Origin of the sequence: Psychrobacillus sp. FSL K6-1464 (assembly GCF_038003145.1) — a bacterium.
Taxonomy (GTDB): Bacteria; Bacillota; Bacilli; order Bacillales_A; family Planococcaceae; genus Psychrobacillus; species Psychrobacillus psychrotolerans.
In genome coordinates, this window is sequence record NZ_JBBOOP010000001.1 from 1,268,772 (window position 1) to 1,384,114 (window position 115,343).

112 protein-coding genes, 1 pseudogene and 3 riboswitches (1 of these 116 only partly in view) are annotated in these 115,343 nt (G+C 36.0%); of the genes and pseudogenes, 103 read left to right on the top strand and 10 right to left on the bottom strand.

Annotated features, from left to right (window positions below):
* The 72 genes from fliY to MKX39_RS06410 form a co-directional block, all read left to right on the top strand.
* Nucleotides 1–1,022: the 3' portion of a flagellar motor switch phosphatase FliY gene (fliY, locus tag MKX39_RS06055; RefSeq protein ID WP_340764410.1), read on the top strand. Its footprint begins 145 nt before the window's first position; 1,022 of the gene's 1,167 nt are visible here — the last part of the coding sequence; the start codon falls outside the window, past its left edge; it ends in the stop codon at nt 1,020–1,022.
* 19 nt (nt 1,023–1,041) lie between these two features.
* Nucleotides 1,042–1,404, top strand: coding sequence for a response regulator (locus MKX39_RS06060; protein ID WP_093535132.1), 363 nt, complete (start codon nt 1,042–1,044; stop codon nt 1,402–1,404).
* 4 nt (nt 1,405–1,408) lie between these two features.
* Nucleotides 1,409–2,092, top strand: coding sequence for a flagellar biosynthetic protein FliO (locus MKX39_RS06065; protein WP_340768743.1), 684 nt, complete (start codon nt 1,409–1,411; stop codon nt 2,090–2,092).
* A complete protein-coding gene (gene fliP, locus MKX39_RS06070; protein WP_093535127.1) occupies nt 2,085–2,750 on the top strand; it encodes a flagellar type III secretion system pore protein FliP in 666 nt (221 codons plus the stop codon). Before MKX39_RS06065 ends, fliP begins: the two co-directional genes overlap by 8 nt.
* 12 nt (nt 2,751–2,762) lie before the next feature.
* Complete coding sequence (gene fliQ / locus MKX39_RS06075) at nt 2,763–3,032, top strand: flagellar biosynthesis protein FliQ (RefSeq protein WP_093263173.1); 270 nt, start codon at nt 2,763–2,765, stop codon at nt 3,030–3,032.
* A gap of 4 nt (nt 3,033–3,036) precedes the next feature.
* The gene (fliR, locus tag MKX39_RS06080; RefSeq protein WP_340768745.1) at nt 3,037–3,813 is read left to right on the top strand and encodes a flagellar biosynthetic protein FliR; all 777 of its coding nucleotides are present in this window, start codon (nt 3,037–3,039) and stop codon (nt 3,811–3,813) included.
* A 1-nt stretch (nt 3,814) separates the two neighbouring features.
* Entirely contained in the window at nt 3,815–4,900 is a 1,086-nt protein-coding gene (gene flhB / locus MKX39_RS06085) for a flagellar biosynthesis protein FlhB (RefSeq protein WP_340768747.1), read from the top strand.
* 24 nt (nt 4,901–4,924) lie between these two features.
* Nucleotides 4,925–6,958, top strand: a complete 2,034-nt coding sequence (gene flhA, locus MKX39_RS06090; RefSeq protein ID WP_093535121.1) for a flagellar biosynthesis protein FlhA — start codon at nt 4,925–4,927, stop codon at nt 6,956–6,958.
* Nucleotides 6,955–8,070 (top strand): flagellar biosynthesis protein FlhF, encoded by a 1,116-nt coding sequence (flhF, locus tag MKX39_RS06095; RefSeq protein WP_340768748.1) that lies wholly within the window; start codon nt 6,955–6,957, stop codon nt 8,068–8,070. Before flhA ends, flhF begins: the two co-directional genes overlap by 4 nt.
* Nucleotides 8,054–8,920 carry a MinD/ParA family protein gene (locus MKX39_RS06100; RefSeq protein WP_340768749.1) on the top strand — a complete coding sequence of 289 codons (867 nt, stop codon included), beginning with the start codon at nt 8,054–8,056 and terminating at the stop codon, nt 8,918–8,920. The genes flhF and MKX39_RS06100 overlap by 17 nt, the downstream gene beginning before the upstream one ends.
* A 4-nt stretch (nt 8,921–8,924) precedes the next feature.
* Nucleotides 8,925–10,022 (top strand): protein-glutamate methylesterase/protein-glutamine glutaminase, encoded by a 1,098-nt coding sequence (locus MKX39_RS06105; RefSeq protein WP_340768751.1) that lies wholly within the window; start codon nt 8,925–8,927, stop codon nt 10,020–10,022.
* Between the two features lie 13 nt (nt 10,023–10,035).
* Nucleotides 10,036–12,093 carry a chemotaxis protein CheA gene (locus MKX39_RS06110; RefSeq protein WP_340768754.1) on the top strand — a complete coding sequence of 686 codons (2,058 nt, stop codon included), beginning with the start codon at nt 10,036–10,038 and terminating at the stop codon, nt 12,091–12,093.
* Nucleotides 12,094–12,125: 32 nt separating this feature from the next.
* Complete coding sequence (locus tag MKX39_RS06115; protein WP_093535113.1) at nt 12,126–12,581, top strand: chemotaxis protein CheW; 456 nt, start codon at nt 12,126–12,128, stop codon at nt 12,579–12,581.
* A gap of 3 nt (nt 12,582–12,584) precedes the next feature.
* A complete protein-coding gene (locus MKX39_RS06120) occupies nt 12,585–13,214 on the top strand; it encodes a chemotaxis protein CheC (protein WP_093535111.1) in 630 nt (209 codons plus the stop codon).
* A gap of 1 nt (nt 13,215) precedes the next feature.
* Nucleotides 13,216–13,713: a chemotaxis protein CheD gene (locus MKX39_RS06125; RefSeq protein ID WP_340761940.1), complete on the top strand. Its 498-nt coding sequence runs from the start codon at nt 13,216–13,218 to the stop codon at nt 13,711–13,713.
* Entirely contained in the window at nt 13,713–14,024 is a 312-nt protein-coding gene (locus MKX39_RS06130) for a hypothetical protein (protein ID WP_340768755.1), read from the top strand. Before MKX39_RS06125 ends, MKX39_RS06130 begins: the two co-directional genes overlap by 1 nt.
* A 107-nt stretch (nt 14,025–14,131) precedes the next feature.
* Nucleotides 14,132–14,905, top strand: coding sequence for a FliA/WhiG family RNA polymerase sigma factor (locus MKX39_RS06135; protein WP_340768756.1), 774 nt, complete (start codon nt 14,132–14,134; stop codon nt 14,903–14,905).
* Nucleotides 14,906–14,922: 17 nt separating this feature from the next.
* Nucleotides 14,923–15,225, top strand: coding sequence for a hypothetical protein (locus MKX39_RS06140; RefSeq protein ID WP_093535103.1), 303 nt, complete (start codon nt 14,923–14,925; stop codon nt 15,223–15,225).
* 8 nt (nt 15,226–15,233) lie between these two features.
* On the top strand, nt 15,234–15,710 hold the full coding sequence (locus MKX39_RS06145) for a DUF6115 domain-containing protein (protein WP_340768758.1): 477 nt from the start codon (nt 15,234–15,236) through the stop codon (nt 15,708–15,710).
* A 152-nt stretch (nt 15,711–15,862) separates the two neighbouring features.
* Nucleotides 15,863–16,585 (top strand): 30S ribosomal protein S2, encoded by a 723-nt coding sequence (rpsB, locus tag MKX39_RS06150; protein ID WP_090562513.1) that lies wholly within the window; start codon nt 15,863–15,865, stop codon nt 16,583–16,585.
* A 103-nt stretch (nt 16,586–16,688) separates the two neighbouring features.
* The gene (gene tsf / locus MKX39_RS06155; protein WP_093535099.1) at nt 16,689–17,573 is read left to right on the top strand and encodes a translation elongation factor Ts; all 885 of its coding nucleotides are present in this window, start codon (nt 16,689–16,691) and stop codon (nt 17,571–17,573) included.
* A 182-nt stretch (nt 17,574–17,755) separates the two neighbouring features.
* Nucleotides 17,756–18,481, top strand: coding sequence for a UMP kinase (pyrH, locus tag MKX39_RS06160; RefSeq protein WP_093535097.1), 726 nt, complete (start codon nt 17,756–17,758; stop codon nt 18,479–18,481).
* Nucleotides 18,481–19,038, top strand: coding sequence for a ribosome recycling factor (gene frr / locus MKX39_RS06165; protein ID WP_093535095.1), 558 nt, complete (start codon nt 18,481–18,483; stop codon nt 19,036–19,038). Before pyrH ends, frr begins: the two co-directional genes overlap by 1 nt.
* 191 nt (nt 19,039–19,229) lie before the next feature.
* Nucleotides 19,230–20,024 (top strand): isoprenyl transferase, encoded by a 795-nt coding sequence (locus MKX39_RS06170; RefSeq protein WP_340768759.1) that lies wholly within the window; start codon nt 19,230–19,232, stop codon nt 20,022–20,024.
* A complete protein-coding gene (locus MKX39_RS06175; RefSeq protein ID WP_340768761.1) occupies nt 20,021–20,812 on the top strand; it encodes a phosphatidate cytidylyltransferase in 792 nt (263 codons plus the stop codon). Before MKX39_RS06170 ends, MKX39_RS06175 begins: the two co-directional genes overlap by 4 nt.
* Before the next feature lie 17 nt (nt 20,813–20,829).
* Nucleotides 20,830–21,978 (top strand): 1-deoxy-D-xylulose-5-phosphate reductoisomerase, encoded by a 1,149-nt coding sequence (gene dxr, locus MKX39_RS06180; RefSeq protein ID WP_093535089.1) that lies wholly within the window; start codon nt 20,830–20,832, stop codon nt 21,976–21,978.
* 51 nt (nt 21,979–22,029) lie between these two features.
* Nucleotides 22,030–23,295, top strand: coding sequence for an RIP metalloprotease RseP (rseP, locus tag MKX39_RS06185; protein WP_340768762.1), 1,266 nt, complete (start codon nt 22,030–22,032; stop codon nt 23,293–23,295).
* A 126-nt stretch (nt 23,296–23,421) separates the two neighbouring features.
* The gene (locus tag MKX39_RS06190) at nt 23,422–27,735 is read left to right on the top strand and encodes a PolC-type DNA polymerase III (RefSeq protein WP_340768763.1); all 4,314 of its coding nucleotides are present in this window, start codon (nt 23,422–23,424) and stop codon (nt 27,733–27,735) included.
* 134 nt (nt 27,736–27,869) lie between these two features.
* The gene (gene rimP / locus MKX39_RS06195; protein ID WP_093535083.1) at nt 27,870–28,349 is read left to right on the top strand and encodes a ribosome maturation factor RimP; all 480 of its coding nucleotides are present in this window, start codon (nt 27,870–27,872) and stop codon (nt 28,347–28,349) included.
* A gap of 22 nt (nt 28,350–28,371) precedes the next feature.
* A complete protein-coding gene (nusA, locus tag MKX39_RS06200; protein WP_340761949.1) occupies nt 28,372–29,505 on the top strand; it encodes a transcription termination factor NusA in 1,134 nt (377 codons plus the stop codon).
* A 19-nt stretch (nt 29,506–29,524) separates the two neighbouring features.
* Nucleotides 29,525–29,803 (top strand): RNase P modulator RnpM, encoded by a 279-nt coding sequence (gene rnpM / locus MKX39_RS06205; protein ID WP_093535079.1) that lies wholly within the window; start codon nt 29,525–29,527, stop codon nt 29,801–29,803.
* A complete protein-coding gene (locus MKX39_RS06210) occupies nt 29,800–30,120 on the top strand; it encodes a YlxQ family RNA-binding protein (RefSeq protein WP_093535077.1) in 321 nt (106 codons plus the stop codon). The genes rnpM and MKX39_RS06210 overlap by 4 nt, the downstream gene beginning before the upstream one ends.
* Before the next feature lie 4 nt (nt 30,121–30,124).
* Entirely contained in the window at nt 30,125–32,542 is a 2,418-nt protein-coding gene (gene infB / locus MKX39_RS06215) for a translation initiation factor IF-2 (protein ID WP_340768765.1), read from the top strand.
* A complete protein-coding gene (locus MKX39_RS06220) occupies nt 32,542–32,820 on the top strand; it encodes a DUF503 domain-containing protein (protein ID WP_093535073.1) in 279 nt (92 codons plus the stop codon). Before infB ends, MKX39_RS06220 begins: the two co-directional genes overlap by 1 nt.
* A gap of 22 nt (nt 32,821–32,842) precedes the next feature.
* On the top strand, nt 32,843–33,184 hold the full coding sequence (rbfA, locus tag MKX39_RS06225) for a 30S ribosome-binding factor RbfA (RefSeq protein WP_093535071.1): 342 nt from the start codon (nt 32,843–32,845) through the stop codon (nt 33,182–33,184).
* Nucleotides 33,185–33,252: 68 nt separating this feature from the next.
* Nucleotides 33,253–34,173: a tRNA pseudouridine(55) synthase TruB gene (truB, locus tag MKX39_RS06230; RefSeq protein ID WP_340768766.1), complete on the top strand. Its 921-nt coding sequence runs from the start codon at nt 33,253–33,255 to the stop codon at nt 34,171–34,173.
* 1 nt (nt 34,174) lies between these two features.
* Complete coding sequence (ribF, locus tag MKX39_RS06235) at nt 34,175–35,128, top strand: riboflavin biosynthesis protein RibF (RefSeq protein ID WP_340768767.1); 954 nt, start codon at nt 34,175–34,177, stop codon at nt 35,126–35,128.
* A gap of 754 nt (nt 35,129–35,882) precedes the next feature.
* The gene (rpsO, locus tag MKX39_RS06240; RefSeq protein WP_090562453.1) at nt 35,883–36,152 is read left to right on the top strand and encodes a 30S ribosomal protein S15; all 270 of its coding nucleotides are present in this window, start codon (nt 35,883–35,885) and stop codon (nt 36,150–36,152) included.
* 155 nt (nt 36,153–36,307) lie between these two features.
* Nucleotides 36,308–38,428 (top strand): polyribonucleotide nucleotidyltransferase, encoded by a 2,121-nt coding sequence (gene pnp, locus MKX39_RS06245; RefSeq protein WP_340768769.1) that lies wholly within the window; start codon nt 36,308–36,310, stop codon nt 38,426–38,428.
* Nucleotides 38,429–38,526: 98 nt separating this feature from the next.
* Nucleotides 38,527–39,756, top strand: a complete 1,230-nt coding sequence (locus MKX39_RS06250; RefSeq protein ID WP_340768770.1) for a M16 family metallopeptidase — start codon at nt 38,527–38,529, stop codon at nt 39,754–39,756.
* Nucleotides 39,757–39,888: 132 nt separating this feature from the next.
* Nucleotides 39,889–40,161 carry a YlmC/YmxH family sporulation protein gene (locus tag MKX39_RS06255; protein WP_093535061.1) on the top strand — a complete coding sequence of 91 codons (273 nt, stop codon included), beginning with the start codon at nt 39,889–39,891 and terminating at the stop codon, nt 40,159–40,161.
* Nucleotides 40,158–40,958 carry an NAD(P)-dependent oxidoreductase gene (locus tag MKX39_RS06260; protein WP_340768772.1) on the top strand — a complete coding sequence of 267 codons (801 nt, stop codon included), beginning with the start codon at nt 40,158–40,160 and terminating at the stop codon, nt 40,956–40,958. Before MKX39_RS06255 ends, MKX39_RS06260 begins: the two co-directional genes overlap by 4 nt.
* Nucleotides 40,958–41,545, top strand: a complete 588-nt coding sequence (locus MKX39_RS06265; RefSeq protein WP_093535057.1) for a dipicolinate synthase subunit B — start codon at nt 40,958–40,960, stop codon at nt 41,543–41,545. Before MKX39_RS06260 ends, MKX39_RS06265 begins: the two co-directional genes overlap by 1 nt.
* A 77-nt stretch (nt 41,546–41,622) precedes the next feature.
* Nucleotides 41,623–42,669: an aspartate-semialdehyde dehydrogenase gene (locus MKX39_RS06270; protein ID WP_093535055.1), complete on the top strand. Its 1,047-nt coding sequence runs from the start codon at nt 41,623–41,625 to the stop codon at nt 42,667–42,669.
* 2 nt (nt 42,670–42,671) lie between these two features.
* Nucleotides 42,672–43,553: a 4-hydroxy-tetrahydrodipicolinate synthase gene (dapA, locus tag MKX39_RS06275; protein WP_340768774.1), complete on the top strand. Its 882-nt coding sequence runs from the start codon at nt 42,672–42,674 to the stop codon at nt 43,551–43,553.
* A 399-nt stretch (nt 43,554–43,952) separates the two neighbouring features.
* A complete protein-coding gene (locus MKX39_RS06280; protein WP_093535051.1) occupies nt 43,953–45,620 on the top strand; it encodes a ribonuclease J in 1,668 nt (555 codons plus the stop codon).
* 333 nt (nt 45,621–45,953) lie between these two features.
* Complete coding sequence (locus MKX39_RS06285) at nt 45,954–48,203, top strand: FtsK/SpoIIIE family DNA translocase (RefSeq protein WP_340764412.1); 2,250 nt, start codon at nt 45,954–45,956, stop codon at nt 48,201–48,203.
* A gap of 198 nt (nt 48,204–48,401) precedes the next feature.
* Nucleotides 48,402–49,130, top strand: coding sequence for a GntR family transcriptional regulator (locus MKX39_RS06290; RefSeq protein WP_340768775.1), 729 nt, complete (start codon nt 48,402–48,404; stop codon nt 49,128–49,130).
* Between the two features lie 46 nt (nt 49,131–49,176).
* Nucleotides 49,177–50,262: a BMP family lipoprotein gene (locus MKX39_RS06295; protein ID WP_340768778.1), complete on the top strand. Its 1,086-nt coding sequence runs from the start codon at nt 49,177–49,179 to the stop codon at nt 50,260–50,262.
* Between the two features lie 144 nt (nt 50,263–50,406).
* Nucleotides 50,407–51,957, top strand: a complete 1,551-nt coding sequence (locus tag MKX39_RS06300) for an ABC transporter ATP-binding protein (RefSeq protein ID WP_340768780.1) — start codon at nt 50,407–50,409, stop codon at nt 51,955–51,957.
* Complete coding sequence (locus MKX39_RS06305; protein WP_093535043.1) at nt 51,947–52,993, top strand: ABC transporter permease; 1,047 nt, start codon at nt 51,947–51,949, stop codon at nt 52,991–52,993. Before MKX39_RS06300 ends, MKX39_RS06305 begins: the two co-directional genes overlap by 11 nt.
* Before the next feature lies 1 nt (nt 52,994).
* Nucleotides 52,995–53,954, top strand: a complete 960-nt coding sequence (locus tag MKX39_RS06310; protein WP_093535041.1) for an ABC transporter permease — start codon at nt 52,995–52,997, stop codon at nt 53,952–53,954.
* A gap of 208 nt (nt 53,955–54,162) precedes the next feature.
* A complete protein-coding gene (yfmF, locus tag MKX39_RS06315; RefSeq protein ID WP_093535039.1) occupies nt 54,163–55,440 on the top strand; it encodes an EF-P 5-aminopentanol modification-associated protein YfmF in 1,278 nt (425 codons plus the stop codon).
* Complete coding sequence (yfmH, locus tag MKX39_RS06320; RefSeq protein WP_340761960.1) at nt 55,433–56,734, top strand: EF-P 5-aminopentanol modification-associated protein YfmH; 1,302 nt, start codon at nt 55,433–55,435, stop codon at nt 56,732–56,734. The genes yfmF and yfmH overlap by 8 nt, the downstream gene beginning before the upstream one ends.
* Nucleotides 56,727–57,458 carry an elongation factor P 5-aminopentanone reductase gene (gene ymfI / locus MKX39_RS06325; protein WP_340768782.1) on the top strand — a complete coding sequence of 244 codons (732 nt, stop codon included), beginning with the start codon at nt 56,727–56,729 and terminating at the stop codon, nt 57,456–57,458. Before yfmH ends, ymfI begins: the two co-directional genes overlap by 8 nt.
* Nucleotides 57,459–57,614: 156 nt before the next feature.
* Entirely contained in the window at nt 57,615–58,421 is an 807-nt protein-coding gene (locus MKX39_RS06330; RefSeq protein ID WP_093535033.1) for a DUF3388 domain-containing protein, read from the top strand.
* Nucleotides 58,422–58,437: 16 nt separating this feature from the next.
* Nucleotides 58,438–59,301 carry a helix-turn-helix domain-containing protein gene (locus tag MKX39_RS06335; RefSeq protein WP_340768783.1) on the top strand — a complete coding sequence of 288 codons (864 nt, stop codon included), beginning with the start codon at nt 58,438–58,440 and terminating at the stop codon, nt 59,299–59,301.
* 55 nt (nt 59,302–59,356) lie between these two features.
* Nucleotides 59,357–59,935, top strand: a complete 579-nt coding sequence (pgsA, locus tag MKX39_RS06340) for a CDP-diacylglycerol--glycerol-3-phosphate 3-phosphatidyltransferase (RefSeq protein WP_093535721.1) — start codon at nt 59,357–59,359, stop codon at nt 59,933–59,935.
* A 14-nt stretch (nt 59,936–59,949) separates the two neighbouring features.
* Entirely contained in the window at nt 59,950–61,206 is a 1,257-nt protein-coding gene (locus tag MKX39_RS06345) for a competence/damage-inducible protein A (protein WP_340768785.1), read from the top strand.
* A gap of 176 nt (nt 61,207–61,382) precedes the next feature.
* A complete protein-coding gene (recA, locus tag MKX39_RS06350) occupies nt 61,383–62,453 on the top strand; it encodes a recombinase RecA (protein ID WP_281249736.1) in 1,071 nt (356 codons plus the stop codon).
* A gap of 445 nt (nt 62,454–62,898) precedes the next feature.
* The gene (gene rny, locus MKX39_RS06355; RefSeq protein WP_093535027.1) at nt 62,899–64,455 is read left to right on the top strand and encodes a ribonuclease Y; all 1,557 of its coding nucleotides are present in this window, start codon (nt 62,899–62,901) and stop codon (nt 64,453–64,455) included.
* A gap of 91 nt (nt 64,456–64,546) precedes the next feature.
* Nucleotides 64,547–65,344, top strand: coding sequence for a TIGR00282 family metallophosphoesterase (locus MKX39_RS06360; protein WP_093535717.1), 798 nt, complete (start codon nt 64,547–64,549; stop codon nt 65,342–65,344).
* Nucleotides 65,345–65,429: 85 nt separating this feature from the next.
* The gene (locus MKX39_RS06365) at nt 65,430–65,696 is read left to right on the top strand and encodes a stage V sporulation protein S (protein WP_093535025.1); all 267 of its coding nucleotides are present in this window, start codon (nt 65,430–65,432) and stop codon (nt 65,694–65,696) included.
* A gap of 266 nt (nt 65,697–65,962) precedes the next feature.
* The gene (locus MKX39_RS06370; protein WP_340768786.1) at nt 65,963–67,717 is read left to right on the top strand and encodes a 2-oxoacid:acceptor oxidoreductase subunit alpha; all 1,755 of its coding nucleotides are present in this window, start codon (nt 65,963–65,965) and stop codon (nt 67,715–67,717) included.
* Nucleotides 67,704–68,570: a 2-oxoacid:ferredoxin oxidoreductase subunit beta gene (locus MKX39_RS06375; protein ID WP_340768787.1), complete on the top strand. Its 867-nt coding sequence runs from the start codon at nt 67,704–67,706 to the stop codon at nt 68,568–68,570. The genes MKX39_RS06370 and MKX39_RS06375 overlap by 14 nt, the downstream gene beginning before the upstream one ends.
* 339 nt (nt 68,571–68,909) lie before the next feature.
* Nucleotides 68,910–70,457, top strand: coding sequence for a tRNA (N6-isopentenyl adenosine(37)-C2)-methylthiotransferase MiaB (miaB, locus tag MKX39_RS06380; RefSeq protein WP_340768789.1), 1,548 nt, complete (start codon nt 68,910–68,912; stop codon nt 70,455–70,457).
* Complete coding sequence (locus MKX39_RS06385) at nt 70,457–70,894, top strand: RicAFT regulatory complex protein RicA family protein (protein ID WP_093535017.1); 438 nt, start codon at nt 70,457–70,459, stop codon at nt 70,892–70,894. Before miaB ends, MKX39_RS06385 begins: the two co-directional genes overlap by 1 nt.
* A gap of 165 nt (nt 70,895–71,059) precedes the next feature.
* A complete protein-coding gene (locus MKX39_RS06390; protein ID WP_093535015.1) occupies nt 71,060–72,046 on the top strand; it encodes a TAXI family TRAP transporter solute-binding subunit in 987 nt (328 codons plus the stop codon).
* Between the two features lie 77 nt (nt 72,047–72,123).
* Entirely contained in the window at nt 72,124–72,636 is a 513-nt protein-coding gene (locus MKX39_RS06395; protein ID WP_340768792.1) for a DUF1850 domain-containing protein, read from the top strand.
* Nucleotides 72,626–74,638 carry a TRAP transporter permease gene (locus MKX39_RS06400; protein ID WP_340768794.1) on the top strand — a complete coding sequence of 671 codons (2,013 nt, stop codon included), beginning with the start codon at nt 72,626–72,628 and terminating at the stop codon, nt 74,636–74,638. The genes MKX39_RS06395 and MKX39_RS06400 overlap by 11 nt, the downstream gene beginning before the upstream one ends.
* Nucleotides 74,639–74,849: 211 nt before the next feature.
* A complete protein-coding gene (locus MKX39_RS06405; protein ID WP_340768795.1) occupies nt 74,850–76,319 on the top strand; it encodes a protein adenylyltransferase SelO in 1,470 nt (489 codons plus the stop codon).
* A gap of 168 nt (nt 76,320–76,487) precedes the next feature.
* Nucleotides 76,488–77,372, top strand: a complete 885-nt coding sequence (locus tag MKX39_RS06410) for a YitT family protein (RefSeq protein WP_407691697.1) — start codon at nt 76,488–76,490, stop codon at nt 77,370–77,372.
* Nucleotides 77,373–77,432: 60 nt separating this feature from the next.
* Here the strand turns inward: MKX39_RS06410 and MKX39_RS06415 are convergent, their stop codons facing one another.
* The gene (locus MKX39_RS06415) at nt 77,433–77,657 is read right to left on the bottom strand and encodes a hypothetical protein (protein WP_340768796.1); all 225 of its coding nucleotides are present in this window, start codon (nt 77,655–77,657) and stop codon (nt 77,433–77,435) included.
* Between the two features lie 155 nt (nt 77,658–77,812).
* Between MKX39_RS06415 and MKX39_RS06420 the strand changes: the two genes are divergently transcribed.
* The 5 genes and pseudogenes from MKX39_RS06420 to ribH all read left to right on the top strand — a co-directional run bounded on the left by MKX39_RS06420 (nt 77,813) and on the right by ribH (nt 81,526).
* Nucleotides 77,813–78,568, top strand: a complete 756-nt coding sequence (locus tag MKX39_RS06420; protein WP_340768797.1) for an SDR family NAD(P)-dependent oxidoreductase — start codon at nt 77,813–77,815, stop codon at nt 78,566–78,568.
* 14 nt (nt 78,569–78,582) lie between these two features.
* A complete protein-coding gene (locus tag MKX39_RS06425; protein WP_340768798.1) occupies nt 78,583–79,026 on the top strand; it encodes a MarR family winged helix-turn-helix transcriptional regulator in 444 nt (147 codons plus the stop codon).
* 151 nt (nt 79,027–79,177) lie between these two features.
* Nucleotides 79,178–79,309: riboswitch (FMN riboswitch) on the top strand.
* A 202-nt stretch (nt 79,310–79,511) separates the two neighbouring features.
* Nucleotides 79,512–79,643, top strand: a riboswitch (FMN riboswitch).
* Nucleotides 79,644–79,783: 140 nt separating this feature from the next.
* Complete coding sequence (ribE, locus tag MKX39_RS06430; protein ID WP_340768799.1) at nt 79,784–80,422, top strand: riboflavin synthase; 639 nt, start codon at nt 79,784–79,786, stop codon at nt 80,420–80,422.
* A gap of 12 nt (nt 80,423–80,434) precedes the next feature.
* A pseudogene (ribB, locus tag MKX39_RS06435) lies at nt 80,435–81,022 on the top strand (3,4-dihydroxy-2-butanone-4-phosphate synthase); the annotation flags it as partial.
* Nucleotides 81,023–81,058: 36 nt separating this feature from the next.
* Nucleotides 81,059–81,526, top strand: a complete 468-nt coding sequence (gene ribH, locus MKX39_RS06440; RefSeq protein ID WP_340768800.1) for a 6,7-dimethyl-8-ribityllumazine synthase — start codon at nt 81,059–81,061, stop codon at nt 81,524–81,526.
* A 59-nt stretch (nt 81,527–81,585) separates the two neighbouring features.
* Here the strand turns inward: ribH and MKX39_RS06445 are convergent, their stop codons facing one another.
* Nucleotides 81,586–81,915 (bottom strand): DUF3889 domain-containing protein, encoded by a 330-nt coding sequence (locus MKX39_RS06445; protein WP_340761977.1) that lies wholly within the window; start codon nt 81,913–81,915, stop codon nt 81,586–81,588.
* A 156-nt stretch (nt 81,916–82,071) separates the two neighbouring features.
* On the opposite strand from MKX39_RS06445, the gene MKX39_RS06450 reads away from it, so the two are divergent.
* Nucleotides 82,072–82,857 (top strand): SDR family NAD(P)-dependent oxidoreductase, encoded by a 786-nt coding sequence (locus MKX39_RS06450; protein ID WP_340768801.1) that lies wholly within the window; start codon nt 82,072–82,074, stop codon nt 82,855–82,857.
* A 59-nt stretch (nt 82,858–82,916) separates the two neighbouring features.
* Here MKX39_RS06450 and MKX39_RS06455 read toward each other — a convergent pair whose 3' ends face one another.
* The 3 genes from MKX39_RS06455 to MKX39_RS06465 all read right to left on the bottom strand — a co-directional run bounded on the left by MKX39_RS06455 (nt 82,917) and on the right by MKX39_RS06465 (nt 85,093).
* On the bottom strand, nt 82,917–83,819 hold the full coding sequence (locus MKX39_RS06455; protein WP_340771356.1) for a glycosyltransferase: 903 nt from the start codon (nt 83,817–83,819) through the stop codon (nt 82,917–82,919).
* Between the two features lie 3 nt (nt 83,820–83,822).
* Nucleotides 83,823–84,125, bottom strand: a complete 303-nt coding sequence (locus tag MKX39_RS06460) for a glycosyltransferase (RefSeq protein WP_340768803.1) — start codon at nt 84,123–84,125, stop codon at nt 83,823–83,825.
* 149 nt (nt 84,126–84,274) lie between these two features.
* A complete protein-coding gene (locus tag MKX39_RS06465) occupies nt 84,275–85,093 on the bottom strand; it encodes a glycoside hydrolase family 16 protein (protein WP_340768805.1) in 819 nt (272 codons plus the stop codon).
* A 253-nt stretch (nt 85,094–85,346) separates the two neighbouring features.
* Here MKX39_RS06465 and hpaB point away from each other — a divergent pair, with 253 nt between their 5' ends.
* From hpaB to glgA, 7 genes are all read left to right on the top strand, one after another.
* Entirely contained in the window at nt 85,347–86,795 is a 1,449-nt protein-coding gene (hpaB, locus tag MKX39_RS06470; RefSeq protein WP_340768806.1) for a 4-hydroxyphenylacetate 3-monooxygenase, oxygenase component, read from the top strand.
* A 183-nt stretch (nt 86,796–86,978) separates the two neighbouring features.
* Nucleotides 86,979–87,986: an LLM class flavin-dependent oxidoreductase gene (locus MKX39_RS06475; RefSeq protein WP_340768807.1), complete on the top strand. Its 1,008-nt coding sequence runs from the start codon at nt 86,979–86,981 to the stop codon at nt 87,984–87,986.
* Between the two features lie 363 nt (nt 87,987–88,349).
* The gene (locus MKX39_RS06480) at nt 88,350–89,378 is read left to right on the top strand and encodes a glycoside hydrolase family 15 protein (protein WP_340768809.1); all 1,029 of its coding nucleotides are present in this window, start codon (nt 88,350–88,352) and stop codon (nt 89,376–89,378) included.
* A gap of 222 nt (nt 89,379–89,600) precedes the next feature.
* Nucleotides 89,601–91,550: a 1,4-alpha-glucan branching protein GlgB gene (gene glgB, locus MKX39_RS06485; protein ID WP_340768810.1), complete on the top strand. Its 1,950-nt coding sequence runs from the start codon at nt 89,601–89,603 to the stop codon at nt 91,548–91,550.
* Nucleotides 91,540–92,697, top strand: a complete 1,158-nt coding sequence (locus MKX39_RS06490) for a glucose-1-phosphate adenylyltransferase (protein ID WP_340768812.1) — start codon at nt 91,540–91,542, stop codon at nt 92,695–92,697. The genes glgB and MKX39_RS06490 overlap by 11 nt, the downstream gene beginning before the upstream one ends.
* 15 nt (nt 92,698–92,712) lie before the next feature.
* A complete protein-coding gene (glgD, locus tag MKX39_RS06495) occupies nt 92,713–93,819 on the top strand; it encodes a glucose-1-phosphate adenylyltransferase subunit GlgD (protein ID WP_093534979.1) in 1,107 nt (368 codons plus the stop codon).
* A 17-nt stretch (nt 93,820–93,836) separates the two neighbouring features.
* The gene (glgA, locus tag MKX39_RS06500; protein WP_340768814.1) at nt 93,837–95,273 is read left to right on the top strand and encodes a glycogen synthase GlgA; all 1,437 of its coding nucleotides are present in this window, start codon (nt 93,837–93,839) and stop codon (nt 95,271–95,273) included.
* Nucleotides 95,274–95,363: 90 nt separating this feature from the next.
* Here the strand turns inward: glgA and MKX39_RS06505 are convergent, their stop codons facing one another.
* On the bottom strand, nt 95,364–95,504 hold the full coding sequence (locus MKX39_RS06505; protein ID WP_175496180.1) for a hypothetical protein: 141 nt from the start codon (nt 95,502–95,504) through the stop codon (nt 95,364–95,366).
* 166 nt (nt 95,505–95,670) lie between these two features.
* Here MKX39_RS06505 and MKX39_RS06510 point away from each other — a divergent pair, with 166 nt between their 5' ends.
* Nucleotides 95,671–96,930, top strand: a complete 1,260-nt coding sequence (locus MKX39_RS06510; RefSeq protein WP_340768815.1) for a M48 family metallopeptidase — start codon at nt 95,671–95,673, stop codon at nt 96,928–96,930.
* Nucleotides 96,931–97,028: 98 nt separating this feature from the next.
* On the opposite strand, the gene cyoE is transcribed toward MKX39_RS06510, so the two are convergent.
* Entirely contained in the window at nt 97,029–97,925 is an 897-nt protein-coding gene (cyoE, locus tag MKX39_RS06515) for a heme o synthase (RefSeq protein ID WP_093534973.1), read from the bottom strand.
* 359 nt (nt 97,926–98,284) lie between these two features.
* Between cyoE and MKX39_RS06520 the strand changes: the two genes are divergently transcribed.
* The 4 genes from MKX39_RS06520 to MKX39_RS06535 all read left to right on the top strand — a co-directional run bounded on the left by MKX39_RS06520 (nt 98,285) and on the right by MKX39_RS06535 (nt 100,351).
* Nucleotides 98,285–98,638 carry a hypothetical protein gene (locus MKX39_RS06520; protein ID WP_340768816.1) on the top strand — a complete coding sequence of 118 codons (354 nt, stop codon included), beginning with the start codon at nt 98,285–98,287 and terminating at the stop codon, nt 98,636–98,638.
* 167 nt (nt 98,639–98,805) lie between these two features.
* Entirely contained in the window at nt 98,806–99,048 is a 243-nt protein-coding gene (locus MKX39_RS06525) for a hypothetical protein (protein ID WP_340768817.1), read from the top strand.
* Between the two features lie 228 nt (nt 99,049–99,276).
* Nucleotides 99,277–99,564 (top strand): hypothetical protein, encoded by a 288-nt coding sequence (locus tag MKX39_RS06530; protein ID WP_340768818.1) that lies wholly within the window; start codon nt 99,277–99,279, stop codon nt 99,562–99,564.
* 301 nt (nt 99,565–99,865) lie between these two features.
* Nucleotides 99,866–100,351 carry a MarR family winged helix-turn-helix transcriptional regulator gene (locus MKX39_RS06535; protein WP_340761991.1) on the top strand — a complete coding sequence of 162 codons (486 nt, stop codon included), beginning with the start codon at nt 99,866–99,868 and terminating at the stop codon, nt 100,349–100,351.
* A gap of 125 nt (nt 100,352–100,476) precedes the next feature.
* Here MKX39_RS06535 and MKX39_RS06540 read toward each other — a convergent pair whose 3' ends face one another.
* Both MKX39_RS06540 and MKX39_RS06545 read right to left on the bottom strand, forming a co-directional pair.
* A complete protein-coding gene (locus MKX39_RS06540; RefSeq protein ID WP_340768819.1) occupies nt 100,477–101,745 on the bottom strand; it encodes an MFS transporter in 1,269 nt (422 codons plus the stop codon).
* An 806-nt stretch (nt 101,746–102,551) separates the two neighbouring features.
* Nucleotides 102,552–103,517 carry an aromatic acid exporter family protein gene (locus tag MKX39_RS06545; protein ID WP_340768820.1) on the bottom strand — a complete coding sequence of 322 codons (966 nt, stop codon included), beginning with the start codon at nt 103,515–103,517 and terminating at the stop codon, nt 102,552–102,554.
* Between the two features lie 621 nt (nt 103,518–104,138).
* Between MKX39_RS06545 and MKX39_RS06550 the strand changes: the two genes are divergently transcribed.
* A complete protein-coding gene (locus MKX39_RS06550; RefSeq protein ID WP_175496179.1) occupies nt 104,139–104,315 on the top strand; it encodes a hypothetical protein in 177 nt (58 codons plus the stop codon).
* Between the two features lie 153 nt (nt 104,316–104,468).
* Here the strand turns inward: MKX39_RS06550 and MKX39_RS06555 are convergent, their stop codons facing one another.
* Entirely contained in the window at nt 104,469–105,074 is a 606-nt protein-coding gene (locus MKX39_RS06555; RefSeq protein ID WP_340768821.1) for a class I SAM-dependent methyltransferase, read from the bottom strand.
* 928 nt (nt 105,075–106,002) lie between these two features.
* On the opposite strand from MKX39_RS06555, the gene MKX39_RS06560 reads away from it, so the two are divergent.
* From MKX39_RS06560 to MKX39_RS06615, 12 genes are all read left to right on the top strand, one after another.
* Nucleotides 106,003–106,221 (top strand): lactate dehydrogenase, encoded by a 219-nt coding sequence (locus MKX39_RS06560; protein WP_340768822.1) that lies wholly within the window; start codon nt 106,003–106,005, stop codon nt 106,219–106,221.
* Nucleotides 106,222–106,447: 226 nt separating this feature from the next.
* A riboswitch (purine riboswitch) is annotated at nt 106,448–106,548 on the top strand.
* 142 nt (nt 106,549–106,690) lie between these two features.
* On the top strand, nt 106,691–107,986 hold the full coding sequence (locus tag MKX39_RS06565) for an NCS2 family permease (protein WP_340768823.1): 1,296 nt from the start codon (nt 106,691–106,693) through the stop codon (nt 107,984–107,986).
* A 264-nt stretch (nt 107,987–108,250) separates the two neighbouring features.
* Nucleotides 108,251–108,373 carry a YjcZ family sporulation protein gene (locus MKX39_RS06570; protein ID WP_340768824.1) on the top strand — a complete coding sequence of 41 codons (123 nt, stop codon included), beginning with the start codon at nt 108,251–108,253 and terminating at the stop codon, nt 108,371–108,373.
* Between the two features lie 233 nt (nt 108,374–108,606).
* Nucleotides 108,607–108,828 (top strand): transcriptional regulator, encoded by a 222-nt coding sequence (locus MKX39_RS06575; protein WP_340768825.1) that lies wholly within the window; start codon nt 108,607–108,609, stop codon nt 108,826–108,828.
* Complete coding sequence (locus tag MKX39_RS06580; RefSeq protein ID WP_340768826.1) at nt 108,825–109,193, top strand: YolD-like family protein; 369 nt, start codon at nt 108,825–108,827, stop codon at nt 109,191–109,193. The genes MKX39_RS06575 and MKX39_RS06580 overlap by 4 nt, the downstream gene beginning before the upstream one ends.
* A gap of 13 nt (nt 109,194–109,206) precedes the next feature.
* On the top strand, nt 109,207–109,380 hold the full coding sequence (locus MKX39_RS06585) for a hypothetical protein (RefSeq protein ID WP_340768827.1): 174 nt from the start codon (nt 109,207–109,209) through the stop codon (nt 109,378–109,380).
* 308 nt (nt 109,381–109,688) lie between these two features.
* A complete protein-coding gene (locus tag MKX39_RS06590; protein ID WP_340768828.1) occupies nt 109,689–110,165 on the top strand; it encodes an RNA polymerase sigma factor in 477 nt (158 codons plus the stop codon).
* A 3-nt stretch (nt 110,166–110,168) separates the two neighbouring features.
* Nucleotides 110,169–110,858, top strand: a complete 690-nt coding sequence (locus MKX39_RS06595; protein WP_340768829.1) for a zf-HC2 domain-containing protein — start codon at nt 110,169–110,171, stop codon at nt 110,856–110,858.
* A 159-nt stretch (nt 110,859–111,017) separates the two neighbouring features.
* Nucleotides 111,018–111,404 (top strand): hypothetical protein, encoded by a 387-nt coding sequence (locus MKX39_RS06600; protein WP_340768831.1) that lies wholly within the window; start codon nt 111,018–111,020, stop codon nt 111,402–111,404.
* Nucleotides 111,405–112,175: 771 nt separating this feature from the next.
* Entirely contained in the window at nt 112,176–113,945 is a 1,770-nt protein-coding gene (locus MKX39_RS06605; RefSeq protein WP_340768832.1) for a T7SS effector LXG polymorphic toxin, read from the top strand.
* A gap of 9 nt (nt 113,946–113,954) precedes the next feature.
* Nucleotides 113,955–114,488 carry an ankyrin repeat domain-containing protein gene (locus MKX39_RS06610; RefSeq protein WP_340768833.1) on the top strand — a complete coding sequence of 178 codons (534 nt, stop codon included), beginning with the start codon at nt 113,955–113,957 and terminating at the stop codon, nt 114,486–114,488.
* Nucleotides 114,466–114,798 (top strand): DUF2185 domain-containing protein, encoded by a 333-nt coding sequence (locus MKX39_RS06615; RefSeq protein WP_340768834.1) that lies wholly within the window; start codon nt 114,466–114,468, stop codon nt 114,796–114,798. Before MKX39_RS06610 ends, MKX39_RS06615 begins: the two co-directional genes overlap by 23 nt.
* Nucleotides 114,799–115,343: the final 545 nt, after the last annotated feature.

Sequence of the window (115,343 nt, forward strand, 5' to 3'; positions counted from 1 at the left end):
AAATTGGTAATATCTCATTTGGTAGTTCTGCTACAGCCCTGTCTTCACTTTTAGGACAAAAAGTAGATATTACTACACCTAGTATTAGTATGATCAATAGTAGAAAACTACAAGAAGAGTTTCCTCATCCATATGTTGCAGTGCAAGTACAATATACTGCTGGACTAATCGGTATGAATCTTCTCGTTATAAAACAATCGGATGCTGCAATTATTGCAGACTTAATGCTTGGTGGGGATGGATTAGATCCAAAGCCCGAGCTTAGTGAAATTCAGTTAAGCGCAGTTCAAGAAGCGATGAACCAAATGATGGGTTCCGCAGCAACATCAATGTCTACCGTTTTCAACAAAAAAGTAGATATTTCACCGCCTACGATCGACCTTATGAATCTTATGGAAGGGGAAGGAACCGATGCCATCCCTGAAAATGAGTTACTTATTAAAATATCTTTCCGTCTTAAAATTGGAGATTTAATCGATTCTAATATTATGCAACTACTACCATTAGAATTTGGGCAAAGCTTAGTGAAATCCTTAATAGGAGAAGATGAACCTGAATTAGCTGCTACCATTACAGAAGAAAAGGTATATCAAGCGCCTGTTCAACAGCAGCCTTCCATGCAAACACAACAAGTACATGAAGTGCCTTCGCAAGCGCCAATACAGTATACTCAGCAGCAAACACGACCGCAGGCACCGCCAGTGGAAGTGCAACAAGCACAATTTGCAAGCTTTGAAGCGCCGAGTTTATCGCAAAATGAATCGAGAAATTTAAATTTACTACTTGATATTCCTCTCCAAGTAACAGTAGAATTAGGTCGTACTAAGAGAACTGTAAAAGAGATTTTGGAACTAACAAGTGGCTCCATCATTGAACTCGACAAACTGGCTGGAGAGCCTGTTGATATTCTTGTCAATAATCGACATGTAGCCAAAGGGGAAGTCGTTGTTATTGATGAGAATTTTGGTGTACGTATTACAGATATTTTAAGTCAAGCAGAACGTATAAACAATTTAAGATAAGCACTGGAGGAGACATATTATGTCGAAAAGAATTTTAGTAGTAGATGACGCAGCTTTTATGAGAATGATGATTAAAGATATTTTAAGCAAAAATGGTTTTGAAGTTGTAGGTGAAGCTGGAGATGGAGTTCAAGCAATTGAAAAGTACAATGAGCTTAAACCAGATTTAGTAACGATGGATATTACAATGCCAGAAATGGATGGAATTGCAGCTTTGAAAGAGATTAAAGCAAAAGACCCGACTGCGACAATCATTATGTGTTCAGCGATGGGCCAACAAGCGATGGTTATTGATGCAATCCAAGCTGGAGCAAAAGATTTCATCGTTAAGCCTTTCCAAGCGGATCGTGTAATTGAAGCTATTTCCAAAGCTTTAGGGTAATGACATGAGGAAATTTCCCCTCGTTTTAAGTGTATTTCTTTTTTTAACTTTTGGAACTCAGCTTGTTGTGAAAGCAGAGGTAGATTCAAATGAAAGTGTTGAACAATACCTAAATAACAATAATTCCAAAAATGAAAAAGATTCTGAAGCAATTATAGAAGAAACCCCAGATACTACAGAAACGACAGAACCCGTTTCTGCAGGTGTTTCTGTTACAGCATGGGATTACATTAAAATGGTGCTTGCCCTTTTGTTTGTTATTGCTTTACTCTACGGTGTACTTCGTTTTGTAAATAGTAGAAACAAAACCTTTCAAACCAACCAGCTTATTCAGAATTTAGGTGGGGTCGGGGTAGGTCAAGGTAAATCATTACAGCTAATGCAAGTAGGTAATTCTATATTTTTGGTTGGTATTGGCGAAGATATTACTTTGTTAAAAGAAATAACCGATCCAGTAGAGATAGAAAATTTAACAAAAATATATGAAGCAAAAATAGATATTGAAAAAAGTATTCCTTACATATTTGAGATAGTTGGTCGCTTGAAAGACAAAGGAACCTCACAGAAGAAGGAAAGTAAGCAACCTTCATTTAAGGAGACATTCCAAAAGAGACTTCAAGATATTCAAAAAGACCGTAGTAATGTATTAAAGGATTGGAAGACGAAGGAGCGCGATAACAATGAATGAATTTGTCCAGTTTTTTTCGGACAGCGACCCGGGGAATCTTTCCACATCTATAAAATTGATGCTTTTACTAACGGTCTTATCTTTAGCTCCTAGTATATTAATATTAATGACTTCTTTTGCTAGAATAGTTATAATTTTATCATTTGTACGAACTGCACTAGCGACTAACCAAATGCCTCCGAACCAAGTGATAGTTGGGTTAGCGTTGTTTTTAACATTTTTCATCATGGCTCCAACATTACAACAAGTCAACGAAGATGCATTAACGCCTTTGTTTAATGAAGATATTACTTTAGAAGAGGCTTATGAAAATGCTAGTGGTCCCTTCAAAGAGTTCATGAGTAAGCATACAAGACAAAAAGATTTGGAACTTTTCTTAAGATATTCAGAAGCAGAAAGACCTGAAACATTAGAGGATATTCCGTTAACGGTGATGGTGCCTGCTTTTGCGCTTAGTGAGATTAAGACAGCTTTCCAAATTGGATTTATGATTTTTATCCCTTTTTTAGTTATTGATATGATTGTGGCGAGTGTACTGATGTCAATGGGTATGATGATGTTACCGCCAGTTATGATCTCTTTACCGTTTAAAATATTATTGTTTGTATTGGTAGATGGATGGTATTTAGTGATGAAGTCTATATTACAAAGTTTTTAGGAGCTGATTGTATTGAATAATGAAATGGTAATTTCAATTGCCGAACGAGCAATTTGGGTCATTCTTCTTGCATCAGGTCCTCTTCTTTTAGTTGCTTTAATAACAGGTCTTGCGGTAAGTATTTTTCAGGCGACCACACAAATCCAGGAACAAACTCTTGCATTTGTGCCTAAAATTGTTGCAGTTTTAGTAGCTATCGTTTTCTTTGGTCCATGGATGCTTTCACAAGTAACTTCATATGCAGCAGATATTTTTGAGAATTTGATAAGATACATTGGTTGATACGATGGATGAAATTTTACCGAATTTAACTGTATTTTTACTAATCGTTGCCCGTGTAACCGCATTTTTTGTAGTGTTACCATTATTCTCACATCGAACAATACCTGCATCACATCGGATAGCATTTGCTGTAGTTCTATCTTGGATGATGTATTATACGTTGGATGTAGAACCGTTTGAAATAAATGGAGATTATATTCTGTTAATCATTAAAGAAGTTATATCTGGATTATTTATAGGTTTACTAGCCTATATCATTATGTCAGCCGTTCAAATTGCGGGTGGATTTATCGATTTTCAGATGGGATTTGCAATGGCTAACGTTATTGACCCACAGACAGGTGCACAAAGTCCTTTAATTGGTCAGTTCTTGAATACTTTAGCTCTATTGTTGTTATTAGCACTAAATGGTCATCATTTATTGTTGGATGGTATTTTCTATAGCTATCAATTTATGCCGTTGGAAATGGTCTGGCCAGCTTTTGGGCAAGAAAATTATGTGGAATTTATTATGAAAACTTTTGCTGGCGTTTTTGCTGTTGCATTTCAAATGTCTATCCCAATAGTTGCGACACTATTTCTTGTGGACGTAGCCCTTGGTATAACTGCGAGAACGGTACCACAGTTAAATATTTTTGTCATAGGATATCCGATAAAAATAGGTGTAGGGTTTTTAGTCCTTCTCGTGATGATGGCTGTACTAATGGCAGTGATACAGAAAATGTTTGAAATTTTGGTCGTCGCAATGCGTGACTTGATGATAATTTTAGGTGGTGGCTAATATGATTGCTCTACGCTTAGATCTGCAGTTTTTTGCGGGAGAAAAAACAGAAAAAGCTACTCCTAAAAAGAGAGAAGATTCTCGTAAAAAAGGGCAAGTCTTAAAGAGTCCAGATGTAACAAGTGCCATTGTGTTACTCTCTGTTTTTGTTTTTCTATTTTTCTTTGCTGGTTTTTTAAGAACAGAGATATTTACATTTTTTAGTGTTGCATTTACTCATTATATGTTGATAGAAACCTTGACTATTGATACTGCAATCATTATTTATAAGGATATGTTAATTGAAATGGCTATGGTTCTGCTACCAATCATGTTAGTGGCTGTAGTAGCGGCTATAGCGGCAAATTTCTTTCAGTTTGGACTGCTATTTACGACAGAACCATTGAAATTTGATCTGAAAAAGATTGATCCTATAAAAGGTCTCAAAAGGATCTTTTCGATTAAAGCAATAATAGAGCTATTAAAATCTATCTTAAAAATATCATTTATTGGTTCTGTAACTACTTTAATATTGTGGATGAATTTGGAACAGGTATTATCTCTGTCATTCAAAACAGGTTGGGATACACTCTCCACTGTTGGCTGGTTAACCGGAACTATGGGTATAGCTGCATCCTGTGTATTGTTGTTCATATCCATTTTAGATTTCTTTTATCAAAAATTTGACTATGAAAAAAATCTGAAGATGTCTAAGCAGGACATTAAAGATGAACATAAAAACTCGGACGGGGATCCAATTATAAAGTCACGTATACGTCAAAGACAAAGGGAAATGGCAATGCGTCGGATGATGCAAGAAATCCCTACAGCAGATGTTATTATTACAAATCCAACACATTTTGCTATTGCTTTAAAATATGATGATGAATCAATGGAAGCTCCAACAGTAGTTGCAAAAGGTGCCGATTTCGTTGCACAAAAGATAAAACTAATTGCTAAGGAAAATAACGTGGTCATGGTAGAAAATAGACCACTAGCTCGTTCAATGTATGACCAAGTAGAAGTAGGTCAACGTATTCCAGATGAGTTTTTCAAAGCAGTTGCTGAAGTATTAGCTTATGTGTATCGTATTAAACAAAAAATTTAATGGCAAAGTTAGAGGTGGAAGTAAATGCAAGTCCGTGATATAACCGTATTGGCAGCTGTAATATCTATAGTGGCGATGCTCGTAATACCTCTTCCTCATTGGTTAATAAGTTTTCTTATTATTATAAATATTACAATAGCGTTATTAATATTAATGACTGCTATGAATATGAAAGAAGCTTTAGAGTTCTCTGTATTTCCAACTATCGTTCTACTTGTTACTTTATTTAGGCTTGCATTAAATATTTCTACAACAAGAGCAATTTTAGCAGAAGGTGATGCAGGTAAAGTAGTTGAAACCTTTGGTACATTTGTTACTGGTGGGAATATGCTCGTTGGTTTAGTCGTATTTGCTATTTTGGTTATTATCAACTTTATCGTAATTACAAAAGGTGCGGAGCGTGTTTCTGAGGTTGCAGCTCGTTTTACACTCGATGCTATGCCTGGTAAACAAATGAGTATTGATGCGGATTTAAATGCAGGGATGATTTCTGAGAAAGAAGCTCGTGAAAGACGTGAAAAGGTTAGTGGCGAAGCGGACTTCTACGGAGCTATGGACGGGGCAACCAAGTTCGTAAAAGGGGATGCCATTGCGGGTATTATTATCGTTATAATAAACTTGTTATTCGGAATTATTATTGGTGTTGTTCAATTTGGACTTCCTTTTGGGGAAGCCGCAGTTCTGTTTTCTACTCTTACAGTTGGGGACGGTCTTGTTTCTCAAATACCAGCATTATTAATATCCACAGCTACAGGGATTGTGGTAACAAGAGCTGCATCTAAAGGTAATCTGGGTGGAGATATAACAGGACAATTGTTCAATCAGCCAAAACTTCTTTACGTTGCAGCCGTGACAATAACGCTTTTAGGTATTGTAACCCCGATTGGTTTAGTCTTAACTTTACCTATTGCTATTGCACTTGCCGTAGGAGCTTATATGATAAGTAAGGCTAGTCAAGAGGGTCCTGAAGAGTTGGAAGAATTTGAAGAGGAAGTTACAACGGATAATATGAAGAGTCCTGAAAATGTCATTAATCTATTAAATGTAGATCCAATAGAATTTGAGTTTGGTTATGGTTTGATTCCATTAGTGGATGCTGCCCAAGGCGGAGATTTACTTGATCGTGTTGTAATGATTCGTAGACAACTAGCACTTGAATTAGGTGTAGTTATTCCAGTAGTGAGAATACGAGATAATATTCAACTTCAACCAAACGAATATCGGATAAAAATAAAAGGTAATGAACTGGCTAGAGGCGAACTTCTTTTAGATCATTATTTAGCGATGAGTCCTGGTGATGATGATTCGATTGAAGGAATAGATACTGTAGAACCTTCCTTTGGATTACCTGCTAAATGGATAACGGAATCTGTCAAAGAGGAAGCGGAGATACTAGGTTATACCGTTGTCGATCCTCCAAGTGTTGTTTCGACGCATATGACAGAAATTATCCGTAATAATGCACATGAATTATTAGGTCGTCAAGAAACAAAACAATTAATAGACCATATTAGAGAGACATATCCAATCTTAGTAGACGAGTTAACACCTACTCCATTAACTGTAGGGGAAATTCAAAAAATATTGAGCAATTTACTAAGAGAGCATGTATCTATTCGAAACTTGCCAATCATTTTTGAGACACTTGCTGACTATTCAAAAATGACGTCGGATGCCGATGTATTAACAGAATACGCAAGACAATCTCTAGCGAAGCAGATTACAACTCAATATGCCGGAAATAACAATGTACTAAAAGTATTAACAGTCTCCGGAAAAGTAGAAAAACTTATTGCCGACAGTATTCAACAAACAGAACATGGGAACTATTTATCCATTGATCCTAATGATTCACAAGCTATATTGGAGTCTATGGCAAAAGAGATAGAGCGAGCTTCCATGATGGAACAGTCTCCAATTATTCTTTGTTCTCCTGCAGTAAGAATGTATGTTAGACAAATGACGGAAAGATATTTCCCTCAAGTCCCAATTCTTTCCTATAATGAATTGGAATCCTCCATTGAGGTACAAAGTGTCGGGGTGGTGAATGTAGATTGAAGATGAAAAAATATACGGCTAGTACTATGCCCGAAGCAATGAAATTAATTCGTAAAGAACTTGGTGATGAAGCAGTTATACTAAGTTCTAAAGTAGTCTTTTCTAAAGGGTTTTTAGGTTTGTTTAAGAAAAAATCTATTGAAGTGTTAGCTGGAATGGATACAATCGAACAACCGAATAATACATTTGAGATGCCAACTATGGTGTCTCAAGAACAACAAAATGTTTCTTTAGAGATCCAAAAAGAATTAGCAGACTTAAAACAAATGGTTAAGAATATTAAAATTCCGGAAATGTTAAGTTCATACCCAGCTGAGATGAAAACTCTTATGGACTTTTTAGAAGAGCAAGAATTGTCAGAGGAGCTGATCACATCTGTTTGTGATGAGCTTTTTGTGCATCATAAAAAGAATACTGATGCTTTTAAAATAGAAGATCAACTTAGTCTAACCAAAAATTCTCTCCAAACTCAAATGGAGCATCTTCCGTTTGGTGGAATTTCTTATACTAAAAAATATATAAATGTACTTGGACCAACTGGTGTAGGCAAAACTACTACGATTGCTAAAATAGCTGCACGTGCAATTTTAGAAAAAAAGAAAAAGGTTGGCTTTATTACGACCGATACATATCGTATTGCAGCTATTGAACAACTAAAAACCTATGCTGGATTATTACAATCTCCATTAGAAATTGTATATAACGAAAATGATTTACAAGAAGCAATGGTAAAGTTCGAACATTTAGATATCGTTTTTATCGATACGGCAGGTAGGAACTTTAAAGAAACTAAATTTGTAAGAGATTTGCAAAAGCTAATCGAATTTGAAGTGGATACGGAAACCTTCCTAGTACTCTCGTCTACATCTAAACAAAAAGACATGGAAGTGATAATAGAACAATTTAGTGAATTTCCTATTGATAAATTTATCTTTACGAAGATAGATGAAACAAATACTATTGGCTCAATTATCAATTTAATGGTTAAATATAATAAGGGACTTGCTTACTATACGGATGGTCAAGAAGTCCCGGAAGATATTATGGAAGCTAGTCTTGAAGAATTACTCAAATTGTTTTTAAAGGGGATTCGCTATGAGAGATCAAGCTGAAGAACTTAGAATGAAAATGCTACGTAATCAAAACAGGCTTGGGCGCTCCTTAGCGGTAGTTAGCGGTAAAGGTGGAGTTGGAAAAAGTAATTTTTCTATAAATTTCAGCACAACTTTAAGTGGGCATGGCAAAAAAGTGGTGCTAATTGATATGGATATTGGAATGGGCAATATTCATATTTTACTAGGAAAATCCGTTCAATATAACTTGAAAGATTATTTAGTTGGAGAACAGCCCATAGAATCTGTGTTGTTTGAAGGTCCAAATGGCTTGCAATATATATCTGGAGGTTCAGGGTTAAGTGGTGTGATGGAGTGGACAGATGAAATGTTCAATCGCTTAATAGAAGCTTTCGAATATTTACAGAAAACCTTTGACTACATCGTTTTTGATATGGGGGCCGGTGCAACTAGTCAGACATTAGATTTGTTAATGTCTGTGGACGATATTATCGTCATTACGACAGCGGAGCCTACCTCTATTACGGATGCATATTCTATGATGAAATACATTTATTATAAAGATTCTGAAAAAAATTTCTATCTTATTTGCAATAGAGCCTTTAGCGATGAAGAAGGGGCTGAAACAACGGGGAGATTAAAACTAGCTATGTCCAAGTTTCTCTCCAAAGAAATTACAATATTAGGTGTATTGCCGGAAGATACAGTTGTTCGAAAGGCAGTAAGGGAACAAACCCCATTTTCTATCTTATATCCACAAGCTGAAATTACGAAAAAGTTAAAAAAGATAGTCTATACATTTACCGACTTGGAAGATGCAATAGAAGCTACACCTAAGCAAACTAATTTCATATCTCGATTAAAAAGTCTTTTTTCAGGAAGGACGTGAGATTATGGACAATAAGTCAAAAAAGAAGTTATTAGTTGTAGATGACTCTGCATTTATGCGAAAACTAATCAGTGATTTCTTTGTGGATAGTAAATCGATAGAGGTAGTTGGGATCGCAAGAAATGGAAAAGACGCGATCGGAAAAATTAAAACTCTACAACCAGATGTTCTCACTATGGACGTTGAAATGCCTGTGATGAATGGTTTGGAGGCGCTCCGCCGAATAATGTTAGAAACACCAGTTCCTGTTGTAATGCTTTCCAGTACGACGAAAAGTGGAGCGGAAAGCACGATGCAAGCAATGGATTATGGGGCGGTAGATTTTATCGCAAAACCAAGCGGTACTATTTCCTTAGATTTACATAAGGTAAAAGTGGAGTTAGTAGAAAAAGTGGAACATGCTGCACAAGTATCCATTAACAAAATGCAGAAACGCTCATCATTACCTATCAGTAATCGAATATCAAAAAGTATCGAGTTGAGGAATATACCTGAGAATGCCAATACTGTTAAATGGGACAAGGCCAAAAAGAAAATGGTCTTAATTGGTACTTCAACAGGAGGACCTCGAGCTCTTCAGGAAGTAATTACAAAACTTCCAAAGAATATGAAAGCTCCTGTATTAGTCGTTCAACATATGCCGGCTGGATTTACAAAGTCTTTGGCACAAAGGCTCAATCAATTATCTGAAATTGAGGTAAAAGAAGCAGAAGATGGGGATTTACTACAAGATGGACACGCGTATATAGCACCTGGTGGCTTTCATATGCGTATACAGAAAAGAGTTTCGGCCTATTACATCGTTCTTGATGACAAAGAACCGCCTCGAGCAGGACATAGACCAGCGGTAGATGTACTTTTTGAAGATAATAGTCAGTTCAATGATTTCGACAAGATTGCCGTTATTATGACAGGAATGGGATCTGATGGATCTCTCGGTCTAAAACAGTTAAAAAATAGTGGAAACGTTGTGGCTATAACGGAATCGGCGAGTACATGTATTGTATATGGAATGCCAAAAGCTGCAGTAGAAACTAATTTAGTAAATGAAGTAGTAGATTTAGATCAAATAGCAAAAACTATCATACAATATCTACCTTAAGGGGTGTTAATCAATGGATACAAATCCATATTTTGAAATGTTTATAGAAGAAAGTAAGGAACATTTACAAGCCTGCAATGAACATTTACTAGAATTAGAAAAAAATCCTGAAAACATTGCAATTGTAAATGAAGTATTCCGCTCTGCACATACTTTAAAAGGTATGTCCGCAACGATGGGGTATGAGGATATCGCTAATTTAACACATAAAATGGAAAACATTTTAGATGAAATTAGAAACGGGCGTTTGCATGTAACAGTAGAATTATTAGACGTTGTTTTCATTGCTGTAGATCAATTAGAAGAGATGGTAATGGATATTGCTTCTGGTGGAAAAGGAAATCTAGATGTAACAGATACTGTTCAAAAGCTACATAAAATAGAAACAGGAGAAGAAATTCCAGTTGCTGCTACTACAGTAGAAGCCGCTGTAGAAAGTAATATTTCTCAAGAAAATTGGTTGTCTTATGATGATTATGAAATGACAGTTATAGAACAATCAGTCGAACAGGATTTCTCTACGTATGAAATTTCTGTCAAGCTGCGCGAAGATTGCTTGCTAAAGGCTGCAAGAGTATATATGGTCTTTGAATTATTAGAGAAAATGGGAGATGTTATAAAATCTTCACCCTCCGTTGAGAAGTTAGAAGGAGAAGATTTTGATGAAATTTTCTATGTAGCTCTAGTTACAAATGAGCCTTCCGAAGATGTGCAGAAGAAATTGATGAAGGTATCTGAAGTAACAGAAGTACTAGTTAACTCAGTTACATTAGAGCAACTGAAAAAACGCAATAATATCGAGGGTGCTAAAGTAGAAGAGACTCCATTTCCGGAAAAAACAGAAGTTATAGAAGGTAGTCAAGAGGTAGTGGCAGTAAAAACTACTGAAAAATCTCCTACTTCTAAAAGCAATCAAGTTCAGTCTAGTAAAACAATTCGTGTAAATATAGAACGTTTAGATGTATTGATGAATTTGTTTGAGGAGTTAGTAATTGATCGTGGTCGTCTACAATCAATCTCTGAGGAGTTACACAATAGCGAACTAGATGAAACAGTAGAACGCATGTCCCGTATCACTGGTGACCTTCAAAATATTATATTAAATATGCGTATGGTTCCAGTAGAAACGGTATTTAATAGATTCCCGAAAATGGTGCGTCAATTAGCGCGTGATTTAAACAAAAAGATCAATTTAGAAGTTATTGGGGCAGAAACTGAATTAGATCGTACCGTCATTGATGAAATTGGAGATCCTCTTGTTCACTTAATTAGAAACTCTCTAGATCATGGTGTTGAAAGTCCTGAAATTCGTTTAGCTAAAGGTAAACCAGAGGAAGGTACAGTTGTTCTCCGTGCATACCATAGCGGAAATCATGTATTTATCGAGATTGAGGATGATGGTGCAGGTATTAACCGTGAGAAAGTGTTGAAAAAAGCTATAGCAAAAGGAATTGTATCGAATGAAGTAGCGCAAACACTAAGTGATAAACAAGTAGCAGAGCTTATTCTCTCTTCCGGTTTCTCTACTGCCGATGTTATTTCAGATGTTTCGGGTAGGGGAGTTGGTTTAGACGTTGTAAAAACGACGATTGAATCTCTTGGTGGTTTTATAGATATTTCGTCGACGGAAGGAAAAGGTTCTCTATTTTCTATCCAATTACCGTTAACACTTTCTATCATTTCCGTAATGCTTGTAGAACTTGGAGAAGAAATTTACGCTATCCCGCTATCTTCTATTATTGAGACTGCTATTATACGTTCTTCTGATATTTTAAATGCTCATAACCAAAAAGTGATCGATTTCCGTGGGAAAGTTGTTCCACTAGTATTTTTAGAAAATGTTTTTGATGTTCCGAGAGAAAGTACTGATGATGAATTCCATTCGGTTGTTCTTGTCCGTAAAGGAGATAAAATGGCTGGTCTCGTAGTAGATTCATTTATCGGTCAACAAGAAATTGTTTTAAAATCACTTGGTGCATATTTATCAAGTGTGTTCGCAATCTCTGGTGCAACTATTTTAGGTAATGGTAAAGTAGCACTTATTGTAGATTGTAATGCATTAATCAGTTAAAGAGCATCAATTAGAAAGGATGAGATAGCATTATGACAGAAGCCGTAGATTATAAAAATTTAAAAGTAGTCGTTTTTCAATTGGCAGATAAAGAGTATGTTATACCTGTTAGTCAGGTACAAGGCATTGAAAAACTTATATATATTACACGTGTGCCTAAAACTCCAGACTTTGTAAAAGGAGTTATCAACTTACGAGGAGTAGTTACTCCTATAATAGACTTAAAGAATCGCTTTGGATTAGGTGAGAGCAGTTTAGGTGAATCTACTCGTATTATTATAATTACGTTGGATGATATGAATGTCGGTGTAATTGTTGACTCTGCTAATGATGTATTAGATATACCTCTTGATGCAATTGAACCACAGCCTGAAGTGGTTGGAGGAATGGAATCAGATTTTATAGCTGGAGTAGCTAAAATCGATAGCCGCCTTTTAATACTACTGAACTTAAATCTTGTGTTAAATCCTATAAAGTCAGGAGTTTAATAAATGTACGATAATAAAATAACTTCTATACATTTAGATGTCTTAAAGGAAATAGGAAATATTGGTGCTGCGCATGCTGCAACGGCATTATCGACATTGTTAAACAAAAAGATTGATATGAAGGTTCCAAAAGTAGAAATGGTATCCTTTGATGACATGATGGATTTAGCGGGAGGTCCGGAGAGGGTTGTTGCTGGTATTTATCTTCGGATTGAAGGAGATGTAACAGGTAGCATGTTCTTTGTACTACCTGTAGAACAAGCAAATCGATTTATCCGAAGATTGATACAAGATGAGGGCTTCGATTTTCAAACAGGTGAAGTTTCTGAAATAGGTGTCTCTGCCATGCAAGAGCTTGGTAATATACTTTCTGGTTCTTATCTATCTGCACTATCAGATTTTACTTCTTTAAAAATATATCCTACTGTACCTGCCCTAAGTGTAGATATGGTAGGGGCTATTATTAGTTTTGGATTGGTAGAGTTATCTCATGTAAGTGATTATGTTATTGTAATTGATACTGCTATCAATGAAGAAGATGTTCCGAATGAGGAAAGTGTGAAAGGGCATTTCTTTTTATTACCGGATCCAGAATCATTTGAAGCTATTTTTAAAGCTTTAGGAGTTAGCTAATATGAACGCACAGGGTCAAATAGTTAAAGTCGGTATTGCCGATATGAATATTGCAAAAGCTCCGGATAAAATACGTACTTCAGGACTTGGTTCATGTGTAGGGGTTGTTTTATATGACGACAGATCCACGACAGTAGGCATGGTCCATGTTATGTTACCAGATTCAAGTCTTGGTAGGACTGAGGTAGTAAATATTGCGAAATTTGCGGATACTGGTATTCCTGCTATGGTGGAGCAACTCAAAATAGAGGGTATTCAGCCTTTTAAGTTAAAAGCTAAGATTGCTGGAGGAGCTCAAATGTTTCAATTTTCTTCTACTAAAGATACAATGCGAATCGGACCACGTAATGTTGAAGCAGTAAAAGAGTATTTAAAAAAGTATTCTATTCCTATAATCGCAGAAGATACTGGGGGAAATAGTGGTAGAACGATAGAATTTGATCCTATAACCAAATTACTAAATATTCGAACGGTGAATCAAGGAGTGAGAGATATATAATGGTAGGAACTATTCTTTCTAATTTTTGGGTAGCGCTTATTGCTTTTACTATATACTTTTTATTCTCATATCCTTTTATAGAGGGAATGGGTATTATTCTTGAAGCATGTATTATCTCTTTTGGATTTTTCCTTCTAACATTTTTAGCTAGGGCAATTATTAGTTATATAATTAGTAATCCGCAGGAAGAAATAGAAGACATACCTATTGCGGATGTTGCCGGTATTTTAAAATCTGAAATTTCTCCAGAAGATTACGCTGAGTTAGTAAAGACAATGTTAGAGGAAGATGAAAAACCCAATACAATCTAACATAATATATTAAAAAATGAGGGGATCGATAGTTTCGATTCCCCTTTTTAGTGAGATTTTTGTTATAATAACTCTAATGATCAGATATATGGGAGAGGGGGATAATTGTGGCAAATCAAGATTCGACAGATGAACAGGTTCTTTGGAAGAGTTGGACTGAAAGCAAAGATCCTCAAGCCGGAGATTTACTCATGAGAAAATATGTGCCACTTGTAAACTATCATGTGCAAAGAATTGGTGCGGGTATCCCTAAAAATATATCTAGAGAAGAGCTTAAAAGTTTAGGAATGATGGGATTATTTGATGCTCTGAACAAGTTTGACTATAGTAGAGAGCTGAAATTTGATACTTATGCTTCCTTTCGTGTAAGAGGGGCTATTATCGACGGTTTAAGAAAAGAAGATTGGCTTCCACGTTCTTCAAGAGAAAAATCCAAGAAATTAGAAACGAAAATTGAAGAACTCGAGCAAAAGTTGATGAGACATGCGTCTGCTGAAGAGATAGCAGAATTTGTCGAGTTACCTGTTGAAGAGATTTATCAAACTGTACAGGAACATTTTTTCTCAAATGTACTGTCTATAGATGAGCAATTACAAGAAAGTGAAGAACCTGAACATAAATCATATGTAATTCGAGATGACTCTCAGAAAACACCAGAACAACAAATGATCCAGCAAGAATTAATTGGTGATTTAGCCGGTCAAATTCAACAATTAAATGAAAATGAACAATTAGTGTTAAGTTTATTTTATACGGAAGAACTAACGCTCACAGTTATTGGGGAGATGCTTGGTCTATCTACATCGAGAATATCTCAAATTCATTCGAAAGCACTTTTTAAACTCAGAAAACTATTAATGCCTGAAATGACGAATGTATAGATAAAGGGGATACTACTATGAGTTTAAAACTAGCAGAACTTCAAATAGCTATTCCTAAAACCTTTGATGCTGGTAAAATAGCAGATCAAATACAACAACAAGGTGCAATTAGTCAATCTAACGCGCAAGCTGCCTCTGAAAAACAGCTAGAAAAAAATAGGGAAACCGTCATCAAGTCTTCGGAAACTTCGGAGACAAGCTCTCAGGACGAAGAGAAAGAGCGTATGGAGCACGAGCGGCAGAACAGAGAAAAGAAAGAGCGAGAATTGAAAGAGACAAAGCATCCTTTCAAAGGAAACTTTGTAGATTTTAGTGGTTAGGAGCAGTTATGTTAACGACTTTATTAATAATATTATTCTTAATGCAAGTTATAAGTTTTTACTTCATTGCTCTATTAAATGCCAAGATTTCTAAGTTTAATGAGATGGAACGAAAACAACAACAAGTTTTATTGGACATTGAAGATTCTTTTAGTGCTTATATAGCAGAAATCACAGATGAAAATAATCGCCTTATACAGGAATTACAAAATACAGAAGTACCTCATACTACATTTTCTAAAATTGCAGAAATTCCATCAACAAAGGAAGCTAGAGTATTTGAACCACCAACTTCTTTCGTCTCTAAGCAAGTTGCAGCAAGTAGTTATATGAAATCAGCTCAAACAACAGTAAAAAAAGTACCGGAAACTATGAGAGAAAAAGTGTTATTTCACCATGAAGATGGAAGAGATCCTGACGAAATAGCGAAAATTCTCCAAATAGGAAAGACTGAAGTTGAACTTTTCCTGAAATTTAAAGATTAAAATAGTTGAAAGTATAAAAATGATATGTTATATTAGAAAACGGTATGAATACACACGCAGTTCGGATGGACTTAGCAGGTGCTCTATTTATAGAGTAGCTAAAGAAAAATGATGAATGCGGAAGACTAAACCAAACCAGGAGGAAACAAATCATGTCAGTAATCTCAATGAAGCAATTATTAGAGGCTGGTGTACACTTCGGTCACCAAACTCGCCGTTGGAATCCAAAAATGAAAAAATACATTTTTGTTGAACGTAACGGAATCTACATCATCGATCTTCAAAAAACGGTGAAAAAATTAGAAGAAGCTTATGATTTCATGCGTCAAGTAGGTCAAGACGGTGGGAAAGTTCTTTTCGTAGGAACTAAAAAACAAGCTCAAGAAGCTATTAAAGAAGAAGCAGAACGTTCAGGTAACTACTATATTAACCAACGTTGGTTAGGTGGTACTTTAACTAACTTCGGTACTATTCAAAAACGTGTAGCTCGTCTTAAAGCTATTGAAAAAATGGAAGAAGACGGTACGTTTGAAGTACTTCCTAAAAAAGAAGTTGTTCAACTTAAAAAACAACACGAACGTCTTGTTAAATTCTTAGGCGGTATCCGTGATATGAAAGCTGTTCCAGATGTAATGTTCGTAGTAGATCCACGTAAAGAGCGTATTGCTGTTGCAGAAGCTCGCAAACTTAACATTCCATTAGTAGGAATTGTTGATACAAACTGTGATCCAGATGAAATCGACTATGTAATTCCTGCAAATGATGATGCAATTCGTGCAGTTAAATTATTAACAGCTAAAATGGCGGATGCATTACTAGAAGCAAGACAAGGTGAAGACGAAGAAGTAACTTCTGCTGAAGTTGCAGCTGAGTAATACCTGAGTAATACGAATGTAATTAACAGGTGATAAGCGGCCAAACCTCTTATCACCTTTTTTTGAGAAAATGACATATTAATTGTACTAGGAGGAATTTATAATGGCAGTTACAGCACAAATGGTTAAAGAATTGCGTGAAAAAACTGGTGCAGGTATGATGGACTGTAAAAAAGCATTAGTAGAATCAGACGGTAATTTAGAAGCAGCAATCGACTTTTTACGTGAAAAAGGTCTTTCTTCTGCGGCTAAAAAAGCAGATCGTATCGCAGCGGAAGGTACTACTTTCATCCAAGTGGAAGGAAACAAAGCTGTATTACTAGAAATGAATGCTGAAACTGATTTTGTTTCTAAAAATGAATCTTTCCAACATTTAGTAAAAACTGTAGCATCTCATTTATTAGCTACAGAGCCAGCTTCAGTAGAAGAAGCACTACCTACAATTATTGAAGAAGGATTAACAGTAGAAAACTTAATCTCTAACGCAGTTGCGAAAATTGGAGAAAAAATTACATTACGTCGTTTTGTAATTGAAAATAAAACAGATGCAGATGCATTTGGTCCATACCTACACATGGGAGGACGTATCGGGGTTCTTACAGTAATTGAAGGATCAACTGATGAGCAAGCGGCTAAAGATGTAGCAATGCATATTGCAGCATTAAACCCTTCTTATATTTCACGTGATGAAGTTTCTGCTGAAGAAGTAGAACACGAACGCAAAATATTAACAGAACAAGCTCTAAACGAAGGAAAACCTGAAAATATCGTTGCTAAAATGGTAGAAGGTCGTCTTGGTAAATACTTTGAAGAAGTTTGTGTATTAGACCAATCATTCGTTAAAAACCCAGACCAAAAAGTAAAAACATTTGTTGAGTCAACTGGTGGTAAACTAGTTTCATTCACACGTTACGCTGTTGGTGAAGGAATCGAAAAACGTGAAGACAACTTCGCTGAAGAAGTAATGAACCAAGTAAAAGGTAACTAATATAAGAAAAGCGGCAGACACCGATCGACTCGATGGTTCAGCGCTTCCCCCGCGGAAGGCATTATCTTGAAACGAAAACCGGTAGTCGTCAATATGCGTCGTTGCTAGAAATAATATCAATAACAACCGGGGGACACGTAATTTGTGTTCCCTATTTTTCAAGATAGAGATGGAGGATACCTATGAGCAAACCACAATACGAAAGAATCGTTTTAAAATTGAGTGGCGAGGCATTAGCTGGAGAACAAGGTTTCGGTTTATCTCCTGACATTATTAAATCTGTAGCCGAACAAGTGAAAGAAGTTGTAGATCTTGGAGTAGAGGTTGCGGTAGTTGTAGGTGGAGGAAATATATGGCGAGGTAAAGTAGGAAGCGAAATGGGCATGGATCGTGCTACAGCGGACTATATGGGTATGCTTGCTACAGTTATGAATTCACTTGCTCTACAAGATTCTCTTGAAAAAGCGGGTGTCGAAACACGTGTTCAGACATCAATCGAGATGCGACAAGTCGCAGAGCCTTACATACGTAGAAGAGCCATTCGTCATTTAGAAAAAAAACGAGTAGTTATTTTTGCAGCGGGAACAGGTAATCCATACTTCTCTACTGACACAACTGCAGCTTTAAGAGCAGCTGAGATAGAAGCAGATGTTATATTAATGGCCAAAAATAATGTAGATGGTGTTTACTCTGCTGATCCTAAAACGGATAGTACGGCAGTGAAATATGATACACTATCATTTATCGAAGTAATTCAACAAGGACTCCAAGTAATGGATTCTACAGCATCTACTTTATGTATGGACAATGATATAGAGCTTATTGTATTTTCGATTATGGAAAAAGGAAATATTAAAAAGGCTGTGCTCGGGGAAACCATAGGGACAGTCGTTAGGAGGAATTCTTAATGCCGAAAAAAGTGATAGAGCAAACAAGTGATAAAATGACTAAAACAATATCAGTTTTTAGTAGAGAATTATCTACTATCCGTGCTGGGCGTGCTAGTGCTTCCCTACTTGACAAAATTACAGTAGATTATTATGGAGCTCCAACCCCTATCAATCAAATGGCTGGTATTTCTATACCAGAAGCTCGCTTATTAACAATCCTTCCTTATGATAAAACTATTTTAGGAGATATTGAAAAAGCGATCATGAAATCAGATTTAGGTATTACTCCTACTAATGATGGAACACTAATTCGTATTGCAATTCCAGCATTAACGGAAGAGCGTCGTAAAGAATTAGTAAAACTAGTAAAAAAAGAAGCAGAAGAAGCAAAAGTAAATGTTCGTAACGTTCGTCGTGACGGTAATGATGATTTGAAAAAACTTGAAAAATCTGGTGGAATTACAGAAGACGAGTTAAGAAATTATACAGAAGAAATTCAAAAACTTACAGATGCTAACATTGAAAAAATTGATGCAATTACTAAAGATAAAGAAAAAGAAATTTTAGAAGTTTAACCCTTATGAAGATGTAGTGAAGGTTAATGCTTTAATGAATACCAAAGTCTTCTTCAAATGATTTGTCTAGGTTAAGTATTTCTGAACTTTTATTTAAAAAAGGCGTCCTTTGAAAGGGACGTCTTTTTATATATGGGTTTATTTGTTATGATAGGGATAGACGTTCGACTTGGTAGATTGGGGGGTTCTAAATGTTTAATAAACTAATTCGTAAAAATGAGAAAAAGATCAATATTCATTTAGATGAACGTAAAGAAAATGCCCAAAAGGAACAGTTACCTAGCCATATTGCAATTATTATGGATGGGAACGGTAGATGGGCTAAAAAGAGGTCACTTCCCCGTATTGCTGGTCATCACGAAGGTATGAAGACTGTAAAAAAAATTACTCTATTTGCAAATGAAGTCGGGATAGATACGTTAACCTTGTACGCTTTTTCCACAGAAAATTGGAAACGTCCAAAAATGGAAGTCGAGTTTTTAATGCGACTACCCGAAGAATTTTTAGGGACGTATTTACCGGAGTTAATCGAACAAAATGTTCAAGTACGAATGATGGGAAATCATGATATGCTGCCTGAGCATACAAAAAGAGCTATTTATAAAGCGATGGATGAAACTGCCCAAAATGATGGACTGATTCTTAACTTTGCTATGAATTATGGAAGTAGAGATGAAATTGTACAGGCAGTCAAACGTATTGCAAAACAAATCGAGCAAAAAGAGATTTTAGAGGATGAAATTACAGAAGAATTGCTGACAAATAATTTAATGACCAAAGACTTGTCGGAACCAGATCTTCTCATTCGAACAAGTGGTGAAGTTCGACTGAGTAACTTTATGCTTTGGCAGCTTGCTTACACGGAGTTTTGGTTTACAGAAACGCTTTGGCCAGACTTTGATGAGGCATGCTTATTAGAAGCTATTGAAAGTTATCAAAAAAGGAATAGAAGATATGGTGGACTTAAGGGGGAAGAAGTAAATTGAAACAGCGGATAATAACAGGTGCTATTGCTTTGGCACTATTTCTCCCAATTGTTTTGTTGGGAGGACCTGTTTTCACTATATTAGTATACATAATTGCAGCAGTAGGATTATATGAAATGCTTCGCATGAAAGACTTAAGTTTATTTTCATTCGCCAGTTTAGTTTCGTATTTACTCCTGTTTCTATTGTTATTGCCATCATCATTTACAGATGATATTTTTCATTATACAGGGCACACGAAATTAGAGTGGGTGTTTGTTGGAGTATTTTTAGTATTAATCTATACAGTATTAGTGAAAAATCGTTTCACTTTTGATGATGCAGCTTTTGTCATTTTAAGTACACTATATGTTGGTATTGGTTTTTACTATTTTATTGAAACAAGAAATGAAGGTTTAGCATACGTTATTTTTGCATTGCTGATCGTATGGACAACAGATTCTGGAGCTTATTTTACCGGACGAAAAATTGGGAAAAGAAAATTATGGCCTGATATTTCTCCAAATAAAACAGTAGAAGGTTTTGTTGGAGGCATTATTTGGGCATTAATCACTGCTTTCATTATTCAATCGATAAGCCCGCTTACTTCATCGATGCTTGTATTGATAGGAATTACAATTATTTCTTCTATTTTTGGACAACTAGGTGACTTAGTAGAATCAGCGATAAAAAGACATTATAATGTGAAAGACTCTGGTAAATTATTGCCAGGTCATGGTGGAATTTTAGATCGATTTGACAGTATTTTATTTGTCTTACCGCTTCTTCACTTTTTACATTTTATCTAAGGAGACGACATTATTTCATGGTTAAAAAAATAAGTTTATTAGGTGCAACTGGTTCTATCGGGATACAAACACTGGATATAATAAAAGAGCATCCAGATAAGTTTCAACTAGTAGCATTTTCAGCGGGAAAAAATATAGAAATTACGAAGCAAATAATTCGAGATTTTTCAGTTCCTCTAGTTTCTGTTTTATTTGAAGAGGATGCAGTTCTGTTAGGGAAAGAATTTCCACGAACAGAACTAGTATTTGGTGATCAAGGATTAGTACAAGTTGCTGCTCATGCAAATGCAGATGTTTTAGTGAATGCTGTACTTGGAAGTGTAGGATTAAGACCAACATTAGAAGCTATTAAAAAAGGAATAACAATTGCAATTGCGAACAAAGAAACATTAGTAACTGCTGGACACTTAGTAATGAATGCAGCTAAGCAATATAATGTACCAATACTGCCGGTCGACAGCGAACATTCAGCCTTGTTTCAAGCGATGAACGGAGAAAAGCGTTCTGAAATTGCAAAGCTCATCATTACTGCTTCAGGTGGAAGCTTTAGAGACTTTACTCGGGAAGAGCTTAAAAATGTAACGGTAAAAGATGCACTGAATCATCCTAACTGGTCTATGGGGTCGAAAATAACAATTGATTCAGCCACAATGATGAACAAAGGTTTAGAAGTTATTGAGGCGCGAGTATTATTTGATATTCCTTATGATGATATAGAAGTGTTACTTCATCGAGAGAGTATTATACATTCATTAGTTGAATTCCAAGATACTAGTGTTATTGCTCAATTAGGAACACCAGATATGCGTGTACCTATCCAATATGCATTGTCTTATCCGGAGAGATTGACAAGAGAGTCAGCTCCACGACTTAACTTAGCTCAAATAGGTAAGTTACATTTTGAAGAAATGGATTACACACGTTATCATGCTTTGAAATTAGCTATTGATGCAGGACGAGCAGGCGGAACTATGACAACGGTCCTAAATGCTGCAAACGAGGCTGCTGTATCCTTGTTTTTACAAGAAAAAATTGGTTTCTTAACAATTGATGAGCTAATCGAACGAGCTATGGATGAGCATACGATTCTTTCAAATCCAGATTTAGAAACTATTCTTCATGTAGATGCAAAAACAAGAAAATCTATTGAGAACATGGTAAAATGAAGAGATGTGAAAGTAAAAGCATAAACAGCTAGAAACTAAAGGTGGGATATAGTGGAGACAGCCATTGCGTTTATAATTATATTTGGAAGTATTGTATTTTTCCATGAACTCGGGCATTTTATCTTTGCAAAACAAGCTGGAATCATGGTGCGTGAGTTTGCAATAGGTATGGGTCCAAAAATCTTTGGATATACAAAAGGTGAGACTCTTTATACACTACGATTATTGCCTATCGGTGGATATGTTCGTATGGCAGGAGAAGATATGGACTCCGTTGAGCTACAGCCAGGCTTTCGATTAGGAATCCGTTTAAATGATCAAGACGAAATTGATCAGATTTTATTAAATCAAAATAAGCATTATCCTGATATGTTGTTTTTAGAAGTAGAAAAATCTGATTTAACCGATAAAATGTTTATCGAGGGATACAATGAAGAAGAAAAGTTAGTAAGGTACAATGTAGCACGAAATGCTGTCATTAATGAAAAAGGCAGTGAAACAATCATTGCGCCAGCAGATCGTCAATTTGGATCCAAAACAGTTGGGCAGCGATCACTAACTATTTTTGCAGGACCCCTTTTTAACTTTATCCTATCGTTTTTCATATTCTTAGCGCTTGGGTTGTTTCAAGGAGTACCAACATATGAACCTGTTATAACAACAGTTGTGAAAGACAGTCCTGCTGCTCAAGCGGGCATGCAAGATGGCGATTTGGTAACTAAAATAGATGGATCTTCCATCACGACATGGGACGAATTATCAGAAAAAGTGAAAGTAAGTTCAAATGAACTGATGGAATTTACAGTAGAACGTGATGGACAAGAAGTTAATCTGTCTATGACACCCCAAGAAGTTGTAGCTGGAAAAGAAAAAGTTGGACAAATTGGTGTACAATACACTAGTCCAATGGAAAAAAATCCTGCCAAGGCGGTTGTCTTTGGAGCAGAGCAAACATATGAATGGACTAAACGTATATTTACTATACTTGGCACATTAATTACTGGTAATTTCTCTATAGATGATTTATCAGGTCCTGTTGGAATATATAAAGCGACTGAAGAAGTAGCGCAATATGGTGTATTCAATTTAATGCATTGGGCTGCAATACTAAGTATAAATCTTGGAATTATGAATTTATTACCATTACCAGCATTAGATGGTGGTAGACTATTATTCTTCTTGTTTGAAGCTTTACGAGGAAAACCGATAGATAAACAAAAAGAAGGTATGGTCCACTTTGTCGGTATTATGCTATTGATGGTACTAATGGTTGTCGTTACATGGAATGATATACAAAGATTTTTCTTCAATGGGTAAAAAATTTTAAGGGGGGAAGTTCAATCATCTGAACTTCCTTTCTTTTACTGTGTATATAAAAGCACAAGCATCTATTACACCCCAGACTAGCGCTGGAGCTAGACAGATCAGGGAGGGATACAAACTATGGACGACGGTAAAATGAGGATGCATTTGTTATTGCAGCAACTGGAGTTAACAGAGGATTCCTTCGTAAAGCATTTTGAACATGCATCCATCGATCGATTCACTGTACATAAAAAAAATAGACAATGGGCTTTTCAAATTCAACTACAGGCCGTATTACCAATAGATGTATTTACGATTTTTCAAACAAGGCTAATTGAAAAGTTTTCTGGTATAGCGAATATCTTACTCACTATTCAAAGTGAAGGAAAAGACGTATCGCAGGAGCTTATCAACCAATATTGGCCATTAGTTCTGAAAGAATTAAGTGACATGGCACCACCTTTAAAAGACCGACTATTAAAACAACAACCCGAATGGAACGGTCAGATGATTCATTTAACCTGTGGGCAGGAAATTGAATTGCGAACGTTTAAAAAGAAATATATCGAACAATTGTCAGATGTATATGTCGGGTTTGGATTTCCAAAAATAGCATTCGACTTCCGTTTAGTTGAAGATACAGAAGCAATAGCGCAAGCGCAGTTAGAATTTCTTGAACAACGTCGTTTAGAAGAAGAAATGTTAGGTCAAAAAGCGTTAGAAGATATGCAAAAACGTGATCAAAATAGAACAGAGAATGGCAATCAGAATACAGACGGTCCTTTCCAACTAGGAGTGCCTCTTAAAAAAGATGAACCAATTATTGACATAAAATCGATTCAAGATGAGGAACGCAGAGTAACGATCGAAGGTTTTGTATTCGACGTCGAAGTCAAAGAGTTGCGAAGTGGTCGTTCTCTTCTGACTGCAAAAGTTACTGACTATACAGATTCTATTTTAGTGAAGATGTTCTCTAGAGATAAAGAAGATGCCCAAATGATGGAACGACTACAAAAGGGAATGTGGATAAAGGTTAGAGGTTCCGTGCAAAACGATACTTTTGTACGAGACTTAATCATTATGGCACAAGATATGAATGAGATAAATCCGGCGGTACGAATCGATACAGCGAAAGAAAAACGTGTAGAGTTACATCTACATACACCGATGAGTCAAATGGATGCTGTATCCTCTGTATCCTCACTTGTATCACAAGCAGCAAAATGGGGACATAAAGCTATAGCAATTACAGATCATGCGAATCTACAATCATTTCCTGAAGCATATGCTGCTGGGAAAAAGAATGGTATTAAAATTCTATATGGATTAGAAGCAAATCTTGTACATGACGGTGTTCCTATTGCTTATGATGAACAGCATACTGCATTAGAGGATGCTGTATATGTTGTATTTGATGTTGAAACTACAGGCTTATCTGCTACTTACGATAAAATAATTGAGTTGGCAGCTGTAAAAATGCAAAATGGTAATATTATCGATAAATTTGAACGATTTGTTAATCCGCATCACGCTCTTTCCGCTACTACGATCGAGTTAACTGGAATTACAGATGACATGGTTCAAAATGCACCTGAAATAGAACAGGTTATAAAGGACTTTTATGAATTTATCGGCGATGGCATACTTGTTGCTCATAATGCATCTTTTGATATGGGCTTCTTATACGAAGGTTATCGAAGAACAGGAATAGATTATTTCAGTCACCCGGTTATAGACACATTAGAGCTAGCTCGGTTCTTACATCCAGAGATGAAGTCCCATCGACTTGGTACTCTAACTAAAAAGTTCAATATTGAGTTAACACAAGCACATAGAGCGATCTTTGACTGTGAGGCAACAGGATATTTACTACTACATTTGTTAAAAGAAGCTGAGGAACATAAGATAGAGTTTCTAGATGACTTTAACAAGCATATTGGACAAGGGGATTCATATAAACGAGCTCGACCAACTCATTGCACAATCTTAGCTAAAAATGAGGTCGGTTTAAAAAACTTGTTCAAATTAGTGTCACTTGCTCATACAACTACTTTCTATCGTGTACCTAGAATAAAAAGGTCAGTGCTGCAAAAACATAGAGAAGGACTGATCATTGGTTCAGGGTGTGATAAGGGAGAGGTTTTTGAAGGTCTAATGCAAAAACCATTAGAGCAAGTGGAGGAAATTGCACAGTTTTATGATTACTTAGAAATACATCCTAAAGAAGTATATTCACATTTAATCGAGGCAGAACTAGTTAGAGACGAATGGAACTTAGAAGATATCATCCGTAAAATGCTTAAACTAGGTAAAAAATTGAATTTACCAGTTGTAGCAACCGGCAATGTACATTACTTGCATGAAAATGATGCTATTTTTAGAAAAATACTTGTAAACTCACAAGGTGGAGCTAACCCGTTAAATCGTAACGGGTTACCTAAAGTACATTTTCGCACAACTAATGAAATGTTAGATGCCTTTGCCTTTCTTGGAGAAGACCTAGCAAAAGAGATTGTTGTCACTAATCCTCAAAAAATAGCCGATTCTCTTGAAGACATAAAACCGATTAAAGATGATTTATATACCCCAAAGATTGAGGGAGCAGATGAGGAAGTTAGATCTCTTACTTATTCCAAAGCAAAAGAAATTTATGGGGAAGTACTACCAGAGATAGTAGAAGCACGAATTGAGAAGGAATTAACATCTATTATTGGTCATGGTTTTGCGGTAATTTATTTGATTTCACATAAATTAGTAAAAAAATCTTTAGATGATGGCTATTTAGTTGGATCCAGGGGATCAGTAGGTTCTTCTCTTGTAGCTACAATGACAGAAATTACAGAAGTAAATCCACTACCGCCGCATTATGTATGTCCAAGTTGTCAGCATTCAGAGTTTTTCCAAGACGGATCGGTTGGTTCTGGGTTCGACTTACCTAACAAAAATTGTATTAACTGCGATACACCATATGTAAAAGAAGGGCAAGATATCCCGTTTGAGACTTTCCTTGGATTCAAAGGAGATAAAGTTCCAGATATAGATTTAAACTTTAGTGGTGAGTATCAACCTATTGCGCATAATTACACCAAGGAATTATTCGGTGAGGACTATGTGTTTCGTGCTGGTACAATCGGAACGGTAGCTGAAAAAACAGCTTATGGATATGTCAGGGGCTATATGAACGATAATAATTTGGCTCTTCGTGGTGCCGAAATTGATCGTTTAGTTCAAGGATGTTCTGGTGTTAAGCGATCAACGGGTCAACATCCAGGTGGAATCATTGTTGTTCCTGATTATATGGATATATATGATTTTACCCCAATACAGTTTCCAGCTGATGCGCAGGATTCTGAATGGAAAACAACTCATTTTGATTTTCATTCCATTCATGATAATTTACTGAAATTAGATATTCTAGGGCATGATGATCCTACTGTTATTCGTATGCTCCAAGATTTATCAGGAATTGATCCGAAAACAATTCCTACAGATGATCCAGAGGTAATGAAAATATTTAGTGGGACGGAATCGCTAGGCGTAACGGAAGAGCAAATAGACTGTAAAACTGGGACACTTGGAATTCCAGAGTTTGGTACTCGTTTTGTAAGACAAATGCTAGAAGAAACGAAACCTTCTACTTTCTCAGAACTTGTCCAAATATCTGGTTTATCTCATGGGACAGATGTCTGGTTAGGAAATGCTCAAGAGTTGATACAAGCGGGGACTTGTCAGCTCTCTGATGTAATTGGATGTCGTGATGATATTATGGTTTACCTAATCTATCAAGGGTTAGATCCTTCCTTAGCATTTAAAATTATGGAGTCAGTTCGGAAAGGTAAAGGGCTAACTCCAGAATTTGAAGCAGAGATGAAAAAACAAGGGGTAGCTAATTGGTATATTGAATCCTGTAAAAAGATCAAATACATGTTCCCGAAAGCACATGCTGCTGCCTATGTATTAATGGCAGTTCGTATTGCATACTTTAAGGTGCATTACCCCATAATATATTATGCGGCATATCTTACTGTAAGAGCTTCTGACTTTGATTTGATCTCAATGGTCAACGGATCTCAAACAATTCGAGCAAAACTAGATGAGATTAATGCAAAGGGCCTTGAAGCATCTCCAAAAGAAAAAAACTTATTAACAGTATTAGAAATTGCATTGGAAATGACAGAACGAGGCATTAAAATTCAAAAAGTTGATCTATACAAATCACATGCAAATGAATTTATTATAGAAGGAAATACATTAATTCCTCCTTTTGATTCGATACCAGGATTAGGTACAAATGTTGCTTTTCAAATTGCTAAAGCACGAATCGATGGTGAATTTTTATCCAAGGAAGATCTTCAACAAAGAGGTAAAGTATCCAAGACAATCATCGAATATATGGATGCGATGGGCTGTCTAGAAGGTCTGCCAGATGCCAATCAGCTTTCGTTGTTTTAGGAGGTAATTTGCAAGGCACCATGATGTATGGTAATATAAAACTACCAATGTTTCATAGTTCTGTGACGAAAGAGTGGGATTTCCCGCTCTTTTCTGTTGTTATATAGAAAATCATTGTTGTGTAGGAGGCTTATATGAGTAATATTATTAGTAAAATTGAAGAGCTTGTATCGCCTATTTTACAAGAGTTAAATTTAGATCTTGTAGATATAGAATATGTAAAAGAAGGTCGAGATTGGTTTTTACGTATTTATATTGATACTCCAAATGGCGGCATTGATATTGAACAATGTGCTCAAGTTAGTGAAAAACTAAGTGAAAAGTTAGATGTAGAAGATCCAATATCAGAAAATTACTTTTTAGAGGTTTCTTCTCCTGGAGCAGAACGACCTTTGAAAAAGGATTCGGATTTCACGAATGCGATTGGTAAGCATGTTTTTATCAAAACATACGAGCCAGTGAACGGAGCTAAGGAATTTGAAGGAACATTACTTTCTTATTCAATAGAAGAAGGCGCATTAATTGAAGTACGTGTGAAAACAAGAAGAGTAAAAATTCAAATTGAAAAAGAGAAAATTGCGCTTGCCCGTTTAGCAATTGATTTCTCTGCATAACGTATATGGAGGAGTGAAAGCAGTGAGTAGTGAATTTTTAGATGCGTTAACTGCGCTCGAACAACAAAAGGGAATTTCAAGAGATGTTTTAATAGAAGCAATAGAAGCTGCTTTAGTAACTGCTTATAAAAGAAATTTTAACCAAGCCCAAAATGTTCGTGTCGATATTAACCTAGCTACTGGTACTATGCTTGTTTATTCAAGAAAAGATGTAGTAGAAGAAGTAGCAGACGACCGTCTGCAAGTATCCTTAGAGGATGCTCAAGTTATAAATCCACACTATGCGATTGGTGATGTAGTTGAAGAGGAAGTTACACCACGTAATTTCGGTCGTATTGCAGCTCAAACGGCGAAGCAAGTTGTTACTCAACGTGTACGTGAAGCTGAACGTGGTCTTATCTACGAAGAATATGTGGATCGTGAAGATGATATTGTAAATGGTATTGTAGAACGATTAGATGCTCGTAATATTTACGTGGGATTAGGAAAAGTTGAGGCTGTATTACCAGCAAATGAACAAATTCAAACAGAGACATTCCGACCACATGAACGTATTAAAGTGTATATAACGAAAGTAGAACGTACTACTCGTGGACCACAAGTATTTGTTTCTAGAACTCACCCTGGCTTACTTCGTCGTTTGTTTGAAATGGAAGTTCCAGAAATCTTTGAAGGTATTGTAGAGATTAAGTCTATTGCTCGTGAAGCAGGGGACCGCTCGAAGATATCCGTTTTTGCACATAATGACGAAATTGATCCTGTTGGTTCATGTGTTGGTGCAAAGGGAGCTCGAGTACAAACAATTGTGAACGAGTTAAGTGGAGAGAAAATTGACATAGTTGAATGGTCTGAAGATCCAGTAGTGTTTGTTGCAAATGCGCTTAGTCCTTCTAAAGTAATCGACGTTCAAGTAAATGAAGATGAAAAATCTACAACGGTAGTAGTACCAGATTATCAGTTGTCACTTGCAATTGGTAAGAGAGGTCAAAATGCTCGTCTTGCAGCAAAACTGACTGGCTGGAAAATCGATATTAAGAGCGAAACAGATGCAAGAGAACTTGGAATTTATCCAAATGAAAATTCTCCACAGCTTATCGTAGAAAAAATGGATGAAGAAGAATTGGATGATTTCGATTTTTATAAAGAAGAACAATAAGCAAGGATGGTGATTTAAAATGGCGGTTCAAAAGAAAATACCGTTACGTAAATGTGTTGCTACTGGTGAAATGTTTCCGAAAAAAGAAATGATTCGTATAGTCCGTTCGAAAGAAGGAGAAGTTTCCGTAGACCTAACAGGTAAAAAATCTGGTCGTGGCGCTTATGTATCCAAATCTATCGAAGCGGTAAACCAAGCGAAAAAGAAAAATTCACTAGGCACTCATTTAGAAGCACCAATTCCAAATGAAGTATATGACCAGTTAATCGTTGTTATTGAAAGAGATAAACTCAAATGAAAATAGAAGAACAGATATCTAATCTTTTAGGTTTAGCGACTCGAGCAAGAAAAACAATAACTGGTGAAGAATTAGTTGTAAAAGAAATAAGAAGCCAAAAGGCAAAACTAGTTGTTTTATCAAATGACGCTTCTAAAAATACAGCAAAAAAAATTAATGATAAATGTGCATCTTTTAACGTTGAGCTGCATGTCTTTGGAGACCGGCACGATCTCGGACATGCGACGGGAAAAGAGGCCAGGGTGGCAATAGCCATTATGGATGACGGTTTCGCTAAAAAACTGTCCGGCCTTCTCAACGAATATAACCGGGGGTGAGCTAATGACTAAAATCAGAGTTCATGAATATGCGAGACAAATAGATAAATCGAGTAAAGAAGTTATTGAGCAATTAGGAAAGATGAATATTCAAGTGACGAATCATATGTCTACACTTGAAGGAGAAACTATCTCTAAACTAGATGGTATTTATAAAAATTCTTCACAGTCAAATACTAAACCTGCTTCAACATCTTCAAAACCTGCACAACAGACTCAATCAAGACCATCAAACTCAAACCAAGGTCAACAAAGACCAACATCTGGCGGGCAATCAAGACCGTCTAACCAAAGTCAACAAAGACCAACATCTGGTGGCCAATCAAGACCGTCTAACCAAGGCCAACAAAGACCGGCATCTGGCGGACAGTCAAGACCGTCTAACCAAGGTCAACAAAGACCAACATCTGGCGGACAATCAAGACCGTCTAACCAAACGAATACAAATGCTGCAGCTTCAGGAAGTAATACGCAATCTAGCAGCACGCAAGGAACAAATAACCAACCTAAAAAGACGTTTACAAATAACAAAGCTCCAGCGGGTGCTTATCGTCCAGGTGGTCAAAATCGTCCAGGTGGCAATAGACCGGGTCAAAAATTCCAAAAACGTAGAAAAGGTCCTACTACACCAGTTCAACCACCAGTACCAAGAAAAGAACGTGAACTTCCAGCGAAGATTACGTTTACCGATTCTTTAACTGTTCTTGAACTTTCGAAAAAAATTGGTCGTGAACCAGCAGAAATTATCAAAAAATTATTCCTACTTGGCGTAATGGCAACAATAAACCAAGTATTAGATAAGGATGCAATTGAACTTATTTGTGCAGACTATGGTGTAGAAGTTGAAGAAGAAATCCGTATCGACATTACTGATTTAGAAGTTCACTTCGATCCAACGCCAGAAGACAGCACTAATCAATCAGAGCGTCCACCAGTTGTTACAATTATGGGTCACGTCGATCATGGTAAAACAACACTTCTTGACTCAATTCGTCATACAAAAGTAACTGCAGGAGAAGCCGGTGGTATTACTCAACATATCGGTGCTTACATGATTGAAGACAACGACAAGAAGATTACATTCCTAGATACACCAGGACATGCTGCATTTACGACAATGCGTGCACGTGGTGCAAAAATTACGGATATCACGATTCTTGTAGTTGCAGCTGATGATGGTGTTATGCCTCAAACAGTAGAAGCTATTAACCATGCGAAAGCTGCTGAAGTGCCAATTATCGTAGCAGTAAATAAAATGGATAAACCATCTGCCAATCCTGACCGTGTAATGCAAGAGTTAACAGAGCATGGCTTAGTTCCTGAGGCATGGGGTGGAGATACTATCTTCGTACCAATCTCAGCACTAAAAGGAGAAGGAATCGACAACTTGTTAGAAATGGTTTTACTTGTTTCAGAAGTTGGAGAGTTAAGAGCAAATCCAAAACGTCTTGCTTTAGGAACTGTAATTGAAGCTCAACTTGACAAAGGTCGTGGTTCTGTTGCTACATTACTAGTTCAAGATGGTACATTAAAAGTTGGAGACCCTATCGTTGTTGGTCATGCATTCGGACGCGTAAGAGCAATGGTTAATGATCTTGGTCGCCGTGTGAAAGAGGCAGGACCATCTACTCCAGTTGAAATAACTGGTCTAAACGAAGTGCCACAAGCTGGAGACCGCTTTGTAGTATTCGAAGATGAAAAAACAGCTCGACAAGTTGGAGAGTCTCGTGCATCAGAAGCACAAGTTACTCAACGCTCAGAAAAAACTCGTGTAACATTAGACAATTTATTTGATCAAATGAAACAAGGGGAAATGAAAGAACTTAACTTAATCGTTAAAGCAGACGTACAAGGAACTGTTGAAGCGATGGCTGCTTCCCTTATGAAGATAGATGTAGAAGGTGTTAACGTTCGCATCATTCATACTGGAGCTGGAGCAATTACAGAATCAGATATTAGTTTGGCAGCTGCATCGAATGCAATTGTTATCGGATTTAACGTTCGTCCAGATACAAATGCAAAACGTATGGCCGACCAAGAAGGCGTAGATATTCGTTTACACCGTATTATTTATAAAGTAATCGAAGAAATTGAATTTGCAATGAAGGGGCTACTTGACCCTGAGTTCCAAGAAAAAATTATCGGTCAAGCCGAAATTCGTGAAACTTTCAAAGTATCTAAAGTTGGTACGATTGCTGGTTCTTACGTAACGGAAGGTAAAATTTCTAGAGATAGTGGTGTACGTGTTATTCGTGAAGGAATTGTTATTTTCGAAGGCGAACTAGATACGCTAAAACGCTTTAAAGATGACGCTAAAGAAGTTGCTAAAGGATATGAGTGTGGTATCACGATTAAAAACTTCAATGATATCAAAGAAGGCGATATCGTGGAAGCTTATATCATGGAAGAAATTAAACGCTAATGATTGTCTATGCAGACTGTGAATTTCTCATTCCTACTGCACATTCTTTAAAAGAAAAACGAGCTGTTCTTCAAAGAATGCTCACAAGAACAAAACAAAAGTATAATGTTTCTATTTCAGAATTAGATCATCAGGATACGTGGCAGCGTACTAGCATTGGAATCGTTGCAATTGCTTCTCAAAAAGATGCGGCCGAACGAGAGCTAATGAACGCAATCCGATTTCTTGAATCTAATCCTGAATGGGAATGTATTAATATAAGTAAAGAATACTTATAAAAGAAAATGAGGTGTAGCGATCATGTCAATGCGTGCTAACCGAGTTGCTGAGCAAATGAAAAAAGAATTGGGCGAAATTATCGGACGAAAATTAAAGGACCCACGTATAGGTTTTGTCACTATCACAGATGTAGCTGTTACTGGTGATTTACAACAAGCGACCATTTATGTTACGGTGCTTGATGGAAACCGCGCGGATACTTTAAGAGCTTTAGAACAAGCTAAAGGATTTATTCGTTCTGAAATAGGTCAACGTATTCGCTTACGTATAACGCCTGAACTAATCTTTGAATATGATGAATCTGCAGCATATGGTAATCGTATAGATGATTTATTAAGACAAATTAATAAGCCATCTGAGTAATAAAAACTAAGAAGTCTGCTTTGTTATTAAAGCAGACTTCTTTGTTATATATACAAGGGGTGAACTGGATGTACGAAGGAATATTGCCTTTATGGAAAGAAAAAGGAATGACCTCACACGATTGTGTTTTTAAACTTAGAAAAATATTGAAGATGAAAAGAATTGGCCATACAGGAACATTGGATCCAAGTGTGGAAGGAGTTTTACCTATTTGTTTAGGGCAGGCTACAAAAGTGTCAGAATATATAATGGATCAAGGAAAGACGTATATAGCTACTATTTCTATTGGTACATCAACAACTACTGAAGATGCAGACGGTGACATCGTTGTAAATGACATAACTCCTAAGTCTTTTTCTCGTGAACAAATTTTAGAAGTATTAGCGAAACTGACTGGGGAGATTACTCAAATTCCCCCGATGTATTCTGCAGTAAAAGTGAATGGAAAAAAACTATATGAATACGCTCGAGAAGGAAAAGAAGTAGAACGCCCAAGTAGGAAAGTGATGATTCGCAATATAAGATTATTGGATGAAGCCCCTACTTTTTCAGGACAAGAAGTTACGTTCAACATTGAAGTCGACTGTGGAAAAGGTACCTATATTCGTACCCTTGCTGTTCAAATCGGTGAATTACTGGGATATCCAGCACATATGTCATCTCTAGTAAGAACAGCTTCTGGAAGCTTTTCTAAAGATCAGTGTCTCACTTTAAGTGAGGTGCAAGCTGCTGTGGATGAAGGTTCATTATCTGTAACATTACTTCCCTTAAAAGATGCATTAGCGACTTGGCCAACAGTTGAAGTCAATGATGATAACAACAAAAGTATAACTAATGGACAAGTAGTAGAAATTCATCCGTTATTAGCTGAAAACGAAAAAATAGTTTTCGAACTGTTGGAAAATCCGATAGCAGTTTATATTAAACATCCGACGAAAAGTGGTATGATGAAACCAGAAAAAATGTTTTCATCTGAAAAAGGAGATTAATATGGACGTATATCACTTATCCTATCCAAACCATTTATTTAAAAATGATAAAAATGAAGCTTACTCTTTAGCGATTGGTTTTTTCGACGGAGTGCATAAAGGGCATCAAGCAGTCATTCAGGAAGCCCTCGATAAAGGGAAAGAGAAGAATATCAAAACAGCTGTGATGACATTTGATCCGCATCCTTCATTAGTACTTGGTGGCAGAAAAGAGAAAGTATTTTATATTACACCTATTCAAGAAAAAACAGATATATTGCAAAGCTTAGGGGTAGATGCAGTTTTTGTTGTTCGGTTTACTTCCGATTTTGCAAAGTTAACACCCGAAAAGTTTATAGAATTCTTTATAAACGGGACGAATGTCAAACACGTTACAGCCGGCTTTGACTTTTCATTTGGAGCTTTTGGTAAAGGTACCATGAAAGATATGGAGATTCTTTCTGAAGGGAAATATTCTGTATCAGTCGTAGAGAAAAAACAGCTCGTGGACGAGAAGATTAGCTCAACTAGAATAAGAGCTGAGCTAACGGCGGGTAATATGGAGCAAGTCAGAGAATTATTAGGCCGACCTTTCAAGTTAACAGGAGTTGTGATCCATGGTGACAAAAGAGGGAGAACTATAAACTTTCCAACGGCGAATGTTGAACCGACCGAAGGGCAATTTACACCAGCAACTGGCGTGTACGCAGTTAAAATACGCGTTCAGGAGACTTGGCATGAGGGAGTATGTAATGTAGGTTACAAACCAACATTTAATAATCCCGATGAAAAAAGACTTTCTATTGAAGTACATATTTTTGATTTTGATCAATCTATTTATGGTGAGGAAGTAACGGTCCATTGGTATAAGCGAATTAGATCGGAACAAAAGTTCAATGGAATTGACGAGTTAAAAGAACAAATTGGAAAAGACAAGCAAGTTGCCATTGAGTTTTTTAAAAATGAAAATAAATAATAAAGATAGCTACCGGAGATTAATTTCGGTAGCTTTTTTAAAAAATAGAAAAATATTGTGTTTTAAGAGTCAAAAAATGAATAAATAATACTTGTGATTTCCGTTTCAGGTGGACGCGTTTCGCGGGGTGAGCGATGAGCTATCACCGTCGCTAGCGCGTCGCTGTGATATCTCATCTGTCTCACTCATCCCGCTGAAGTCGCCACCTTACTCTCCAATCAATTGAGTGAGTAGTACTTAACTATTGATAGATCATAGCTTCTCGCATATAGAATAATAGTAGCCAAATTTTATATAGGGATATAACAGTCTAATATTGAATTGGGCTGTTATCATGTAACAAAGAATGTAGAAAGTGGATTTTCTTTATCTTAGTCTCTGTCAGCCAAAATTTCAATCATATAAAGTGGATATAATTGATTGGAGCGCAGAGCGGCGACTCCAGTGGGAACAGCACGAGCTGACCCAGGACTGAGCATAAGCGAGGGAAGCGGCTGAAGTCGTGCCCACGGAAAGCGTCCGCTCGGAGCGGAAATCAATGGCCTATCTACATTTGTATTTTTAGAGGATCGTTTTTTTACTTTGTTTTTAAAAGAATAATTCAATCTTGTTACTTACTAATTAGTTGCTTCACCAATCTATTTATGATAATCTTTATAAGTACAATACCGTACTTAACCTTTCCTTGGCTTTTTCGATTCTCCAACGATTGCTCAGGATTAGGGGATAACAAGAATTTTAGGAGGAAACCAACATGGCAATTACACAAGAACGCAAAAATGAATTAATCGCTGAGTACAGAACTCACGAAAGTGATACTGGATCTGCTGATATTCAAATCGCAATTCTTACAGAAGAGATTAACTCTTTAAACGAACATTTACGTACTCATAAGAAAGATCATCACTCACGTCGTGGTCTATTCAAAATGGTTGGACGTCGCCGTAACTTATTAAAATACTTACGTGAAAACGAAGTATCACGTTACCGTGATCTAATCGCAAAACTTGGTTTACGTCGATAAGATTCGATTTAGGAAAGCGGGATTTATCCCGCTTTTTCTTTTGCATAAAAAACTTCGCATAGTTGAAAGATTTTTGATACACTACTTATGATACATATAACTTTTATATACCCTTTTTTAAAGGAGTTTTTGAAGTCGAGAGGAGTCCAGATTACATGAGTGAAAAGAAAGTATTTACGTACGAATGGGCAGGACGCCCGTTGCAAGTAGAAATAGGACAACTTGCAAAACAAGCGAACGGGGCAGTATTAGTACGATATGGTGATACAACTGTATTATCTGTAGCAACTGCATCGAAAAACCCTAAGAATTTAGATTTCTTCCCTTTAACTGTGAACTATGAAGAAAAACTTTACGCTGTAGGTAAAATCCCAGGCGGATTTATCAAACGTGAAGGACGTCCTTCAGAACGAGCAATCTTAACAAGTCGTTTGATTGACCGTCCAATTCGTCCTTTATTCCCAGATGGTTTCCGTAATGAAGTTCAAGTGATTTCAATCGTGATGTCTGTTGATCAAAACTGTTCTTCTGAGATGGCGGCAATGTTAGGTTCATCTTTAGCGCTTAGCGTTTCAGATATCCCATTTGACGGTCCAATAGCTGGCGTTCAGGTAGGTTTAATTGGAGAAGAACTAATTATCAATCCAACTGTAGAGCAAATGGGTAAGAGCACTTTAGACTTGGTAGTAGCCGGGACAAAAGATGCGATTAACATGGTTGAAGCAGGGGCTAAAGAAGTTTCAGAGGAAACGGTACTTGAGGCAATTATGTTCGGTCATAATGAAATTATCAAGTTAATCGAATTCCAAGAAAAAGTAGTAGCTGAAGTTGGAAAAGCGAAAAAAGATATTCCTCTTTTTGAGTTAGATAAAGTGCTTTTTGAAGAAGTAAAAGGTATTTGTGAAACAAAACTTGTACAAGCAATACAAGTACAAGAAAAACATGCTCGTGAAGATGCTATTACTGAAGTGAAAACAGAAGTCATTGCACTTTATACAGAAAAAGAAGCAACTGATGAGACGTTGAAGCAAGTACGTGAAATTTTAGATGCAATGGTGAAAGATGAAGTTCGTCGTTTGATAACAGAAGACAAAATTCGTCCTGATGGTCGTGGAGTAGCGGAAATTCGTCCACTATCTTCAGAAGTTGGCGTATTACCTAGAACTCACGGTTCTGGATTGTTTACACGTGGACAAACACAAGCTTTGAGCATATGTACTTTAGGGCCCCTTGGTGATGTGCAAATTATCGATGGAATTGGCTTAGAAGAAACAAAACGTTTCATGCATCACTATAACTTCCCTCAGTTTAGTGTAGGAGAAACTGGTCCTATCCGTGCTCCAGGTCGTCGCGAAATTGGTCATGGTGCTTTAGGAGAGCGCGCTCTAGAGGCAGTTCTTCCAGATGAAGCTGATTTCCCATACACACTTCGTTTAGTAGCAGAAGTGTTAGAATCCAATGGATCAACATCACAAGCTAGTATTTGTGCATCAACTCTAGCAATGATGGATGCAGGTGTTCCTTTGAAAGCACCAGTTGCCGGGATTGCAATGGGACTTGTGAAAAAAGGTGAACATTATACTGTGTTAACGGATATTCAGGGAATGGAAGATCATCTTGGAGATATGGACTTTAAAGTAGCTGGTACATCTAAAGGTATTACAGCACTTCAAATGGATATTAAAATTGATGGACTATCAAGAACAATTCTTGAAGAAGCGTTAGAGCAAGCTAAAATTGGTCGTATGCAAATTTTAGAAAGTATGCTTGCAACAATTTCTGATCCACGTGAGAAACTGTCCAAATATGCACCTAAAATTGTTGTGATTAAGATTAATCCGGATAAAATCCGTGATGTAATTGGACCAGGTGGTAAACAAATTAATAAAATTATCGATGAAACTGGCGTGAAAATTGATACAGAGCAAGATGGTACAATTTATATCGCATCAGCTGATGAAGAGATGATTGCACGTGCAAAAGAAATTATCGAGAACATTGTACGAGTAGCGCAAGTTGGCGAATATTATCTTGGGAAAGTTAAACGAATTGAAAAATTCGGTGCTTTCGTAGAATTATTCACTGGCAAAGATGGCTTATTGCATATTTCCGAAATTCAAGAAGAACGTACGAAAAATGTGGAAGATGTTCTAAAACTTGGGGATGAGCTATTAGTGAAAGTAATTGAAATTGATAATCAAGGTCGTGTCAATTTATCTCGTAAAATTGTTGTAAAAGAAGAAAAAGAACGCGCTGAGCAACAAGAAAACAAATAATTAATCAATTACATCAGCATGACAAAAAAGGTTGACCGTAGCCGTGTTGCTACGGCAACCTTTTTAAATAGCTGAATAGAATAAACTGAGGTGTTAATTTGATAAATAAAATAACTTGTAAAAATGGAATACGAATTGTTTCAGAACATATTCCTTATGTACGATCTGTGGCTGTAGGGATTTGGGTCGAGGCAGGATCAAGGTATGAGTTACCAGAAGAAAATGGCTTAACTCATTTTATTGAGCATATGTTATTTAAAGGAACTGAAACGAGAACTGCGAAACAAATTGCAGAAGAATTTGATCGTATTGGTGGTAATATCAATGCTTTCACTTCTAAAGAGAATACATGCTACTATGCAAAAGTATTAGATCATCATGCAGAACATGCGGTGGAAATACTAGCAGATATGTTTTTCCACTCTCAATTTGATGCAAATGAAATTGAGAAAGAAAGACAGGTTGTTCTGGAAGAGATTAATATGGTAGAGGACACACCAGATGATATTGTGCATGAATATTTATGGCAAGCGATGTACGAAAATGACCCGCTTGGTGCGCCTATTTTAGGCACAGAGGAAACGTTGAATTGTTTCACAAAAGAAACGATTCAAGCATACATGAAAAAACATTATACCCCAGAAAATGTAGTTATATCTGTTGCGGGTAATATTCCAGAAGGACTACTAGAGTATATTGAAACATTATTTAGCCAACTAGAAAAATCGAGTAATGAGAAAATACCTATGGCAACTCCAGAGTTGAGAGCAGTACATGTCGAAAACTTTAGAGAAACTGAGCAAGCGCATCTTTGTTTAGCCTATCCAAGTTTAAGTGTAAAGGCTGATAACATTTATAGCCTAGTTGTGATGAACAATATCTTGGGTGGAAGTATGTCTTCTAGGCTTTTCCAAGAAATCAGAGAAGAAAAAGGTCTTGCTTACTCGATCTATTCTTATCATTCGTCATATGAAGATACTGGTGCTCTTGCTATTTATGGTGGGACTTCTAGCAACCAATTGGAAGAACTATCTATGTCAATTCAGCAAGCGATACAAAATGTTCTTGAAAAAGGATTCACCGAAACAGAAGTATCTAATGCAAAAGAGCAATTGAAAGGTAATCTACTCCTTGGCTTAGAAAGCTCCAATGCTCGAATGAGCCGTAATGGTAAAAATGAATTGCTGTATGGTGAACATCGTTCATTAGATGAAGTAAGTGCGTCAATTGATGAAGTCTCCTTACAATCGGTAATGGATCTTGCTGCAGAGACATTTTCCCATAAACCAGCCATCTCAATCATTAAACCAAAAGTCGATCAAATTTGATCGGCTTTTTTTATATGGGAAATATATTTTTTGTTTTTTAAGGACCAGGCGTCTTCTTTCCCGTTTTTTTATATTCACTTTGTACTGAGAAATGGCATATATATAAATAGAAATCAATAAGGGGGAGAATGATTGTTACTTTCGGAACTTGCAGAAAAAGAGCTGATCCAAGTTAAGGACGGGGCGAGATATGGCAAACTAGCAGACACTGAGTTACTCTTCAATCCTGAAAATGGGAAAATAGAAGGTTTTGAAGTTTTTCAAAAAACAGGATCCTTTTTTCAAGGAAATAAATCAGCGAAAAAAAAGGAATTTATCTCATGGGAAGAAATAATTCTCATTGGTAAAGATAGAATTCTGTTTAATGAGGCAAACAATGAAATTGGAAATAGTGAATATTCGTGAAAAAAAAATGTGCAATCATAGGTACAGACGCCCGTCTATCGTTTTTGAAGGAAACATTAGATAACGAACTAGAAGTGAAAATCTTTCCAACGACGATTTGGACGGAAGAACTAAAAGTCGCAATAATGGATTTTCAACCTACCATCATTTTTTTACCTATTCCACCATTACAAATAGATAGTTCTTTCGTTTTGCCTGAGTCATGTCTTCTCCTTTTCGTTGGAAAAACGAATACAGAAATTGAACAGGAAATACAAAATAGCCAGGTCCATGCTTTTTATTATTTAGAGGATGAACAGTGGATTTGGGAAAATGCAAATCTTACAGCAGAGGGATTTATATATAATTTTTATAGAAGTGAAAACGAATCTATTTATAATAAAAAATTCATCATAACTGGGTATGGAAGAGTGGGAAAAAGACTTGCTTTTGCTCTACATCATTTGGGCGCAGAGGTAATTATCTCGGTTCGCTCTGAACATCAATTATTTGAGGCAAAAAGCTATGGATATCAGATAGAACAATTTGAGCATGTTGTTCATAATCAAGAAGCAGATACCAGCTATCTGATAAACACTATTCCAAACAGATGGCTGAGCACGTCTGATACGGCTAGATTTAAAAAAGTGTATGATCTAGCTTCAAATCCAGGATGTTTACTCGAGTCAGCCAATTCAATCCCAACAAATTATATCCATTCAACTAGCTTACCAGGATTGTATTTTCCCAAAGATGCAGGATATTTGATAGCAAAAGCTGTGCAAACTCAATTGGCTCTACTGGAGGGGGAAAAATAGTGTTAAAAGGTTTTCGAATTGGATTAGGAATAACTGCTTCTCATTGTACTTATGAGGAAGTTATCCCAATGATTAAACAGTTTACTGATCTAGGGGCAACTGTAGTTCCTATTATTACGTATTCTGTATTAACTGCGGCAACACGTTTTGGAACAGGGGAAGAATGGATTGAGAAAATAGAAGAGGCAAGTGGTAGTAAAGTAGTCTCAAAAATAGTGGAGGCAGAACCATTTGGACCTACAAACCCACTGGATTGTATGGTAATTGCTCCGATGACAGGCAACTCTATTAGTAAGCTTGCAAATGCCCAAACAGATTCACCTGTGTTGATGGCGGCAAAAGCAACATTGCGAAATGGAAAACCAGTAGTTCTTGGAATATCCACAAATGATGCATTAGGATTGAATGGAATGAACATTATGAAATTACTTTCTACTAAAAACATATACTTTATCCCCTTTGGCCAAGATAATCCTCATAGCAAACCAAACTCACTCATTGCTGACTTTACAAAAATAATTCCAACAGTTGAACATGCGATTCAATTCAAACAATTCCAGCCTTTGCTCATAAGTCATAAATTATAAATATTGATGAAGATGTATTTTCATGTATAATAAAATACAATATCAAAAATAGCATAGGTCTAGGGGGAGAGCTTTTCATGTCACAAGGTTATACAGTAGCAATTGTAGGAGCGACAGGAGCAGTTGGTCAAAAAATCATTGAAAAATTAGTAGAAAGAAGTTTTCCATACAAAACGTTAAAGCTATTAGCTTCTAAAAAATCAGCGGGTAAACAAGTAGAGGTAGATGGAAGTTCTTATACTATTGAAGAAGCAACACCTGAAGCTTTTGAAGGTGTAGATGTAGCATTTTTCTCTGCAGGTGGTTCAATTTCTAAAGTTCTAGCAAAAGAAGCTAGCAATAGAGGGGCAATCGTAATTGATAACACAAGCGCCTTCCGGATGGATAAAGATACACCACTTGTAGTTCCTGAAGTAAATAAACAAGCCTTACATGAGCAAACAGGGATTATTGCTAATCCAAATTGTTCTACTATTCAGATGGTTTGCGCACTTGAACCAATTCGTCAGAAATTTGGTCTAACCAAAGTAATAGTTTCAACTTACCAAGCGGTATCGGGTGCCGGAGCTGCTGCAATTAATGAATTGACAACACAAAGTGAAGGTATAAAAGATAAACAAGCAAAACCAGAAATCTTACCTGTTAAAAGTGCTGAAAAGCATTATCCTATCGCAGGTAATGTTATTCCTCAAATTGACGTGTTCACCGAAGATGGATTCACTTTTGAGGAACATAAAATGATGGATGAAACTAAAAAAATTATGTCTTTACCAAATCTTGCTATTGCAGCAACTTGTGTAAGAGTGCCCGTTGTTACCGGACATTCCGAATCTGTCTATGTAGAGGTAGATCAAGAGAATGTATCAATCGATCAGCTAAAACAACTACTTGCAAACTCAGAGGGGATTACGTTACAAGACGCTCCTGACCAACAATTTTATCCTATGCCGTACTATGCAGATGGTAAAGACGATGTATTTGTAGGACGCTTAAGAAAAGATCCTTCCAACGATAAAGGATTTCATATGTGGATAGTATCAGATAATTTATTGAAAGGTGCAGCGCTAAACTCTATACAAATTGCAGAAGCACTTATTGCTGAAGGTATATTAAAAGAGGTGTAAAAATGAAGATAGGAACAATTGCTACGGCAATGGTTACCCCATTTCAAATAGATGGTTCCATCAATTATACTGTGACAGAATTATTAATTGAACATTTACTTTCGACAGGGACTGACTCTCTTGTCGTTTGTGGGACAACAGGAGAATCTCCAACTTTAACAATGGAAGAAAAACTTAAATTTATTAAATTCGTAGTAGAGAAAGTAAACAAAAGAGTACCTGTCATAGCAGGTACTGGAAGTAATAGCACAGCCGCATCCATTGACTTGTCTATAAAGGCTGAGGCTCTGGGAGTGGATGGCCTAATGATTGTCACCCCTTATTATAACAAACCCAATCAACGCGGGCTGATAGCTCATTATGAAGCTATTGCAAATGAAACAATACTGCCAATTATCATATACAATATTCCAAGCCGTTCTGTTATCAATATGGAACTTGATACATTGGTAGCTTTAAGTGAAATACCCTCCATTAAGTTTTTAAAAGATGCTAGTGGTAATTTAGATCAGATGACTCGAATAATGGCTAAAACAAAAGGGAATTTAGAAGTGTATAGCGGAGATGATTCACTGACTCTTCCATTACTAGCAATAGGGGGTACTGGAGTAATTTCGGTTGCTTCCCATATTGTAGGAAATGATATGAAGAAAATGATGGAAGCTTTTCAAAATGGAAATCATACGGAAGCTGCAAGAATTCATCAATCATTATTGCCGTTAATACAGGCACTCTTCAAACACCCCAACCCGATTGTCGTAAAATATGCGCTTTCTAAGATAGGATTAGAAGTGGGAAGCTTACGCTTACCACTCACTGAGATGACAGAAAGAGAAAAGCAGGAATTTGATGTAATCTGGGATGAATATTTGATTACTCAATAATTTGGCAGAAAGGCTGAAGATTTCCTATTTCAGCCTTTTTTTTATTTGTGTGAATCGCTGACGTCAGATATAATGAAAATACGTGGATGTTGGTCGGGTTAACTTCTTTTATAAAAAATTTAACAAGCTAACGTAAATAGATATCTCCCACCCTTGGAAAGGGCGGAGAGACGAATACTAATTAATAGGTAATAAAGATTCAGGAAGTACAAGCATTTGCTAGAAAGTAAAGCTTTCGGAGGATGTAAAAGGTGTTGAATGGAGTCTTAGACTACAGAAAGCCTAAAATCGTATTACTATTCGATAGTTGCAAACTGAACTGCATGACGCAGGACTAAGCACCATACACATCTAGATACAATTTCTCTGTGGCGTAATTGATTTATAGGAGGAAAAGATTTGGTAAAAGTAAAAAATGAACTTATTCGAATTATACCGCTCGGTGGAGTTGGAGAAATCGGAAAAGCAATGTACGTAGTAGAAATAGATGAAGAAATTTTTGTCGTAGATAGTGGTTTAATGTTCCCAGAAAATGAAATGCTAGGAATAGATATTGTAATTCCTGACATTACGTACTTAGTAGAAAACAAGGATCGTGTAAAAGGGATCTTCTTAACACACGGTCACGAAGATGCGATTGGTTCCATTTCATATTTACTTCAAAAAGTACAAGCACCGGTATATGGCTCTAAATTGACTATTGCTTTAGCAAAAACGCATTTAAAAGCGTTACCGACGAAACAACCAGTCAAGTTTTTCGAAGTAACAAATAAAAGTCGCATGAATTTCCAAGGAACCTATGTTACTTTTTTCCATACAACGCATAGTATTCCTGATTCTCTTGGGATTGTATTCCATACGTCTGAAGGTGCAATCGTTCATACCGGAGAATTTAAGTTTGACCAATCGGCTAAAGGAAAGTATCGTCCTGACATAGCAAAAATTGCTGGTTTAGGAGAAGATGGTGTATTTATACTTCTATCTGATTCAACAGAAGCAGAAAGACCAGGTTATACAACTTCTGAAGCGGTAATCGAAAACCAATTATCAGAAACATTCCACGCTGCTAAAGGTCGTATACTAGTCGCACTATATGCATCTAATTTTATACGAATTCAACAAGTTATCGACAAAGCAATTGAAACAGGCAAAAAAGTCGCAATTGCAGGAAAAAGCTTAGAAAATATTTTCGAAATAGGGTTAGATCTAGGGTATTTCACTGTAGAAGAGGAGACAATTATTTCTATCAAGGAAATCTCTAAATACAATGATGAAAATATTGTAGTTATTGTCTCAGGTACACAAGGTGAACCACTAGAAGCCTTAGAAAAAATGATCCGTAAGCATCATAAAGATATTAAAATAAAAGATACAGATACTGTCTTGATCACGTTTACACCTTCCCCAGGTATGGAGGTAGGAATGTATAATACGATGAACCAAATTGCAAAAGTTGGAGCAAAAGTTCTTACTTCTGAAAAAAATGTTCATGTATCAGGTCATGGTAGTCAAGAAGATTTAAAAATGATGTTAAATCTAACAAAACCTAAATACTTTATACCAATTCAAGGGGAATATCGCATGTTGATAGCCCATTCAAAATTGGCTCAAGCAATTGGTATGACCAAATCGGAAATTTTCATCGCCGATAAAGGGGATATCGTAGAATATAAGAGTGGTAAAATGAGAATGAGTGGTCGAGTTCAAGCTGGCAATATCTTAATAGATGGAATCGGTGTTGGAGATGTAGGCAATATTGTTTTACGCGATCGCAAGCTGCTTTCACAAGATGGTATATTTATTGTTGTTGTTACTTTAAACCGAGCACAGAAGAAAATTGCTTCTGGACCAGAAATTCTTTCGAGAGGATTTGTTTATGTTCGTGAATCTGAAGAACTAATGGAAGAGTCTGCTAAGCTGGTCAGAACTGTTGTTGAAAAATATGTGAATAAAGAAACGTTTGAATGGACAAACATTAAACAAGAAATCCGTGATACGCTAAATTCATATTTATTCCAACAAACCAAAAGACGTCCAATGATTATCCCTATTATTATGGAATATTAATATGAATAAAGGATTTCCTTTCCGAATACGGAAGGAAATCCTTTTTATCTTAAAAGACAAGAAAGTATATAAAAAAGTAACTTGAATAAGGCATCCGTGGCAGGGGAAAGAATGAATAGTATTCTGATTTCAATACAGTTGGACGATTTCTGCGTGTACGACTAGTATGAGGGAAATGTCTGTCCATAATCCTCCCGAAAACGTTCGTTGCCTGTTTAAGGACCTGGCGCATATTTCTTTTTTTTCTTCTAATAGATTTTTAAAATTACTTAGAAAGTAGGTGACACTTTGGCAAGAAAGAAAAAAAGACCAACTAAAAAGCCGTCAAAAACAATGCATCCGCTCCTTTATGAAATTATTGGACTATTAATTATTGGATTATCCATTATTTCGTTTTTTGAATATGGGCTTGTGGGTGAATTTTTGTCTTATATTAGTTATTTCTTATTTGGGAATTGGCATATTGCAGTTCCATTTATGCTAATCGTGTATGCACTTATTATAATGATCAAACAATCCGTACCGGCATGGAACCATAGATTACTTTTAGGTTGTGCTTTTGTTTTGGGAAGTTTATTGTTATTTAGCCATATCGCATTATTTCAACAATTATTTGAAGGAAAAGCATTAGTAACCAACTCTGTTTTAAGAGAAAGCTATCGCGTTCTAGTAGAAAGCGGTGGGATTACTAATAGAAATACCTCATTAGGCGGCGGAATAATAGGTGCAATACTTTTTGCATCATTCCATGTTCTGTTTGCTTCGGCCGGTGCAAAAGTAGCGGGCTGGCTAATGTTATTTATAGGAATTGTGTTACTGACTGGAAAAGCCTTAGTTCCTTACTTAGTAGAAACGTTTCCGAAGCTAAAAGAAAGCTTCCTAAACAGACCGAAAAAAAAGAAGAAAAAACCTACACCTACAGCTACTCCTGTTAGTGGTCAGTCCCGTCGAAACAAAAAACAGGCTGCACAGGAAGAGGCTGTAACTGTAATAGAAGCAGTTCCTTTAGAAACAGAAGAAGAGGAGCAGTCTACTTCACCGATCATATCTGCATTTACCGAACGTATAGCTAGAAAAGAAGTGGTAGAGCAGCCATCTGAACCCGTTGAACCTATAGAGATTAATTTGGAAAATGAAGCAGTTGAGAATGAAGATTATCAACTACCTTCTATTAGTTTGTTAGATGCACCTGCTCATAGTGATCAAAGTGGTGAATTGAATGCGATTCAAGCTAATGCTAAAAAACTAGAACAAACATTTTTAAGTTTTGGTGTTAAGGCAAAGGTTACTCAAGTTCACTTAGGTCCAGCAGTAACAAAATATGAAGTTCTACCTGATGTAGGGGTGAAAGTTAGTAGGATCGTTAGTTTACATGATGATCTAGCTTTGGCCTTAGCAGCGAGAGATATTCGGATTGAGGCACCTATACCTGGGAAGTCGGCGATAGGGATCGAAGTACCAAATAAGGAAGTAGCTATTGTGAGTTTGAGAGAAGTTTTGGAATCAGAAGAAAATAATATGCCGAGTCAGAAGCTATTAATTGGCTTTGGACGCGATGTAACTGGGCAAGCTGTGCTGGCCCAATTAAATAAAATGCCACATTTACTAGTAGCCGGATCTACTGGAAGTGGGAAGAGTGTCTGTATCAATGGCATAATTACAAGTATAATGATGCGAGCAAAACCGCATGAAGTGAAAATGATGATGATTGATCCAAAAATGGTAGAGCTTAATATGTATAATGGGATACCGCATCTACTTGCACCCGTTGTAACGGATCCACGAAAAGCATCACAGGCCTTGAAGAAAATAGTCTCTGAAATGGAAAGAAGATATGAGTTGTTTTCTCATACAGGCACAAGAAATATGCAAGGGTACAATGAGCATATTGACAGATGGAACGAAGAGAATGAAGAAAAACATCCGAAACTTCCGTTTATAGTGGTTATAGTAGATGAATTAGCGGACTTAATGATGGTTGCTTCTAGTGATGTAGAAGATTCTATCACTCGCTTGGCTCAGATGGCTCGTGCAGCTGGGATTCATTTGATTATTGCTACACAAAGACCGAGCGTTGACGTGATAACAGGGATTATTAAAGCTAATATTCCTTCAAGAATTGCATTTGCAGTTTCCTCAGCAATTGACTCCAGAACTATTTTAGATATGGGAGGAGCAGAAAAACTATTAGGTAGAGGGGATATGTTATTTCTTCCAGCCGGTAGCTCGAAGCCAGTCCGAGTACAAGGGGCATTTTTATCAGATGCAGAAGTTGAAAGAATTGTAGATTTTGTTATTGAACAACAAAAGGCTAATTATCAAGATGAAATGATTCCAGATGAAGTGCAAGAGTCGGCAGAACAGTTAGATAGAGATGAATTATATGATGATGTTGTGCAACTAGTAACTGAAATGCAAACTGCTTCCGTCTCATTACTTCAAAGAAGATTTAGAATTGGTTATTCCAGAGCAGCCAGAATTATCGATCAGCTAGAACTTAGTGGGGTTGTCGGACCTTATGAGGGAAGTAAGCCAAGACAAGTACTGGTTTCTAAACACTCTGTGGATGATGATATTATGTAACCTAAAAGGTTAAATAGTATCACACTTTATAGAAAAAGTATGACAAAATAATTACAAATTCACATACTTTTTGTATCAACTTTTAAAATAATATAAATAAAAGTATTTATTTCATGTATTAAAAATGTTATAGTATGACTGATTAGTAGGAAAGTTTTACATCAGAGGTCTGATCTCTTCAAAATGGTGGTGTTTTAGATGACAATAAAAGTAGACCATCGGCATTTATATTTACAAGTGATTGATCGTCTTAAACAAGACATCGATAAGGGCTTATTCAAAGAAAAGGAAAAGCTTCCTTCAGAATTTGAATTGGCCAAGTCATTAGGAGTAAGTCGCGCAACTTTAAGAGAAGCTCTTCGCTTATTGGAAGAAGAAAATGTAATAGTCAGAAGACATGGAGTGGGCACGTTTGTAAATTCTAAGCCCATTTTCACGTCTGGTATCGAACAGCTTTCTAGCGTCTCATCTATGATTCGTAAGGCTGGAATGGAACCAGGTACAGTTTACTTGAGTTCTATGCAAGCGATTCCATCTGAGGATGATATTTTAAGATTCCAGTGTGGAGATGAGCAATCGATTGTTACAATGGAACGTGTCCGTACTGCAAATGACGAACCGGTTGTGTATTGTGTCGATAAGGTTCCGAAAAATTATTTACCTAATGATTTTCTCATTAGAGAAGAAGGCTCTATTTTTACTGCATTAGAAGAGTCTGGAGAAATACATATTTCATATGCGGTGACTTACATTGATCCTGTGGGTTACCACGAGATCGCATCTCCTACTTTGAACTGTGAGCCAGAAACTTCCTTGCTTGTTTTAAAACAACTCCATTACGATGAAAACGATCGTGTGGTTTTGTACTCGAAGAATTATTTTCGAGCGGATAAATTTAGCTTTCACGTTGTTCGGAAAAGGGTGTAAAATGCAACAATTCCTGCTAATAAGAAAATAAATGGGGGTTTTCAAATTGACAAAACGTAAATTTGGATTAGGTCTATCACTAGTACTTGCTGCTGGAACTATCCTAGGAGCATGTGGGTCTAAAGATGAAGAAACAACTACACCAAAAGATTCAGAAGGAACAGGTTCTGAAGGTACAACTGAAGCAGTAGATTTTTCTATAGCAATGGTAACTGACGTTGGTGGAGTAGATGACAAATCATTCAACCAACTAGCTTGGGAAGGTATTGAAGCTTTCGGCAAAGAAAATGGTCTTGAAAAAGGCGATGGTGGATATGATTACCTACAATCTAATTCTGATGCAGATTATATTACAAACATCAATAACTTAGTACGTCGCGATTTTAATGTAGTTTATGGTATTGGTTTCCTAATGGAAGAACCAATTAAAACAATTGCTACACAACAAACAGACGCTCAACTTGCAATCATCGATGCAGTTGTCGATGCTCCTAACGTAGCTTCTGTAATGTTCAAAGAGCAAGAAGGATCATTTCTTGCAGGTGTTGCTGCTGCTTTAATGACTGAATCAAAACAAATCGGTTTCGTAGGTGGGATGGAAATTCCAGTTATCGAGCGTTTTGAAGCTGGATTCTTAGAAGGTGTTAAAGCTGTTGATCCATCTATTAAAGTAGATGTACAATACACTGGGAAATTTGACGATGCTGCACTTGGTAAAACAACTGCAAACCGTATGTACTCTTCAGGAGTTGATATTATTTTCCACTCTGCTGGTGGTACTGGTAATGGTGTATTTGCAGAAGCAAAAGAACGTAAAACAAAAGATGCTAATGCAAACGTATGGGTAATCGGAGTTGACTCTGACCAATACGAAGAAGGTGCAGTTGGTGATACTAATGTCACTCTTACATCTATGCAAAAACGTGTAGACATCGCTGTTCAAAACATTGCAAAAGAAGCAATGGCTGGTAACTTCCCTGGTGGAACAACTGTAACTTATGGTTTAGCTGAAGAAGGTGTTGGTCTTGCGGATTCTCGTGGAGCTATTCCACAAGATGTTCTTGACCAAATTGCTGAGTTCTCTAAGAAAATTGCTGATGGGGAAATAGTAGTTCCTGAAACAGTAGAATAATAATATTAACGAACATCATAAAGACCGATCTCTCTCGGTCTTTATGATATTTTAAATTAGTAGACGAAAGATTTTAACTATTCAAAAGTCTAGAGTCTTTCGTGTATTAATTTAGTACTAGTATGATAGTGGGGAGTGAGTTCATTGGATTATGTAATAGAGATGCTTGGCATAAGGAAAGAGTTTGGATCGTTTGTTGCAAATGATAACATTACCCTTCAGTTAAAAAAGGGAGAAATACATGCTCTTTTAGGAGAAAATGGTGCTGGTAAATCCACGCTTATGAACATTTTGTTCGGATTATATCAACCAGAGGCCGGCGAGATAAAAGTAAAAGGAAAGACAGTTAAAGTTACAGATCCAAATGTTGCCAACGATTTAGGTATAGGAATGGTACATCAGCATTTCATGCTCGTTGAAAACTTTACAGTAACAGAAAATATAATATTAGGTAATGAATTAACTAAAGCTGGTATTGTGAATATAAAAGATGCAGCTAAGAAAATTCAAAAATTGTCTGAAATGTATGGATTAGATGTAGATCCTAATGCGAAGATTGAAGATATTTCGGTTGGGATGCAGCAACGAGTTGAAATTTTGAAAACGCTTTATCGTGGTGCGGATATTCTTATTTTTGATGAGCCGACTGCTTCACTAACTCCTCAAGAAATAAATGAACTTATACAAATTATGAAACGCTTAATACAAGAAGGTAAATCGATTATATTAATAACACATAAGTTAAAAGAGATTATGGATGTATCTGATCGAGTAACAGTTATTCGTAAAGGTGAAGGAATTGGTACTGTTATAACTGCAGAAACAAATCCCAATGAATTAGCATCATTAATGGTTGGTAGACAAGTAGAATTCAAAACTGTTAAAAGTGAAGCTAATCCAACAGACGATACACTTGTTGTTAAAGACCTAGTAGTCGCAGATTATCGTGGTATTGATAAAGTAAAAGGCCTAAACCTAACAGTCCGCAAAGGAGAAATTCTAGGGATTGCTGGTATTGATGGGAATGGTCAAAGTGAGTTAATCGAAGCAATCACTGGTCTTCGCAAAGCAAAAGCCGGTTCTGTTTCGATAAACGGGAAAGATATTACGAACAAAAAGCCACGTAAAATTACGGAGGCTGGTGTAGGGCATATTCCACAAGATCGTCATAAGCATGGTTTAGTTTTAGACTTTTCAATTGGACATAATATTGCATTACAAACTTACTATCAAAAACCTATTTCAAAAAGTGGAATTATGAATTATAAAAAAGTTTCTGAGTTGGCGCAAAAAGTTATAAATGATTTTGATGTGCGGACACAAGGAGAGCATACACCTGCTCGTGCACTGTCTGGAGGAAATCAGCAAAAAGCAATTATTGGACGAGAGGTTTTACGTGATCCAGATTTGTTAATCGCAGCTTTACCGACACGAGGCCTTGATGTAGGAGCTATTGAATTTATACACCAACGTCTTATTGAACAACGAGACAACGGAAAAGCGGTACTTCTACTCTCATTCGAATTAGATGAAGTTATGAATGTATCCGATCGTATTGCAGTTATTTATGATGGACAAATTGTAGATACATTATTGCCAAAAGAAACCTCAGAACAAGAACTTGGTTTATTGATGGCGGGTCAAAAGAAGAATTCAAACATAGCTAAACAGGGGGATACAACTCATGTCGAATAGAGTAGTCAATATACTTGTCCCTGTAATTTCTGTTATTTTAGGATTGCTTGTAGGTGCCATTGTCATGCTGGTAAGTGGGTATGATCCTATACTAGGTTACACGGCACTATGGAATGGTATTTTTGGAGATGCTTATGCAATTGGAGAGACAATTCGTCAAATCACTCCATATTTACTTGCTGGTTTATCCGTGGCATTTGCTTTCCGTACGGGACTATTTAATATCGGGGTGGAAGGGCAATTATTAGTTGGATGGTTTGCCGCTTCTTATGTAGGGATTGCATTTGATCTACCGATGTATATCCATCTACCATTCGCTATTATCGCAGCAGCATTAGCTGGAGCGGCCTGGGCTTTTATCCCAGGTTTATTAAAAGCGAAACTACAGGTACATGAAGTAATTGTTACAATTATGATGAACTATATTGCCTTACATACAACAAACGCTTTAATTAAAGTGGTGTCGGATGGTGGAGACAATACAGGAACGATTAATGCTTCGGCTTCATTGAAATCTGCATTTTTCGAAAGTATTACAGATTACTCTCGTTTGCATTATGGTATTTTCATAGCTCTTGCTATGGTACTGCTAATGTGGTTTATATTAGAAAAAACAACAACTGGTTATGAGTTAAAATCGGTTGGATTTAACAAACATGCATCTGAGTATGCAGGGATGAATGTAAACAAAAATATCATTCTTTCGATGGTTATTGCTGGAGCATTTGCTGGATTAGCTGGTGCTATGGAAGCATTAGGTACGTTCCAATATGCAAATGTTAAGGGTGGATTTACTGGAATTGGATTTGATGGAATAGCAGTAGCTTTATTAGGTGCCAATACACCACTAGGAGTAATTTTCGGTGCGGTGTTATTTGGATCATTAAAATACGGAGCTCTCAATATGCCAAACGAAGCTGGTATTCCAGTAGAAATCGTTTCTATTGTAATAGCTATTATCATATTCTTCGTAGCGTGTGGATACGTTATTCGCTATTTCCTAGAAAAAGCGAACAAGAAAAAGGAGGCGAAGTAATATGAGCTTCTTAGATGTTTTATATTTTATTATTCCAGCAGCTATTTTCTATGCAGCTCCGTTAATCTTCGTAGCAATAGGAGGAGTCTTCTCTGAACGTTCTGGTGTTATTAACATCGGACTAGAAGGTTTAATGGTTATGGGAGCATTCATCGGTATTCTATTTAACTTAATGTTCGTGGATACATTTGGCGCAATGACTCCATGGGTTTCGTTAATCGCAGCAATGCTTGTATCCGGGTTATTCTCTGTTATGCATGCTGTAGCATCGATTTCTTTCCGCGCGGATCAAACAATATCCGGGGTTGCGATCAATATGCTAGGTGTTGCAATTGCTCTTTTCTCGGTGAAAATGATCTATGGTAAAGGGCAAACAGATTATATTCAAGAACGATTTATCCGATTCGATATTCCATTCTTGAGTGATCTACCAGTAATTGGACCTATGTTATTTAAAGATGTATATGGTACCTCTATTTTAGCGATTGGTATCGCTGTGATGGCTTGGTTTGTTATTTATAAAACTCCATTTGGATTACGTCTCCGTGCAGTTGGGGAACATCCAATGGCAGCAGATACAATGGGTGTAAATGTAACAAAAATGCGTTATATTGCAGTTATACTATCAGGTGCGCTTGCAGGTTTAGGTGGAGCAGTATATTCTCAATCGATTTCTGGTGAATTCAGTCATACTACTATAAATGGTCAAGGGTTCATGGCACTGGCTGCCATGATATTTGGTAAATGGCATCCACTAGGAGCGCTTGGAGCGGCATTGTTCTTTGGATTCGCTCAGGCATTAAGTATAATTGGTGGACAAATACCATATGTGAAAGAAGTGCCAACATACTTCTTACACATCTTGCCTTATGCTTTAACTATTTTGGCGGTTGCTGGATTTATTGGAAGAGCATACGCACCAAGAGCAAGTGGGATTCCTTATATCAAAGGAAAACGTTAATTGATAGTTTTGTAGTGAAGATACTCTAAATTTTTTATAATTTGATTGGAACATAAATCGACAGTCAAGTATTCAATCATTAAAATTTAATGGAAAAAATGGAAGAGGGGCCAATTAATTGGTCCCTTTTTGTTTGTACTGATATAATTAGAGGATGTATAGTGAATCACTATCTGAGATACACTAGAAAGAAAAAGGGGGATCACTTATGTTTCAACAATTTGAACTTGCAAGTGGCGTAAAGCTTTTTGTGAGACCAACAGAACAATTTAAAACGATCAATATATCGTTCAAATGGAAACAACCATTAACAGTAGAAAAAGCGGCTGTGCGTGCAGTATTAGCGAATATCTTACAATTTAGCAATGAAGTATACCCTACAAATGTAGCTTTTAGAAAACGTTTAGATGATTTGTACGGTGCCGTCTTATACTTTGATACGACGAAAAAAGGGAGCCACCATATTTTTTCATTGAACGCAGAAACTGTAAATGACGCATACTTATCCAATGAAAAAATTGTCGATGAAGTCTTTTCTTTATTACATACGGTTATTTTCAAGCCAAATTTGGTGAATGGGAAATTTGATGAGTCGATTGTTAAACGAGAAAAAGAACAGGTTATTGAACGTATTCAATCTATGTATGATGACAAAACAAGATACGCTCAACAGCGCTTGTTAGAGAATATTCGCCCTAATAGTCCTGCTTCCATAACGTCTAATGGGACAGTAGAAGCTGTCAAAGCAATTACAAACGATCAACTGATTGATATGCATCATGATTTACTAACAAAAGATGATTTATCCATCTATATAGTAGGGGATGTTAACGTACAGGAAATAAAAGATAAAATGCAAAGTCATTTTTCTTTTGCTGATCGTACAGAGAAGATTGTAAAAGCAGTAGATATACCAAAAGAAAGTAATAACAAGGAATTTCTTCATGAAATTCAAGATATGAAACAAGGTAAGCTCCATATTGCTTATCAAACACCTATCACATTCTTCTCGGAAGAATTTCCGGTTATGCAGCTGACGAATGGTATTTTAGGTGGATTTTCACATTCGAAGATTTTTATGAACGTACGTGAAAAGGAAAGTATGGCCTATTATGCATCGAGCAGTTATTCTTCGCTCTATGGTTTAATCTTTGTGCTAGCAGGAATAGATTCTAATTTACAAGAAAAAGCAGTTGCATTAATCGATGAACAACTAAAAGCATTGCAAAACGGTGAAATCTCTGACTTAGAATTAAATCAAACGAAATCCATGCTTACCAATCAGTTGAAAGAAGCTTTGGATTCAGCACGTGCTCAAATTGAAATTTATGATCAATATAAAGAGCTAAATACCTCTTTCACTGTTGAAGATTGGGTAGAAAAATGGATGCATGTTACAAAAGAAGAAATACAACAAATGGCTTTAACAATTGAAAAGGAATTTGTTTATTTCCTTTCAGGTAAGGAAGGTGCAACAAATGAATAAAGAGTATTTTCAACAATTAGATGAAACATTATATAAAGAAACACTTCCAAATGGATTAGATGTCTATATTCTTCCTAAAAAAGATTTCTCTAAGACATTTGTCACTTTTACCACAAAATATGGCTCGATTGACCGTGAATTTATACCTCTAGGTAAAGAGGAGCCTGTTGTTGTTCCTGATGGAATTGCCCATTTTCTAGAACATAAAATGTTCGAAAAAGAAGAAGGAGATGTATTCCAAAAGTTCAGCGAAAAAGGGGCATCTGCGAATGCATTTACTTCTTTTACGAGAACAGCGTACTTGTTTTCCTCGACCGACCATGTTTTAGATAATACGAAAACTTTATTGGATTTCGTGCAACAGCCTTATTTTACAGAACAGACAGTAGAAAAGGAAAAAGGAATAATTGGTCAAGAAATTACTATGTATGATGATCAACCAGATTGGCGTTTATACTTTGGAACAATCGAAAATATGTATAAAGAGCATCCAGTAAAGATTGATATTGCTGGTACAATTGACACGATTAGTCATATTACTGCAGAACATCTTTACGAGTGTTACAACACTTTCTATCATCCATCAAATATGGTGCTTTTCGTAGTGGGAGCTGTTAATCCAGAAGAAATGATGGATTTCATCAAAGCAGATCAAGCAGCGAAGAAATTTGAGGAGCCACAAGAAATTAAACGTTTCTATCCTGAAGAACAAAAAGCAGTGGATATAAAAGAGCGTACTCTTCAGATGGATGTTCAAAAGCCTAAAGTTTTATTCGGTATTAAAGCTAGTAATACGGATATTTCCGGTGATGAAATGTTAAATTACGAGTTGGCAATGCAAGTTGCGATTGAAATGATATTTGGCAGAAGTTCTGCATTTTATCAAGAAATATACGAAAATGGTTGGATTGATGAATCTTACTCTGCTGATTTCTCTATGGAGCAAGGATATGGATTTACAATGATTGGTTCAGATACTGTTAATCCAACTGAACTAAACGACAAAATAAAAGAAACGATTAAGCACTTTGCTTCCAATTGGAACGTAGAAGAACAGGACTTACAACGTATTGTCCGTAAAAAAATAGGCTTTTTCTTACGTGCGCTGAATTCGATAGAATATATTGCCAATCAATTTACTCGTTATTCATTTAATGACATGAATTTGTTTGATGTAGTACCAGCTCTAGAAAAACTTACAATGGACCAAGTGAAATCTGCATTTCTATCGTTAGCAGACGAAGATGCTCATACTGTGTTTACCATATTACCTTTTGAGAAACAAAATGACTAAAAAGTTTGCATTAGTGCTAGGTGCATCTGGTGAAATTGGTTCCGCAATTTGTCGTAATCTTGCAGAAGCTGGTTGGTCCTTGTACCTTCACTATGCTAATAATAATGAGCGTATTGAAAAGCTGTTAACAGAACTAAATGAGTCCTATTCTGAACAAGAGTTTATGGTTGTGCATGCTGATATGAGTAAGGCAGATTGTATTGAAAAAATTGTAGATAGCATCTTCGCCCTTAATGCAATTGTATTTGCCCAAGGGCATAGCCTTTACAAAGGATTAGAGGATACTACTATAGATGAGATTCGTTTGTTGTTTCAAGTGCATGTAGAACATCCTATGGCCTTATTAGGAAAACTAAATAGCAAGCTTCGACAACAGTCTAGTAGCTCAGTCGTCTTTGTAGGTAGTATATGGGGAGATACGGGTGCATCTTATGAAGTGGCTTACTCTGCTGCTAAAGGCGCTCAGCATGCTCTTGTAAAGGCTTATGCTAAAGAGGTTGCCTTACAGAGGACAAGGGTAAATGCAGTTTCTCCAGGTTTTATCGATACAAAGATGAATACCCATATTGAAGAAGAAGCTCGTCAGCTGATTTTGGAAGAAATCCCTGCCGGTATTTTGGGATCTCCACAAGATATAGCGAATGCTGTCGCATTTTTAACGAGCGAAAAGGCAAGTTATATAACCGGTCAAGTTATTCGAGTAAATGGAGGATGGTATATTTAATATCCTCCTTACTGTTTTTTATAGTGAGCACAAGGGTAAAAGAAAGGAGAGTATTACAGTCTCTTTTCTTTTTTTCTTTTATTCGACTACAAAATCATATATGATAGAACTAATCATGAAGTGAAACGTCATCTACAGAGAAGGGAAAGATATAACATGGCTAGTGAATGGTTTTTTGAATATGAAATTCAAGTTAATCGTCCGGGACTTTTAGGTGACATTTCTTCTTTACTTGGTATGCTTCGAGTTAATATTGTAACGATCAATGGTGTAGATGAAGGCAGACGGGGTATGCTTATAAAAGCAGAGAAAAAAGAAAATATTGAACGTTTTGAACATATTATTTCTACTATGGAAACGATTCAGTTGACTAAATTCAGGGAACCCAAACTCAGAGATCGACTTGCGGTTCGTCATGGCCGGTATATTCAGCGTGACGCAGACGATAAAAAAACCTTTAGATTTGTGCGTAATGAACTAGGGCTCTTAGTAGATTTCATGGCTGAAATCTTTAAGCAAGAAGGGCATAAACTAATTGGGATTAGAGGTATGCCGAGAGTAGGGAAAACGGAATCGGTCGTCGCAGCAAGTGTATGTGCAAATAAAAAGTGGATATTCTTGTCTTCTACAATGATTAAGCAAACGATTAGAAACCAATTGGCAGGGGATGAGTTTAGCGATCGTAATATTTTTATATTAGATGGAATTGTAACGAGAAAATCAAACGATGAAAAGCATCTCCAATTAGTCAGGGAAATGATGCGGATGCCAACAATCAAAGTTGTTGAACATCCGGATATGTTCATCCAACATTCGGAGTATTCTATTGATGATTTTGATTATATTATCGAGCTTCGTCACACTCCTGACGAACAAATCACATATGAAATGATGGAAAAAAACCACGGAATGTCTGACAAAGGAATGACTGGCTTTGGCGGATTTGGTGGATTCAATTTTTAACGGGCAGGTGTTTTAGTTGACTGAACTTGGGGCTCGCTTAAAAGAAGCGAGAACAGCAAAAGGTTATAGTATTGAGGATTTGCAAGAAATAACAAAAATTCAAAAACGGTACTTGGCAGGTATTGAAGAAGGAAATTATGCAAGTATGCCAGGTGCATTTTATGTTCGTGCATTTATTAAACAATATGCAGAGGCAGTTGGATTAAATGGAGACGAATTATTAGAAACGTATAAATCGGAGATCCCTTCGCCATCCAACGAGGATGTAACTAAGAGTATTCCTACAACTCCTTCTAGAAGAGCATTAGGAGGCCGATCATCTAGTAAGATCATGGAGATTTTCCCAATGATTATGGTAGTAGTCTTTGTTATCGCAATTATCATAATGTCGTGGTTTTTATTCCAAAACAGGGCCGATGAGCCGGAAGATACTGTAACAAGTGATGAGCTAACACAAGAGAACAAGCCAACATTTGAGGACAATGAAAATATACAACCTGCTGATAAGGAAGAGCCTAAGGAAGAAGAAACAGTTGAAGAGGTAGAAGAAGAAGTAGAACCAAAACCTACACAACAGCTAAGTTTCGTCGATTTACAAGGGGTAACTTCAAATTATAATTTAACCGGTGCGGAAACCTATTTAGTAAAATTGGTCGCAGTAAATACTACATGGTTGAATATTAGGGATGAAAACGACAAAATTATTGCAGATCAATCTGTAAAGGCTGGAGAAACGTACGAATTTGATGCAAGTGCATTATCGAAAATACGTATACGTCTTGGACACGCTCCTGGAAATATTGTTACAATAAATGATGAAGTTGTAGAGTTTAAAAGTGCAGAAATTACTCAAAATGCAGTAATACAGTTCAACAAATAGTCATCTTTATGATGGCTATTTTATTTGATATTGAAAGGAGTTATTTTTTATGAAAATGAATATACCAAACCAAATCTCTTTGTTCCGTATATTTTTAATCCCAATTTTTATGTTTTTTATGCTTATAGACTTCAATTGGGGAGATATTACACTACTGGGAGCAACAATTCCAGTTGGACATCTAGTAGGTGCAATTATCTTTATAATTGCTTCGATTACTGATTTTATAGATGGATACTATGCGAGAAAGTATAACTTGGTTACTAATATGGGGAAATTTCTTGATCCTCTCGCAGATAAATTATTAGTTTCTGCAGCTCTAATCATTTTAGTTGAGTTTGGAATGGCACCGTCATGGGTAGTTATATTAATTATTAGCCGTGAATTTGCAGTAACTGGCCTTCGATTAATATTAGCGAATGAAGGCGAGGTAGTCGCAGCCAATCAACTAGGCAAAATAAAAATGTGGACTCAAATCGTTGCGATTTCTTCCCTATTATTGGGTAATATATTCTTTGAAATGTTCCATATTCCTTTTGATATGATCATGCTTTACGTTTGTTTATTCTTCACTGTATGGTCTGGGTGGGATTACTTTTATTTGAATCGCAAAGTGTTACTAGATTCTAAGTAGGAAGGAAGTTCTTTATGAAAGCAGAAATTATTGCAGTAGGTTCTGAATTATTACTAGGTCAGATTTCTAATACAAATGCCCGCTTTATATCTACTCAGCTAGCAGAGATTGGGTTGGACGTATATTATCATACGGTTGTAGGAGATAATGCGGATAGGTTGGTAGAATCGATTAAAATAGCAGAAAAACGTGCGGATTTAATCATATTCACAGGTGGGTTAGGTCCAACAAAAGATGATTTAACAAAAGAAACTATTGCCAAGCATTTAGGATTGAGCTTAGTGCTAGATAATCATGCAATCATCTATATTGAGGATTTCTTTAAACGTATGGGTCGCAAAATGACAGATAACAACAAAAAACAAGCACTTGTGTTAGAAGGAAGCACCGTACTAGAAAACAAACATGGTATGGCACCCGGTATGTTACTAACTACCGAAAGTCATTCATATATGCTTCTTCCTGGACCGCCAAAAGAGATGGAGCCAATGTTCCAATTTGAAGCGAAGCCATTGTTACCGAAGCTCCTTTTAGATGAAAATGTTATTATGTCCCATGTTATCCGTTTCTATGGAATAGGGGAGGCCGAGCTAGAAACAGAAGTCCAAGATCTCCTAGATAACCAAACGAATCCTACGCTAGCATCCCTTGCATCAGATGGAGAGGTTACACTCCGATTAACAGCAAAGAGTAATTCAGAGGATGAGGCTTGGAAAAAGATTGAAGAATTACAAGCTGAAATTTTAAACAGAGTTGGTAAATTCGTTTACGGGTATAATAATGACTCTTTACCTTCGAAACTTAGAGAAATACTAATTGAAAATGACTTGACTATTTCAGCAGCTGAAAGCATGACGGCAGGACTTTTTCAATCAGAACTTGCTGCAGTGCCGGGAATGGGAGAAGCATTGGTTGGTGGTATGATCACTTATACAGAAGACGTGAAGATTAAGCAACTAGGTGTAGATGCTGCAATTATTGAGAAGTATAGCGTTGTTTCAAGTGAATGCGCCGAGCAAATGGCACTTAAAGTAAAAGAAAAATTTCAAACCGATATAGGTGTAGGTATTACTGGAGCTGCAGGTCCTGATGGTCACGGAGGGCAACCTGCTGGCACGATTTGGATTGGAATTGCATTAGGTGATTTGAAGCCAGTAACATATAAACTCAACCTTTCAGGTTTACGAAACACGAACAGAATTAGAACAGTAAAGTTTACAATCTATTACTTAATACGATTACTGCGTGAGCAAACATTATCGAAAATTTAATTTAGATCAATAAAACGGCCCAAAATCCAATTTTGAGCCGTTTTTCACACTCAAAATTAAATAGACGTAAAAAATAAACGAATGAACGTTCGCTTTTTTCTTGTAAATTTCTCAAAGACCGAGTATAGTAAGGATAGAAATAAAAAACATCATCATTTCTTTTAGGAGGAAATTAATTGGCTAATAATGATCGTAAAGCAGCATTAGATATGGCGTTAAAACAAATAGAGAAACAATTCGGTAAAGGTTCTGTTATGAGATTAGGAGAAAAAACAAATCTTGAAATTTCTACTTCTTCAAGTGGCTCTCTAGCATTAGATGCTGCATTAGGAATAGGCGGATATCCAAGAGGACGTATTATTGAAATATATGGTCCAGAAAGTTCAGGTAAAACAACTGTTGCTCTCCACGCAATTGCAGAAATACAAAAAACTGGTGGGACAGCTGCATTCATCGATGCTGAGCATGCATTAGATCCAGTTTACGCACAAAAACTAGGTGTAAATATTGATGAATTACTTTTATCTCAACCGGATACAGGAGAGCAAGCACTTGAAATTGCAGAAGCACTAGTACGTAGTGGTGCAATTGAAATACTAGTAATTGACTCTGTAGCAGCTTTAGTACCTAAAGCTGAAATTGAAGGAGAGATGGGAGATTCTCATATGGGTCTTCAAGCTCGACTAATGTCTCAAGCATTACGTAAACTTTCTGGTGTTATTAATAAATCGAACACAATCGCTATTTTCATCAACCAAGTTCGTGAAAAAATTGGAGTAATGTTCGGAAATCCGGAAACTACACCAGGTGGTCGTGCGCTTAAATTCTATAGTTCTGTCCGTTTAGAAGTAAGACGTGCAGAAGCAATTAAGCAAGGTACAGAGATTATGGGTAATAAAACAAAAATTAAAGTAGTGAAGAACAAAGTTGCTCCACCATTTAGAACTGCGGAAGTAGATATTATGTATGGTGAAGGAATTTCTCAAGAAGGAGAAGTAGTTGATATTGGTTCTGAATATGACATTATTCAAAAAAGTGGTTCTTGGTATGCGTACAATGAGGAACGTATAGGACAAGGTAGAGAAAATGCAAAACAATATTTAAAAGAGAATCCTTCTATTAAAGCAGAAATCACTGGTAAAATCCGTGAATCTCTTGGAATGGCGGCAGGCTCTTTAACGATTGGTGCACATGAGATTGAAGAGGACGAAGACGAAGAATTTGAATTATTATTAGAGGATAAGTAATAACGACAAAAAGTCTCTCATTCATTTGAGAGACTTTTTTTGAAAACATATAAATTGTATGTTGTAGACTAGTTCCTTCTGGATAAATAATAATCCTGTTATAATTTCCGTTTCAAATGACTTGTCATTCATCCCGGGCTATAAAATTATTAACATTATCAAATAGAAAATGGCTTATTTAAGCGCTTCTAAAAGGATAGAAACAAGTTTTGATCTTTTAAAAGCTTGTGTTTAAATTCATTTGAATGGAATTTTGCACAAACATCTATCTATTTTGTCCTACTTTATATATATTATACCTCCCTTCCTTGACAGAGTATTTCTACATCTATACAATTAAAATTGTATAATTTCTTTATTATTAAATGATTATAGGCATTACGTATATGGTTTTGTATATACGTGCCGACTGAAACTAAAAAGTATAGCATTAGGGGGTGTTCGAATGACAGAAATTATCATCTCCGCTTTGCTTGGTCTGATTGTCGGTGCCGTTGTTGGTTATATTTATCTAAAAAACGTGAACGATTCAAAAGTGACTGGTGCAAAACAATCTTCAGCTAATCTCATAGATGAAGCAAAGCGAGAAGCGGAAGCGTTGAAGAAAGAAGCACTTTTAGAAGCCAAAGATGAAGCTCACCAATTACGAAATGAAGCAGAATCTGACATCCGTGAACGCCGTATGGAACTGCAAAAACAGGAAAATCGGTTAGTACAAAGAGAAGAGAACCTTGATCGTAAAGATGATGCTCTAAACAAGAGAGAAGTAAGTCTTGAGCGTAAAGATGATGCTCTAACTGAAAGACAACAGCATATCGAACAAAAAGAACGCAAAGTGGATGAACTAGTTAAAGAGCAACAAACAGAACTAGAAAGAATTTCTACTTTAACCCGTGAAGAAGCGAAGTCAATAATTCTTCAGGAAGTAGAGAATGAGCTTACTACTGATATTGCTGTGATGACAAAGGAATCGGAAACTAGAGCTAAAGAAGAATCCGATAAAAAGTCTCGAGAGATTCTTTCCCTTGCGTTACAACGTTTTGCTGCAGACCATGTTGCTGAAACAACTGTCTCTGTAGTTAATCTGCCGAATGATGAGATGAAAGGTCGCATTATAGGACGTGAAGGTCGAAACATTCGTACACTTGAAACGTTAACTGGTATCGATTTAATTATTGATGATACACCAGAAGCAGTAATCCTTTCAGGTTTTGATCCAATTCGAAGAGAAACAGCGCGTTTAGCACTTGAAAAACTGGTACAGGATGGACGAATTCATCCGGCTCGAATCGAAGAAATGGTAGAAAAGTCTAGAAGAGAAGTAGATGAACAAATTCGTGAAATTGGAGAACAAACTACTTTCGATATGGGGATTCATAATTTACATCCAGATCTTATGAAAATTCTAGGTAGACTTCGTTATCGTACAAGTTATGGCCAAAATGTATTAAAACACTCCACAGAAGTTGCCTACTTGTCAGGGTTGTTGGCAGCAGAGCTTGGTGAAGATGTAACACTTGCAAGACGTGCAGGGTTACTACATGACATTGGGAAAGCAATTGACCATGAAGTGGAAGGCAGCCACGTAGAAATCGGTGTCGAGCTAGCAACAAAATACAAAGAACATCCAGTAGTTATTAATAGTATTGCTTCCCATCATGGGGATACAGAAGCTACTTCCGTTATTGCTGTATTAGTGGCAGCTGCCGATGCATTATCTGCAGCACGACCTGGTGCAAGAAGTGAAACATTAGAAAACTACATTCGTCGCTTGGAGAAATTAGAGGAAATTTCTGAATCCTATGAAGGTGTAGAAAAATCATTCGCTATTCAAGCTGGTCGAGAAATTCGTATTATGGTTCGTCCAGATCAAATTGATGACTTAACTGCTCATCGTTTGGCAAGAGATATCCGTAAACGAATTGAAGAAGAGTTAGATTATCCAGGTCATATAAAAGTGACTGTTATTAGAGAAACTAGAGCAGTAGAATATGCAAAATAACATCTAGTATAGATGTGAATGCTTTATGGTAGTATTAACAAAAAGGGCTTCGAAATGAAGCCTTTTTTTCGTGAAAGGAATTGATGTAGTAATGAGAATATTATTTATAGGTGACATCGTTGGTTCAATGGGACGAGACACGTTAGAGGATTATCTACCAAGACTGAGAAGAAAATACGATGTAGATGTAGTCATTGCTAATGGAGAAAACGCAGCGGCAGGACGTGGGATTACAAAAAGTATTTTCCAGTCATTGCTCCATATGGGAGTAGATGTGGTAACAATGGGTAACCATACTTGGGATCAAAAAGAAATCATGGATTTTATCGATGACACAGACTACTTAATACGACCTGCCAATTTTTCAGAAGACGCACCTGGTAAAGGAATGACGTCCATTTCCAAAAATGGTCATACCATATCAGTGATCAATATGCACGGTAGAACGTTTCTACCACCACATGATGATCCTTTTAAAATGGCAACAGAGATGGTGTCAGAAGCCAAAAAGCTATCACCCATTGTCTTTGTAGACTTCCATGCCGAAGCGACAAGTGAAAAAATTGCATTTGGTTGGCATTTAGATGGAAAAGCTTCTGTTGTTGTAGGAACACATACACATGTTCAAACTGCAGATTCTCGTATTTTACCTGGAGGTACCGCATATATTACAGACGTGGGAATGACAGGTCCTTATGATGGAGTTTTGGGTATGAAAAAAGAGGATGTACTTTACCGCTTTCAAACAAATATGCCAACGCGATTCGAGGTACCGAAGGAAGGTCGTTCTGTGCTCAGTGGTTTCTTCGTAGAAGTGGACAATACTACTGGTAAAGCGATACACCAGGAAAGAATTTATATAAATGAGGATTACCCATTTAAAGGTTAAAAAGTCTAAAAGATTACTCCTGCGCATACGTTAGGTTATGGACCAGAAGCAAGTTCATAATATAGCGACAAAAGGAGAAATGATAGTGGATTCTTTAAAAGTATCTTCCCGTTCAAACCCAAATTCAGTTGCTGGGGCATTAGTTGCAGTAATAAGAGAACAAGGGTATGCAGAGATGCAAGCAGTAGGAGCAGGAGCATTAAACCAGGCTATCAAAGCGATAGCAATTGCCAGAGGATTTGTAGCTCCAAGTGGAACAGACTTAACTTGTTCTCCTGCCTTCACCGATATTGTCATTTCAGGTGAAGATAGAACAGCTTTAAAGTTACTTGTTGAAAAAAGATCAAAATAGACGAGAGGTCGCTGCTCATAGAGTAGCGACCTCTCTTTTGTAAGAGGTCTTGTGAGCGCTGCTAATAACGCAATGATTTCCGCTGGATTTGCTTCAGCCTCCTCGCCGCCTTTCACTCCAAACTATTCGAATAAAATGTGACGATAAGCTTCCGTCAAAGGTCTGAATTTCTATAAAAATATAGAGAATACATAGTGATAACTTAAACTTCATGATAAACTTATGAAGGAAATTAGTATTTAATCGAATAGTAAGGAGATGTTTATATGTTGCAACAGCTTTCTTGGAAAGTAGGAGGGCAGCAAGGAGAGGGAATTGAGAGTACAGGAGAAATATTCTCAATGGCGATGAATCGCCTTGGATACTATCTATACGGATACCGTCATTTCTCTTCACGTATTAAAGGTGGCCATACAAACAATAAAATCTGTGTACGCCCAACACAAGTTCGTACAATACCAGATGATTTAGATATTTTAGTAGCATTTGATCAAGAAACAATTGATGTAAATTACAAAGAGTTAACGGAAAAAAGCATTGTTTTAGCAGATGCAAAATTCTCACCAGTGGCACCTGAAGATTGTAAGGCCCCAATGTATATCGTCCCTTTCACAGAGATAGCTGCAGAACTTGGGACATCTCTTATGAAAAATATGGTAGCAATTGGCGCCAGTGCAGCATTACTTAACTTAGACAAAGCAGTATTCCAAGGTGTGGTAGATGAAATCTTCGGTAAAAAAGGACAAGAAGTAGTAGAAAAAAACATGCAAGCTATTCAACAAGGTTTTGATACAATGGCGGAGCAGCTCGGAGATCGTCTAGGAGAATGGGAGATTGCTCCTGCGGATGGAAAACACCGTATGTTCATGATTGGAAACGATGCAATTGCATTTGGGGCATTAGCTGCAGGTGTTCGTTTTATGGCAGCATATCCAATCACACCTGCCTCAGAAATTATGGAATATATGATTAAAAAACTACCACTCTTTGGTGGTGCAGTTATTCAAACAGAAGATGAAATTGCTGCCGCTACAATGGCGATTGGTTCAAACTATGGAGGTGTTCGTGCATTTACTGCATCAGCGGGTCCAGGACTGTCGCTCATGATGGAAGCAATCGGACTTTCTGGTATGACTGAACAACCACTTGTAATCGTGGATACACAGCGTGGTGGACCTTCAACAGGTTTACCAACTAAACAGGAACAATCCGACTTAATGCAAATGATTTATGGAACTCATGGCGAAATTCCAAAAGTGGTTATTGCACCAAGTACTGGAGAAGAAGCTTTCTACGATACTATTCAAGCATTCAATATTGCAGAAGAATTGCAACTTCCCGTAATAATCTTATCTGATTTACAACTATCACTTGGTAAACAAACAGTGGAGCCATTTGATTATTCGAAGGTTGAAATTCGTCGTGGAAAATTAGTGGAGAATGAAGAAATACCGGTAACGGAAGATAAATCGTACTTCAAACGCTATGAACTGACTGAAGATGGGGTATCACCACGTGTCTTACCAGGCACACAGCATGCGATTCATCATGTAACTGGTGTAGAGCATGATGAAACAGGTAAACCATCGGAGGCAGCTACAAATCGTAAGGCTCAAATGGACAAACGTTTAGGAAAGCTTAATCATATTAACTTCAAAGAGCCTGTATATGTAAACGCACCATATGAAGAGGCTGATATACTATTTGTTGGTTTCAACTCTACTAGAGGTGTGTTGGAAGAATTACAACAAACACTTATTGAAAGTGATGTTAAAGTAAATCATGCGCATATTCGCTTAATCCACCCATTCCCAGTGGCGGAAATGCAATCACTAGTTGCGAAAGCAAAAAAAGTGGTAGTAGTGGAAAACAATGCAACTGGACAATTAGCAAATATCATCAAAATGAATGTCGGTGGTCATGATAAATTGGTGAGTGTCACAAAATATGATGGCACACCATTTTTACCATTACAGCTTGCAAAACAAGTAAAGGAGTTGCTAACAGATGGTAACATTTAAAGATTTTCGTAATAACGTAAAACCTAACTGGTGTCCAGGGTGTGGTGACTTCTCAGTGCAGGCAGCGATTCAACGTGCTGCTGCAAATGTTGGCATTCAACCACATGATTTAGCTGTAATTTCTGGTATCGGTTGTTCTGGACGTATTTCTGGATATATTCACTCATACGGTTTTCATGGCATTCATGGGCGTGCACTACCAATAGCTCAAGGCCTAAAAATGGCAAACAAAGATTTACACGTTATCGCTTCTGGTGGTGATGGAGATGGCTTTGCAATAGGTATGGGTCATACCATTCACTCGATACGTCGTAATGTAGATATAACTTATGTTGTTATGGATAACCAAATCTACGGATTAACAAAAGGGCAAACGTCTCCACGTTCAGCAGAGGGCTTTAAAACGAAGTCAACACCTGGTGGAGCAATTGAACCATCCGTGCAGCCATTAGAACTAGCTCTTACATCCGGAGCAACATTTGTAGCGCAAGGATTTTCTTCTGATATTAAAGAGCTAACTGCTATTATTGAGGCGGGCATTAATCACAAAGGCTTCTCGTTTATAAATGTATTTAGCCCATGTGTAACATACAATAAAGTAAATACGTATGACTGGTTTAAAGAGCATTTAACTAAGCTTTCTGCTGTAGAAGGATATGATTCTACAAACAGAGATGAAGCTATGAAAGTAGTAATGGAAACAAAAGGTCTTGTAACAGGTATCATATATCAAGACGAAAATGCACCATCATACCAAGAACAAGTTCCTGGGTATGCGCCAACACCACTTGTCGATCAAAATTTGAAGATGAGTGAACAGGAATTCAATGCTTTAATTCAAGACTTTATGTAATGGTTTAAGGGCTCATGAATGTCAAAAGTTCATGAGCTTTTTTTCTGCGAACGAAAGCCCATTAAAAATGGATTATGGCCAATAACAAGCCAATATAGCCCATAAATACTAAGCAAGTCCATAAATGATAGAGTATAGCCCATAAATATTCTCATATAGCCCTCTAGCATGAAGATATAGCCCATAACCTCTCCCAACTAATCCCGATATACTAAGTATATGCACTTAATTTGTCTAATTAGGCAATTTTAAGCTGAAAGCCTTGTGGCAATACATAACTATTCAGTATAATAGTAGGGATATTCGTACTTTTCACGAATGAAGGAAAGGAGAGTTCTTATGAACGAGGAATCACGTTTACAAAGTACTCAAGTGAAGGAAGCTAGCTCTTTGGATAAAAAATCCGATAAGGATTATAGTAAATATTTTCAAGCAGTCTATACTCCACCATCATTAAAAGATGCGAAAAAACGTGGCAAAGAAGAAATAGAGTACCATAACGACTTTGCTATTGCAGAACAATTTAAAGATATGGGTCAAAACAGAAAATTTTATATACGCACATACGGTTGTCAAATGAATGAACATGATACAGAAGTAATGGCAGGTATTTTCATGCAACTAGGTTATGAACCTACGGATACTGTAGATGATGCCAATGTGGTTTTACTTAATACTTGTGCAATTCGTGAAAATGCTGAAAATAAAGTATTTGGTGAGCTTGGTCACTTTAAGCATTTAAAACAAAAAAATCCTGATGTCCTAATTGGTGTATGCGGATGTATGTCCCAAGAAGAATCAGTTGTAAAAAAAATATTAAAAACTTACAATCAAGTAGATATGATTTTTGGAACACATAATATTCACCGTCTTCCTGAAATATTGAACGAAGCATACCTTTCAAAAGAAATGGTTGTAGAGGTTTGGTCTAAAGAAGGAGACGTTATAGAAAATCTGCCGCGAGTACGTAAAGGTTCTATTAAAGCCTGGGTCAACATTATGTACGGCTGCGATAAATTCTGTACATATTGTATCGTTCCATATACACGTGGAAAAGAGCGTAGTCGTCGTCCGGAAGATATTATTCAAGAAATTAGACATCTTGCTGCGCAAGGATACAAAGAAGTAACATTGCTTGGTCAAAATGTTAATGCTTACGGAAAAGACTTTGAAGATTTGAATTATCGATTTGGTGATTTAATGGATGATCTTCGGAAAATTGACGTAGCACGTATTCGTTTCATGACTAGTCATCCTAGAGACTTCGATGATCATTTGATCGAAGTGCTTGCCAAGGGTGGAAATTTAGTCGACCACATTCATTTACCTGTTCAATCTGGGTCTTCGGATATTCTTAAAATAATGGCTCGTAAGTACACAAGAGAGCACTACTTAGAGCTAGTTAGAAAGATAAAAGCAGCTATACCGAACGTCTCATTGACAACGGATATAATTGTTGGCTTTCCAAATGAAACAGAGGAACAATTTGAAGAAACAATGTCTTTGTATAAAGAAGTAGGATTTGAAATAGCATACACGTACATTTACTCTCCTCGAGAAGGTACACCAGCTGCAAAAATGGTAGATAACGTACCGATGGAAGTGAAAAAACAACGACTGCAGCGATTAAATAAGCTGGTGAATGATATGTCTGCGGAGGCTATGAAAAAGCATGATGGACAAATTGTGGAAGTTTTAGTCGAAGGTGAAAGTAAGAATAATCCTGACGTACTTGCAGGTTATACGAGCAAAAGTAAACTAGTAAATTTTGTAGGACCAAAAGATATCATTGGGACATTAGTTAAGGTTAAAATAGTAGAAGCAAAAACATGGTCACTTACTGGGGAACTAGTAAATGAAATAATCGAGCAAAAGGTGGGAGTATAATGTCTACAACTAAATATACAAGAGAAGATATTATTGAAAAAGCAAAAGAAATAGCAACAATGATTGCAAATACGGAGGAAGTTGAATTCTTCAAACGTGCAGAAGAACAAATTAATGAGAATACTAAGGTACGTGAAAAAATAGCAAGTCTAAAAAGCTTACAAAAACAAGCAGTTAACTTTCAACATTTAGGGAAAGAAAAAGCACTTAGCCTAATAGAAGGAAAAATTGCTGCTATCGAAGAAGAAATCGATGGACTACCAATTGTACAAGAATTTAAACAATCCCAAGGTGATGTAAATAGCCTTCTACAATTAGTAGCTAATTCCATTTCTAACAATGTAACCAATCAAATTATTGAAGCAACTGAAGGTGATTTACTTAGAGGCGAAACTGGTTCAAAAGTAAAAAACACAACATATGATGGTTGCTCATAAGTAGAGCTTAAAATAGAGCATGCATGTAATCCTTACACGATTATATGCATGCTTTTTTCAATGCTTCTAAAACCTGAAAATACTAAATAGGTTGACAATTAAATAAACTTATATGTTAATATTAATAAGTGCAAGGGGATTTTATATAAAAAGGGAGGAAATGGAATGAAAAGAAGGCAATTAAAGTTGTTGAGCATACTAAGTATTTTAGTTTTAATGATACTTGCAGCCTGTGGTTCTACAGATGAGGATTCTTCTGATAGTGATTCAGGTAAAACTAAAGAGGATATTAAATTTTTAAGTATGCTAACTGGTGGAACGCAAGGAACCTACTATCCGTTAGGTGGAACTTTTGCGGATCTAATCACTACGGAAACAGGTGTTAAAACTACTGCGGAGGTATCTCAAGCATCAGCAGCTAATATGACAGCATTACAAGAAGGTGAAGGAAATATCGCTTTCGTTCAAACGGATATTGCTTACTATGGTACTGAAGGAATAATGATGTTTGAAGGTAAGAAAACAGATGCTGTTTCTGCATTAGGTGCGTTATATCCTGAAACAGTTCAATTAGTAACATTAGCGGATTCTGGAATTACTTCTTTTGAAGATCTTAAGGGGAAAAAGGTTTCTGTTGGAGCTCCAGGATCAGGTACTTATGCAAATGCAGAGCAATTGCTTGAGATCCATGGTTTGTCAATGGAGGATATTGAAGCACAAAGTTTAGATTTCGGGGAGTCAACAGATGGTATTCAGTCTGGACAAATTGATGCTGCATTTATTACGGCTGGTTATCCAACTGGTGCTGTAGAAGCTCTAAATGCTACAAACAAAGTTTCGATTATTTCAGTGAGCGATGAAAAAGCAGATGCATTAATCGAGAAATATCCATATTATGCGAAGGATACAATCCCAGCTGGTACTTATGGTATTAAGGGAGAAACACCTACAGTTTCAGTACTTGCAATGCTAGCAGTAAACAAAGATCTTTCTGAAGACTTAGTATATAAAATAACAAAAGCGATATATGGAAATACAGATAAAATTAGTCATGCAAAAGGTGAATTCATCAAAGCTGAAACAGCTCTAGATGGTATAGGAATTGAAGTTCATCCCGGAGCAAAAAAATACTTCGATGAAGTCAATAAATAATTATAAAGTAAGAAGGGGCTCTGTTGCGAATTGCTTCGAGTCCCTTTTTGTTAAAAAAAGTGAGGATTAATCACTTTATGAAAAAAAAAATTTGGCCATTTTTGATTATTTTCTTTTTAACTTTATTTTGTTTTATCCCTATTTTCTCAGCTTTTACTTTTACAGAAACTAGGACCGAGCACCCAAGTATTCATTTTATCCCATTAGAAAAAAAGGATCACTTTCAAATTATTTTTACACATACTATTCACCTGACTGATGTGATAGAGAATTATAGAGTATTAGAATCAAATGAAATTAAATTGGCTTCTATGCAATATAGTGATGTGGCGATTGGCATGCCTGGTTATGCAGAGGAAGGCCAGACATTGAGTTATGAAAATGGTCTTTACACGCTTAAATACGATAAAGCGGTATTAAAGGATTTTATTTTACATATTGGAGATGTGGACAATAAATTAGATTTTCATTACAACGAGAAAAGTTTCGATTTAAAAGAAGAGTTAGATCGAGGCAAGTCTTATGAATTTAAAGTTAAAAAAATATCACTCTTTGAAAAAGTGAAAGGAGTCGAATTAAATGAAAGATAAGAACCAACAACCATTACAAGACGATCAGTTTGAAGAGCTATCTTTGGAAGAACAGCAAGAAATATTAGAAAAGTACGATCTAGAGTCGAACACTCGGACATTAGGTGGAGTGCTAAAATATATTATCTATTTTGGATTAATGGCATTCTCTTTATTTCAACTTTATACAGCCATATATGGTCAATTTCCCGCTCAAATACAACGAACAGTCCATTTAGGTTTCGGTCTAGTTTTTATCTTTTTACTTTTTCCAGCACGTAGAAAATTTTCGAAGACAAAAATACCATGGTATGATTTCATACTAACAGCTGGTGCTTTGTTAATCGGAACTTATTGGACGATAAATTATACTCGTTTAGTACAAAGTTTAGGTTCATTGGAGAGTATGGACTTCATTGTTGGATTACTAGCAGTATTGCTTGTATTAGAGGCTTCTAGAAGAGCGGTTGGTTTGCCTATTACTATAATCGCTGCAATCTTTTTAGTGTACGCATACCTAGGACCTTATTTCCCAGCATTTATGGCTCATAGGGGTCAAAGTGTCGATAATATTGTGAATTTAATGTTCTACACAACTGATGGTATTTTAGGAACACCTCTTGCTGTTTCATCTACTTATATTTTTGCCTTTTTGCTTTTCGGAGCATTTTTAGTGAAAACTGGAGTAGGACAATATTTTAATGATTTGTCTGTTGCAGTGGCTGGAAAGTTAGTTGGAGGTCCTGCAAAGGTTGCTATTTTTTCATCTGCTTTACAGGGTACTATTTCGGGAAGTTCGGTAGCAAATGTTGTTACTTCTGGTGCCTATACAATTCCAATGATGAAATCGCTTGGGTATAAGAAGGAGTTTGCTGGTGCAGTTGAAGCATCGTCTTCTACTGGTGGACAGTTGATGCCACCAATTATGGGTGCAGCCGCATTCTTAATGGTTGAATTTATCGGACGTGGAGTAACGTACTGGGATATTGCAAAAGCAGCGGCAATTCCAGCTCTATTATATTTTACTGGAATATGGATTATGACCCATTTTGAAGCGAAGCGTTTAGGTTTAAAAGGATTAACAGATGATCAAATGCCAGATCGGAAGGAAATCTTTAAAAAGATTTATTTAATTTTACCTATTTTCCTAATCATTATTTTAATGATGGTAGGCGTTCCTGTTATTCATTCAGCGTTATATGGGATTTTAGCTTGTATTGCAGTAGGGTTTATCAACAAAGATACGAAACTTGGTATCAAGGAAATTTTAGATGCTTTAGTGGATGGGGCAAGAACAGCTTTAGCGGTTGTTGCAGCTACTGCGTGTGCAGGAATTATCGTCGGAGTAGTAGTAAAAACTGGATTAGGCTTAAGTCTAGCTACAAGTTTGGTTAAATTAGCTGGAGGAAGTATCTTATTAACATTATTCTTTGTTATGATAGCTTCTCTAATTTTAGGGATGGGTGCACCAACTACAGCAAACTATGTAATTACATCTACAATTGCAGCACCAGCGATTATTACTTTGTTAGCGCCTGATGTTGCACAAAGTGCAGTTCCTATTGTTGTTCTATTATCTGCACATTTCTTTGTTTTCTATTTTGGAATAATAGCAGATATTACACCTCCTGTTGCACTCGCCGCCTTTGCCGCTTCAGGGATATCTGGTGGAGATCCTATAAAGACCGGTTTAGAGGCTTCGAAATTAGCAATTGCAGCCTTTATAATTCCATACATGGTGGTCTTTTCTCCAACATTGTTAATGATTGATACGACTTTGTGGGAAATTATCTGGGTCACATTTACTGCAATAATAGGGATGATTTCTATTGGCGCTGGAATGATAGGGTATTGGTATAGAAAGGTTAATTGGTTGGAAAGAATTTTGGCAGTAGGAGCAGGATTACTATTGATATACCCAGAGAGTATGTCGGATATAATAGGGCTTGTATTATTTGGGGTACTATTTGTAATTCAATTATATACTCGGGAAAAGGAAGACACGAAAATTATAGCAGTATAAACATAAAAAATACGAACCATAATGGTTCGTATTTTTATGTTTTCTTAAAATCGAGAGATACTTGTTTAAATATTAGGGAATGCCTATTATAGGGCATTCTCTTTTAATAGGCAAAAGAGAGGCGAGGGAAGCGTATATGTAGCATGTAAGGGTATAATAATGAATAATAAGTAACTAGTATTGCTTTTTCAACTCAAGAAAGGAAGATTCGATGAAGGAAGAGAATTTAAATGTAGGATGGAACTTGGAAAATACGTATACCGAACTTCCAGAATTACTGTATACAGCTATAAATGTAAATCCTGTTAGTAATCCTAAACTGGTTATATTAAACGATGCGGTGGCAACATCTCTTGGGCTAAATTCGAAAGAGCTAGAAAGTACTCATGGTGTTGAGGTACTTGCTGGTAATAAGGTGATTGAGGGCGGTATACCTTTAGCTCAGGCTTATGCTGGTCATCAATTTGGAAATTTTACCATGTTAGGTGATGGAAGAGCACTGTTGCTTGGTGAACAAATAACTCCGTCGGGGGAGCTAGTAGACGTACAATTAAAAGGCTCTGGTAGAACACCATATTCTCGTGGGGGAGACGGACGAGCGGGCCTCGGGCCGATGTTACGTGAATATATTATTAGTGAATCGATGCATGCTCTAGGAATTCCAACAACCAGAAGCTTATCAGTAGTTACAACCGGAGAGAGTATTATGCGAGAAACTGTTCAACCGGGTGCAGTGATGACACGTATTGCTGCAAGTCATTTACGTGTAGGTACTTTTCAATTCGCTGCAAAATGGGGCACATTCGAAGATCTTAAAGCTTTAGCGGATTATGCAATAGAAAGACATTACCCAATTTTATTGGCTAATGAGAATCGCTATCTTGCATTCCTTAAAGAAGTGATTGAACGCCAAGCGGCATTGATAGCAAAATGGCAAATTGTCGGTTTTATACATGGAGTGATGAACACAGATAATATGACGATAAGCGGAGAGACAATCGATTATGGACCTTGTGCTTTTATGGATATATATAATCCGAAAACAGTATTTAGTTCCATTGATAGACAAGGTCGTTATGCTTATGAAAATCAGCCAAATATAGCCGCATGGAACTTAGCGAGATTGGCAGAAAGTTTATTGCCTCTTATTCACGAAGATCCGGATGAAGCTGTGCAGCAAGCGCAAGAAGCGATGGCGGCCTACCCTGTAACTTATGAAAATTATTGGTTAACAGGAATGGGGAATAAGCTAGGGATTTTTAATATAGAAAAAGAGGATATTTCCCTAATCGAAAACCTTCTTGAACTTATGGAGAAATACGAAGTAGATTATACAAATACATTCCGATTATTGACTCTTGATAAAGTGGAAGAAACTGAATTATTCGGTAAAAATGGATTTGAACAATGGTATGAAAAATGGAAAACTAGACTTGAAAATCAACAGGTGTCAGAAGAATTTATAAAGCAACTAATGCAGAAAAGTAATCCAGTAGTTATTCCGAGAAATCATCGAGTAGAAGAAGCGCTTGATGCAGCAGTGAATAATGAGGACTATAGTGTATTAAACAATTTGCTAAGTGTAATTTCACATCCTTATGATTACAAGGCAGACTATATGGATTATACAACTCTTCCTCCTGATACTTCAGGACCGTACAAAACGTTTTGCGGTACTTAATCCAAAGGAAAGAAAAGTCTGTGAACCTTAAAAGTTTACGGGCTTTTCTCGCTTACAGGAGAGGATAAATATCAAAAACTGAAAAGTATTACGTTATGCAGATTTAATCTTGTAACTCAGTCTTTTTTTCTTTAAAATTAATAGTAATCATATTTGTTTAATCTTTTTATGAATAAGGGAGTTTTAGAAATTATGCAGAAAAATAAAGTAGCGGATAAAGTCCGTAGAATAATTTTAATCGTAATAGGAGCAGCTATAGCTGGTTATGCACTGGAAGCAGTTTTAATACCAAACTCAGTTATTGACGGCGGCGTAACAGGTGTTAGTATCATGGGAACATATTTGTTTAATATACCACTTGGACTTTTACTCTTTATATTAAATATACCGTTTGTATATATTGGTTATAAACAAGTGGGGAAAACCTTTGCAATAATGAGTATTATTGGTATAGCATCCCTATCTATTTCAACAGTTTTAATGCATCAAATTGAGCCGATTCTAAGTGCAAAAGATCCACTATTAGTAGTAATATCTGGAGGGGTAATGCTAGGTATTGGTATTGGTGTGGTATTACGTAACGGTGGTGCACTTGATGGTGCAGAAGTTTTAGCGGTTCTAGTATCTCGAAAAGTACCATTTTCAGTAGGAGATATAATCTTATTTATTAATGCGTTTATTTTTCTAGGTGCTGGTTTTATATATGGTTTAGAAGGAGCACTCTATTCAGCTACTACTTATTACATAGCTAAAATAGTTATTGATGTTATTCAAGTTGGACTTGAAAGTTCCAAATCAGTTCGAATAGTTAGTAAAGAATCCGAGGAAATTGGGTCTGCCATACAGGATCGTTTAGGTCGTGGTGTAACGTACTCCAGTGGTCGCGGAGGTTTCTCCAATGAAACTATGGATATTGTCACATGTGTAATCACTCGCATGGAAGAAAACAAGTTAATAACAATTATTAAAGAATTGGATCCTGGTGCTTTTATTGTGATCACAGATGTGGCAGAAGTAAGAGGCGGTACGTTCAAAAAACGAGATATTCACTAAAATATAAATACCCGTTAAATGAGTATATATGCTCATTTAACGGGTATTATTGTTTTAAAGTTATTTTCGTTTCTTCTTCCCGAGATCTTTTACAGAAGTTTTGTTTTTATCTACCACTTTTTCAAATTCTACTTGAACCTGAATACCATTTTCTTCTGTTTCCAGTACATTAATTACTTTACCTTTTCTACCTTTGATTTTAAGATCATCATCGATGAAAGGGATATCTCTTAATACTTGAGTTAAAATAACCATATTTTTCTCCATAAAATGAACTGCAAACATTTCCATTTCCCCTTACTTTATAATTTAGAATCTATGTATTTTATGATTATTTAAAAGTTATAGAACTTTTAAATGGATAAATCATATTAGTTTATCGTTAAATTGTTTAGTGTTAAACTAAATTGGAAATCATTAGAGAAAAAGGAGTGTTAAAGATGAGTAAACTTCAAGATAAAGTTGTAATCATTACTGGTGGTGCTGGTGGAATTGGATTTGGGATGGCAAAAGCAATGGCTAAAGAAGGCGCAATCGTTGCAATTGTAGATGTGAATGAGGAGACAGGTAAAGCAAGTGAGAAATTATTACAAGAAATTTCCCCAAGATCAATGTTTTTAAAAGCAGATCTTATGGATCGCGAAAACTTACCAAACATCATTAAAACAATAGTTGATAACTATGGTAAGTTGGATGTACTTGTAAATAATGCACATGCATCAAAACAATTAACGATTGAGAATATTACACAAGCGGATCTTGATCTATCATTTGGGACTGGATTCTATCCAACATTCTATTTAATGCAGGCTGCACTGCCTTACTTAAAAGAAACAAAAGGAAATATTATTAACTTTGCTTCAGGGGCAGGATTGGCTGGTCATGAAACTCAAGGAGCATATGCTGCTGCTAAAGAGGCAATTCGTGGGATATCACGTGTAGCTGCAAACGAATGGGGTCGTTTTGGTATTAATGTGAATATTATCAGTCCGGTTGCTAACTCAGAGGGAGTACAAGCATGGGCAAAAGCTCAACCTGAATATTATGAAGCAGTACTAAGTAAAATACCGATGGGTCGTTTCGGTGAAGTAGAAGAGGATATTGGTCGTGTAGCAGTATTTTTAGCTAGTGAGGATTCAAGATATATTACAGGTCAAACGATGATGGTTGATGGTGGATCCATCATGCTGCGTTAATAGAAGGATGTAGTATGGAGAAAACAAATTTATTTAAATTGATTCATGCAACTGAAATAATCTCAAACGAAAATATAGTTAAATTCTCTTCTAAATTTGAATTTCCAGTGGGAATATCTGCAATTTTGGTACTAGCTCAATTACGTACAAATGGTCCGGTAATGCAAAGTGATTTAGCAGATACCTTAGGGTATACAAAAGGAGCAATTACAAATATTTCTAGCAAGCTCGTGAAGTTCGAATTAGCGGAACGACTGTATAGTGAAGAAGATCGCCGGACGATCCATCTTCAGATTACAGAAAAAGGGCGATCTGCTTTAATGGAAGCACAAAAGATTGGCGAAGAAATATTTGTGGAGTTATTTGAAGAGTTGACTGTGGAAGAATTAGATCAGTATTTATATATACAGCAAAAAATATTAAACAGTATGAAAAATAAAAGATTGTCATCATCATGATCTAATTATTTTTTAGAGAAAAGTTAGCTAAGACCCTCAACATAAGAGGTTCTTAGCTTTTTATGTTTTTCAAAATCCTTTTGTATAATGTAAAAGTACTTAACTCCTTGCAATTAAGATATGAAATTGTTATGCTAATAACAATTTTATAACATTCCTTCGGGGTCGGGTGAAATTCCCAATCGACAGTAAGAGAGCAATCTCAAAGCCTGTGAGCCGTAAAACGCATGATTTGGTGAGAATCCAAAGCCGACAGTTAAAGTCTGGATGGGAGAAGGAGAAAGTCGCCTATTTGGAGGTTTTTTAGTTATGCTAAAAAAGGAACAACAGGCTTATTAAAGTATGACTTCTCTCGCATCCATAAATTTGGGTGCGTTTTTTAATGTCTAGCTATAGCGCTTGTCAGTGCCAACAAATTTGGGCAAGTCAGTTTGTTGGGACATGATCCCGCGGGCATAGGCGCTTCTATTTTTTAAAATTGAATAACTATCCTTCGGGGTCGGGTGAAATTCCCAATCGACAGTAAGAGAGCAACCTCAAAGCCTGTGAGCCGTAAAACGCATGATTTGGTGGAAATCCAAAGCCGACAGTTATAGTCTGGATGGGAGAAGGAGTAGTTCAATGCTTTTTGAGAGAAAAACACAAAAGGCTTATTTGAATCTACCTAATTTCCCTCCGACACTTATGTGTACGGAGGTTTTTGTTTGAAGTAGGCTTTAGATTCCATCTAAAAGTACTTACTAATAAGGAGGATACGATGTTTACAGGAATTGTTGAAGAGCTTGGCACCATTAAGAACGTACAAACATCTGCTAGCAGTATGCAACTTATTATCCGAGCAAAACGAATTTTAGAGGACATCAAATTAGGTGATAGTATTGCAGTGAATGGTGTCTGTTTAACAGTAATCGCATTTTCAAGATTTGAATTTACAGTGGACGTTATGCCAGAGACGTTTTATGCAACTACAACAAAATTATTAAATAGCAGTTCAGTTGTCAATTTAGAAAGAGCATTAGCGGCAAACGGTCGATTCGGTGGACATTTCGTTACAGGACATGTGGATGGTGTGGGTACCATATTGAAAAAGCGCCATGCAGCAAATGCAGTGTATATCGATATTATTGTACCAGAAGAGGCAAGTCACTTTTGTATTCCAAAGGGATCTATAACGATTGATGGAACAAGTTTAACTATTTTTGCTATAAATAAGTCGACAGTAACAGTTTCATTAATTCCCCACACAAATAAGGAAACAGTTCTAGGTGTGAAAAAAGCGGGTGAACTCGTTAATATCGAAGGTGATATGCTAGGGAAGTACGTGCATCAATTTAGTACAAAGAAAAGTGAATCGACTATCATCACCCAGGACTTTTTACAGCAGAACGGTTTTTAAGGAGAAATTAGCATGCTAAATACGATAGAAGAAGCAATTACAGATTTAACACAAGGAAAGCTTATTATTTTAGTAGATGATGAAAACCGCGAAAATGAAGGCGATTTCCTTTGCTTAGCAGAATTTGCAACACCAGAAAACATCAATTTCATGGCTAAGTATGGTCGAGGATTGATTTGTATGCCTATCCATGAAGAAATCGCAGAGGTATTGCAATTACATCCGATGGTTTCTAATAATACAGATTCTCATCAAACTGCATTTACTGTGTCGATTGATCATGAAAACACTTCAACGGGCATAAGTGCGTTTGATCGATCAGAGACGATGTTACAAGTCATTAAACCACAAGCAAAGGCACAACAGTTTAAACGACCAGGACATGTCTTTCCGCTAATCGCAAAGCCAGGTGGTGTACTGGAAAGACGAGGTCATACGGAAGCTGCAGTTGACCTTGCCATGCTTTGTGCCTCAGCTAAATCAGGTGTAATTTGCGAAATAATGAACGATGATGGTTCAATGGCACGCTTACCAGATTTACTGGAACTTGCCAAACAATATCAATTAAAGATTGTCACAATCGAAGAACTATCAAGGTATTTAATAAATATTAAAGCTAGCTAAGGAGAGAATAAGATGGTAAAAACAATCGAAGCAAATTTAATCGGAACAGATTTGAAAGTAGGTATTGTTGTCGGACGTTTTAATGATTTCATCAATGCAAAACTAGTTGACGGTGCAATAGATGGGTTAAAACGTCATGGTGTCGCTGAAGAAAGTATTGAAGTTGCTTGGGTTCCTGGTGTATTTGAAGTACCATTTATTGCAAAAAAAATGGCGGATTCCCAAAAATACGATGCAATCATTGGTCTTGGTACAGTAATCAGAGGTTCAACGACACACTATGATTATGTTTGCAACGAAGCAGCAAAAGGAATTGCACAAGTAGGTTTACAAACTGGAGTACCAGTTATTTTTGGTATCGTCACTACAGAATCTATAGAACAAGCTATTGAACGGGCAGGTACAAAGGTTGGAAACAAAGGATACGATGCAGCCGTCTCTGCAATTGAGATGGCAAATCTGTTAAAGGTCATGTCGTGATAAAATTGGTTCACTTAAATTTAGAAATGACTTAGAAACAATAGAAAAAGTATAAATAATTAATCCGAAACTTCATGGATTTGAACATGGATCAATTCATTAGTATCAGTAATATATTCAATTTTAACAGAGACTCCAAATTCTTTGTCACTCTCTTTTAACCTTAGACTGAACTTTTCAATGGTAGAATTTCCTTTCGGTTCACTTCCTTCATAAAGATAGTCAATTATACTTGCATGGGGAAATTTGGATTGAGTTTCTTTTACAGCAACTTGTCCCCATTTAGCATAGGCAGGGGTTTCCTGATGAGTAGGAGCGGTTGTAGGTATATATGTTGTTAATGTCTGCATAGAAGCTATAATGGTAAGTTCGATAACTAGTTTTTGCATAATTCATCACTTCTCCTTTCCTTTAGAATGTGTCATTCAAAAGAAATCATTCTATCGTTATTTTGATTCTTAATGAGGAGAGCAATAATTCTGACAAAATATAAAATTGTAATATAATGAAAGAAGAACATGATTTGAATTAGAGGGGGCAACATAATGGAATTAGGATTAGCTGGAAAAGTAGCAATCGTTACGGGCTCAAGTAAAGGGATAGGTTTACAAACAGCTTTACAATTAGTGCAAGAAGGAGCTAAGGTAACTCTTTGTGCTCGAGGAGAAGAACAATTAAAAGAGGCTGCGGCATTTATTAAAAGTGAAACAGGGGCACAAGTACTTATTGTTCCTGCGGATATTACCAAAGAAGAAGCATGCAAAGAAATTATTCAAAAAACAGTAGATCATTATGGACGTATTGATATTTTAGTTAATAATGCTGGTACTTCTTCTGCAAACCCTTTTGAATCAGTAGAAACAGATTTGTGGCAAACAGATTTAGATTTAAAATTATTTGGAGCTATACATACGTCAAAAGCTGTAATACCCTATATGAGAAAAGTGGGCGGAGGAGCAATTGTAAACGTAACAGCAGTATTAGGAAAAACACCTCCTGCTAGTTCGCTGCCAACAACTGTTAGTCGAGCAGCTGGAATGGCATTGACTAAAGCGATGAGCAAAGATTTGGGAAAAGATAATATCCGAGTTAATACAGTATGTATTGGCCTTATTAGAAGCAACCAAATCGAATTGAAGTGGAAAAAAGACGCTCCAGAACTTACTTGGGAAGAATATTCTAAAAATGTTGTTGGTCCAACGATTCCACTTCAGCGAATTGGTGAAACAGTAGAAGCAGCAAATGTCATTACTTTTTTAGTGTCAGATGCCGCGTCTTACGTAACGGGAACATCTGTTAATATTGATGGTGGATCTGGTGGGACGCTTTAAATAAAAAAAGAACCCGAATGGAAACCCCTTTAGGGCCATTCGGGTTTAAAGATGATAGGTCATCTTACAGGTTCTAATTCGGAGTAGATAACAGATCCGTTTCTTTGGAGTTTGTGCCAATTATGGCGATTACCGAAAATATAAAGGATGGATCCATAGAAGAAGAAAAAGGTATCCAGCATGCGATATGTTACAGATTCCCAAATAGTAAATAATACAATTTTTAACCACTGCTTAGAAGAAAAGGTATAACCAAAATGTCCAGCGCGTTGAACCGCTACTAATCTTAAAATGAATTCACTAGACCATGCAGTAATAAGCAATACAATGGTAAATGGAGATATGTTCCCTAAATATAAGGTAATTGGTAATATAAAAATTGTGATTACCCCTAAAATGCTAAGTACAATGGATTCGAATAATAAAAAAAAGGAGAACCTTTTACTTAGTTTGGTAAAAAAATCTTTTTTATATAGATTAATACAATCTAGAAAACCTTTTTGCCAACGAACTCGCTGATGTAATAGAGATTTGAAATCTTCAGGTACTTCTGTATAGCAAACTGCCTCAGGAACAAATATCATCTTTTCACCGAGTTTCCGCTCATGAATAAATTTATGAAGTCTAAAAGTAATTTCCATATCCTCTCCTAGCGTATCTTTAAAACCACCAATTTGTTGTAGGATAGATAGACGAAAAGCTCCGAATGCCCCAGATACCACTCCTAATACATTTAACTTTGCTTGTGTTACTTTCCGTACATAAAAAGAAGATAAATAACCAGATAATTGATACTTGATAATCCAATTTTTCCCGTAAAAATTATTACCTCTTCTATTTATTACTTGTCCCACTTGTACCATACCACCAGCAGCAATCACTTTTGGATCAGAGAATGATTCATTAATTCTAGTAAGACTATCACTTTCTAATATGGAGTCGGCATCAAGGGTAATTACAATTTCTCAAGTTGCAATGGAGATACCGGCATTAAGGGCAGCGGACTTACCACCGTTTAGTTGATCGATTACGTAAATTTGTGGAAAATTTTTACTTTGAAAGAGTCTAGAAAAATTTATGGATGAATTATCTAAGGTTATTTCTTTTTCTACTTTTAATAGATCAAGTAGCTCATGTAAAACATTCATCGTATTATCGGTTGACCCATCATTTATAAATATAGCTTCTTTGTTATCGTAGTTTAACCTTTGCCAACTTTCTAGACATTGTAAGAGAACGAGCCCTTCATTAAATGCAGGGATTAACACAGTAATTTTTTTCTCCTTATTTGAAATGTAGGGTGCTTTTTTAACTTTTAAGGATCTATATATATATTTTAATTGTAATAAGAGATAAAGTACGAAGATTGCTGTAAATAAAAAAGACCAATAACTCAATTTGTTCCAACTTTCTAATATTAATTATTTTTTGAATAAATTCGGACGTAATCTACTTCCATATAAGAGGGGAATTTCGTTTCTTTGTCTGGGTCCCCAACCCAAACCCCGCCGACTATAACGTTCATTAATAAGTACATGCTTGTATTGGCAAAATTCTTGATCTTGAATCTTTCAATTTCATCGATCGAAAAAATTATTTCCTTTTTAGTCCAATCTAGCGTATATAAATGCCATTGACTTCCATTTATATTGGTAACTTGATATTCACGTTTACCTGGTCCTGAATGACCGACATGCCAAATTTCGTTAGGAAGTTGACCCAACATCTCCACTATATCGATTTCAGGAAAGGCAGCATGGTTTGTTGGTAGTAGCCAAATCGCAGGTAATAACCCTTGTCCCACTGGTAGTTTTGCACGTATCTCAAATTTTCCATAAAGCTGTTCGTGGAGTCCTTGAGTAGTTACTGCACCTGAACGGTAGGGATAACTTTGAAATGGTTTATTATCAACTTGTAATTTTAAAGTGCCTGAGGAGCTAGAAACTTGTTCCGGTAAATAATGATGCTTACGACCATGATCCTTATAACCTGAATTTAGTTTGTTCCATTTCTTACTCGACACTTCTAAATCATCAAACTCATCTTGAAATGTTAGAGTCCAACCTTGTTTTGCATAATAATCATATTTTGGTATGTCTTTCGTTGAGAAATCCTCTTTGGATACTTGTATCAATTGATTTTCAACAGAGTCTTGACTCGGGGGATTTGTATTTTGCTCGCTACAGCCATATAAACAAATAACAAATATAAGAATTAAGTATTTAATAGACCTCACTTCCTTCTTCTAGGTGAAGTATATTCATAAATAAGGTAATTTATTCCACTAAACAATAATTTTTTTAGGGCGAATTGCACAGTAAAAGAAGAAGAGGAGAGATTTAAATAGGAAGTATGAGGATTTCCTTTTTTATAAGTGGAGACAGGTCAATTGATATTATCCTTTTATCTTTCAAAACTGATTCGTCACACCTCAGCTTCAGTAGAATAATATAGTGCTATGAACAACCTAATACATTAGGGGTGAGCGTATGCCGGCTATAACGGGGAGACAGTATATTAAACGGATTGATGAGCTAAAAACGGATATTTGGATAGAGGGGAAACGTGTAACAGGTAACATTTCGGAGCACCCTGCATTTAAAGGAATTATTAAGAGTCAGGCTGCATTATATGAACTTCAGCATCATCAAGACTTAAAGGATATTTTAACGTATCTATCTCCAACAACTAAAAATAGGGTTGGTATTTCATATTTACAACCAAAGACGAAGGAAGATTTAGTAACAAGACGCACAATGATTCAGCAGTGGGCTAGGAGTAACAACGGGTTAATGGGGAGAAGTCCAGATTATATGAACACAGTTTTAATGGCTCTTGCTTCATCCGTGCATCTGTTGCAGGATCAAAAAAACTGTTTCCCAGAAAACCTACAATCATTTTATGAATACGCAAGAGAAAAAGATATTTCTATGACCCATACATTTATAGAGCCACAAGTAAATCGGACTCAACTGTATATAGAACGTTCGAAAGAGCCAATCGCTGCAAAAATTGTAGATAAAAACGAGCATGGTATTATTATAAAAGGGGCACGACTTCTTGCGACACAAGGTGGAATAACGGATGAGCTTTTAGTTATTTCTGCAAATGGGAAGGAAGAGGATGGAAATGGTTTCGCATTTTCAATACCTAGTAATACAACAGGGTTAAGGTTCATATGTAGAGAATCATTTGTTGGAGGTGATTCGTCTTTTAACTATCCATTGAGTTCAAGGTTTGAAGAAATGGATAGTATTGTTGTATTTGATAACGTATTAGTGCCTTGGGAACGTGTATTTTTTTATGATAATGTTCCTATCACCAATATTTTTATGCGATCGAATTCTTTCTTGCCTTTTACACTTCATCAAGTAGTATCTAGGCAAATTGTGAAAACTGAATTCATATTAGGAATAGTCCATTCTATTATTGAAACTATTAATATTGGGGAATACCAACATGTGCAAGAAAAAGTCTCTGAAATAATTATTGCTTTGGAAACGATGAAAGCACTAGTGATTAAATCAGAAGTAGAAGCCAAAATAGACAAAGGTGGATGGATGCAGCCAGATCGGTCGACATTACAAATTGCTATGAATGTATATCCTCGCGTATATCCACGTTTTACAGAAATTATTCAACTATTAGGTGCCAGTGGATTAATGTCTATTCCAACAGGAAATACTTTTCAATCACCTGTAGGAAATGAATTAAATCATTACTTACAATCTCGTGAAAATACGGGTGAGGATCGTGTCCAACTTTTCCGCTTAGCGTGGGACTTAACGATGAGTTCTTTTGGTACTCGGCAAACGTTATACGAACGTTTCTTCTTCGGAGATCCTGTTAGACTAGCTAGTCAGCTATACTTCTCTTATGACGCAGATGAATATATGCAACGAGTGACAGATTTTCTCGATTTGTCAAAGGAACATTAAGGGAAATGGAAGCTATAAATTATATAATTGTATAGAGCCAACCCCATCCTTCATCTTAGATGGGGTTTTTGTATGTCTTCTATACAAATAGTTTATAAGACTTATCAAGCAAATACCTTGAAGTAATAGTAACTTGATTCTATTATCTAATGGAGACGTTATATAATGAAGGGAAGTAAATATATGAATAAAAGACTTCAACCTGTTCCTGTATCAGTTTTGGATTTAGTGGCAGTAAAGGAAGGCCAAACAAACAAAGAGGCTTTTGAGGATATGGTTAGCCTAGCGCAACACGTAGAAAAGATCGGTTACAGTCGATACTGGCTAACAGAACATCATAATTCACCGAATGTTGTTAGTTCAGCAACTTCCATTCTAATCGGCCATGTGTTGGAAAATACCGAAACGATTAAAGTAGGATCAGGTGGAATTATGTTACCAAATCATGCACCTCTTGTAGTTGCAGAGCAGTTTGGGACACTGGAAAATATCTATCCAAATAGACTAGATTTAGGACTTGGTCGTGCACCTGGTACAGACATGCAAACAGCTCGTGCACTCCGCAGGACTACACAGGAAACTGCTTTTTCTTTTCCACAGGACGTGGTAGAATTGCAAAATTACTTTAAATCGCTAGATAACCAAGGAGCTGTTCGCGCATTTCCGGGAGTCGGTGCCAATGTACCAATATATATTCTAGGTTCAAGTACTTCAAGTGCACAATTAGCTGCTCGTTTAGGACTACCGTATGCATTTGCTGCACATTTTGCTCCTCAGCAGTTGGATCATGCAATACAAATTTACCGAAATCAGTTTGTTCCTTCAGAGTATTTATCTGAACCTTATGTGATTGTTTGTGTAAATGTAATAGGAGCAGAAACTGATGAAGAAGCGAAACTGCTTTCTACTACTAGTGATCGATTTTATTTAAATGTGGTGTCTGGTAAAAAGAGCTTATTACAGCCGCCAGTGGAAAGCTTGAATGGTGTGTGGAATCATTTAGAGGAAAATGCAGTACGTGCAATGTCGACTTATACTTTTAAAGGCAGTCGAAATACAATAACTGAGCAATTAGAACCATTCTTAGAGACATACCATGTAAATGAATTGATGGCAGTTACATACGTTTATGACCAGGAAGCTAGAAAACGTTCATATGAAATATTCAAGGAAGCCGTTGACCAACTTTAACAGCACACGAAACATGACGAATCCCTCCTCCGGGACTTCGTTATGTTTTTTTGTTGTTTAAGAAAGTTAATTAGGTTTGGTTAATATTATTCGTTAACTAAATCTTAAAAGCTGATTTACAAATTAAAATCTTGGGTAGTAGTAGCATTGGATACTAAACGCATAGTAGAATCTGAAATTTGTAACTAAGAAAATAAAGATTTTTAAAGACTAGGTACTGTTGCTTTTCCAATTAAAAAATTTTGCATAATATATATTATTAAATGTTTTAATGGAAGCGCTTTCGTCTTTGTTTAAATTGTCTAGAATAAAAGAAATTGGTTAACAATCACTGTATAGATATTATTAAAGGAGGTCTCGTATATGAAAGTCAACAATGCTATGGAAGTATTAGATCGGATGCGTTTACCGAATGGAGCCTATACTGCCAGTGTTTCGCAAGACTACAATTATGTCTGGATACGTGATATTGTATACACAGTTTTGCCTTTTTTACAAAGCCAATCTGATCGGTATGAAAAAGCATATTATGCGTTATTTGATCTATTTAAAACCTATGAATGGAAAATAGACATCCATAGAGAACAAAAACCAGTCTACCTTTTTGAATATATCCACTCACGCTATTCTACAGATTTAGAGGAATTGAACCAAGAATGGGGTCACGCTCAAAATGATGCAATTGGAGCATTTTTATGGGGTGTGGGAGTAGGGGTGAGCCATGGTCATAAAGTTATTCGTGATGAGAAAGATATCGCTATTGTTCAGAAGCTGGTCGATTATTTAGAGTGTCTTCAATACTGGCAGGCAAAGGATAATGGTATGTGGGAAGAGAATATGGAACTTCATGCCTCAAGTGTAGGAGCTTGTGTTGCTGGATTACGTTCTGTGAAAATGTTAGTAAACGTAAAGGATGAACTAATTCAAAAAGGTGAAGAGACATTGCGTTTTCTCTTACCTAGAGAAAGTGAAACAAAAGAAACAGATTTATCCCTGCTTTCACTTATCTATCCATATCGTATAGTTGAAAGGAAAACTGCTCTTAAAATAGTTGAAATGGTTTCTGAACAACTTGAACGCACACATGGCTGTATTCGTTATCACAATGATCAGTATTATAACGAAGGCAGCGAAGCAGAATGGTGCTTTGGACTACCTTGGCTCGGACTATGTTATTTGGAGCTAGGTATGTATGACAAAGCTTTCGAATATATTAGTAAAACAGAGCGAATTATCCCAGAAAATTGGGAAGTTCCTGAGTTATATATTGGTGGTAAAAATGTTCCGAATGGTAACACTCCACTTGCTTGGTCTGTCTCACTTTCCTACTTATTTTTAAATCGTATGATTGATGCATCTTCTACCCCAAAAGGGAGGACAGCTAATAGCTAATCTCTGGTCAATGCACTTTAGTGTATTATCGTTATTAATATTTACAGAACAAAATATATTAGTAAAAGTCCTTCAGTGCATGGAGGATTTTTTATTTTGTCGAAATTTATATATTATTGGCAATAGTGAAATATTAAAAGGTGTTTAAAGATTAATGGCGAATAATTTAGGGGAGAACTGGTATTTGAATGAAAAGAATCATAGATTGAAAGAGGTGTTTAAATGGTAGAGATTATGAAGTTGGATCACCGGCGACTCCCAAGTGATTTTGATGTATACCTTTTTCATGAAGGAACATTGTATGAAAGCTATAAGATGCTTGGAGCTCATCTAATTGAAGAGAACGAAGTGCAAGGAGTTCGTTTTGCAGTTTGGGCACCGAATGCTAAAAAAGTATCGGTTGTAGGTAATTTTAACAATTGGATTGGTACAATGCATCGATTGGAACGTTTGGATCAATCTGGAATCTGGGTGCTATTTGTTCCCGACTTAGCACAAGGAGATATTTATAAGTATGAGGTTACAGGTCCAGACGGACAAAAAGTATTAAAAGCAGATCCTTATGCTTTTTATTCGCAGCTTCGACCAGAAACAGCTTCTATTATCTACAATTTAAATGCATTTGAATGGTCAGATCAGAAATGGATGACTCAGCGAGTAAAGAAAGATATGTATCATAAACCGATGGCTATTTATGAAGTTCATTTGGCTTCCTGGAAACAAAAAGAAGATGGTGAGTTTTATAGTTATCAAGAATTTGCTGACGAACTAATTGTGTATGCAATCGATAATGGATTTACCCATATTGAGTTAATGCCTGTTATGGAGCATCCTTACGATGGTTCATGGGGTTACCAAATTACTGGTTATTATTCAGCTACTAGCAGATATGGGACGCCTGAGCAATTAATGTATTTTATAGATCAATGCCATCAACAAGGGCTTGGTGTGATTCTTGATTGGGTGCCAGCGCATTTTTGTAAGGATATCCATGGACTTGGAAGATTTGATGGGACGCCTCTGTTCGAATCAGCAGATCCCATGCGAGCAGAGAGACCTATCTGGGGAACATATAGCTTTGACTATAGTAAACCCGAAGTCGTCAGCTTTCTCATTTCAAACGCCATATTTTGGATGGATGTCTATCATGTAGATGGATTTCGGATTGATGCAGTTTCATCCATGATTTATTTAAATCATGATAATCCTCTTCCTGTAGAGTTGAAGAATCAGTATGGTGGAGGAGAGAATCTCGAAGCAATTGAATTTCTAAAAAAGCTAAATGAAATCATTTTCCGGAGATTTCCTGGCGTACTTATGATGGCGGAGGAAGCTACGGAATGGCCACTTGTAACAAGTCCTACAAGTCTAGGGGGTCTTGGGTTTAACTACAAATGGAATATGGGCTGGTCTAATGATGTACTCAAATATATGAAGCTGGATGTGAATGAACGACCGAAGCATCATCACTTATTAACCTTTTCCTTTTTATATGCATTTTCGGAAAACTTTGTTCTTCCATTTTCGCATGATGAAATGGTTCACGGCAAAAAGTCATTACTAAATAAAATGCCCGGTGATTACTGGCAAAAATTTGCGAACTTACGCCTTTTATTTGGCTATTTGTTTACGCATCCCGGCAAAAAGCTTTTATTTATGGGTAGTGAATTTGGTCAATTTGACGAATGGAAATATCAGCAGGAGATGGATTGGATGCTGTTAGATTTTGACGCTCACTCTAGTTTTTTTAATTACTATAAAGAGTTAAATAAATTTTATCAAAAAACCACTTCCCTATGGCGGCTGGATCATGAGCAAGCCGGATTTCAGTGGATCGATGCTGACAATACGGAACAAAGTGTGATTACGTTTATGAGAAAAGGAAAACGGAAGGGTGATTACTGCATTATAGTTTGTAATTTTTCAACCGAGGTTTACCACAATTATCAAATAGGAGTTCCTACTAAAGGTAATTATTATGAAGCATTTAGTAGTGATGCTGCATCATTTGGTGGTTCGGGACAGTTGAATTCTACCATTAGGAGCACTAATCCATTTCCTTGTAACAACCAACCTTATAGCCTAGAAATAACTGTACCACCATTAGGAATGGCGATATTCATGAAAGAAACAAAAACTAGAAAAAGGGGAGACCATCTAAATGGCATCTAAAAAGTGGATTGCAATGCTTTTAGCAGGAGGTCAAGGTTCGAGGCTCGGGGAATTGACGAGTGACTTAGCTAAACCCGCAGTACCATTTGGAGGGAAATACCGAATTATCGATTTTACGTTAAGTAACTGTACACATTCGGGTATCGATACCGTCGGCATACTTACTCAATATCGGCCGCATATTTTAAATTCATATATTGGAAACGGACGGCCATGGGATCTGGACCGTAATAACGGTGGGGTTTCTATGCTTCCACCTTATCAAGGGAAAGATGGCGGTGAATGGTATAAAGGTACGGCTAATGCTGTGTACCAAAATTTTCATTTTATCGATCATAATGATCCGGAATATGTACTTGTAATTTCGGGGGATCATATTTATAAGATGGATTATAACAAAATGCTTGAAGATCATATGGAAAATGATGCACATGCGACCATTGCTGTCATAGAGGTACCTTGGGCAGAAGCAAATCGCTTTGGTATTATGAATACCAACGAAACTGATCAAATTATACAATTCGATGAAAAACCACAAAATCCAAAAAGTAACCTAGCCTCCATGGGTGTATATATATTTAATTGGAACCATCTTAAACAATATTTAACAGAAGACGAAGAGGATATTAGCTCTTCTAATGACTTTGGAAAAGATATTATACCAAAAATGCTGAAGAATGAAGCAAAACTACAAGCGTACCGATTTAAAGACTACTGGAAAGATGTCGGGACGATTGAAAGCTTGTGGGAGGCACATATGGATCTTTTGGAAGAACCATCAAATTTTAAGTTAGGAGATCCAAACTGGCAAATTTACGCAGGAAACGCTAACCACCCTCCACAATATATATCAGAAGATGCGAATGTAACCCAATCATTAGTGAATGAAGGCTGTTTAGTATTTGGGAATGTCGACCATTCTGTTCTGTCATATAATGTTCAAGTTGGAAGTGGCTCAAATGTAAAGAATTCGGTCATTATGCCAAATGTAAAAATTGGAAATAATGTAATAATAGAAAAAGCAATAATCGGTAGCGGTACAGTTATAGAAGATGGGGCAATAATCTCTGACACGAAAAAAGGACTTATATTAATAGGAGAAAATCAACAAATATCTTCGGAAAGTGCTTTGCTGCAAGCTTTATAATAGGAGGTATTTTTAATGAGGAATGTCTTAGGTGTTATTAATCTTGTAAATGAAAGACCTATATTAAAAGAATTGACCCATCACCGTTGTTTAGCTTCCTTACCTTTTGGCGGACGCTACCGAATGATTGACTTTACAATGTCCAACTTTATGAACGTCTCAATAAGTAAAGTTGCTATTTTCACCAAAGATAAATATCGGTCATTGATGGATCATCTTGGCTCCGGTAAGGAATGGGATTTGGATCACCGCTCACAAGGTCTATTTATACTTCCGTCCATTCATCCAGATGAAAAGATTAAAGGCGACTTACAACAATTCTATGATCATTTAGAATTTTTTCAACGAGCAACTGCAGATACTGTAATTATTGCACCCGGTCACCATATTTGTAAAATTGACTTTAATGATGTGTTAAAAAAACATGAAAGCAATAAAGCAGATATTACGGTTCTGTATAAGGATTATGATGGGGGGGCAGTTAAAAGGCCCATTTATCATCAGTGTTCACTGGACACAGACGGTGCAGTTCGTGATATAAACTTTTTTACAGCACCGAAGAAAGGTGACCATATATGTTTAGAAACATATGTGATTAAGAAACAACTTTTAATAGATTTAATAAAGAATTGCATAGAATACGATGAATATGATTTTTTAAAAGATATTGTGAAAGCTAACTTGATAAATCTTAAAGTGCAAGGGTATCAATACACGGGTTATATGCCATTTATTCACTCCCTAGAAACATACCATGCTAGTAATATGGAGTTTCTTAACCCAGAAATTCTTCGACACTTTTTCTATGATTCATGGGAAGTTTTCACCAAGATCAAACACGAAGCTCCTGCCGAATTTACGAATTCCTCCAAGGTATCTAACTCATTAATCGCCAATGGATGTATTATTGAAGGCACTGTGGAAAATAGTATTATTTTTCGTGGAGTAAAGGTTAAAAAGGGAGCGGTGGTGAAAAATAGTATCATTATGCAAAAAGGGGATATTGAAGAGGGAGCACGTATAGAAAACGTAATTACGGATAAACAAGTAATTATCACTAAAAATCAGAAAATCACAGCGATAAATAAGCCGGTTGTTATCAAAAAAGAAGTAGTAGTTTAAACGGGAGGTCCACTTACATGAACGTGTTATTTGCAGCCTCAGAGTGCGCTCCATTTATAAAGACAGGGGGGTTAGGCGATGTGATTGGTGCTTTACCCCATTCTTTAAAAGAACAGGGCGTCAATGTTAGCATAATATTGCCTAAATACGATGATCTCCCATTACAGTTTAAAGAACAAATGCAATGGATTAAAAGTATTGAAGTACCTGTAGGATGGAGACGTCAATTTTGTGGTATAGAGAAAATTCACTATCAGGGAATAACCGTATATTTTCTGGATAACGAATACTATTTTAAAAGACATGGTAGCTATGGATTTAGAGATGATGGTGAACGGTTTGCATTCTTCTCTCGGGCTGTACTAGAAGCTATACCTTTTTTAGAAGAGCGCCCGAATATAATACATTGCCATGACTGGCAAACAGGATTGATACCTGTCCAATTGAAAGCCAATTATAACAACAACCCATACTATCAGGGATTAAAAACTGTGTTTACCATTCACAATTTACGCTACCAAGGGGTATATCCTAAATCAGTTCTGTCTGATTTATTGGATCTTGACGACCAATATTACCGTATAGATGCCTTAGAGTTTTATGGGAGTATTAGTTATCTCAAGGGAGGACTAGCTTTTGCAGACTGCCTAACGACTGTAAGTCCAACCTATGCATCTGAAATACAGTCTTCCTACTATGGAGAAAAACTGGACGGGTTTTTACGTAAAAGAGGTGCTAATCTGAAAGGAATCATAAATGGAATAGACAATGACTGCTATAATCCTAAAAGTGATGGAAGTCTATTGCTTCCATTCGATGATTCTAAGGGAAAGGCAGCTAATAAAAAACATTTACAGGAAACACTCGGCCTACCTATCCAAGCTAATACCCCGATCATATCAATGGTTACTAGATTAGTTGACCAGAAAGGGATAGATTTGATTTTACATGTCTTTCATGAAATCATCGGTTTGGATGTTCAGTTTGTTTTACTAGGAACTGGAGATCATCAGTATGAAGAATCGTTCAGATATTTTGAAGACATTTATCCTGATAGGGTGTCAGCTAATCTGTTTTTTGACGAATCATTGGCTCGACAAATTTATGCTGGTTCAGATATATTTCTAATGCCATCCCAATTTGAGCCATGCGGAATAGGGCAATTACTCGCCTTTCGATACGGAACCTTACCGCTCGTCCGTGAAACAGGGGGGCTGAAGGATACAGTAATTCCTTACAATGAAATAACCGAAGAAGGAACCGGATTCAGCTTTGCTAATTATAATGCCCATGAATTGTTACATACAATTGAACGTGCAGTAGGCCTATTTCGCTTCCAACCTACAAAGTGGAACAACCTGATAGAACGCGCAATGGATTTGGATTTTAGCTGGTCAGCGTCTTCTCTACAATATATAAAATTGTATGAGGAACTCCTAAAATCGGATAAATAAAAACAGAAAGGATGACGCAGACTCAAAAGTTGCGTCATCTTTAGTCTGCACTTAAAAGTCAAGTGAGCCTAGAACACCAATTAATGATTTTTATCTGTTCTTTTGGTTATTTTGTTTTTCATTTTTACTTTTGGCTTCGTTTGAAGATAATTCTCCTGAAAATTCTTCTCGATTATCGCTTCGTGAATTTGGTTCTTTTTTCTTAAAGTTTGGTTTGCTTTTGTTTGACAAAGTTAAGTCACCTCCTAGAGTTTAATGTGCTCCGTATAGTTGGAGTTATTCAAAATGATAAGTTCTTTAATTTTAAGGTGAAAAACGTATTGGTTCGTTGAAGTTCTATATTTCATTTTTTCTGCTTACACTTAATGTAAGTAAGTGTGAATGGAGATGAATGGTCTTGGTAAAAAAATACGGAATTTCCGCTCTTTTGTTATTTGGAGTATATATATTAGTGATGTATGTATATATTTTTCATAGCAATAGTGGAGGTATACCTGAATCCTTGCAGGGGACAGTCGCAGATCCGCATACTTTTATGTCGGAACAAGAAGTATACCTGAGTGAGGAATATTCAAAAATAAAGAATTACCTCTTTTTTGTCGCGACACCTTTTGAGTGGCTAGTTTACATTTTCATATTAGTTTCTGGCCTTTCTCAAGCGTTTGAAAACTCGCTACTCATTAAAGTAAAATGGGGAATTATTAAAAAAGCAGTATATTTATTCTTGTTGTCCTTGTTTATATTCATCGTGTTATTTCCATTGGACTATTATAGGTATTATTTAAGTAAAAACTACGGAATCAGCAACCAAAATTTTTCTTCTTGGATGCGAGATAATCTCATCGATTTTTGGGTCAACTATGGTATGACTGTAGTGATTGTAACGGTTCTGTATTGGCTTATTTATAAAAACACAAAGAAATGGTGGATAAATGCTAGCCTCTTAATGATTCCGTTCTCTATATTCATGATGTTCATTCAACCAGTAGTAATCGATCCATTATATAATGATTTCTATCCGTTAACGGATAAAGAATTAGAAACAAAAATTCTCACATTAGCTGAGCAAGCAAATATTCCTGCCAACCATGTATATGAAGTGAATATGGCAGAAAAGACAAATGCTCTGAACGCTTATGTAACGGGAATCGGGAGTAATTCAAGAATCGTATTATGGGATACGACATTAAATCAGCTAACAGAGGGTGAAATTCTTTTCGTAATGGCACATGAAATGGGCCATTATGTAGAGAAACATATTTATATTGGAATAGTAGTGTACACTTTCACGACCATTTTAGGATTATGGTTAATAGCAAAACTAATGCCTTGGATTATCGCTCGTTTCGGAAGTCGATTAAAAATAAAACAGATACATGCTATTCATTCGTTTCCACTGTTTTTACTAATTACATCCGTTCTATCATTCGCTTCAAGTCCATTAACAAATTACATTTCCAGGTATGAAGAAACAAGAGCTGATGACTACGCAATCGAGTTAGTGGCAGAGCCAAGGGCTGCTGTGAGCACTTTTCAAAAACTAACCATAGCTGGATTAAATGAAGTGAATCCTCCACTCCTAGTAAAATGGTTTCGATATTCTCATCCAACAATGCTTGAAAGAATTAATAAAGTAGTTGATGATACCAGTGAATAAAGAAAAAAAGACTTGCCCATTACGGTGCAAGTCTTTTGGTAGTTCATATAACTAAAGAAATTAATATTAAACTTCATTTTTTATGGCTAATTTTATCGTTAAAGTGCCTGTAAAATAAGGCCGATTGTAGAGTATATTATTACCGTAAAATAAATAACAATCATGTGCACTAAAGAGAATTTGAACATTTTATTTGCCCAATCTTTTATATCCATTTTGCGTGTACCGAATAGGCTCAACCCTAACCAAAATAAGCCTAGAGCAAGTGACACTAAGGTTAGACCTAAGCTTAGTGGTAAAAATAAAAAGCTAGATAGCACTAATAAAATTAAATAGAAATTTGTTTGAATATATGTGCGTTTTTTCCCCATGACAACAGGGAGCATCGGTATTTTTGCTGCAGCGTAATCTGCTTTCTTGCGAATGGCTATAGAGTAAAAGTGTGGCATTTGCCATATGACCATTATTAAAAATAACGCCCAACAAGCTGGATGCCAAATATCAGGACCCACTGCTGCCCAACCGATTAAAGGAGGCATAGCTCCTGAAATACTACCAACTTCCGTATTCCAAATAGTATGACGTTTTGTCCACATTGTATAAGGGACTACGTAGAAAAACACCCCTAAGAACCCTAGTAAAGATGCTAACGGAGAAGCTATATATAATAAAATTAATCCGATTACTAATAATAAAATAGCAACGATCAAAACTTTCTTAATCGATATTTCACCTGTTACAGTTGGACGAACCTTAGTCCGTGCCATAATGGCATCAATATCGCGGTCATAAATGTTATTGAATGAACCTGCCGCAGCAATTACAGCTGCTGTACCTAAAAATGCAAACACTACATTCCAAATATTATCTGTAAAGCTGTACTGATATGTATATAATGCGAGCATTAATCCAGCAACCATTGGAATTAGATTGGACTTGATAATTCCTGTTTTAACTACTTGAGCCCATAACGTCTTTTGTGATTTTTTGTTCATTGTATTTGTTAGCTCCTTGTTTACCCACTTGAACTAATATAACCTAATTGCTTAGCAAAATTCCATTATATTATCTCTTTTTCTTCATTACTTATGAACATTTTAGGGCTATTTCTACATATATAAGACGGATGTCGAGCATTTTTGTATTTAGAACAATGCAAGCAGTACCTAAATTTCTCTCAAAGTCTTTGTATATATGATTCTATCACTATTTTCGGGGCAAAATATGTTTTTATACTTATCAAATTCTTTGGTATAGAATATGACCATCTTTTGAACATACTAAAAAAATGAAGTATTTTAAATGTAGAATGAAAGATAGATATAAAATGGAATTTAAATAAGGAGGGGACAGTTTGATAGATAAAGAAAAACAAATAGAGACACTTCTCTATGGAAATCCATTAGACTTTGCTTGTAAAACGCTGGGTGTTCCAAATATGAGAAATCATAAATACTCTAAAGTTTTTACAGTTAGCAATGAAGAGGTATATGAATATATTTCAGTCCACGGTCTGCCACATAGTGATTCAGCGAGTAAGTATTCTCTAGATGAGGGTTTCCATTATTTTGAGGAAGAAGGTAAATGGTATACCTTTTTTAGAGAGAGAGGTTGCATCTACAATGAACAGAACTTTGATGACTATGAACTTGGTAAAAAGTATATAGTTACTACTTTGCTACAATTAAGTGGTACTGGGTTATATTAGTTGTTGTTTTTAACGAACTATTGTAAATTTGGCCTATCCATTTTCAACTTTCACCTCCTATCAATAATGGTATTTTGATTAACTGCAATATACTTGATTTGTCAAAAGCATAAAGAAAGAAATTTTTAAACTTGTGTTGTATATTGTTTATTGAGGAGGGATTATTTATGATTAACGAAGAAATAAAAAAGTTATCGGATATTTTGTTACAAAGTCTCTATGATTATCATTTTGCTAATAATGGCGGAAGTTATACATTACCTAAAGCAATGGTTAATGCTGACCCCAGTAGCAAACATGCTATTGAATACCTTATCGAAGAGGGTTATGCCATAGATAGTGGGCAAGGATCAGAAAACCTTGTTTTAGCAATAACAGCTCAAGGCATGGACTATATTAATAATAAATAAGTAATCAAAGGAACGTCCATCCGGGCGTTCTTTTTAAATGTATACAGGAGCTTGACGATTGGGAGAAAGTGACGAGAGAGCAGTCAATTTCGATTCAATAGTGCATTTAATGTGTATTCAGTAAATGGAAAACGCGACAGACAAGTTCTCTGTATTTTGCTAATTGGATTGGATGGTTGTTAGGTGTGATAAACTAAAGATGTTAGGGAAAAGGAAGTGGACGTTGATATGGAGATAGAGATTTCAGAAACAACAGAAAAACACATTTTAGAAAAGTATCCACATTTAACAAAAAGCGATGTACAAGTTCTTTTCTCAGAAGGACAAATTGTTAAAGAGCCCGAAGATATTTCATTTAAACCAGAACATGAATTAAGATTTGATCACTTAAAACGATCAAGTTGCACGCTACACGTTCCCAAGACGATAGCAAACATATTAGAAGTTGACTCAACTATCGACTTAATCCCAGATGAGGATGGGATTATCTTCAAACAAGAACTGGAAGGCAATTGAACTTTGCCTCCCAGTAATGTACATTTGTTAAAAGCTAAACATTGAATACTAACGAAGGACAACTGATGGTAGTTGTTCTTTATTTTGCCTAATTAATTTGTGACAATCAATTCCAATCACATTATGATTATTGAGGAGGGGTGTGTATACCCTGCCAATTCTACTAATGGTCTTTTCGTTAATTATTTCATAACTAAACTTGCTCAATAAATTCGTTTCCCCCCTTGACCATTACCTATTTTGACTAGCATTATTAAATTTCATGTATACTATTGTTAAATAGGATTTTGGAGGGACATTTTTGGAAAAACTTATTATAAATGCTGGAGAAGTACAAAAATTTTTAGCTAAACAGCATGGAAACGCATTTGATATTTCATCAAGTTCGCTTGTTTCAGACTTGTATAGCGCTTCTCTGCTAGTACGCCATGATATTGAAAAAGAACTTTTAATGAATCAGAAGCTTTCTTGGTCGGCCATGCTTATGCTTTATACACTTTGGGTTTGGGGGCCAAGTGAAACAAGAATTATCGCAAAACGATTACAATTAGCTACTTCGTCGGTAACAAGCTTAACGAATACACTTGAAAAAAAGGGGCTCGTTTTTCGTACGTATGAACCAAAAGACCGCCGATTAGTTTTAGTAAATCTAGCAGCCTCTGGAGTTGATTTACTTACTGTCTTATCTAAAGAAGTAAATGAGAGAGAACAGGTTCTTACGAGCAAATTAACAAAAGAAGAAATAGATCAATTCAACCATTTATTACATAAATTACTAAATAAATAATTTCCCTTATATAAGACCATAAACAAAAAGGTTGTGAGTAGACACAAAAATGTCTGCTCATAACCTTTTTTAAAATAACTATATACAGGACTAATTAAAGTGGGTATTACAAAAGTTGCAAAATATTAGTTCCAGTGACCGGCCTTCATTAATTTCTCTTTTTGTTTAAATGCAACCGTTACTAATAACATGGAGATAACGATCATCACGATAATCGCGACTAATACAATATTATAAGAATCTGTTAAATCTTTTATTAATGAGTAAAGTGGTAAAGCTACGATACCTGCAACAGCTAAACCTATAGAAGCAGTAGCATAAATATCAGCATAGTTTTTGTTACCGAATAATGAAATGGTAAGTAGAGGTCCTAATGTACCGATAGATGATGACAAGAAACCAAATATAATAGCACCGATCATAATCATTACTTTAATTTCACCGAATAACAGGAATAAAATGAATGTTACTAAACCAGAAATTAAGGCTACAAAAGTAGTACCTTTTGCACCAATTTTATCTGCTAAGAAACCAAATGTTAATGAACCAATTAATAAACCAACCATGAATAGCCCCATTAAAGTACCACCGAATGCAGTATCGAAGCCTTTAGTAATTGCGAAAGTTGGTACGTGTTGTGCGAATGCAGCAACAGATGTTAAGAAGAAGAAAAATGCCATTAATGCGAAAAAGGCAGGAGATTTTTTCGCAATGTTAGATGCGATCCCTTTGTTTGCTTCTTCATTAGCAGCAGTTGCTTCCGTGTCTTCTGCGTTTATTTCGTCATCTCCATAAGCACCTTTTTTACCAGGAGCAAAACGGATGAATAATAAAATTACGATAATTGCCCCTACACCTAATGTTAAACCAGAAGTAGTGTAAGCTGAACGCCAGCCTTCATTTGCAATTAATTTACCAACCCAAGGAGCGATAAAAGCACCGAAAGCACCAACAGTCGCCATCATAATACCTAAAGCTAAACCTTTAGATTTTTTGAACCAGTTGTTAATAATTACTGGACCAGCGATTTGTGCAACGATAACATAACCAATCGCACATGGAATGGCAAGTATGTACCAGCCCCATACGCTGTTCATGAAGCCCATTGCAGCGAATGCACCTGCGTGGAAAATAACACCTACAATTAAAATAATACGGATATCCGCTTTTGTGATTAATTTACCAGCAAATGGTAAGAATATCATCGTTACGATTGACATAATCGATACGTATAAAGATAAACTAGATAAACTCATACCTAAGTCATCTGAAACAGGTGTTAAGAATAAACCTGTTGCGTTGTTAAGACCACCACGAGCAAAACCCATCATGATCGCAACACCTAGTAAAACGAACCAAGCATAATGAATGCCTTTTTTTGACTTGTTTGCCATCTTAATATAACTCCCTTTATATTTTCTTCTAGATGTATGCGATTTCAAAGTATTAAAACCAAAAAAAGCTTTATAAGGACAGTAAGCCTATCAATAAATTAATGTGAGGTTTTAAGTTTAATACCGAATATAATGGTTGTTCACTCGTGACTCGAATGACAACTGTTATACCTTAGGAACTTTAAAGCATAATTAGAGACTTCAATATTATGCAACAAAAACTACAAAATGGAAATCTTTTTATTTCAATTCGAATGATATTTTATATTTATGTGAAGATATACTCTATTAAACTTAATAGTAAAACCCTTAAACAAGCGGAAATCACAGGGAATAACCACTAACGTTGGTGGTTATTCAACTGCGTTTTTTTGAAGAGGGCATATAACCTTGCATAAAAATGTTGAAGATTGTCCAATGCTTTTGAATACCTAACAACTAGCTGAAATTGATGATTACCAAACTAACTACTTATGAATTGATGGAATACTTCATTACCATTAATCCGTATTGGTCGAAGTAACCGAGTTCAAAGGATAAATTATTTAATAGGCTTCACAAAAATAGGTGTGTGGTTTATAAGTTGAAAATGTTGTTTAAATAAAAAAAGTCACAACCCTATATATATCAAAGGTTGTGACTGCATTATTAGTATGGTCCCGAGTGGCCTCGAACCAGCGACCCCCATTTTGTCAAAGAACTCACCGCTAGCTTGACGGATGAGGTAAACAGTATCACGGATTTGGTGAGTAATATTGTTGCCTTTCCCGTGATAGCGAAGTGCTGAAGAGGTGGGGATTAGTTCACTATCGATTTCTTTGAGCAAAAAGCTTTTTCTTTATGTTTAAGTAGTTTTTCATTTCGTAAGTCAAATAAAATAGATTCGCTCGTACTTCAAATTCTTCTCTTGTCTTCGGTAACTCCATCTCGCGGATTATGGCATTTAATTCATCTAACTTATTTATTGAAATGTTCGTTGTATCTCCCGAGTGAACGTTCCTACTTAAATCCTCCAAGAATTCTGCGAACATTTCTTTCTGTTTGATGTCTAGGCTAAAGGAAGAGAAAATAGCAATGATTTTCATCATATGCTTTAGAAGTTCTAGTTGATCCTCTCTCATTTCCAAATAATAATAATCTATATTTTGTTTTCGTAATAGTTGATTTTCTACATCTTGATTGGCAAGGCTTTTGGATTGATTGATTAAATCTTCTACTTCAAGTATTTCCTTCCCATCCCAGTTCCGCATATTATCCCTTAAATGGGCAGAGAATTCATAAAGTATAATTTCAAACCGTTTTTCAATCTCCTTTTTAAAAACCTCAATATCTCGTTTGAAATTTGGCATGAAACTATTGACGAGAACAGCAATTCCCATCCCGATGAAAATAATGTATAGCTCGTTCAGAAACATTGTCCAGTCAGCATTCTTTACCGTATAAACATGTAATACGACAACCATACTTGTGACAAAACCACCCTGAATGTGAGCTCTTACGAGGATTGGAACAAATAACAAAATAAATAAAGAAAAGACAATGGGATGATAACCTAATACCTCGAATATCAATGAACCAAGCAGCAAAGATAAAAGGGAGGCAAAGAATTTATCCTTAATAGTAATTAATGTCTTTTTTTTCGTTTTCTCAATACACATAATAACAATAATTGCTGCAAATGTTGCAAATTCCAAATCCAATAAACTCGCAATCCACATTGCCAGCCCTGCTCCTACAGCAGTCTTTATCGTCCGATAGCCCATACCAGTCATGGAAGCACCACCTTATTTTATTTTCTATGTAATACTTGCAGGTTATCTGTTTTGATATTCACTTAATTCACATATATGTATTCAATAATACACTCTTAACCAAATTCCATCGACTTCGATCAATATGTAGTGTATTCATTGAATAGTTCCCGAACGATTACTCCTAATTCATCTATTTATAGTTTAACACGGAGATAATAAACTTTTATATACTGGTGCATCTTCAGTCGTTCAGATTTAGATGTCTCTACAGTAAATGTCTCGTAGGAGTTACGCAATTATGAGTACAAATAGCTAACACAATTCGAAACACGGATATTCTTTCCATGTTAAAAGAAATTTATTTGAAAATATGTAAGCTACCTTGGTTCAAGATTTAGTGCAGAGAGATACGTGGAATAAAGATATATTAAGATATTATGTGCATATAATTACCAATTAAAATCCTAAGATTATCATGTAAACTATAAAGATGAGAAGTTGAGAATCTCCCTTCGAAACTCTCTTACAATCATAATGAAAATAGATTGGGGCCTCACTGTTGAAGAAGTGAGGCTTTAACTTATTTATTCATTTAACTTACATAGAAGGTATGATAATTTTTAAGGAGGATAGATTACTATGGAAAAATATATTGTTGAACAAATTGACGATTTCTTTGGTGTGTTTTCTAATAATAAAAACAAAGATCTAAATCGTTTACTTATCCCGTATAAATTGATTAAGGTTCCTTTGAGTAAAGGGGACGTAGTCGAAATAGAAAGAAATGATAAGGGGTACCAAATAAATGTTTTATAAGTAAGAGATGTAGTGGAGTAATTATTCTAGTCATTTTTAAACGCCTATAATATAGGTGTTTTTTTATATTCAAAAAATTTAAGAACAGTTCGTAAAAGTTCACTTTTACGAACTGTTCTTAAAGTGTCATTATTGTGGACTTTATCCTTATGATTATTTCACCAAGACAAAATCAATGATTGGTCTTGTTTGTAATTCTTTTTTTGCTTCTCGAATCGGTTTGATTGCTGTTAATTCAACAACCATTTCGCGAACAACATTCCGCTTAGTCATTACATCTTCCAATATTTGTTGAAACGATAGATGTTGGTATTTTTCTTCGCTTACGAGTAAAGTAATCTTATCAGCTTTCCAATCTCCTCTATATCCATAATCGGCCCGCCAATAATAAGGTTGTGAAAAATAACCGAATGATTGTAAAAAGTACTGCTTTACATGAGTTGGGTCTTCAAAAGCATCATCACTTGCTCCGTATGGAAGTCGAAATTTGGCCTTCGCACCCGGTTTTGCAATCCGATGAAGTTCCTGCATCATCGGTAATGTATGTTGAATATGTTCAATTAAATGACTCCCATAAAACTCCTCAATACTGTTATCTTCAAACGGAAGTGGAACTTCCGCACAGGCATCCAAATTTGCAATAACATCCACACCTTTTAGTGCAACAAAATCCAGATTGATCCAATCCTCAAGAATTGTATGCCCGCATCCAAGATGAAGACGATTTAACTCCATTTGTTCAGCATTACTTTCATTCAATAACATTCATTCCTTTCAGAAACAAAATGATCAATTAAAAACGTCTACAATTGCTCAAACTAGTATATGAACGAATTTCTTTTCTGTTCACAGTCCTTGTCATATCGTGGGACGCCTGAAAAGTCCGGTGATCTAGCTATTCTACAATGAGAAATAAAACTAAATTGGAGAAGTATTCCGATTTAACGAAATTAAAAATGAAAAAACCAACAAGATTTAAAGGAAGGTGGTTAATTTTGTATAATTATAAATTCTCAACTGCTTATTTTGCTTCCTCTGGAGCAAGTTTTTCTGCATATTATGAAATTAATTGATCATAAATAGCTGAATTTGGTATATTCATAGTTTCTTAAAATGATGAGCCTTTTTCAATGTGGCTACTTTCCATTCAAATTTAATGTGCCTGTCTTCAATATTTTCCTGTGGAGTAAGCTCAATATGCAATAGATAAAGCAGATTTAATTAGGGTTTGAGACGTATCATAAGGGGTGCTTATAATGATAGGCGGTAGTCATTCTTTCTACACTCTAAGTCAACTTCGAAAGAGGTTAGGTGACATCTTCTAGTTATCGGTTAAAAGTAAAGTAACAAAACAAAAAAAGCACTCACATACGTGAGTGCTTGGGGAGAAAATAAGGCTTACCAACCACGGAACCTTACTATATTAGTATAATACAGTTTGGTGGGGTTTTAATTTCCTTTATTTAGCTGTATATCCAATTACCCAACAATGACCTATATTATTTCGAGCTACCGGTTAAATAATTAATATGATTGAGGAGGATTATGAATAGAGAAACTCTCAAATCAATGTGTGAGTGATCTAGCACGTTCCTTTAAATACAAACCATTTTTTTATTGTGCTTTGAAATTATTAGTGTCCATTTGGGCATGATATCAAGTAGAAGTTACCTAAGGAGGAAAGGAATTGGAAGTATTATTAAATAAAATACACGAAGATATTGATTATCTCAACTCGCAGGGTAAGCAGGTAAAGGAAATAAGAATGAACCCAAACATTTTTGAGAGTATGATTGAACTTACTGATGTTAAGTTTTCAAAGGGTGTAGCTACTGTATTTGGAATTATTATCAAAGCAGATGAAAGTATTGAAAAATATGTATTTGTTCTTGATGAGGTCACTTAATTACAAGTGGCTTTTTTTGTACCCCAACAATACTACAAATAATCATTACTAACCACATCTATTAGTACAAAGAAGTTGTGTGCAGTAATATAGCTGAATTTTTTGTTTTTTTGTAGATATGTATCTTCTTAACCTTTTTCTCTTTTTTAAATATTTTTACATCTTTTAATGGAAAAATATAATATTGACGATTCAAATTAAACTTGTTATGATTCTCCTATTGTTTTTAAAAAGAAAATATATACCTTGTATAAATTCAAGAATATGGCTTGAGAGTTTCTACCAGCTACCAATAAATAGCTGACTACAAGGAATGGGAAATTAATGATATTTTTTTATCCCATTTTGTAGAGAAACTTTGTCCAAATAGTGGTCAAAGTTTTTTTGCTATCCAGAGAAAGTAAAATGAATAGGTTGTAACACGAACCTAGGATCATTACCTTCAATCTTGCAAATAGGAGATTACAACATGAAAAACTTTTTTAAATTTGCAGAACGGGGTACTTCCTATAAAACGGAAACACTTGCCGGTATCACAACTTTCTTATCTATTGCCTATATTTTAGTCGTGAATCCAATTATCCTAAGCCAATCTGGTATGGATCATGGTGCTGTATTTACTGCAACTGCTCTTACTGCAATCATCGGTACACTTCTGATGGGCTTACTTGCGAACTTCCCAATCGCCATTGCACCTAGTATGGGATTAAATTCATTCTTTACTTTTTCGGTATGTATTGGAATGGGTATTGACTGGCAAGTTACTTTAACGGGCGTTTTTGTTGCCGGAATCATTTTTATGCTATTAAGTTTAATGAAAATTCGTGAGAAAATTATTAATATCATTCCAATCGATTTAAAATACGCTATCGCTTCTGGTATTGGATTTTTCATCACATTTATCGGTTTAAAAAATGGTGGAATCATTATCGGCAATGCGGATACATTTGTTTCGATTGGTGATTTAACTTCACCGATGACCTTATTAGCTATTATTGGTCTTATTATTACAATCATTATGTTAGTACGTGGGATTAATGGCGGTATTTTCTACGCAATGGTTATTACAACGGGTATTGGTATGATTTTCGGTTTAATCGAAGTTCCTTCATCGATTATTGGAAGTATCCCAAGCCTAGAACCAACATTTGGTGTTGTGTTTGGCCATTTAGATGAAATCTTTAATGTACAAACACTGACAGTTATTTTCACCTTCTTAATCGTTGCCTTCTTTGATACAGCTGGTGCATTAATTGGATTAACGAGCCAAGCAGGAATGATGAAAGGTAATAAGATTCCGAATATCGGTAAAGGATTACTTGCTGATTCTGCTGCTGGTGTAATTGGTGCTATTTTAGGTACCTCAACTCCTGCTACAAGCGTTGAATCTTCTGCTGGTATTGCTGTCGGAGGAAAAACTGGCTTTACTTCTGTCGTTATAGCGGCTTGTTTTGTAGTTGCTTTATTCTTCTCCCCACTTGTTAACGTTATTTCGGTGGAAGTTACATCAGCTGCATTAATTATTGTAGGTGCCTTAATGGCAATGGAAATCCGTAAGATTGATTGGACGAAGTTAGAAATTGTCATTCCATCATTTTTGACAATTATTATGATGCCTCTAACTTCTAGTGTTGCAATCGGTATTGGATTAGGTTTTATTCTTTATCCAATTTGTTTAGTAGCACAAAAGCGTTATAAAGAAATTCATCCAATTATGTATGTTCTTTGTTTATTATTCCTTTTATACTTTGCATTTATCGTATAGGAAAGAGTATTAGAGACCTAGGAACACACATTTGTGATTGGATAGAAAGCAACACCTAAAGGAACATACACTATGAAAGAAAGTAATAGTACAGTTTTATTTAACCCTGCTTATTAATTTGAGCGGGTTTTTTTTGTTAGATGTTTTGTTTAAAGGAACCAAAGAAAGAAACAAATATAATTCTTAATGACAAGGTGGATTACCTTAGTCGCTCAACAATCTTTGCATAATCTATAAATATTAATTAGAAAGGAGGAGGATAAGATGTCTGGTTATAATGGAGGAGACTGCTACGGCGATAATTCTAATAACGGATCTAGCTTCGTATTGATTGTAGTATTGTTTATCTTACTTGTTATTGTGGGAGCTAGTTTTATGAGTTACTAAAAAAGGAAAATTACGAGAGAGTTAGCTTAGCCAATAACACTTTTTAGACATGGATATAATGATATGTCTTCTTTCAGGAAAAGTGTTAGTTAAGAGAACTTTTCTTTTTGTACTTCCTTCTTTAAAAGCGCCTTCTCATTCATTGAGATGGTCGCTTTTTTATTTCCCCAAAAATTACTAGTTGTAAAATAGAACTATTGTTCGTATACTAAAAAACAAGAGGGGGAACGAATGTGCGTATAAATATTTTGAAGTCGTTGCAGTATGATCAAATATCTGAAATGATTTATATGAATAATAACGGTGAAATTAGCAAGCGAAGAGTAAAGGTATTAAGTGTGGAAAGTAATACATTTAAAGCTTTTTGTTTTTTACGAAATACTAAAAGGACTTTTAAAGTAAATAATGTACTAGCATTTGTTCCCTTCACACAAAAGGAGCGTGAAGTTATATGAACGTTGAATTTTACGAACCAGTTTTTGATTTATCCAAGGTTCAAGATAGAGGGAATAAAAAATGGGTAGCTATGATGCTTCCCGAACACGTTTCTTTACTTAGAGAATACGGTAAAGAGATTAAAAGAGAACCTATCCCTGAATTAGATGAATGGGATTATGATGCAATTCAACATACTTTAGATATGGCCATTAAAAGCAAAGCGGATACTAAAGTTAAATTGTGGAGAGATGGAGCATTCTTTTACAATAGAGGAATTGTAGAAAGTGTGGATTTACGAAGAAGAGTTATTGAACTAGAAGACCCATTTTCTTTGCTACAATTAAAATTAGATGAAATAGTAGATGTAACCATAATAGATTAAGGTTGTGAAAGTATTGGATAGAACCGAGGAACTATTTAACCAATTAATGGATGAGCATCCTCCAGAATTAATACTTGGTGCATTAGATGAAATGTCACGAATGAATAGGAACGAATTATTATCACTTGGAAGTAAAAATATAAATAGAGTTGAGGCTGCAGAAGCTAAAAACCACCAACCTGATTAATGGAAGGTGATTTATTTTATTAACAATAATTCTATTAAAGTGCTTGTCTTTCTGACATATAAAGCGTTAAATCGTATAGGGAATGATTAGATGCAAAATGTAATTAAACCAATTAAAGTAAAGTTAGAAAACCAATCATAAACAATAAATCTAAGGGGTGCTTATTTCAGAAACCTTAACAGATAAAAGGACTTCTATGAATAAATAAAACATGACTTAATGGCAGACTTACACGTCTGCCAATTTTTTATTATTTTTTGTAACGAATTCCTCATAACTTAGTCTTATTTATGAAAGGAGGTAGAAATGTGCCTGAATTTGAGAGGATTTACAATCAATATTTTAGGGATGTCTACTCGTTTGTACTGTTGTTAAGTCGCAACGAAAAGATAGCTGAAGAAATTACACAAGAAACATTTTTTAAGGCATTAAAAAATATTGATAAATTTAGCGGGAAGTGCAAACTTAATGTATGGCTTTGTCAAATAGCTAAGAATACATACTTTACCTATCTCAATAAACAAAAGCGTTTTGATACTGACGATATACCTGAAGTAAGTGTAAGTAGTATTGAAGAAATCATACTAAATAAGGAAGAAATTTTCCGTATTCACAAGGTATTACGTCACTTAGAAGAGCCTTATAAAGAAGTTTTTACGTTAAGAGTATTTGGTGAACTTTCCTTCAAACAAATAAGTGAACTCTTTGAGAGAACGGAAAGTTGGGCGAGAGTCACGTTTCACCGAGCCAAACGTAAAATTCAAGATTTGCTAAAGGAGGAATAGGAAATGAGTAAAGTATCATGTGAAATAGTTCAAGATTTGCTTCCATTATATTATGACAATGTGTGTAGTGATGATAGCAAAAGAATAGTAGAAGAACACCTTGTTGAATGTGAGAGTTGCAAAGAGGAACTATATAGAATAAAAGCTGATTTTATATTACCAAAAGAAGAAATGGAGAGAAATAAGAATGATGGCAATGCTATTAAAGGTATTTCATCTTTCTGGAACCGTTCAAAAACCAAATCATTTATTAAAGGGGGAATAATTAGTGCATTATTGTTATCGTTTATCACATTAGGATATTACGGTTTGTTTCATTGGCACATAACAAACGTTCCAATCGAAATGGTAGAGATAAAGAACGTAAGTAAGTTGGAAAACGGAAGTATCGTTTATGAAAATGATATAACAGATGGTTATAGTATATATAGAATAAAATATGATATGGATGAAAAAGGGAACTTTTACTTAACTCCATTACGACCAATAATTAAGAGCAGGGCACAGCCGCCATATTCTATGGTGAAGGGGTATGATATTTTTAATATCGAAGGTCAAGAAATGAATCGTGAGGGTGCGGAGATAAAGGCGTTGTATTACGGAACTCCAGAAGATAATATATTGATTTGGAAAAAAGGAATGGATTTACCCAAGGCAAGCAAAGATATAGAAGATATGTTTCACGTTGAATAAAATGAGGGCGTTGCATTCGTCCAACTATCAGTTACTTTAATCGTATGAGGGAGATAACCGAGTGACCTAAAGGAAGTTGCATTACACGGTTATTCAAATGATACTGAAGATGAAACTTAAGATAGAGTATTACCGACTATATATACAGGGGGTGTTACATTGGTTCAAAAATTATTTTATGTACTGATTGCATTAATATTTTTAATGATTAGTGGATGTTCGAATGATGGGGAAGTAACCACTGTAACAATTGATAGTATTGATGCTGAAGAGATTTTAAAATTGGATTCTAATGCTGATATTTTTCAATATGATGGAGTTATCTACAAAACTAATATTGATTGGGTTGAAGAATTGTCTTTAACAAAAGATGTTCAAATCGGTGAAATAAAAACAAAAAATGATGCAAATACAAATTTTAAAGATGAGATGTCGAATAAACTTCCTGTTGGTGCAAAGATTTTTTCTGCCAAAGAAAGAGGAGATATTTTAATTGTTGAATCTGAAGGAGAAATCAAAAAATATCTTGTAATCGTTGAAGGGTAGATGGACTCATGGATAATATTAAAGTGGTTAGAAAGCTTACGCTTATTTTAGGAAGACATCATGATGGAGAAGAAACTCTAAATAGTATAAAAACAGAGTATTCTTCTAAATCTGTGGAAGAATTAGTAGTTTTAGCTTAAGTGGGGATTCAATTTGGAAAATCATAGAGGCATACCTAATAAGAGCAAGAGCAATTCTGAAATTAACTCATGAAGGATTAGCTATTACTGAAATTGTAGGAAATAGTCCAGGTGCACGTACATATTCAACTGTGCGCGCATTTTTTAGATACTTACGTCCACATTTTTCCTTCATTATCCAGGTATGTACATACTCTAATTCACCAGGGTTTAAATCGATGAAAATGAAAGGCTAATTGTTATTGGCAAGTAGCGATAAAAACTACCAGTGGATGAGTGTATTAGCAACATTCTTTAGACTCCAGCTTTTTAAATAACAACATTTACTTACATATTAGCAAGTTCTCTCAGTAAAGATAAAATCAAACTACATATTCATTACTATCTATTTAACTACTATTTTCTTTATCTGGTAGTGAAAGAGTCACGTTCTATTTTTTGTTTATTAATTCGTATGGTTTATTTTTTTGGATATTATCACTTCTCCCTTTACCTTCTCACGTATAAATGGAATATTATAACTATTAATAGTTTGCTAGAGGGGGAGAAGCATGTTCATCTGTGGGGTATTATTGTATAATAAAGAATATTTTGAAGTGGCTATTTCTATATGCTCGATGAGGCAAAGCCTATGAAAATATTGGATGTAGATATATTTCAAGATGGGTTACAGCGCAACCTAACTATGTTAGACAGGCTAAGCAGTGAAATGAAATCAATCCACCAGGCGGTGGAGGGTCTAGTTCAGATGGAGGATCAATTAAAGGGAGCAGGAGGTAATGCCATCCGCTCTTTTTACCAGGAATGTCATTTACCGTTTCTTCATTTTTTTCAATTGTTTTCTGAACAGTTTAAACAAGTGCTTAACCAGATGGAGGCAGCACTTCATTCACTGGAACCTGATTCCTCCGGTTACATACTCGAAACTTTCCTTGACGGAGAGCTAGAACAGGGACTTACGCTTATTGGCGAACTCACTGCTAGCTTAACGGATGAGGCAAACAGTATCATGGATCAAGTGAGTGATATTGTAGCCCTGCCCCATTTAGACGATAGCGGAGTGCAGGAGGGAGTCATTAGTTCTAAAAGAAAACGTGATGATACCTTAACGCAACTTTATGAATTTGATGCTACCCAGACATACGCACTGAACCCCATTGAACAAGGTTTGCAGTCAATGGACACATGGCTGACGGATATGGAAGGACTGTTCCAAGCTGGGGTGAAGGATATAAACTTTTTGCCGAGTCAGTGGGATGTCCTTACGTTTAGAAATGATATTAGAACAGAGCTGTTCTCAAAAGTATACTTAAATCCAAATGACTTATGGGTAAAAGAACAGGAGCAACTAATCGGTACGATGATTACTGCAGCGACTTTCCAAACGTTGGAAGGAAAGAAACTGAAGACTATTGAAGAAAACGTAGCGGAAAATATAAAATATCATGCGTATGATAATGGTTTACTCATTAAAGAGTATGTTGTAGGGCAAACAGTTTTCTATGAAGTTGTTTCCAAAGTTGAATATAAAGAAGAGGTTATAGTCGACAAACCGAAAGAAAACAAATTACTAGATTCTTTTCAGTTTGTATTAGATATTGCAGGGCTTATACCTGGTGTTGGTGAAATAGCAGATGGCATAAATGGTGTTATCTATTCAGCCAGAGGGGATGCATTAAATGCGGGACTTTCTTTTTCGGCGATGATTCCCTTTGCAGGCTGGGCGAGTACGGCTGGAAAATTCGTAAATAAAGGAAGCGATTTATATTCATCAAGAAATGTTTTGAGTACGGAGAAGGTGGAGTCCATCTATTCGCCAATTTACCAGGATGTCGTCAACAGTCCACTGGGCAAAACTCAAAATCAACTAGATACCTTATATAAAACTCATTCCGAATTGAATACGCCAAATGCCCTTATGTTTAATTTGCCACCTGTAAAAACTGATATCCCTACGACCATCAAAAGTGGAGATGCGGATATTGGAGCTAAGGGTACGGATAAAGTTGATGCTCAAAAAATTATAAACAAAGACGGATCTGTTACTATTAAAGGTGAAGGAGTCATTTCAGAGGTTATTGATAATAGACCTTATCAAGATCCTAAAAGTAGACCATCATTTAGAAAGAGAGTACCCGAAGTAACTTTTGAGAATGCAAAAGGTCCAGATGGATTGGTGCGAGATCCACTCTATCCAGAAAAAATAATTGAATGGGAACCTGGTCAACCTAGAAAAAATGTTTGGGACATGGGACATCTTCCAGAACATAAATATTCCGATATGCATAAGAGATATTTAAATGGTGAGTTAACACCAAAAGAATTACGGGATTGGTATAATAATCCTGATAACTATCGTCCAGAATTACCGAGTACTAATAGGAGTCATAAAATAGAATAATTAACAGGGGTGTTGACAATAAAAGTAGATTTAATTGCAAAATTAAAAAATACGAGTGAATTTATGAAAGTATACAAAGATGGTGATGAAAAAAACGTATTTGATGGGAAAAGTTTGATATTTTTTTCGTTGTCAAATACTGACTTACCTTCACGCTATGAAATCAGTAATTTTTTATTAGATAAAAATATTGATGTCTTATGTAAAAATGATGAAGGTGAGACCGTGCTACATGTTTTATTAGGGCAACGAAAAAATGATATTGAGGAAACTTATAGATTATGTAAAAGATTTATCGAAAATGGTGTTAATATAAATGAGAAAGATGGAAAGGGGCAAGTTGCATTAATTTATATAATTCGAATGAATAAATCAGACGAAGAATTAGAAAAGTTATATAATTTGTATTTTTCTCAACCAAATTTAGATTTTAATTCTAAAGATAATACAGGATTTTCAGCTATTGAATACGCTAGAAAATTCCCATATAGATCAAGTTTTATTGAAAGGGTTGAAAGGTATGAATCAAAAAGAACCTATTGAATTTATTAAAAAAGCTGGGGCATGTATTGTTTCAAAAAATATAATAAATGAAACAGGAAAGTTGAAATGGATATTGAGAGAGAAATCTATAGATGCAGTGGATAATGGTTGGAGATTTTTTTCAGAAAATGATGATGATGAATACATTAATAATCCTGATAATTTAGTAGTTTGTGATTTTAATACAGTAGCAAATATAGAACCGGCCATTTTGGGAATATACGAACTACCAATAGGTAGTGACTTACAATTAGTTTCTGAAAATGGAAAAATAAGATTTGTTGATAATTTAACTGGTAAAGAAGTTTGACGATCTTTAATTAGTTTTAATTTCAAATTAATTGGTAGTCATGGATTGGATAGTACTATTGCTCTTCCTAACCTTGATGATGAAATTGTATCACTAGCTAGTCATTTAAGTCTTTACATTAGGCTGTGAACTGACTATCCTAATAAAACACCCTATTATGCAGCCAATTGACGGTATTGAACCGACGATTGGCTGTTTAGTTTCGTGTGAATATGGAAATATGGAGATCGTCAGTTTGCATTAGATTTAGCCGGGCTCATACCTGTTGTTGGTGTGGTATCAGATGGCGTAAATGGTGTTATCTATGCGGCAAGAGGGATGCTTTAAATACTGGACTATCTTTTTCTGCGATAATTCCCTTTGCAGGCTGGGCAAGTACGGGTGGAAAAATTCGTAAAAGGAAGCGATTTATATCAATCAAGAAATGTTTTGACTACGGAAAAATTAGAGTCCACCTATTAGCCAGTTTATCAAGATGTTGACAACAGTCCACTAGGCAAAACTCAAAATCAACTAGATACCTTTTATAAAACTCATTCCCAATT

What these genes read in the sequence shown, in the direction of transcription:
- MKX39_RS06115 (WP_093535113.1), top strand. Translation starts at nt 12,126, where the DNA reads ATGACAGAAGCCGTAGATTATAAAAATTTAAAAGTAGTCGTTTTTCAA.
- dxr (WP_093535089.1), top strand. Translation starts at nt 20,830, where the DNA reads ATGGTTAAAAAAATAAGTTTATTAGGTGCAACTGGTTCTATCGGGATA.
- MKX39_RS06595 (WP_340768829.1), top strand. Translation starts at nt 110,169, where the DNA reads ATGAGTAAAGTATCATGTGAAATAGTTCAAGATTTGCTTCCATTATAT.
- MKX39_RS06475 (WP_340768807.1), top strand. Translation starts at nt 86,979, where the DNA reads ATGAATAAAAGACTTCAACCTGTTCCTGTATCAGTTTTGGATTTAGTG.
- MKX39_RS06420 (WP_340768797.1), top strand. Translation starts at nt 77,813, where the DNA reads ATGAGTAAACTTCAAGATAAAGTTGTAATCATTACTGGTGGTGCTGGT.
- ymfI (WP_340768782.1), top strand. Translation starts at nt 56,727, where the DNA reads ATGACTAAAAAGTTTGCATTAGTGCTAGGTGCATCTGGTGAAATTGGT.
- MKX39_RS06190 (WP_340768763.1), top strand. Translation starts at nt 23,422, where the DNA reads ATGGACGACGGTAAAATGAGGATGCATTTGTTATTGCAGCAACTGGAG.
- MKX39_RS06285 (WP_340764412.1), top strand. Translation starts at nt 45,954, where the DNA reads ATGCATCCGCTCCTTTATGAAATTATTGGACTATTAATTATTGGATTA.
- MKX39_RS06540 (WP_340768819.1), bottom strand. Translation starts at nt 101,745, where the DNA reads ATGGCAAACAAGTCAAAAAAAGGCATTCATTATGCTTGGTTCGTTTTA.
- MKX39_RS06400 (WP_340768794.1), top strand. Translation starts at nt 72,626, where the DNA reads ATGAAAGATAAGAACCAACAACCATTACAAGACGATCAGTTTGAAGAG.
- MKX39_RS06100 (WP_340768749.1), top strand. Translation starts at nt 8,054, where the DNA reads ATGAGAGATCAAGCTGAAGAACTTAGAATGAAAATGCTACGTAATCAA.
- MKX39_RS06330 (WP_093535033.1), top strand. Translation starts at nt 57,615, where the DNA reads ATGGCTAGTGAATGGTTTTTTGAATATGAAATTCAAGTTAATCGTCCG.
- flhA (WP_093535121.1), top strand. Translation starts at nt 4,925, where the DNA reads ATGCAAGTCCGTGATATAACCGTATTGGCAGCTGTAATATCTATAGTG.
- MKX39_RS06305 (WP_093535043.1), top strand. Translation starts at nt 51,947, where the DNA reads ATGTCGAATAGAGTAGTCAATATACTTGTCCCTGTAATTTCTGTTATT.
- rny (WP_093535027.1), top strand. Translation starts at nt 62,899, where the DNA reads ATGACAGAAATTATCATCTCCGCTTTGCTTGGTCTGATTGTCGGTGCC.
- truB (WP_340768766.1), top strand. Translation starts at nt 33,253, where the DNA reads ATGTACGAAGGAATATTGCCTTTATGGAAAGAAAAAGGAATGACCTCA.
- MKX39_RS06130 (WP_340768755.1), top strand. Translation starts at nt 13,713, where the DNA reads ATGGTAGGAACTATTCTTTCTAATTTTTGGGTAGCGCTTATTGCTTTT.
- yfmF (WP_093535039.1), top strand. Translation starts at nt 54,163, where the DNA reads ATGTTTCAACAATTTGAACTTGCAAGTGGCGTAAAGCTTTTTGTGAGA.
- MKX39_RS06445 (WP_340761977.1), bottom strand. Translation starts at nt 81,915, where the DNA reads ATGCAAAAACTAGTTATCGAACTTACCATTATAGCTTCTATGCAGACA.
- infB (WP_340768765.1), top strand. Translation starts at nt 30,125, where the DNA reads ATGACTAAAATCAGAGTTCATGAATATGCGAGACAAATAGATAAATCG.
- MKX39_RS06490 (WP_340768812.1), top strand. Translation starts at nt 91,540, where the DNA reads ATGGCATCTAAAAAGTGGATTGCAATGCTTTTAGCAGGAGGTCAAGGT.
- MKX39_RS06065 (WP_340768743.1), top strand. Translation starts at nt 1,409, where the DNA reads ATGAGGAAATTTCCCCTCGTTTTAAGTGTATTTCTTTTTTTAACTTTT.
- ribF (WP_340768767.1), top strand. Translation starts at nt 34,175, where the DNA reads ATGGACGTATATCACTTATCCTATCCAAACCATTTATTTAAAAATGAT.
- pyrH (WP_093535097.1), top strand. Translation starts at nt 17,756, where the DNA reads ATGAGCAAACCACAATACGAAAGAATCGTTTTAAAATTGAGTGGCGAG.
- frr (WP_093535095.1), top strand. Translation starts at nt 18,481, where the DNA reads ATGCCGAAAAAAGTGATAGAGCAAACAAGTGATAAAATGACTAAAACA.
- MKX39_RS06450 (WP_340768801.1), top strand. Translation starts at nt 82,072, where the DNA reads ATGGAATTAGGATTAGCTGGAAAAGTAGCAATCGTTACGGGCTCAAGT.
- MKX39_RS06290 (WP_340768775.1), top strand. Translation starts at nt 48,402, where the DNA reads ATGACAATAAAAGTAGACCATCGGCATTTATATTTACAAGTGATTGAT.
- MKX39_RS06370 (WP_340768786.1), top strand. Translation starts at nt 65,963, where the DNA reads ATGTTGCAACAGCTTTCTTGGAAAGTAGGAGGGCAGCAAGGAGAGGGA.
- pgsA (WP_093535721.1), top strand. Translation starts at nt 59,357, where the DNA reads ATGAATATACCAAACCAAATCTCTTTGTTCCGTATATTTTTAATCCCA.
- rnpM (WP_093535079.1), top strand. Translation starts at nt 29,525, where the DNA reads ATGGCGGTTCAAAAGAAAATACCGTTACGTAAATGTGTTGCTACTGGT.
- flhB (WP_340768747.1), top strand. Translation starts at nt 3,815, where the DNA reads ATGATTGCTCTACGCTTAGATCTGCAGTTTTTTGCGGGAGAAAAAACA.
- MKX39_RS06570 (WP_340768824.1), top strand. Translation starts at nt 108,251, where the DNA reads ATGTCTGGTTATAATGGAGGAGACTGCTACGGCGATAATTCTAATAAC.
- glgA (WP_340768814.1), top strand. Translation starts at nt 93,837, where the DNA reads ATGAACGTGTTATTTGCAGCCTCAGAGTGCGCTCCATTTATAAAGACA.
- MKX39_RS06605 (WP_340768832.1), top strand. Translation starts at nt 112,176, where the DNA reads ATGAAAATATTGGATGTAGATATATTTCAAGATGGGTTACAGCGCAAC.
- MKX39_RS06410 (WP_407691697.1), top strand. Translation starts at nt 76,488, where the DNA reads ATGAATAAGGGAGTTTTAGAAATTATGCAGAAAAATAAAGTAGCGGAT.
- MKX39_RS06345 (WP_340768785.1), top strand. Translation starts at nt 59,950, where the DNA reads ATGAAAGCAGAAATTATTGCAGTAGGTTCTGAATTATTACTAGGTCAG.
- MKX39_RS06105 (WP_340768751.1), top strand. Translation starts at nt 8,925, where the DNA reads ATGGACAATAAGTCAAAAAAGAAGTTATTAGTTGTAGATGACTCTGCA.
- rpsO (WP_090562453.1), top strand. Translation starts at nt 35,883, where the DNA reads ATGGCAATTACACAAGAACGCAAAAATGAATTAATCGCTGAGTACAGA.
- MKX39_RS06525 (WP_340768817.1), top strand. Translation starts at nt 98,806, where the DNA reads ATGATTAACGAAGAAATAAAAAAGTTATCGGATATTTTGTTACAAAGT.
- rpsB (WP_090562513.1), top strand. Translation starts at nt 15,863, where the DNA reads ATGTCAGTAATCTCAATGAAGCAATTATTAGAGGCTGGTGTACACTTC.
- MKX39_RS06210 (WP_093535077.1), top strand. Translation starts at nt 29,800, where the DNA reads ATGAAAATAGAAGAACAGATATCTAATCTTTTAGGTTTAGCGACTCGA.
- MKX39_RS06615 (WP_340768834.1), top strand. Translation starts at nt 114,466, where the DNA reads ATGAATCAAAAAGAACCTATTGAATTTATTAAAAAAGCTGGGGCATGT.
- MKX39_RS06360 (WP_093535717.1), top strand. Translation starts at nt 64,547, where the DNA reads ATGAGAATATTATTTATAGGTGACATCGTTGGTTCAATGGGACGAGAC.
- MKX39_RS06375 (WP_340768787.1), top strand. Translation starts at nt 67,704, where the DNA reads ATGGTAACATTTAAAGATTTTCGTAATAACGTAAAACCTAACTGGTGT.
- MKX39_RS06405 (WP_340768795.1), top strand. Translation starts at nt 74,850, where the DNA reads ATGAAGGAAGAGAATTTAAATGTAGGATGGAACTTGGAAAATACGTAT.
- tsf (WP_093535099.1), top strand. Translation starts at nt 16,689, where the DNA reads ATGGCAGTTACAGCACAAATGGTTAAAGAATTGCGTGAAAAAACTGGT.
- MKX39_RS06170 (WP_340768759.1), top strand. Translation starts at nt 19,230, where the DNA reads ATGTTTAATAAACTAATTCGTAAAAATGAGAAAAAGATCAATATTCAT.
- hpaB (WP_340768806.1), top strand. Translation starts at nt 85,347, where the DNA reads ATGCCGGCTATAACGGGGAGACAGTATATTAAACGGATTGATGAGCTA.
- MKX39_RS06550 (WP_175496179.1), top strand. Translation starts at nt 104,139, where the DNA reads ATGGAAAAATATATTGTTGAACAAATTGACGATTTCTTTGGTGTGTTT.
- MKX39_RS06395 (WP_340768792.1), top strand. Translation starts at nt 72,124, where the DNA reads ATGAAAAAAAAAATTTGGCCATTTTTGATTATTTTCTTTTTAACTTTA.
- fliP (WP_093535127.1), top strand. Translation starts at nt 2,085, where the DNA reads ATGAATGAATTTGTCCAGTTTTTTTCGGACAGCGACCCGGGGAATCTT.
- glgD (WP_093534979.1), top strand. Translation starts at nt 92,713, where the DNA reads ATGAGGAATGTCTTAGGTGTTATTAATCTTGTAAATGAAAGACCTATA.
- MKX39_RS06120 (WP_093535111.1), top strand. Translation starts at nt 12,585, where the DNA reads ATGTACGATAATAAAATAACTTCTATACATTTAGATGTCTTAAAGGAA.
- fliR (WP_340768745.1), top strand. Translation starts at nt 3,037, where the DNA reads ATGGATGAAATTTTACCGAATTTAACTGTATTTTTACTAATCGTTGCC.
- rbfA (WP_093535071.1), top strand. Translation starts at nt 32,843, where the DNA reads ATGTCAATGCGTGCTAACCGAGTTGCTGAGCAAATGAAAAAAGAATTG.
- MKX39_RS06415 (WP_340768796.1), bottom strand. Translation starts at nt 77,657, where the DNA reads ATGTTTGCAGTTCATTTTATGGAGAAAAATATGGTTATTTTAACTCAA.
- rimP (WP_093535083.1), top strand. Translation starts at nt 27,870, where the DNA reads ATGAGTAATATTATTAGTAAAATTGAAGAGCTTGTATCGCCTATTTTA.
- miaB (WP_340768789.1), top strand. Translation starts at nt 68,910, where the DNA reads ATGAACGAGGAATCACGTTTACAAAGTACTCAAGTGAAGGAAGCTAGC.
- MKX39_RS06530 (WP_340768818.1), top strand. Translation starts at nt 99,277, where the DNA reads ATGGAGATAGAGATTTCAGAAACAACAGAAAAACACATTTTAGAAAAG.
- MKX39_RS06125 (WP_340761940.1), top strand. Translation starts at nt 13,216, where the DNA reads ATGAACGCACAGGGTCAAATAGTTAAAGTCGGTATTGCCGATATGAAT.
- MKX39_RS06425 (WP_340768798.1), top strand. Translation starts at nt 78,583, where the DNA reads ATGGAGAAAACAAATTTATTTAAATTGATTCATGCAACTGAAATAATC.
- glgB (WP_340768810.1), top strand. Translation starts at nt 89,601, where the DNA reads ATGGTAGAGATTATGAAGTTGGATCACCGGCGACTCCCAAGTGATTTT.
- MKX39_RS06580 (WP_340768826.1), top strand. Translation starts at nt 108,825, where the DNA reads ATGAACGTTGAATTTTACGAACCAGTTTTTGATTTATCCAAGGTTCAA.
- yfmH (WP_340761960.1), top strand. Translation starts at nt 55,433, where the DNA reads ATGAATAAAGAGTATTTTCAACAATTAGATGAAACATTATATAAAGAA.
- cyoE (WP_093534973.1), bottom strand. Translation starts at nt 97,925, where the DNA reads ATGAACAAAAAATCACAAAAGACGTTATGGGCTCAAGTAGTTAAAACA.
- MKX39_RS06390 (WP_093535015.1), top strand. Translation starts at nt 71,060, where the DNA reads ATGAAAAGAAGGCAATTAAAGTTGTTGAGCATACTAAGTATTTTAGTT.
- ribH (WP_340768800.1), top strand. Translation starts at nt 81,059, where the DNA reads ATGGTAAAAACAATCGAAGCAAATTTAATCGGAACAGATTTGAAAGTA.
- MKX39_RS06140 (WP_093535103.1), top strand. Translation starts at nt 14,923, where the DNA reads ATGAGTTTAAAACTAGCAGAACTTCAAATAGCTATTCCTAAAACCTTT.
- MKX39_RS06565 (WP_340768823.1), top strand. Translation starts at nt 106,691, where the DNA reads ATGAAAAACTTTTTTAAATTTGCAGAACGGGGTACTTCCTATAAAACG.
- MKX39_RS06480 (WP_340768809.1), top strand. Translation starts at nt 88,350, where the DNA reads ATGAAAGTCAACAATGCTATGGAAGTATTAGATCGGATGCGTTTACCG.
- MKX39_RS06060 (WP_093535132.1), top strand. Translation starts at nt 1,042, where the DNA reads ATGTCGAAAAGAATTTTAGTAGTAGATGACGCAGCTTTTATGAGAATG.
- ribE (WP_340768799.1), top strand. Translation starts at nt 79,784, where the DNA reads ATGTTTACAGGAATTGTTGAAGAGCTTGGCACCATTAAGAACGTACAA.
- pnp (WP_340768769.1), top strand. Translation starts at nt 36,308, where the DNA reads ATGAGTGAAAAGAAAGTATTTACGTACGAATGGGCAGGACGCCCGTTG.
- MKX39_RS06145 (WP_340768758.1), top strand. Translation starts at nt 15,234, where the DNA reads ATGTTAACGACTTTATTAATAATATTATTCTTAATGCAAGTTATAAGT.
- MKX39_RS06270 (WP_093535055.1), top strand. Translation starts at nt 41,623, where the DNA reads ATGTCACAAGGTTATACAGTAGCAATTGTAGGAGCGACAGGAGCAGTT.
- dapA (WP_340768774.1), top strand. Translation starts at nt 42,672, where the DNA reads ATGAAGATAGGAACAATTGCTACGGCAATGGTTACCCCATTTCAAATA.
- MKX39_RS06385 (WP_093535017.1), top strand. Translation starts at nt 70,457, where the DNA reads ATGTCTACAACTAAATATACAAGAGAAGATATTATTGAAAAAGCAAAA.
- MKX39_RS06220 (WP_093535073.1), top strand. Translation starts at nt 32,542, where the DNA reads ATGATTGTCTATGCAGACTGTGAATTTCTCATTCCTACTGCACATTCT.
- MKX39_RS06110 (WP_340768754.1), top strand. Translation starts at nt 10,036, where the DNA reads ATGGATACAAATCCATATTTTGAAATGTTTATAGAAGAAAGTAAGGAA.
- MKX39_RS06545 (WP_340768820.1), bottom strand. Translation starts at nt 103,517, where the DNA reads ATGACTGGTATGGGCTATCGGACGATAAAGACTGCTGTAGGAGCAGGG.
- MKX39_RS06310 (WP_093535041.1), top strand. Translation starts at nt 52,995, where the DNA reads ATGAGCTTCTTAGATGTTTTATATTTTATTATTCCAGCAGCTATTTTC.